The organism is Myxococcus sp. CA056, from assembly GCF_013336715.1.
Taxonomy (GTDB): domain Bacteria; phylum Myxococcota; class Myxococcia; order Myxococcales; family Myxococcaceae; genus Myxococcus; species Myxococcus llanfairpwllgwyngyllgogerychwyrndrobwllllantysiliogogogochensis.
The window spans coordinates 57,672-153,095 of record NZ_JABUMT010000015.1 but is presented as its reverse complement, the minus strand read 5'-3'; the positions used below and the strand labels follow the sequence as shown (position 1 = coordinate 153,095).

Sequence of the window (95,424 nt, the reverse complement as noted above, 5' to 3'; positions counted from 1 at the left end):
CTCCCTCTCCAGCACTCCCACCGACCACCCGTCGAACACGATGTGATGCACCACCCACACCAACACGTGCTCCGCCTCCCCCACCTTCAGCACCTTCGCCCTCAGCAGCGGCCCTCGCTCCAGGTCGAACGGCCCGCGCGCCTCCTCCTCCACTCGCGCCAGCACGTCCCCTTCCTCCGCCTCCTCCACGCCCAGCGCCAGCTCCACCGCCTCGTGGATTCGCTGCACCGGCCGGCCGTCCACTTCGCCGAATGTCGTCCGCAGTGACTCGTGTCGCCTCGCCACCTCGCGGAACGCGTCCTCCAGCGCCTTCACGTGCAGAGGCCCCGTCAGCCTCACCGCGAAAGGCATGTTGTAGGAGAACCCCTCGGCATCGAGCTGGGAGAGGAACCACAACCGCTGCTGCGCGAAGGACTGCTCCGCCACGGCACTCGGAGGCCCTCGCACCAATGGCGGCGGTGCCGCGCCCCTCGCATCCTCCAGCACGTCTTCCAGATGCTCCGCGAGCTGGGCCACCGTGGGGGACTCGAACAGCACCCGGACAGGGAGTTCGCGACCGATGACTTCCTTCAAGCGCGACACCGCCTGCGTCGCGAGCAGCGAGTGTCCTCCCAGCTCGAAGAAGTGGGCCTCGATGCCCACACGCTCCAGTCCGAGCAACGGGCCGAAGACCTCCGCGACCACACGCTCCATCGCGGTGCGCGGCGCCACGTAGCCACCCCGAGACTCCTCCGCACGCGGCACGGGCAGGGCCTTGCGGTCCACCTTTCCCGTCGGCGCCAACGGAAGCGTGGGCAGCGACACGAAGGCCGACGGCACCATGTACTCGGGCAGCTTCGCCTGCAGTTGCGTGCGCAGCTCGGAGGGCTCAAGCCGCTGGCCTTCCTGGAAGACGACGTAGCCCACGAGGCGGCGATCTCCCGGCACATCCTCGCGGACGACAGCCACCGCGTCTCGCACACCAGGGAGGGCTCGCAACACCACCTCCACTTCGCCCAGCTCGATGCGGAACCCGCGCAGCTTCACCTGGCCGTCCAGGCGGCCGAGGAACTCCAGGTTCCCATCCGCGAGCCAGCGGGCCCTGTCCCCCGTGCGGTAGTAGCGCTCGCCCGAGGCGGCGCCGAGCGTGTCCGGAAGGAAGCGGTCCGCGGTCAGGTCCGGACGGCCGTGGTAGCCATGCGCGAGGCTGGCACCGGCGACGCCCACTTCCCCTGGGACACCGAGGGGACAGGGCTCGCCCTTCGCGTCCAGCACATAGAGCCGCACGTTGGTGATGGGCTCCCCCACGGGAGGCAGCGCGGGCCATGACGACGGTGGGCCCGATGCCCTCCAGGCAGTCACGACGTGCGCCTCCGAGGGCCCGTACTGATTCTCCAGCACGCAGCCCGGGAGCCGCTCGAAGAAGGCCACCAGCGCGGGCGTCACCTGGAGCTGCTCGCCCGCCGTCACCACCTCCGTCAGCGGCGGCAACACATCCTCCGCACCGGCCGCGTCACACACAGCCTGGAGCGCGACGAAGGGCAGGAATAGTCGCTCCACCCGGTGACGCACCATGTACCGCAGCATCGCGCTGGGGTCCCGGCGCAACTCGGGGGTGATGAGCAGGACGCGCCCGCCCAGGCACCAGGTGCCGAACAACTCCTGGAAGGAGACATCGAAGTTGAGCGAAGCGAACTGGAGCGTGGTGGCGTCCGGCTTCACCGTGCGCCGCAGCAACCACCAGAGCATGTTGCCCACCGCGCGGTGGGACATGACGATGCCTTTCGGTCGCCCCGTGCTGCCCGAGGTGTAGACGAAGTAGCAGTGTGTCTCCGGGGAGACGTCGACACGCGGAGCCATCGTGGGACGCCGGCCGATGGCGGGGCCTTCGTCTTCCAGGCAGACAACGCGAGCGCCGGTGTTCGGCGGCAGCGCGGCGACGAGGTGCGACTGCGCCAGCACCACGGGCGCACGCGTATCCTCCAGCATGAGCGCCAGTCGCTCGACGGGCCAGGTCGGGTCCAATGGAAGGAACGCCGCGCCCGCCTTCAAGGTGGCGAGCACCGCCACAGGCATCTCCAGTCCACTCCGGTCCAGACACAAACCCACCGAGCCATTGGGAGGAACCCCGAGCGCCACCAGGTGGTGCGCGAGCTGGTTCGCGCGCGCGTCCAGCTCCGCATAGGTCAGCGAGCGTGTGCCGTCCGTGACGGCCTCCGCATCAGGCGTTCGCGAGACCTGGGCCTCCACCCATTGGTGCATCAGCCCCGGCACATAGGTGGAGTCCTGGCGCGAGCCCCAGTCGACCAGCAAGCGCTGTCGCTCGGAGTCTCCGAGCAGCGGGAGCTCCGAGACCTGTCGTTCCGAGGTCTCCACCGCCGCGCTCAGCAGCCGGCCGTAGTGGCCCGCCATGCGCGACACCGTCTCAGCGTCGAAGAGGTCCGTGTTGTATTCCCAGTACGTCACCAACCCGCGAGGCGTCTCCCACGCGAACAACGTCAGGTCGAACTTCGACACGCCGGGCTCGAAGTCGAGGTCCTCCACCTGAACGCCGTCCAGGTCGAGTGGCGACAAGGTGCCAGGCATGACGAACATGACCTGGAAGAGTGGCGAGCGACTCAGGTCCCGACTCGGCTGGAGCGCGTCCACCAACTGCTCGAACGGAAGGTCCTGGTGCGCGAACGCTCCCAGGCACGCGCGCCTCGCCCTCCTCAACAGCTCCCGGAAGCTCGCCCCTTGCGTCTGCGTCCTCACCACCAGCGTGTTCACGAAGAACCCCACCAGTGCTTCCACCTGCCTCCAGTTCCTCCCGGAGATCGGCGTCCCCACCACCACATCCGTCTGTCCGCTGTAGCGCGAGAGCAACGCCTGGAATCCCGCCAGCAGCGTCATGTACAGCGTCACCCCCTCCTTCCGGCTCAGCTCGCGCAGCGCCCCTTCCAGCCCCGCTGGCAGCGCGACCCGCTTCAGTGCGCCTTGGTAGGTCCGCACCGCGGGCCTCGGGCGGTCCGTCGGCAGCTCCAGCACCAGCGGCGCCCCCGCCAGCTCCTCCTTCCACCACGCCAACTGCTTCTCCAGCACCTCCCCCTTCAGCCACTCCCGCTGCCACCTCGCGTAGTCCGCGTACTGCACCTCCAAGCCTCGCTCCGCCCCCGTCTCCCCTCTCACCCTCGCCCCGTACGCTTCGCTCAGCTCCCGCTCCAACACTCCCACCGACCATCCGTCGAACACGATGTGATGCACCACCCACACCAACACGTGCTCCGCCTCCCCCACCTTCAGCACCTTCGCCCTCAGCAGCGGCCCCCGCTCCAGGTCGAACGGCCCGCGCGCCTCCTCTTCCACTCGCGCCAGCACGTCCCCTTCCTCCACCTCCGCCACGCGCAGCTCCAGTTCCACCGCCTCCTGGATTCGCTGCACCGGCCGGCCGTCCACTTCGCCGAACGTCGTCCGCAGTGACTCGTGTCGCCTCACCACCTCGCGGAACGCGTCCTCCAGTGCCTGCACATCCAGCCGGCCGCTCAGCCGCCGCGCGAAGGGGACGTTGTAGGAAATCCCTCCCGCGTCGAGCTGCGAGGTGAGCCAGAGCCGCTGCTGCGCGAAGGACTGCTCCACCACGCCACCATGCGGCTGGTGCGTCAGGGGTGGCGGCTGCGCGCCATGGTTTTCCTCGAGTCGCTCCGCGAGCCGCGTCACGGTGGGAGACTCGAACAGGACTCGCACGGGCAGCTCCCGGCCCAGCACCTCGCGCAACCGCGACACAGCCCGTGTCGCCAGCAGGGAGTGTCCCCCCAGTTCGAAGAAGTGGTCCTCCACGCCCATCCGCGAGAGGCCCAACAACGGCGCCAGCACATCGGCCACCACCTGCTCCATCGCCGTGCGCGGTGCCACGTACTCACCTCGCGCGTCCTCCGCTCGCGGTGATGGCAGCGCCGTCCTGTCCAGCTTCCCGTTCAAGGTCAGGGGGAAGGCCGGCAGCGGGACGAAGGCCGAGGGCACCATGTACTCGGGCAGCCGTGCCTGCGCGTGCGTGCGCATCGCCTGGGGCGTCAGCGCCACTCCCACGGAGGGCACGAAGTACGCGACGAGCCACCGACCTCCGGGCCCATCGTCCCGGGCCAGCACCGCCACCTCACGCACCTCGGGATGCGCGGCAAGCGCGGCCTCCACCTCGCTCAGCTCGATGCGAAAGCCTCGGAGCTTCACCTGACCGTCCAGCCTGCTGGCGAACTCGAGCGTCCCGTCGCGCAGGAAGCGCACCCGGTCCCCCGTGCGGTACAGCCGGGCTCCCGGCTCCGCGCTGAAGGGATGCGGCACGAAGCGCTCCGCGGTCAGCTCGGGCCGGCGGAGATAGCCCCACGCCAGTCCATCGCCCCCTGTGTACAGCTCGCCCCACACGCCCACCGGCACCAGCTCCAGGGCCGCGTCCAGCACGTAGACGCTCGTGTTGGAGATGGGCCGACCGATGGACACCGACGTGCCGACTCGCGCCGGGTCCGTGAGCCGATGGCTGGTGGTGAAGGTGGTGTTCTCCGTGGGGCCATAGCCATTGACCACGCTTCCACCCCGCGCCAGCCGCGCGCGGACGGCTCCCGGCGACACCACGTCACCTCCCGTGAGGACCTGACGCACGCTCACCAGGGCCTCGGGCCGGGTGGCCATCACCTGCTCGAAGAACGCGGAGGTGAGCCACAGCGTGGTGACGCCATGGCGCGACAGCGCGCCCTCCAAATCCTCCACCGAAGGCGAGTGCTCGGAGAAGACGACCAGCCTTCCTCCGTTGAGCAACGGGCCCCACAGCTCCAGCGTGGCGGCGTCGAAGGAGATGGGCGCCAGTTGGAGGAAGACCTCCCCTGCTCCCAGCTCGGCGAAGTGAGCGCCCTTCACCAGTCGCACCACGGCCCGGTGTGGAATGCACACGCCCTTCGGCCTTCCGGTGGAGCCGGAGGTGTACATCACGTACGCCAGCGCCTCCGGTGGGACGGGCACGCCCGGCGCCTCGTCGTCCTCCGAGTCAGCCTGCTCCGATGAAAACTCCAGCGGCAGGATGTGCATGGCCATGGCGGGGAGCCGCGAACGCAACGAGGGCTGGACCAGCAGCACCTGGAGCCCCGCGTCCTCGCACATGAAGGCCAGCCGCTCGACGGGATACGACGGGTCCAGCGGCACATACGCGCCGCCGGCCTTGAGGATGCCGAGCGTCGCCACCACCATCTCCAGCGAGCGCCGCGTGAACAGCCCCACGTGACTTCCAGCCACCACACCCCGCTGCCGCAGCAGCCGCGCGAGCTGCCAGGCCCGCCGATTCAGCTCGGCATAGGTCAGGTACGCGCCCTCGAACTCCACCGCGACGGCGTCGGGCGTGCGCGCCACCTGCGCCTCGAACACCTCGTGGATGCTCGCCTCGCGGGGATACTCCGTCCGCGTGTCATTCCACGCCACCAGGAGCTGCTCACGTTCGCTGGCGCTCAGCAGGGGCAGCTCCGAGACGCGCTGCTCGGGATGAGCCACCACCGACTCGAGCAACCGGACGTAGCGCTCCGCCAGTTCCGTCACCGTCTCTTCATCGAAGAGGTCCGTGTTGTATTCCCAGTACGTCACCAGCCCTCGGGGCGTCTCCCGCGCGAACAGGGTGAGGTCGAACTTCGACACGCCCGGCTCCAGCGGAAGGTCCGAGACGTCCGCGCCTTCGAGCGCCAACGCCGAGGCCGGCGCGCCTTGGAGTACGAAGGCCACCTGGAAGAGGGGCGAGCGACTCAAGTCCCTCCCCGGCTGGAGCGCGTCCACCAGTTGTTCGAGCGGCAGCTCCTCGTGCGCGAACGCCCCCAGGCACGTGCGCCGCACCCGCTTGAGCAACTCCCGGAACGACACATCCTCGACGCGTGCTCGCAGCGCCAGCATGTTCGCGAAGAAGCCGATCATCCCCTCCAGGTCCCTGGAGCCGCGTCCCGCGAAGGGAGAACCGACGACGATGTCCCGCTGTCCGCTGTAGCGCGACAGCAACGCCTGGAACCCCGCCAGCAGCGTCATGTACAGCGTCACCCCCTCCTTCCGGCTCAGCTCGCGCAGGGGGCCCTCCAACGCCTCGAGCGGGGCCATCCACTTCAAGGCTCCGGCGAACGTCTGCACCGCGGGCCTCGGGCGGTCCGTCGGCAGCTCCAGCACCAGCGGCGCTCCCGCCAACTCCTCCTTCCACCACGCCAACTGCTTCTCCAGCACCTCCCCCTTCAGCCACTCCCGCTGCCACCTCGCGTAATCCGCGTACTGCACCTCCAGGCCCCGCTCCTCCCCCTCCTCCCCTCTCACCCTCGCCCCGTACGCTTCGCTCAACTCCCTCTCCAGCACTCCCACCGACCACCCGTCGAACACGATGTGATGCACCACCCACACCAACACGTGCTCCGCCTCCCCCACCTTCAGCACCTTCGCCCTCAGCAGCGGCCCTCGCTCCAGGTCGAACGGCCCGCGCGTCTCCTCCTCCACTCGCGCCAGCACGCCCCCTTCCTCCACCTTCTCCACTCGCAGGCTGAACTCCACCGCCTCGTGGATTCGCTGCACCGGCCGCCCGTCCACTTCGCCGAACGTCGTCCGCAGTGACTCGTGCCGCCTCACCACCTCGCGGAACGCGTCCTCCAGCGCTCCAACGTCCAGCCGCCCTTTCAGCCTCGCGGCGAAGGGAGCGTTGTAGGCGGACCCATCCGGGTCGAGCTGCGCGAGGAACCACAGTCGCTGCTGCGCGAAGGACTGCTCCACCACGCCACCGTGCGGCTGGTGCACCAACGGAGGCCGACGCCCCGCTCGTTCCACCTTCGTGCGGGTGGACTGCTCGCTCTGCGACATGGTGCTCCTCGGGTCCTCGTGAAGTCCCGTGACACCGGTGACCGGGCTGCGGGACTCCCGCGTGAGAGGCAATGAGAGGAAGAGACCGGATGCGTGCGTCAGGCCACGCGGAACTTGTGCCGGGAGTCACCCGGCTCACCCTGACCTGGCTCGACCCCGCGCTCCGGCAGGAGCAGGTCATACGGGTCCATCGCATCCCCCGCGAGGCACTCCAGCTCCACGTCCATGCCCAGCCCATATCGCCGGGCCAGCTCCGTGAGGACACGCGTCACCGCCTCGTCCTCCAGCGAGAAACCCGTGGAGTCGAACACCGTGGACCGCTTGCGCCAGTCCTCGTAGCGCTCGGGATGCTGCACGACCTCGATGATGCCCGGCCCAATCTGCTCGGGCCGGAGCTGCTGGCACTCCCCTTCGACGAGCGCCTGGGGAAGGAAGTCCGGGCACACCAGGCTGCGCTCCAGCAGCGAGCGAGGCAGCTCCACCTTCCCCGGCAGGTCCGAGCCCACCGCGTTGACGTGCACCCACGGCCGCAATCGCCCGTCCTCCAGCACCGGCCCTTCACCCACCCCCACGGACGTCACCGTGCACAGGATGTCCGCCTCCGCCTCCACCGCCTCCCGTGGCGCCGCGCGAACATCCAACCCCAGGAACCCCACCCGCTTGGGAAAGGAGCGCTGCACCGCCGCGTCCACGTCAAAGGCAAGCACCCGCTCCACGGGCCACACGCGGGACAACGCGTGCAGCTGCGTGACGGCCTGCGCCCCGCACCCCACCAGCCCCACCACCCGGCTCTCCGGATGCGCCAGGTGGCGGCTCGCGATGGCGGACGCCGCCCCCGTGCGCAACGCCGTCGCCAGCACCCCGTCCACCACCGCCTTCAAATGCCCCGTCTCACAGTCATAGACACTGTTCGTCGCGATGATGGTGGGAACCCCATAGCGTCTGGGATTCAACGGATTGTAGCCCACCACTTTGATTGTAATTGTTTCCCCCTGGCGCATCACTGGCATCCATTCCAGCACGCCTGTCCGAGCATTGCGCAGGGTGAAACCGTCGCGCTGCCGCAGCTCCGTCCGGGACGTGTCGAACGCGCGAAAGGCGCCTTCCACCGCCTCGATGACCTGGTCCATCAGGGCATCGATTCCAACCTCCTGCACGAGCTTGCGCAGGTCCGCCTGGGTGACGAGAAGTGTCTTCACGGGCGCTCCCCTCGGGTGGAGATGCGAGCACTCTGCATCAAGCCGTCGGACCTGTGAAGACAATCAAAACAATCCGACACATCATTACCAGACCAGAAGAATTATCATCCCTGATTGCCCATGACCACACTTGCCGACATTGCATGATTTACAGGCCCTCGGCACAAGCCGTATCATCCGATGCCGTGAGCGCACGGACGGACACCGCGGAGTTGTCGTGGGGTTGGGTTCGCAATCCCCGCTTCGACCTTCTCTTCATCGTGGGAACCGCGGGACTGGGCTGTGTCTTCGCCCTGGCCGCGTTGGCGAAACCCTCGCTATTCCCGCTGCTGCTGACCATCGACGTGTGGCTGCTCGGCTACCACCATGTGGTGTCGACCTTCACGCGGCTGGGCTTCGACGGGGAGAGCCGGCAGCAGCACCGCTTCCACATCTGGGTGCTGCCGCTGCTCGTCTTCACGGGGACGTTCACCGTGTACAAGCTCGCGGGCGTCTGGCCGCTGATGAGCATCTACTTCTACTGGCAGGGGTGGCACTACCTGCGGCAGAGCTACGGCGTCAGCCGCATCCTGGACCGGGCCTCGCGCAGGCCACCCTCGGACAATCCGGCCACGGTGTGGATGCTCTACCTCCTGCCCCTGGCGGGCCTGCTCCACCGCTCCGCGCAGGGCTCCACCACGTTCCTCAAGCTGGACGTGCGCATGCTGCCGGTGCCCCAGGAAGTCGCCTGGGTGGCCGCGGCCAGCGCGCTGGTGGCGGTGGCCGCCTGGGCCACGTTCCAGGTCCGCGCGCTGCGCTCCGGCACCGGCAGTCCCGTGCAGACGCTCTATCTGGCCACGCACACGGGCATGTTCACGCTGGGCTACTTCGTCATCCCCAGCCTGGAGACGGGCTGGCTGGGCCTCAACGTTTGGCACAACGCGCAGTACATCCTCATCGTCTGGCTGTTCCACAACCGCCGCTTCGGGGACAAGGTGAGTCAGGCCCACCCGTTCCTCTCCACGCTCAGCCAGAGCCGGCGGATGCTCCACTACCTGGTGGTCTGCGTGGGGATTTCCGCGCTGCTCTACACCTTCATCCTCAAGGGACTCGGGTGGATTCCGGCGGCCAGCCTGCTCATCGTCCAGACGCTCAACTTCCACCACTACATCGTCGACAGCCTCATCTGGAAGGTGAGGCAGCCGGCGGTGCGGCGCAACCTGGGGCTCGCCGCGTGAGCCCCGCCGTCACGCGGACCTTCCCCGCCCGCGTGACGGACGGCACGACGGCCGGACGACTCCGCCCGGCCGCCGACGCGCGCCTCAGGCTCCCACGCGCAGCACGGAGCGGCCGCCGTAGCGCGCCTGCTTGCCCAGCTCCTGCTCGATTCGGATGAGCTGGTTGTACTTCGCGGTGCGGTCCGCGCGGGACAGCGAACCCGTCTTGATTTGACCGCAGTTGGTGGCGACGGCCAGGTCCGCGATGGTGGCGTCCTCCGTCTCACCGGAGCGGTGGGACATCACGGCGGTGTAGCCCGCCTTGTGCGCCATCTCCACGGCGGCCATGACCTCCGACAGCGTGCCAATCTGGTTGACCTTCACCAGGATGGAGTTGGCGATGCCGTTCTTGATGCCGTCGGCCAGCCGCGTCACGTTGGTGACGAACAGGTCGTCGCCGACAATCTGGATCTTCTTGCCGATGCGGTCCGTGAGCAGCTTCCAGCCGGCCATGTCGTCCTCGGCCAGCCCGTCCTCGATGGAGACGATGGGGTACTTCGCCGCCAGCCCCTCCAGGTACTTCACGTGCTCTTCGATGGAGCGCTTCTTGCCCTCGCCTTCGTAGTCGTAGACGCCGCCCTTGAAGAACTCGCTGGCGGCACAGTCCAGCGCCAGGGCGATGTCCTCGTTGGGGCGGTAGCCGGCCTTCTCGATGGACTTCATGATGAAGTCGAGCGCCTCTTCGGCGTTCTTGAGGTTCGGCGCGAAGCCGCCCTCGTCACCCACGTTGGTGCCGTGGCCGGCCTCGGACAGGCCCTTCTTCAGGGTGTGGAAGACCTCGGCGCCCATGCGCACCGCCTCGGAGAGCGACTTGGCTCCCACGGGCATGATCATGAACTCCTGGAAGTCGATGGGGTTGTCCGCGTGTGCGCCGCCGTTGATGATGTTCATCATCGGCACGGGCAGCAGGTTGGCGGAGACGCCCCCCACGTAGCGGTAGAGCGGCAACCCGCGCGCGGCGGCGGCGGCCTTCGCCACGGCCAGCGACACGCCGAGGATGGCATTGGCGCCGAGCTTCTTCTTGTTCGGCGTGCCGTCGAGGGCAATCATCGTCTGGTCGATTTCGAGCTGCGCCTCCGCGTTCATCCCGCGGACCGCGTTGAACAACTCGTTGTTCACCGCGGAGACGGCCTTCAGCACGCCCTTGCCAAGGTAGCGACTCTTGTCGCCGTCCCTCAGCTCCACGGCCTCGTGCGTGCCCACCGAGGCACCGGAGGGAACCGCGGCGCGACCGCGAATGCCGTTCTCCAGGATGACATCGACTTCGACAGTGGGATTGCCGCGACTGTCGAGAATCTCACGGCCTACGACACCGACGATTGTAGTCATCGCGCCTTCGTAGCGAAGCGGTCCCAGTGCGTCAAGACACGAGTCCCCGAGCGAACCGGGGCATCTCCTGACTCACGCGGACAGTCGGGCCAGGGTGTTCTCCACCCAGCGAAAGCCGATGTGTTCCTGCTCCAGTCGGACGCGCTCGCCCAGCCGCTGATGGCGAAGGTCCTCGTAGAGCGCGGCCTCCGACTCGGTGAGTCGCGACAGCGTGCCCCGGTGAGGCTTGTCCTCCTCCACCCAGTGCGCGTTGTGCGCCAGCAGCACGTCGCGGTCCATCAGCAGGGAATGGACGCGGGGATGGTGCGCGCGCAATCGGTCGAGGATGGCGAAGCCATGCGTGTCGATGTCGCCCCAGTAGTACACCCCCTCTGGCCGGCGCAGGCGCAGGGTCAAAGGAAAGAGCGCCTCGCCGGAGAGCGGGGCCGAGAGGATGCGGCCCGAGTCCCAGACGCGCCGGACCTGCTCCCGCACGTTCGCCGGAGTGGTCCATGCGAGCACCCGGCTCATGCGCTCCGGGCCTCTCGCTCGGCGTGGTACTGCTCGATGGTGAGGTTGCGAACCCGGGAGCGGCGGCCCTCCTCGTTGTGGACGTAACCCACGCTGGCCACGTACGGCTCGATGACGCGAATCTTCTGCAGCGGCGTCACGATGAGCAGTTGCAGGTCCAGGCGGCGGAACAGCTCCAGCCCATACGCCGCCGACTCGTCCGAGCCGCGCCCGAAGGCCTCGTCGATGACCACGAAGCGGAACGAGCGCGAGCGCGTCTCGCCCCACTGCAGGCCGAACTGGTAGGCCAGGCTCGCGGCCAGCACCGTGTACGCGAGCTTCTCCTTCTGTCCGCCCGACTTGCCGCCCGAGTCCGCGTAGTGCTCGTGCTCCTGGTCATCCGCGCGCCAGCGCTCCGAGGCGGAGAAGCTGAACCAGTTGCGCACGTCCGTCACCCGCTGCGTCCACTTCGCATCCGCGTCGGCCTCGCCCACTCGCCCCCGGAAGCGCTCGATGATGCGCTTCACCTCCAGGAACTTCTGCTCGGAGTACGCGTCATCCTCCGAGCCCGTGAGCGTGCCCTCCGTGCAGGCGCGCAGGTCCTGCTGGAACTCGCGGATGTCGGCGTCCACCGTCGGCACCAGCTCCAGGACGATGTAGCGGTCCGGGTTGTAGTCGATGGCCCGCAACGAGCGGTTGATGGTGTCCACCCGCTCGCGGATGCCGTGGCGCTCCCGGTGGAGCTGCGCCTGGAAGTTGGCCACCTCGCGGATGGTGTTCTCGTTCAAGAGGCTCTTGAAGCGCGCCTCGAAGCGCGGAAGGTCGTCCGCGCGCAGCGAGCCGAGCAGTGCCACGTACTCCGCCGCGGCCTCCAGGCTCGCCGCCAGCTCCTGGGTCTCCAGCGGAAACTCGGTGCGATACGCCTGCATCGCGGCAAGGAGGGCATCCCGCACCCGCTCCTGCTTACGCGCCTCGCTGTCGATGCGCGTCTGGAGCCGCTCGCGCACCTGCCGCTCCCGCTCGTCGCACGCGTCCGCTTCGAGCGCCGCGCCCCCCTGCCCCTCCGCGCTGAGCGTGGCCACGCGCGGGTAGCAGGCCCGGATGGACTCTGACGTCTCCCCCATCGTTCGCTGGCACGCCGTCAGCGTCCGCCGCGTCGCGTCCTCCTTCTCCTCCAGGCGTCCCTGGCGCTTCTCCACGGCCTTCAAGGTCTGCTCGGTCGCCGCCAGCTCCTTCTCGACGGCGTCGAGCTCCCGCTCGAAGCCCCTGAGCACGTCGGACTCGCCCTCCAGGGCCTTGAGTCGCTCCTCCCTCCGCTGGATGTCGCTGGCGACCAGACGCCAGTCGAGCTCCCGGAAGGTGTCGAAGACGGCGAGCTGGCCCAACTGCTCGCCCTGGGTCTGCAGCCGCGCGTGGCGCTGTTCGAGCGCCTCCCACCGCGCGGTGGCCGCCTGGATTCTCGCTTCCAAGGCGCGGGACTCCGACTCCAGCGCCTGACGCTTGGTGTCGTTCGTCCAGCCCAGCACCCACTGCGAGCGGTCGTCGATGCGGCGCCGGTCGTCCTTCAAGTGCCGCTCCCCGCCCGACTTCACCTGTCCCGAACGAGAGAGCGCCTGACGTGAGCGAACGAACTGCTCCGTCGTGTCGCAGCAGGTGTAGTCGAACTGCCGGGCGAGCTGCCCCTCCAACCACGGCGCCATGCTGGAGCCCGGCTTGAGGGCGAGCTTGTGCGGAAGGGACTCGGGCCGTGACGGTGGCACCCGCGTCAGGCCCTCTTCCCGGACGCGGTAGTAGACGAGCCGCTCGTTCAGATGGGTGCGGTCCACCCACTGACTGACCCGCGCGTAGTCGGAGTCGGGCACCAGCAGGGACACGCCCAGCGAGTACAGCACGCGCTCGATGGCGCCCGTCCAGTCGCGCGCCTCGTCGCGGATTCGCAGCAGCTCTCCGGCGAACGGGAGCGCGTCCTCGGACAGCTGGAGGTCCGCGCACAGCCGGGCCCGGAGGTGGAGGAATCGCGCCGGGATGTTGGAGCGCTGACGACGCAGCGCCTCCAGTTCCACGGACACGGCCTCGTGCGCCTTCTTCATGTCACGCAGGTCCATGACGACCTCCGTGCGGGTGTTCTGCACCTCCGCCAGCTCGCTCGCGGTCGCCTCGCGCTGGAACTGGACCGAGCGCGCATTGGAGAGGAAGACCTCCAGCTCCGTCGCGGCCGGCAGGCCCACTGCCTGGGCCATCCGCGAGTAGCGGTCCGCCTTCCGCAGGCGCTCGTCCCGCTCATGTCTGCGCTGCACCAGCTCCGCCTTCTCCGTCTCCAGGCGGTCTCCCCCGTTGGCGGAGATGGACTGACGCAGCCTGTCCCGGTCCGCCCCGTGTCGCTCGCGCTGCTCCCGCACCTGCTCCGCCTGGAGGCGCACCTGCTCGCGCTCCGCCTCCAGGCTGGCCAGCCGCGCCTCGAACAGTCGCGCCTTCTGCTCGGAGAACCAGGGCCGCAGGGCGTCGCGGCAGCTTCGCAGCGCGTCGAGCTCCGTGGACAGGGCGGTGAAGCGCTCATGGTCCGCCACCAGCGGCTCCAATCGGCTCACCTGCCGTTTCGCCTTGAGGACCGCTTCGTGCGCGCGGTGGAGGTCATCGAAGTGGCCCATGAGCGCCGCGAGCCGCGTCTCCACGTCGAAGGGAGGCAGCATGTGCTGGCGCACGAAGTCCGTCAGGTTGCCCACGGACTTCATCGACACCGTCTGGAGGAACAGGTCCAACGCCTGCTCGTTCTCCAGCCCGAAGCGTCGCCGGAAGGCCGCCTGATATGGAGGGAACGTCTCATGGACTTCGCGCGAGAGGTCCTTGAGGCGCTTCTTCAGCGCGTTCAGGTCCGAGCCGCAGCGAGAGAAGTGCTCGGTGATGGAGAGCTTCCCATCCGCGACCACGTACAGCCGCGCGGGCTGGCCCTCCGGCTCGCGCATCCACATGACCTGGGCGAGCGTGACGTCCTGGCCATAACCCTCGTTGTGGAAGTGGGCGAGCAGCACCGAGTACGTCGGCGCGTCGCGGAGGAAGACGGGCCTGGCGCCCTGCCCTCCCTCGCCGCGCTCGGACTTGTACTGGCCTCGCACATAGGAGCGCAGTGAGCGCTCCCGGGCCTCCGCGCCCGCTGCCTTGTTGTAGGCGAGCTTCTGGGGCGGCACGAACAGCGTCACCAGGCCGTCCACCAGCGTCGACTTGCCCGAGCCGATATCCCCAGTGAGCAGCCCGCTCTCGCCCTGGAGCTCCAGGTGCCACACGCGGTCGTGGAAGGTGCCCCAGTTGTAGACCTCGAACCGGCGCAGTCGAAACCCCGCGCGCTCGTTGGGCGCGCCGATATCCAACAGGTCCGCCTGCGTGAGAGGACGCACCGTGCTCATTCCACACCTCCAGGTTGTTTCTCGACGAGCTGGTCGCGGTAGGCCGCGAGCCGCTGCTCGAAGTCCTCCAGCCACTGCGCATCGACGAATGCCTTCAGGATGCGGCGGACCTCGAAGGTGTCCTCCTCCCCCAGCCTTCGGAGGAACCCCATCTCCAGCGCCCGCTCGATGTCCTGATTCACGCGCTCCACCCACCGGACCTCGTTGGTGCCATCCGGGAGGAACAGCCTCACCAGCTCTTGCAGCTCATGGCGCCGGAGCACCAACCGCCCGCCCCCCGCCGCGGCGTCCGCATCCGCGAGCTTCTTGCGCAGCAGCGCGAGCAACAGGCTCAGGCCATACCCTAGCTGCCTGCGCGCGATGAGCCGAGGCAGCTCGGATGCGCACTCCCCCTCCGAGCGCTGTCGCAAGAACGCGTGGCCCTCCGACTCGTCGAGCATCAACCGCATGCCCAGCACGGACACCTGGTCCCGCACGCGGGCTTGCAGTTGGAGCAGGGACTGCCACAGCGCGGAGTTGTCCTCGCGGTAGACAACACCTTTCAAGAGGGAGACCACGACGAGTGACAGGGCATCGGGACCTTCAGAGGGACGCGGAGCGGGGGTCGTCATCGGAGGAAGAGCACCAGGGGAAGGGTGGCGCGGCGCGGGTGGCCGCTCGCGTCGGTCCAGAAGAGTTCTTGCGTACGGGCCTCATCGACCGAGGAGCGCCTGTCCTCGGAGGCAAGGCTCAGGTAGACGACCAGCTCCGCGAGGCCGTGTTGCAAGGGGTGCTCCCGCACCAGCTCCGCCAGGGAGATCTGCTCGCGTGACTGGAGGGCCTCCCGGACGTGCGTCTTCAACCGCGCCTTGTCGATGAATGCGAGGTTGAAGAGGGCCTCGGAGGGCACGTCCTCGGTCGCCTCCAGCACCTCCTCGTCCGCCATCCGGGTGCGCGCGGGCGGTGAGTACATGGGACGCTCCAGCGGAAGCTCGAGCGTGGGTGCCAGCTCGTCGAGCGACATGAGGGGCACGGTGGGGGGACGCGTGCGCACGGCGAGGGCGTGTTTCTCGATGCCGCGCAGCACCTGGAGGATGCGGCGGTTCTCCAACCAGACGCGGTCATCCAGGAAGCGGCGGAGCTGACCGGACAGCCTCGCCACTGTGCGCTGGGTGTGCTCGCCGGCCTCCAGCCAGTCGAAGTGGATGCGCGGCAGGCGCGAGTCCGGCTGGAGCGACTGAATCGCGGGATGGGCCAGCACGCGCTCCAGGTTCCGGGTGAGCGACTCCTTGCGCTCGGGGGACATGAGGAAGTCCCAGAAGGCTCGGAAGCTTCGCCCCTGGTCGGAGCCATTGATGGCGTCTCGTTCGCCCAGCACCGTCTCCAGGAGTTCGCCGCGCGTTCCCTCCCACGTCGCGATGCGCTCACGCACGCGCCGGTCCAGCGCATGGAAGCCGTCCTCCAGCGCCCGGAAGTCGGACAGCAGTCCGCGCGCGGTGTCGGACATCTGCTGGAAGCGGTCCTTGAGAGCGGACTCATCCATCAGGTCCAGGTGGCCGGCGCGCACGCGGGCGATCTCCGCCTCCACTTCGGCCTTGCGGCGCTCCAGCTCCACGAGCCGGGCCTCGGGGTCGGGCTCGGTGCCCTCGGTCATCTCCTGGAGGAGATGGAAGACGGTGAGCAATCGGGACTCGGTGCCCACGAAGGGTTGCTCGGTGAGCTGGCTCAACCAGCGGATGGCGCGCTCCGCCGCGGGCGTCAGGTCGAAGTGCGGTTCATCCGTGTCGGGCGGATAGAACTTGCGCAGCCAGCCCGCGCTGTCGGCGGCCCACTCGTCGAGATACGCGCCAGCACTTCGAGGAAACGCGGCCTCCCCGCGCCGCTCCCGGAGGGCGTGCAGATGGTCGTCGAGGCGCAGCACCAGTTCCCGTTGGGGCGTGGCGCGGGCGTTGGATTCGACGAAGACGCGGTGGAGGAAGCTGACGATGAGGGAGGCGTGGTCCGCGACGAGCAGCCGCCATGCGGGATGCTTCAGTCGCAGGGTTTCGAGCGTCGCGAAGTCCATGAAGTATCACCCTTACACCGCGCCTCTGACATGCCCGGGTGACCCCACGGGGTGGTTGTGTTGATGAAGATGGGTGTCGTGCCTGGTTGGTTGCCCACCCGCGAGGGACCTCGCCCAGCACGAGCCCCCATGGCCCGATCCACCCGGACGTTGGGCAACAGCAGGCGAGAGGTGGCCACCGGCTCCGCGCCCGCGTGGGCGACCAGGCACACGGAGGTCTCCAGCATGTCGAAGCGGCTCACCGCAACAGGAGCGACGCGCCAGACCGCGAGGACGGCGCTCCTTCTTCAAAGACAGTCCAACGGGTCAGCAGCGCGTCAACCAGCTCCCACCGGGTGGTCGCGACTCGACAGGTCAGTGACGACATGGGACCTCTCACGACGTATGGGTCCAGGCACGGCGTGGCCGGCCCACTTCCCATTCGTCGCGAAGCGCCAAAGCGCGGCGAGGCCGCCACCGCCCTGTCCTCCTGGGCAACCCGGCGGGAAGTACAGAGCTGCGCCGTGCTGGGTCTTCGGGTGAAATGACGTCATCCGCTCGACATCCGCCAAGGAACCCGGCGCAATGCAGGGACTGGAGTCTCCAAGATGCCCCTCATGAAGACACTGACGCTGGCAGGATGGGTGCTGGGCGCGCTGCTGTGGAGCGCCTGTGGTTCCGACGATGACGACGAAGGGGCGTGCGTGCAGGTGACCGTCTTCGCCCGGTCCGCGACGGGGAACTGTTCCGCCTACCCGTCGACCTGCGACGTTCCCGCCGGCTACGTCGAGTGCTGCGGGGGTTTTCTCGGCGGCTGCGTCGCCTCCGGACCTGATGCGCGGTGCGTCGACGACCCCACGGACTCCTGCTCCCCTAACACAGGAGGTGCGGATTGCCCTGGCGTCTGCGACTAGATTACTGAAAATTTCCGATTCCCTGGACGCCTCGGCGAGCCACGCCAATCCTGCGTTGGTTGTGTCGACGTGATTGTGCATAGTGCGTCGTTCATGTCGTCACCGGCTCATTCCGTGCCGCGCAGTCGCCCCTGGCTGCGCTCCCTGCTGCGTCAATCCATTATCGGACTCACGTGGCTGTCAGGGCGGCTGCTGGCGACCGCCGAATGGCTCCGGTGGGTGCGTCTGAGATATGTCTGGCTCAAACCGCGACGCGGAGACATCTACATCGCCACCAGCCCCAAGGCGGGAACGACGTGGATGCAGATGATTGTCTTCCAGCTCGTCACGCAAGGCCGGGGCGAGTTCGAGCACATCAATCAGGTGTCACCCTTCCTGGAGCTCCTGCCCCGCGATGCCACCACGGAGCCCCTGCTGGACTCGCTGCCCTCACCGCGCATCCTGAAGTCGCACCTGCCCTTCCAGCAGCTCAAGCCGCCCAGGCACAGCCGCATCATCTACGTCACGCGCAACGCGGCGGACTCGCTGGGCTCGCTCTACCACCACCACTGTCTGATGGAGGCCACGCCCCTGCCCTTCGAGGGCTACTTTCGGGTGGTGATGGATGTGGAGAACCCGTGGCTCGGGCACCTCGAGTCCTGGTGGCCGCACCGGAAGGACGCCAACGTCCTGCACGTGCGCTACGAGGACTTGATTGAGAACCTGGAGGCGGGCGTCAGGCGCGTGGCCGCGTTCTGCGAGCTGCCCATCGACGAGTCGCGGCTGGGCAACATCCTGGAGCGGTGCGGCATCGCGTACATGAAGCAGCACAACGAGCGGTTCGACATGCGCGGGCCGCAAGCGGCGCTCCAGGGCCGAGGCACCTTCATCCACCAGGGTGGCGTGGGCCAGGGCCGCGCGAAGCTGAGCGAGGAGCAGCGCGCGGAGCTGGACACCCGGGTGGTCCGCGCTCGCCAGCGGCTGGGCATGGTGGCCACGGAGCCGTAGGGCCAAACGCTCGCCCGGCCGCACCCGGAGCGCTGGGGCTACACGTCCGGCTTGGACGGGTCCTTCCCCTTCTGCTTGTCGTTCTTCCAGCCCCAGCTGGAGCTCCACATCCCGGGCCCCGTGAAGAGCACCGTGACGAGCGTCATCACCGCGGCGCCAATGAGAATCTCCCAGAACATGTCCACGCCTCCAGCCACAGAGTCAGCACCATCCGTACACGCCCAGCATCCCTGATGAAGGCGTAACCGGCGACACATCCCAAGGGGAGTGTCACCTCGCCCACCCGTCGCGAGCACCCTACCGCCCGCTCCCTCGGGGACCCGACGAGAGGTCGCCCTTGAAACAATGACGGGTGGCGTCAACGGCGCGCGGCAACCTAGCAGCTCATGCCCCGAGTGCAATCGAGGACGGAGACACTTCGCCGTCGGGGGCCGGTCCACTTCGCGGTGGTACTGTGCCCGCCCGAATGCCTCTGCTCCCCATCCGTGGCCCGCACCGCTCCGCAGTCATCGGCGCGTGCGTCTCTTCTCTTCGCCGTGCTCCGCTGCTCATGGGCCTGCTGTTCGGCGTCCTCGGCTGTGAGGGGCGACCCCCTCCGGAGAATCCAGGCCCGGCGAATCCGTGTCCCTCCGGCACCTGTGGCGGCGGCCAGGTCGTCCGGCCCGAGGGGAGCGTGCGCATCGCGGCGTTCAACGTTCATCGCCTCTTCGACACCGTCTGCGACTCAGGGAAGTGCGGCGGCTCCGAGTATGAAGCCCTGCCCACGCCGGGCGTCTTCGATGCCCAGGTGGGTCGGCTGGCGAGTTCCCTCACCACTCTGGACGCCGACATCGTGCTGCTTTCCGAGGTGGAGACCCAGGTGGGGCTCGACGCGCTCCAGGCGCGGCTGCCGGAGTTTCCTCACGCCGTGCTGGGCGAGACGGGTGGGACGGCCTCCGTGGACGTGGCGGTGCTGTCCGGCTTCCCCATCACCTCGGTGGGAAGCCATCGGGACCGCGTCCTGACGCGACCGGATGGCTCGACGACGCGCTTCTCGCGCGAGCTGCTGGAGGTGCACCTGGACGTGAACGGCAAGGAGGTCATCGTCTTCGCCGCGCACTTCCGCTCGAAGGTGGATGACGACCCGGGCCGTCGCTACGCGGAGGCGGACACCACGCGGACCATCGTCGCTCAGGCCGCCGCGCGCGCGCCGAAGGCGCTGGTGGTGATGGGCGGCGACCTCAACGACGTGCCCGGCTCGGCGCCCATCACCGCCATGGAGCGAGATGGACAGCTGCTGCGCGTGGCGAAGGACCGGCCGGACGACCAGACCTGGACCTATGTCTATTCCGGGCAGAAGCAGGCCATCGACCACCTGTTCGTCGCGAACGCGGCGGGCGGCACCTATGTGCCGGGCTCGTTCCGCGCGGCGCGGGAAGGAGGCGGTGGGTTTGGCGGTTCGGACCACTCCGCCGTGCTGGCCGACTTCCTTCCCTCGCCTTGAGCCGCGTCTTCAGCTCGCGGCGGGCAGGGCCTGGATGTCCAGTTCGATGTCCACCTTCTCGCCGACGAGCCACCCTCCGTTGTCGAGCGTCTTGTTCCAGCGGATGCCGTAGTCGGAGCGGTTGATGGTGCCCTTGGCCGTGTAGATGAGGCGCATGCTGCCCCACGGGTCCTTCGACGTGGCCGTGTGGCGCGCCTCGAACACGACGGGCTTCGTCACGTTGCGGATGGTCAGCTCACCGAGGAGCCGGAAGCCCGCGCCTCCGGTGGGCTCCAGGTTCGTGCTGCGGAAGGTGAGCCTGGGCGCGGCGTCCGCGTCGAGGAAGTCGGGCGAGCGCAGGTGCGTGTCGCGGTCCGGCGCGCCCGTGTAGATGCTGGCCGTCTCCGCGCTCACTTCGACCTCGCCCTGGGTCGGCCGCTCGGCGTCCACGCGCAGCACGCCGGAGACGCGCTCGAAGCGGCCGTGCACGCGCGCCACCACCATGTGGCGGGCGATGAACAGGACAGAGGAATGGGATGAATCAATGTTCCAGGAGGTCACGGGCATGAGGGGGGCTCGTTGGGTGAGAAGTCGAGGGGGAGCGTCGCGAGCGGGTCACCGCGGACACAGTCATCCTAGAGAAAGAACGCACCCCAGGTGGCCTATTCGAGTGACGCTTCAAACATTGCGACGCGAAGTGAATGCCTACCCGACGTGGCGCGCGCGCAGGCGAGCGTGGACGATGTCAGACATTGCGCGAGCCCCCGTCGGGGTGTCGCCGTAAAACAAACAAGGCCCGTACACTCGGACGCCTTGGCGCTTTTTCCCCAGCCTCCGAACAGTGGATGCTTTCCGGAGAACAGATGCGTCCCAACATCGTGGTCGTCAACGGCGAGCGGCACTGGCCGACCTACTTCCCGGAGGCCGAGGTCATCCCGGTCCGACTCCAGGACTCCGCCTGGGTGCTGCGCGAGGGCATCCTGTGGTGCATCACCCGAGAGGCGGCGGTGCGAGTCGACGGCGTCTTCTGGCGCGTGGGCGCCATCCGTCCGGACCCGCGCCATCGCACGGTCCTGGACCTGGTGCGACTGAGCGGCGTGCCGTGTGTCAACCCCGCGAAGACGCTCGTGCGGTGTCATGACCGGCTGTCCATGCTCGCCGAGCTTCGCGAGGCGGGCCTGCCCGTCATCCCCTTCGACGTCGCGCTCGGTGACGACATGGTGCGCCGGATTGCCCGACCCGCGCCGTTCGTCGTGAAGGTGGGTAACCACCATGGCGGTTACGGGAAGGCGCTGGTGCGAAAAGAGTCCGAGTGGTTCGAGGTCGCGGACCTGCTGTTCGCCGCCGATGACTACGCGGCTGTCGAGCCCTTCATCGACTACCGGCGGGACGTGCGCTGCCTGGCCATCAGGGACCAGTTCTGGGCCATGTCGCGCGCGGGCGCGGGCTGGAAGGCCAACGTCCAGACGCGAAAACACCAGGTCATCGACGCTCCCGAGGAATTGGTGGGCTACACCCGGCGGGCCCTGGAGCACCTGGGGGCTGATATCGTCGCGCTCGACTTCCTGGAGACGCAGGAGGGGCGCTTCGTGTTGCTGGAGTGCAACGACACGCCGGGCCTGTCGGGCTTCCCCGAGCAGCTGTGTTCCGAATTGGCGGAATGTCTCCGGGAGAAATTGCGGACCCGCCCCCCAGCTGGGGCCTGAAACACGCGGGGGTCCATCGGGACACAGCCGCTGTCATTTTGCCAAGACGGCTCACCCGGAGGATTCTGGGAACACGGTCTCACGAGGGGGAGACTCCGACTGTCGACGGCGAATCCTCGCTCGCGCCGCTTCATCCTGGAGCCACAGCCTCGCATGCGGATCGCCGTCATCGCCACGTACACGCACCCCACGCGCCTGCGCATCAAGGAACCCTCCATCATGCAGTCCTCCGTGCCGGAGCTGATCGCCGGCCTGTGCCCCGAGCACGCGGAGGTGGAGGTCTTCAACGAGAAGGAGGTGGACATCCCGTTGGACCGGCACTGGGACCTGGTCTTCTTCTCGTACCTGCACTCCTACTACGAGCACACCAAGGTGCTCTCCACGCTGTTCCGCCAGCGCGGAATGACCACCGTCGCCGGCGGCCGCCACGCCACGCACTTCCCCGACGACGTGGCGCTGTACTTCGACGCCGTCATCACCGGTGAGCCCGAGTCCAACGTCCCCGCCCTCATCGCGGACTTCGAGAAGGGCCAGCTCCAGAAGCGCTACGAGCGGCCCTCGCTCGGCCCCACCGCCATCCAGCCGTATCGCTACGAGCTCATCGACTTCACGAACAACAAGGTGCGCCTGCCCGGCATCGAGGCGTCACGCGGCTGCCCGTTCCGCTGCAACTTCTGCGTCCTCACCGGCCACGAGCGCTACCGCTACCGCCCCGTCGCGCAGGTCATCGACGAAATCCAGACGCGCATGCGCTGGAACCCCAACTACCTGGGGTTGATGAAGGACGCCTTCATCTTCCTCGACAACAACCTGGGCGGCTCGCCCAAGTACCTGCGCGAGCTGTGCGAGGCGCTGATTCCCCTCAAGAAGACCTGGGGCTGCGCGCTCACCTTCAACGTCCTCAAGGACGCGTCGCTGGTGAATCTGATGGCCAAGGCCGGCTGCCGCTACGTGTACACCGGTCTGGAGTCGCTCAACCCCGAGTCCATCAAGGCGATGAACAAGGGGCAGAACACGCTCTCCGAGGTCGACGCCGTCATCCGCCGCACCTTCTCCGCCGGAATCCTCCTGTCCTTCGGCCTCATCGTCGGCTCGGACGGCGACACCAACGAGTACCTGGAGAAAATCCCCGAGTACCTCGCGGACCTGCAGTACTTCTCCGTCACGTTCCTCGGCATCGTCAGCCCCTACCCGGAGACGCCGTTCTTCCGAGAACTGCAGGCCGAGGACCGGCTCCTGCCCGGCACCGTCAGCCGCGACTACGACGGCTACACGCTCTGCCACCGGCCGAAGAACCTGCACCCCTCCGAGGTCGTGGACCACTTCCACCGGCTCTGCGCACAGTTGGGGAGCCTGCCGAACATCGCCCGGCACTACTGGTCCAAACTGACCTTGAGCAACCTGCCCCGCTACAAGCAGACCATCCTCTTCGCCGGGCCCGAAATCCTCAGCATCCGCAACCCGCTGAAGAACCCGGCCCGCCGCTACATCGCCGGCATGGACGCGCTGGAGGACTGGGACACGAAGCAGATGGCGGCGCTCGGACTTCAGCCCCAGCGCATCACCTGAGCGCGACGGCGCGAGGCGCTTCCACCGGGGCAGGCGGCGTCAGGCCCAGCTCCGCCTCCAACCGGTCCAGGCGCCGCAGCTCCGCCTGGGCACCAATGGACTGGAAGATGTCGCGCGCCCGCGCCAGGAACTCCACGCGCCGGTGCGGCAGCGCCACGGCCGCGTCATGGTACGCGACGCCCGTCTCCCACCGGTTCGGCGTGTCCTCCAGGAAGGCGATGGCGCGCAGGAACAGCGACTCCGCCGCCTTGCCGCCCTTCTTCAGCGCCAGCGCGCGCGCCGTCACCCGCATCGCGGGCCCCTTCAGGTACGGGTAGCGCCGCCCCAACAGCCGCGCCTTGAACAGGCAGCGACGGATGATGGCCCACAGCGTCTCCTGGGGCACCGCCACCGCGCCCTGCTCCAGCGCGAACAGCGCGCCCTCCGCCGCGTCGACCAGGCCAATGTGGAGGAAGGGCACCAGCACGTGGTAGCGCCACAGCGCCTCGTCCGCGCGCACCGCCATCAACCCCGCTTCCTCCACCTGATGCTCGCGCACCGTCACGTTGACCAGGTGGTTGAGGCTGGCGCACTGGTTGGCCAGGTCCTGCACCTCGATGCTGATGCGCAGGCCCTGCTCCAGCTCCGCGCACAGCTCGCCGACGTCGCCCTCGCCCCGCAGGTAGCGGCACATGGGAATCCACGAGTGCGCCCACCCCTGGTGCATGAGCGCGTGCAGCTCCTCGCCCATCTTCCCCATCTCCACGAAGGCCCGCTCGGCCCCCTCGAAGCGCGAGGCGAGGAACTGGCTGGAGCCCAGCATCATCAGCCCCGTCTGCACCTCCCACATGTCCCGCACCTGGCGCAGCAGGGACATGGCCTGCTCGGCGTACTGCGTCGCCTGCGCCAGGTCGTTGCTGAAGACGGACAGCGTGGCCAGCCGGCTCAGGGCGATGCCCTCCGCCGATGGATCTCTCGCCCGCCGCGCGTAGTCCAGCGCGCGCAGACACCAGCGCTTCGACAGCCCGAGGAAGCCCGAGCCGAACAGGAGCGAGCCGTAATAGCTGCTCGCCAGGCTCAGGCCCCGCTCACCGCGCGAGCGCTCCGCCATGATGGTGGCCACCATGGTCGCCCAGGTGAGCTTGGCGATGTCCTTGAAGTAGTAGATCTTGATGAGGGAGATGAGCGTGGTCAGCTGCTTGAGGTACAGCGGCAGCCGTGAGCCCAGGGGCCGCGCCAACCAGGGGAACAGCGCGTAGAGCAGGTGCAGCCCGAAGGCCAGGAGCGTGCGCACCACGAGCGCGGGCAGGCTCCCCGGCGTGCGGTGCCCCATCAACTCCATGGCCCGCTCCAGCTCCTGGATGGCGCGCTTGGACTCGCCCTTCTCCTGATGGGCTCGCCCCAGGCCCAGGTGCAGCTCCGCGCGGCGTGACACCAGCTCCTCGTCCGCCAGGCACTGCTCGAACATGTGGATGGCGCCCGCGTAGTTGCCCGCCTGCAGCAGCGTCTCCGCCAGCTCCTGCATCACCCGGCGCGTCTTGAGCAGCACCTCGTCCGGGTCCAACTCCACCGTGCCGGCGAGGATTTCGATGGCACGGTTGTAGTGGTGGAGGGCGTCGTCGTTGGCGTACTGACCGCGCGCCCCTCGGGCCGCCATCAGCGTGTACTCCAGGCCCTTCACCTCGTCGTTCCCGGCGAGGAAGTGGAAGGCGAGGATGCCCGCGGACGCCGCCGTGTTCTCACCGGCACGGGCTTCCAGGAAGCGCGCCAGGCGCCGGTGCAGGTCCTCCCGCGACGACACCATGAGCGTGTTGTAGGCCGCGTCGCGGATGACGATGTGCTTGAAGATGCAGGTGTAGGGCTCCTCCACCTCCAGGAGGATGAGGCCCAGGTGCGTCAGCGTGTCGATGGCCTCGCGGATGCGCTGACGGGACACCGAGCCCGGCGCGAGCGCCGCCACCGCGTCCAGCGTGAAGATGCGGCCGATGACGGACGCCACCTTCACCACCAGCTTCTCCGTCTCGCTCAAGAGGTCGATGCGCGCGAGCACCACGTCCTGGATGGAGTCCGGCAGCACCAGCGTCTGGAGGCTCCGCTTCAGCTCCCGCCGCGACGCACCCGGCGACACCGGCCCCAGGTAGCCGCCCTCGACGAGCCCCTGGACGATGGACTCCGCGAAGAACGGATTGCCCTGCACCTTGGACAGGAGCACGTCCTCCAGCGCCGTGTCTGGCGGCTCCATGCGCAGGTGGACGCGCAGGAGCGCGCGGGTGTCCTCGTCCTCCAGGCTGGACAGGTCCAACCGGCACAACCCCGGCATGTCGTCGCGCACGTTGCGCAGCTGCTCACCGGGCCGCATCGTCACCAGCAGCGTCAGCCGCAGCGGCGCGAGCCGGGCCGCCACGTACTCGATGAGGTCGACGGAGATGTTGTCCGCCCAGTGCAGGTCCTCGAAGAACAACAGCAGCGGCGTCTTGCGCGCGTGCTTCTCCAGGAGCTGGAAGATGATTTGAAAGACCTTCTGGTTCTTGTGCCGCGCGTCCAGCCCCACCGTGGCCGCGTCTTCCTCCACGCTCAGGCCCAGCAGGGCGGCCATCACCGGAATCCACTCCGGGCCCGCGTCCTCCAGCCCGTCGAACCCCTGCCGCAGCCGCGCGAGCTGCGCGTCCACGTCGTCGCCCTCGTGCAGGCCGAAGAGCTGCACGAGCACCTCCTTCCAGGGGAAGAAGGGCGTGAACATCTCGTACGAGTAGCAGATGCCGTACAGGCTGCGCGCGCCGCGCGACTCCGCCTCCTCCACCACCTTGGCGCCCAGCCGCGACTTGCCGATGCCCGCCTCGCCGGACACCACGCACAGCCGGCCGCTGCCCGAAAGCGACTCCTCCACCGCCGCGTGGAGCTGCCCCAGCTCGCGCCCGCGCCCGACGATGCCGCCCCGCCCCTTGATGAAGAGGCTGCGGCGCACCTCGCCCTTGAGCTGGTAGACGGGCACCGCGCGGGAGACGCCCTTGAGCGTCGCGTCCTCCACGAACTCCGTGGTGAAGCCGCCCGCCTGGAGCTTGCGCTCCGTCTGCGCGTCGATGTGGATGCCCACTCCGTCCGCGTACGTCATCAGCCGCGCGGCCAGGTTCACCACCTCGCCCAGCGCCGAGTAGCCCTTGCGCCAGGGCGAGCCCATGTCGCCGAAGTAGGCGTGCCCCGTGGCGATGCCAATCTGCAGCTCGCGCACGTACGGGAAGGACTCGCGCTCACGCAACAGCTTGCACGCCAACCGGCTGGCGAGCACTTCCTTGTTCTGCTGCGCGGTGGGCGCGCCGAAGAGGACGTAGAGGACGTTGCCCTTGTCCGTGAAGTCCGTCATCAGCAGCACGCCGCCGTGGTGCGCGCTCTCTCGCTGGACGTGCTCGTAGAAGGCGTTCAGCTCGCGGGTGAAGCCCTCGATTTCCGACGGCGAATGGTCCGTCTTGAAGCGCAGGAAGAAGCAGGTGAGGTCTCGGAAGTCCCCGCCCAATTCCTGGTGCGCGGTGGTGATGCGGGTGAAGAGCACCGGGTGCAGCAGGAGCGCGCAGCGGCCCACCAGTTCCTCGCCACCAGGGGAGACGAACGTGGGCGGAGCCCGCGCCTCCAGCGGCACCGAGGGCTCCAGGCGGAAGGCGCCGTCGCGCTCCTCGCCCACCCGGGCCAGGTCCGGCAGGAGCGCCCACGCCTCGCGGCTCAGGAGGACCTCTCCCACGCGGGCCCGCTTCTCCGCGGCCACCGCCTGCTCCAGCGGGTGGCCCACGAGCGCCGGGTGCATCCACATGCCTGTCGTACCCAGGACGATGCGGTGAGACTCCCCCACGCCGATGCCGATGCGCGACGACACGGCGAAGCGCTGTCCCAACAGCTCCAGCCGGGAGAAGCGCGCCAGCCGCCGCTGCACGTCCAGCGCGCACCGCGCCGCGCGTCCCACCGCCTCCGCGTCGCCCTCGCTCACGGCGGGCTCGAAGCAGGCGAGGATGGAGTCTCCGGCGAACTGGTAGATGTCGCCGCCGTGCTCCTTCACGACGTCGATCATCTCCGTGTAGTAGCTCTCCAGGAGGCGCTGGAGCGCGTCGATGCCGCGAGGCCCCTCGCCACTCAGCCCGACGACGATGGGCGTGAAGCCCGCGATGTCGAGCACCAGGATGGCGCCGCGCACCGACTCCACCGGAGGCAGCGCGTGCGCCTCTGTATCCTCCAGGCGGCGCAGCAGCGCGCCGGGGATGTAGGGCCGCAGCGAGGAGAGGACGAGGTCGATGTCCGCCGACGACATGCCGCCCTCAGCCCAACGTCCGGAAGCGAATCCACATCGCGACCACACCCACCGCGGCGTAGAAGAATGTCTCGATGGTCTCCGACAGCGGCTGCGCCCTTCTCAGCGCACCCCACGCGTGGACCACCACCATCGCCGCGCACACCCAGCCGATGAGCTCGAACAGCGCCGGCTGACTCCGGGGGTCCGGGATGTAGCGCACCACCGTGAGGATGATGGCCAGCGCCACCCCTCCCAGACAGCGGCCGAAGTACACCGTCAGGTCCGTGTTCCCCTGCACCGGCGCCCAGCCGAACCACCGGGACCAGCGCAGCGGCATCAGCAACAACGGCAGCGCGAACACCAGCAGGAAGAACGTCGTCGAGACGGCGAGGAACCAGCTGGCGAGTGGGTATTCGGCGCTGATCATGTCGACAGCCGTCCATCCTAGTCGTTTTTCCCCCGGCTTCGAGTGCCCTCGATCAAACCAAGCAATCCTGGCTTTTCTCGCTCAGGGAGCAAGGGGCCGGGCGGGCTCACGAACGGAGGCGCGGATGAACTCGGCGACGCGCTCCAGGGAGTCGGTGCGCTCCAGCTCCGACGAGAAGCGGCGGAACGCCTCCGGAGGGCCGAAGAGGATGATGGGCTTGCCGTAGCGCAGGCACAGCGAGGCCTCGGAGGCGGTGCCGGCGCCCCCCGGCAGGGCCACGAGGGCGTGGGGGGTGAGCACGTTGATGTGGTTGCGGCTGAGCGGGTCCGTCCCCTGCTCTCCGCTGAGGGGCAGGTGGGTGTAGATGGCCAGCTCCACCCCGGGGTTGGGGTAGCCGGAGCGCGGCACGTAGTCGCCGTCCTTCACGGTGCCCGGGACGATGCCAATGGAGATTCCGCGCCGACCCACCACCTGGACGAAGGCATCCGCGGCGGCCCGCATGACGCCACTGCCGGCGCCGGTGAGCAGGTCGAACCCCGCTTCGGCGATCCACCGTGCCAGGGGAATGACACGCTCCAGGTGCTCTTCCTGGCCTGATCCGAAGACCCCGATGATCCGCCGTTCCCTTCGCATGGATGCCCACTCCTTCCCGGACCTGTGACCGGCCCTCCCGGAAGCTTCTTCCATGTGCGTCCGACGCACCCGGCGCAACCGTTCAGTGCCGCACAGAGGGGGCGTCGGCCGTTCACCGACGGAAGGATCCACCCTCGGACAGAGACCGAAATGACACTTGCAGGACGGCGCGCGCGGCGGGGTGTGACTCCCCCGGGGGCCCTCCACCTGTCAGACCCCCTCCCTACCCTCCTTCACGTCAAGCCTGGAGGTCGGCCTTGTTCGACACCTGTGGTGGATGTGAGCGGCGCGGTGGCCCCGGTGAAATCTTCGACTGGTGCGCCAACTGTGAGCTGTCCTTGTGCCCCCGCTGCATGAAGCGGGGATGCTGCGACGCGCTACCCGCGGAGTCGGGGCGGGATGCTCCGTTGATGTTGCCGGACCCGCCGGAAGAGGAGGAGGCCCCCTTGCCGGAGCACTTCGGCGGGCGGTGCTGCTCCAGCGCCCGCGCGGTGGCGTGCTCGTGTGCATTCCACTGGGTCTGTGAGCGACACGGGGACCAGCACATCGGCACCCACGACTGAAGCGACGGCGTGAGGGAAGAAAATCCCGGGCGTACGTTCAACCGTCGGCGGCACAGAGCCAACGGCGTCCCGAGCCTGGGGCGCGCGTGACGCAGGCTGACGGGGGATTCGTCGATGACCATGGTGCTGGGGCACGGACCGATTCACGTCCGGCTGATGGAGCTGGTCGCAGCCGCGGCGACAAACGACGCGGAGGTGCTCATCCAGGGGCCGAGCGGCGTGGGCAAGGAGCTGTATGCGCGGCTCGTCCACGAGCAGAGCGCCCGGGCACCCCATCCGTTCATCCCCGTCAATTGTGGCGCCCTGCCACCGGACCTCTTCGAGAACGAGCTGTTCGGCCACGTGGGCGGCGCCTTCACCGGCGCGAAGACGCGCAACCGGGGGCTGGTGGCGGAGGCGGAGCACGGCACCCTCTTCCTGGACGAGCTCGACGCCCTCCCCCTCTCCAGCCAGGTGAAGCTCTTGCGCCTCATCCAGCAGAAGGAATACCGGCCGCTGGGGGACTCACGGCTGTATCACTCCGACGTGCGCATCATCGCCGCCACCAACACGGACCTGCTGGCGGCGGCCCAGGCGGGACACTTCCGCTTCGATTTGTTCTTCCGCCTGCGCGTGCTGCCCATCGACGTGCCCCCGCTGCGCGAGCGGCCCGAGGACATCCAGCCCCTGCTCGAGTACTACCTGCGGCGCTACGCGGACGAGTATGGCAAGGCGCCCGTCACCTTCACGGAGGCCGCGAGGCATCGCCTGATGACCTACGCGTGGCCCGGCAACATCCGCGAGTTGGAGAACTGCGCGCGATACCTCCTGTGCACGCGCGCGGGCACCTGTGTCGACGAGGAGGACCTGCCCCTGCTGGCGGAGCCCGCGCCCACGGGCCACCGCGAGCCGATGTCCGCGGTGTCCCGCGAGTCCTTCCAGGTGGCCAAGCGCCGCGTCGTGGAGGCCTTCGAGAAGGCCTGGCTGGAGGGCTCGCTCGTCGAGCACGGGGGCAACATCGCCGCCGCCGCGCGCGCCAGCGGCAAGCACCGCCGCGCCTTCTTCGAGCTGATGCGGCGGCACGGCCTCAAGGCCCACTCGCGCTGACGGGGACGCTCTCCTCCACGGGCCCCTCGCACGGCAGCTCCACGGTGAAGCGGGCCCCGGCGCCCAGCGTGCTCTCCGCGCGCACCTGCCCGCCCAGCGCCGCGACGATTTCGCGGACGATGAAGAGGCCCAGGCCCAGGCCGCCGTACTCCCGCGAGGAGACGGCGCGCTCGAAGCGGCCGAAGATGTGGGGCAGTCGCTCGGCGGGAATGCCGATGCCCTGGTCGACAATCTCCAGCCGCACGCGGCCTCCGGTCTCCTCCAGGTGGACCTCGATGGGCTGCCCCGCGCCGAACTTGAGCGCGTTGGCGAGCAGGTTCGTCACCACCTGCTCCAGCCGGACACGGTCCCACCGGCCCATGCAGCCCGGGGCCAGGTCCAGCGACAGCGAGGACTGCGAGCGCTGGATGGCGTCGCCCAACCCCTCCACCACGGCACGCACCACGGCCTCCAGGTCCACGGTCTCCAGTTGCAGGTGCAGCCGCCCCGTCTGGATGCGGGAGACATCGAGCAGTTCGTCCACCAGGTGCGCCAGCCGGCGCGTCTGGGCCTGGGTGGAGCGGGAGGCGCGCTGGACGGAGTCGCGCGTGGGCACCTCGCTGCGGGCCAGCCCCTGCACGGAGAGCTGCAACGCCGTGATCGGCGTGTAGAGCTCGTGCGCGGCGATGGAGAGGAACTCGTCGCGCAGGCGGATGGCATCCTGCGACTCGTGGTACAGCCGCGCGTTGTCCAGGGCGATGGCCGCGCGGCGCGCCAGGTCCTGTGCCAGCTCCAGGTCCACGGGCCCATAGCGCTTCGCCGGCACCGAGGAGACGAGGGTCATGACGCCCAGCAGTCGCTCCCGGGCGATGAGGGGCACCGCCATCAACGTCCGGGCCTTCAGGGCGCGGATGAGCGCGAAATGCCGCGCGTCCCGACACAGTCGCGCCAGGAGTTCGTCAGTGAGCACCGGGATGAGCAGCGGCTCCTTCGTGCGCAGCACGGCGTTGGCGGGCTGCGACGAATCCCAATCCGGCGTGTACGACGCCTGGAGCTCCCGGGCGAGCCCCTCCGAGGCCGGGTCCGCGTGCGCGGTGGAGAGCCTGCGGATGGAGCCCGACGCATCCACCACGTCGATGGCGCACACGGTGGCCAGGAAGGGCACCGCCAGTCGAGCCAGCCGCTTGAGGGTGGCCTCGTAATCCAGCGACTCGGCGAGCACCACGCTGGATTCGGCCAGGAAGCGCACGGCCTCCTCGGCCCGCTTGCGCTCCTCGAAGAGGAGGCTGTTCTCCAGGGAGATGGCCATCTGCGAGGACAACAACTGGAGCACCCTCACCCGGTCCGGGGTGAAGGCGTGCGTGGCCAGATTGTTCTCCAGGTACAGCACCCCCATGGTCCGCGCGTGGCGACGGATGGGCACCACCAGCGCGGACTTCACCCGCTGCCGCGCCACGTACGCGTCCGTCACGAAGCGGCCCTGGTGCGCGGCGTCTCCCAGCACCACCGCGTCCCCCGTGCGCCAGGTGTGCCCGAGGAGCGACTCCGGCACCAGCTCCGCGCCCGCGAGCGGGACGTGGAGCCGCGTCATCGGCTCACCCACGCCCCCCACCGCCTCCAGCATCGGCGTGCCCTGCTCCTCCAGCACCAGCGCGCCCCGCTGCGCCCCAGCGACCTCCAGGCACACCGCCATCAGCTTCTCCAGGAGCCGCTCCAACGCCACCTCACCGGACAGCGACTGCGCGGCCTTGAGGATGCTCAGCAGGTCGAGCGACGCGCCCCGGAAGTCGTCCCCCGTCGGCGTGACGGTCTGGTCCCAGATGCCGGGCTCCTGTATCTGGATGTCCGGAAACTCCTCCTGGAGCGCGGCGACCACGGCCTTCGCCCCCCAGCGCGCATACCCCTCGCGCGCGGCCCGCAGGTACAGCGTGGCGATCCGCTTCCGGCCCAGCGCGCTGTACAGCCGTCCCGCGAGCACGTTCGCGAGGGCCTCGTCCTGCGGGAAGCCTTCCTCCCGGGCCCGGTCGATGGCCTCGTCGAACAGCTCCGCGGCCTCCGTGAAGCGCCCCTCCAGCCGGGCCCGCTCCGCCGACAACATCAGGTGGCGGTGACGGAAGTTCTCCGGGCAGTTCGTCGCCCAGTGCCGGAAGCGGTGCCACGTCTGCTCGACATACGCACGGCGCGCCTGTCGCTCCGCGTCGCTCCCAGCGTCCACACTGGCCGCCAGCACGAGCGCGCCGAAGAAGGCGTGCTCCGTGACGTTGAAGAGCGACTGCACGAAGCGGAGGTTCGGCTCGGCCGCGCGGAACATCTCGCGCGCACCCGCGAGGTCCCCGAGCAGGTAGGACGTCTGGAGCCGGAGGATGAAGAACTGACCGAGGATGGTCGGGTCGCCTTTCGACTGCTCCAGGAAGGCCGCCGTGTCGAACGTCGCGTCGTCGTAGCCTCCCCGCTCGCGCGTCCTCCCCTGGAGACACCGAACGGCCTGACGCAAGGCGAGCTGCGTGTCCGCCATGGCGCCCTGCCCGCTCTTGCGGTCGAAGGCCAGGGCCCCTTCGGCTTCCGCGTGGACGCGGTCCAGCTCCGTGCCCAGTCGCAGCCGGGTGAAGCTGATGCTGGCCAGGAGGTAGGCGACGTACTGCGGCTCTCCGCTCTCCAGGCCCGCGGCGAGTCCCCGACGCAGCAACGGCATCGACGAGCGCAGGGGCTCGCGCCAGTGGCGCATGTAGAAGAGGAAGGCGGCGAGGACGCGACACTCCTCACGCGGGTTGGCGAAGCGGCGGCTCAACTCCATGCCCAGGTGACTGAAGGGGTGGCCCGCGGCGTAGTCGCCCCGTGACTCGCCATGGATGAGGCCGAAGCACACGTAGGCGAAGGCCGAGTACACGCTGTTGCCGTGATTCAGCGTGAGGCCCAGCATCCGGGTGTAGATGAACGAGAACATCGGCGGGTCGGAGAACCACGCCGCGATGCCCGCGCTCATCAAGAGGCGCATGCAGCCGCGCTCCAACGAATCGGCCATGCGCGGCGCCGACAGCAGCTCCTCCTCGGTGCGAGCCTTCCACATCTCCACCACCTGGGGCAGCTCCGCCTGGAAGTCGGCGGTGGCATCCCCGTCCGGCAGCGCCACGCCAAAGAGTCGCAGTCCCTCGCGGGCGTGCTGGAGCGCCGCCGCGTGATTCCGGCCGAGGATGCTGGCGTTCATGCGCAGGACGTAGAGGTCCACCTTCTCCAGTGGCGACGTGGCATGCGCCATCGCCTGGTCGATGAGGCGCTCGGACAGGAGGCGGTCTCCCGTGAGCTGCGCGCACTCCGCCGCGTCCTGGTGGAGCCGGAGCATGCGCTCGCGCTGCGTCTCCCAGGCGTCCTCCGGGAGGAGGACTCGGGCGCGCATGAAGTAGGCCAGGGCGGCCTCGAAGGCGGAGGCGTCTCGCACCTTGCGCCCCGCGCGCTGGTTGAGCTCGGCGAGCCACTGGCGCTCGGTGGCGGTCTCCACCACGTCGCCGCCCAGGTGGAAGTGGTCCGCCACCTCGCAGATGCGCGGCTCGGCCTCCACGCCCGGGGCGTCTTCCCAGAGACGGCGGCCGATGGTCCGGTGCAGTGCCCGGCGCTCCTCGTCCGACAACAACGAGTAGGCGGAATGTCTCACACGGTCATGCGCGAAACGGTACGTGGCCTGCCCCTCCGTCAGCCCGTCCGGCGTCGGCTCCGGATGGAGCGGCTGGAAACGAGGTCCCCGCCCCTCCGGGACGAGCAGGCCCGCGCGCAGCGCGCTCCACAGCGCTCCCGCCGTGTCCTCCATGGGGGCATCGACGACGCGAGCCAGGAGCCACAGGTCCACCTGGCCGCGCATGCACGCCGCCACCGTCAGCAGCCGCTGCGTGTGCTCCGGGAGCCGGCGGATGGAGTCCAGCATCAGCTCCACCACGTTGTCGGTGACCTCCGCCTGTTCGATTCGCGCCAGGTCCCAGTGCCACGAGCCGTCCTCCAGCTCATATGTAAGCAACCCGGTGCGATGCAGGTGCCGCAGGAAGTGGCTGATGGAGAACGGGTTGCCCGCGGTCTTCTCCAGCACGAGCCGCGCCAGCTCCCGCGCGCGCTCCGGCTCGCAGCGCAGCGTGTCCGCGCACAGCGTCGTCAGGGCGGACAGGTCCAGGGGCCCCAGCTCCAGGAGTCGCGGCGCCGCAGTGGTGCCCGCGAGTGACGACAGCACTCGGGAGAGGGGATGCGACGTGCCCCACTCTCCGGGGCGATAGGCACCGATGAGAAGCACATGGTGCAGCTCCGGGTCCGTCACCAGCCGCGTGAGCAGCTCCAGCGTGGCGGCGTCCGCCCACTGGAGGTCGTCGAGGAACAACACCAGCGGCTCCTCGTCCGTGGCGAGGTCGCGAAGGAAGGACTGGAGCAGCAGGAGGAAGCGGCTGCCCGCCTCCCGAGGGCCCAGGGGGACGATGGGAGGCTGCTCGCCGATGAGCCGCTCCAGTTCGGGAACCAGCTCGGTGAGCACCCTCCCCTGGGTGCCCAGCGCTTCCTGGAGACGCTGCCGCCACTCGGCCACTTCGTCGGGAGGTTGCTCCAGGACACCGACGACGAGCCCCCGGACGGCCTCCACCAGCGAGGCGTACGGTGCCTGGCCCTTCAGCTCCGAGGACTTTCCGGAGAGGAAGCGCGCCGTGCCCAGGTGCGCGCGCAGCGCGTGGACCAGGGACGTCTTGCCGCTCCCCGAGGCTCCCGACAACAGCACCCACTCCCGGGCGCCGAACCGCGCGCGCTCCAGCGCGGCGTCGAGCACGGCGCGCTCCTGGTCGCGGCCATAGAGCCTGTCGGGCAGCCCCAGCTCGCGCGCGAGGTCATACCGGCCCAGTTCGAAGGCGATGGGCGTACCCGGTCCGCGCCAGCGTCGCTGGATTTCTCGCAGGTCCTCCACGAGCGCCTCGGCGCTCTGGTAGCGCTCCTCGGGCACCTTCGCGAGCAGGCGCAGCACCACGTCGGAAAGGATGGCGGGAAGCTGGGGGTTCTTGTCGACGGGAGGCACGGGCGGCAGCGCGAGCAGGGCGTGGACCAGCTCCGCGGCGTCGGTCGACACGAAAGGCGCCTCGCCCGTGAGCATCTCGTAGAACGTCGCGCCCAGCGCATACAGGTCCGCGCGGTGGTCGACCCGGCGGCGCATCCTCCCGGTCTGCTCGGGGGCGATGTAGCGCAGCGTGCCCTCGAAGCCACCGGGGACTCCCGCCATGTGCACGAGCCCCTGCACGCGCGTGGACAGGTCGAAGTCGATCATCACCAGCCCGCGTCCTCCAGGCGCCACGACGAGGTTGGCGGGGTTGAGGTCGCGGTGGATGACATGCTGGCGATGCAGCGCGCCCAGCGAGCTGGCGAGGTCACACGCCAGTTCCAGGAAGAGGTCCACCTCGATGGGGCCCCGGCGCAGCCATTCCCGCAAGTCATGGGGTCCTGCGTCCTCGATGGCGAGCGCAGGCTGGCCCGCCACCACCTCCAGCGCCACCACGCGGGCGACTCCGTGGAGGTCTCGAAGGTCGCTGAGCATCGCGAGCTCGTGACGCAGCAGGCCGGCGCTGCTCTCCGCCAGCGGCCCTTCGCGGACGACCTTGAGCACCCGCGCGGCGCCCTCGGGCGTCCAGGCGCGGAACACGTCGTAGCGGTGTCCCCGGTAGATTCTTCGCACGTCCTGATAGCCGGCCAGCTCCAGCATCACGACCCCTCGACGACTTCCCAGGGGAAGTTGCACACGCGACAGGCCCCGGGGCTCAGAAGGCACTAACGGATGATGCGGGCGCGGTCCTGTCCAGAGGAGCGGGCCGCCTGCCGCTCGGACGTCAACAGCTCCTGCGTGCGCCTCGCGGCATGCCTGCCTCGGGGTCCGAGAGTACGTCGGCTAGTGAGCGCCCACCGCCCCGTGCTCAGGGGCGAGGAGCGGCTCCAACGAACAGCCCGCTCGGTCCAGCAGTGGAGTTGCTTCAGTTTCGGCGTGAGGAGCGCGACGTCCTCTCAGGCCGCGACCTGGTTCGCTCAGGAAGGCGTCGGCACGCCCAAGAAGCGTTCCGATTCGTGAGCGAGAACCAGGCCGAGCATGCAGTGGCGACGATCTGCCGGGTGCTGGGAGTCACCGAGGCCGGCGACTCCGCCTGGAAGCGACGGGCCGCCTTGAAGCGAGCCGAGACCAGGATGGCCGTCTTTCAGTACATCGAGGGCTGGTACAACCTGCGGCGGCGGCACTCAGCCCTCGGCTACCAGTCACCGGCTAGCGATGCGGAACCGGTGTAACTCGAGACGGCTAAAGGAGGGACTCGATGATGGTCCGAAGCTCGTCCTCGCCGAAAAGCTTGTCCGAGTAGCCGTAGAAACTCTCACGCACGAAGAGAGTGTTGTCCTTGAGCTCCACATTCTTGTCGCCCGGGTTGTCTGGGCTCGTGGCGACATTCTGGAAGATGATCTTGTTGAACTTCGATTTGACTGCCTCACGACCGAGATCATCGCTACAAATACTCTTCATCGCCTGTGCGACGAGCCCCGGACCGTATGATTCATAGTAGGAGTCGTAGCAGTCGAGAATGGTCTTGTCTTCGGGGAAGCTCGCGATGTCGATTTCAAAAGGCATCGAGAATCCAATGGAGCTGTTCAGCTCTGATTGGAAACGGGGGGTGTGCGACTCCTTGATCGTAGCGATACGGCGTCGCTCTGCGAGACCCATCGAATGCTCCTTTATCCCAGGGCGTGCTTGTTGGTTTGGAGAGTGTGTCCGCTCGTATTTCAGGCGTCAACTCATTCGGAACCTCGCGCACGGCTCATTCTGTCAGGGCCAGGCCCCAGCACCTCACGGATGAACTCGCCCAGGGAGCCCAGTGGCTCATCACCATGGGATGCGGTGATGCTCTACTTCCCCAGTCGGGTATGCAGGGTGATGAGCGACACCAGCGGGGCCTGGCGGAATCCGCTCATCCGAGAAGAGGTCTCCTCTGAAAGGGAGCGTTCGCGAGTTTGCTAGAGTCCGGACATGCATCCCAACGTGCGTCGGGCTCGAGGAAGCGTGCTGCGTGCCCTGGTGTGGTTTGTCAGCGCGCTCCTCCTGCTGGCTGTCATCGCGATGGTCGCGTTCGATTGGTTCACGCGCGCGAAGTACGAGCCCACGCTCGATGCGATGCGACAGGAGGTCACGGCGCACGTGGACCTCTTCTGTCAGGAGCAGACGAAGCTCGCCGCCGACCCGTGGTTCCATGAGCCGCGCACCGAGGGCGACGCGGGGCCGCTACTCAACGTCTGGACGGAGTGGGACCGCCCAGGCCCGTCGATGCCCGCGGACTCGCCCCTCCAGCTTCCCGCGCACTTGAAGGAGAAGAAGACGCTGGAGGAATGGTTCGCGGCCAACCCCGATCTGTCCGCGCTCGACTTCAACTGGATGCGCGAGCTCAAGCGGTTCGACCGATGGGATATCCGCCAGAACCTTCCATTCAAACAGGAGGAGCCGTTCGACCTGATGACGGTCCCCTTTCCGAACTTCATCGTGCTGATGGAGTGGTCCAAGCTCCGGCTCCTCCAGGGCATGCGGACCGGGCAGCCCCTGGAGGCGGCCAAGGACGTGCGTCACCTCGCGTGGCTGTCGTATCGGACGGACACCCTGATCGGTTCGATGATCGCCTATACGCTCCTCGGGCTGGAACGCACGGCACATGGACTGACGAAGCAACCTCCGTCGGAGTGGCGACCGATGAGCCAGGAGCAAGGCGATCGCCTGCGCGCCGTGTTCTGGGCGAGCAAGTCGTTCTCCAACATCACCACGCCCGTGGAGGTGGCCCGAAAGGCGCGAAGCTGTGGTTCTGGCATCTCGCGCTGCCTTGGACTGGTCGAGGCCAGCAATATGGCGAAGCATCTTCAGCCCCTCGCGGAGCCGTCGTATCGCGAGGCCTACGCGGAGCTCGAGAAGGAGATGGCGACGCCCTGCCCCACGTCGGTGTTGATCACGCAGTGGCAGCACGGCGGCACCATCGAAGATCACCCGCCCAGCAGTGGCTCAATGCCAGACCAGGCAGGCTGGATGCGCAGTCTCCCCGGGCGATATTTCGCAAAGCACATCGCCGGAGTCCTGCTGACCGTCGCGAACCAGGACATCGACCTGCTCAAGAAGCTCCCTCAGGGACAGGCGACTCCCGCCTCCGCCGAAGCCGCTCCTTGAGCGGCGCAGGGTGGACCTTTTCGTCCACCCCTGACTCCGCAACGATTCCGCGAGGTTCCACGCCACCCGCTGGAGCAATTCATCCGCCCTGGCCCGGCGCGTGCGCTCACCCCGTCACTCAAGTCCTTGGGATCACTCACGCGTGCACGCTTCGCCACGTGGGCACGCGCGTTGCTGTCCAGCCGCTGACCTTCCCACCGCACCATGGGGGTGTGGGTGGGGGGCGGATGTCAGCGCTGGGGGCACAGCTCGGTGGCGACGTACGCAGCGATACCAGCGGTGGGACAAGCCCTTCTGGCCCTGCTCGAGCAGGCCTGTCCGAAGCCTGAGTTCGAGGGCGCGAAGTTCCGCCTCTATCAGGCCTCCGACTTCAAGGCCCCCATGGACGAGGGCATCTCCCTCTTCCTCTTCCGCGTCACCCCCAGCACCACGCGTCGCAACCTTCCCGGTCGACTCGACTCGCAGGGACGCCGCACCCGTCGGCCCCTCCCCGTCGACCTCTACTACCTGCTCACGCCCTGGGCGAAGTCCGCCGCCAAGCAACACCGGCTCCTCGGCTGGGCCATGCGCCAGCTCGAGGACACCCCCACCCTCACCGCCAGCTTCCTCAATCACTACGGCACTCCCGAGACAGACACCTTCCTCCCGGATGAAACAGTCACCGTCGTCTACGAGCCGCTCTCCATCCAGGACATGCTCAACGTCTGGGAGCCCGGCAAGCCGAACGTCCAGGTCTCCGCCTCGTACATCGCGCGCATGGTCGGCATCGAATCCGCCATCGCCGACGAGGAAGCCGGCCCCGTCCAGACGCGCGTGATGTCGCCCGGAAAGGTGACCGAGCGATGAGGCCCGCCATCCACGTCCTCGAGCACGTGTCGCGCGTGGCCCCGCTCGGCATCCGCTTCCGCGACGAGGCCACGGGTGCATCGGTCGGCGAAGGACTGCGCGTCAGCGCGTTCCCCGAAGGACAGCCCGCGTTGCGCCGCGAATCCGTGGTCAACCGCTCGGGCCTCCACCTGCTGATGAACCTCCCCGGCTTGCGAGACTTGGAGTTCGGAGGCGAGCACGCCGGCGACGACGCGTGGTGGGCCGCCCTGCCCTCGCGACGGCCCTACACCATCGAAGTGCATGACACCTTGAACCGCTTCGTGTCGTGCGCCTTCCGCGCGGCGCTTCCACATCGGGGCCTCTTCTCCCTCGACTGCGTCACCTCACCCCCTTCGCCGCTGTCGCCACCGTCTCCCTCCGTGCCGCTCTTCTCCGCGCCCACGCGCCAGAGCGCCGTGCCCATGGCCGTGGTGCGCGCGGAGCTGTGGGACACGAAGGCGAACGCCCCCGCCGCCTGGGCGTTGGTGGAAGTCACGCCCACGGGGGGCGTCACCGCGCGCGGCATGACGGATGAGCGCGGACGGCTCGCGCTGTTCTTCCCGTACCCGGCTCCCGTGGACTTCGCTCCCGGCTCGCCCGTGGACGCATCCAGCCTGCCTCCGGGGCTTCCGCTCTTGGAGCAGACCTGGCTGCTCCAGCTTCGCGTCCGTCACGACTACCGCGCACCCGGGACGGCGCTGCCGGACGTGTGCACCACGCTGTCCCAACCCCCGGCGGGGGTGTGGGCGGACACGGGCAGCCCCCAGGCGCTGCTCGAGCCAACGCTGCGCTACGGCCAGGAGCTCGTCCTGCGCACCCAGGACGCGCCTGCCTCCCGGCTGTGGATCACCCCCACGGGTTCACCTCCCTAGGAAATGACCGATGCCTGAATATCTCGCTCCCGGTGTATTCGTCGAAGAGACCAGCTTCCGCTCGAAGTCCATCGAGGGCGTGAGCACCACCACCACCGGCTTCATCGGCCCCACCCGCTATGGGCCCGTGGAGCTGGAGCCCGAGCTCATCACCAGCGTGGTGGAGTTCGAGCGAATCCACGGCAACCGCCGACAGCTCGCCTTCACCGACGACGTCACGCTGCACAACTACACGTGGCACGCGGCGCGCGCCTTCTTCGAGGAGGGCGGCAAGCGGCTCTACATCAGCCGCGCCTTCCGCCGTCCGGACGACGCGCTCTACACGGGCCTGGACACCACCATCGACCTGGGCACCGGCACCGCCGTCTCCAACGAGTACAACGACGGCCACGCCCGCGCGCTCCTCGATGCGAGCGCGAACCCCAAGACGGACACGCTGTCGCTGACCGCGCGCTTCCCGGGCTCGGCCGGCAACCTGCGCGTGCGCTTCTCCCTGCGCGTGGGCCAGAACGTCCTCTCGTTCGAGGACGGCACGCCCCGCGTGGGCGCGCTCCTGGCGCGCGACGTCGTGCTCATCCGCGACATCCAGTCCCCCATCTCCAGCCCCGTGGGCACCGGCGAGTTCTACCTGGCCACGTGGGACGAGGACGTGCAGGACTGGAAGTTCACCGGCGGCGCCGGCAGCCCCCTCCTCCTCGCGTCGCTTCAAGAAAACGCGGGCTTCGAGATTCGCGTCGTCACCGTCGCCGTGACGGTCATCCCCATGGATGACCCGGCCTCCGCGCAGACGTGGGACGGGCTGGCCCTGGACCCCGGGCATACGCGCAGCGGCGCGGCGGACTCGCTGTCCGCGCGCTTCGCCTACGACGCGGACGAGCCGGCGAAGAACCGCGACGTCCCCATCATCATCTCCACGCAGAACCTGGATGACGGCGTGGAGGTGCTGGGCGCCTTCCTGGATGCCAGCCTCGCCAGCCCCATCATGAGCCCGCCGCTGGACTCCGCGCTGGAGGACCCGGACTCGCCCGAGTCGCAGCGCTCGCTGGAGGTGCTGCTCAAGGGCGGCAGCGACGGCATGCGCCCCACCGCCGACGACTACAAGGGCCAGCAGGTCCCCAACACGACGCGCAAGACGGGCCTGTTCCACTTCGAGGACCTGGAGGACATCTCCATCGTCGCCGCGCCGGGCTCCACGTTCGGTTACGAGAACGGCTACGGCGCCAACGCCGCCACCATCATCAACCTGCTCATCTCCCACGCGCAGCGGATGAAGTACCGCATCGCCGTGCTGGACAGCGGCAACGGGCAGACGCTCGGACAGGTGCGGGCGCTGCGCGCGAAAATCGACACCAGCTACGCGGCGCTCTACTACCCGTGGGTGAAGGTGCTGGACCCCGTCACGCGCCAGCCCATCTTCCTGCCGCCCAGCGGCTTCGTGGCGGGCATCTACGCGCGCAACGACGTCAACCGCGCCGTCTACAAGGCCCCCGCCAACGAGGTGGTGAACCTGGCGCTCGGCTTCGAGACGAACCTGAGCAAGGCGCAGCAGGAGGTGCTCAATCCGGAGGGCATCAACGCGTTCCGCTACTTCGAGGGGCGCGGCAACCGGCTGTGGGGCGCGCGCACGACGGCGTCGGACCCGGAGTGGAAGTACGTCAACCTGCGGCGCTACTTCGCCTACCTGGAGCGCTCCATCGACAAGGGGACCCAGTGGGCGGTGTTCGAACCGAACGGTGAGCAACTCTGGGCCAACGTGCGGCGCACCATTGAAGACTTCATGCTCAATGAGTGGCAGCAGGGTGCGCTGCTCGGAGAGAAGCCGGAGAAGGCGTACTTCGTGAAGTGCGACCGCAGCACCATGAGCCAGAACGACCTGGATAACGGTCGGCTGGTCTGCCTCATCGGCGTGGCGCCGCTGCGCCCGGCCGAGTTCGTCATCTTCCGCATCGGTCAGTGGACCGGCGACCGGAAGTAATCCCTCTGGAGACCACCCATGGCTGTCTTTCGTGATCGCCCCTATGTGCAGTTCAACTTCCTGGTCGACCTGGGCGCCGGCAACGGCACCGAAGGGCCGGACGCGGGTTTCCAGGAGATCTCCAACGTGGGCATGGAGGTCACCGTCGCGGAGTACCGCAACGGCAACGAGAAGGAGAACAGCGTCCGGAAAATCACCGGCCTGAACAAGGCGACGGACGTCACCATGAAGCGCGGGGTGATTGGCTCGCTCAGCCTCTACAAGTGGTTGGACCAGCTGCGCAACGGCGAGTCCAACGCGCTGCGCACCGTCACCATCCAGCTCCAGAACGAGGACCACACCGCGGTGGTGCAGACGTGGAAGCTGCTGCGCGCGCGCATCATCAAGCACGTCAGCGGCCCCTTCAACGCGAAGGGGACGGACGTGGCCATCGAGGAGCTCACCATCGCGTACGAGCGCCTGGAGATGGAGTGACGTGAGCCGCCCCGCCGCCAGACGCCTCCCCGGCTTGCGCTTCGAAATCCAGGCACCGTCCGTCGTGGACGTGTTGCCCCGGATGGACGTGGGCGCGTTCGTGGGCTTCGCCTCCTCCGGTCCCCTGCACGTGCCGGTGGCGGTGGAGGACGTGGCGGACTTCGAGGCGGTGTTCGGCGAGGCCCCGCTGCTCGCATGGGACGCCGAGCGCGGAGAGCCCGTGCAGGGGCACCTGGCCTCGGCGGTGCGCGCCTTCTTCCGCAACGGGGGACGGCGCTGCTGGGTCGTCCGCGTGGCGGGGCCCGACGCGAAGTCCAACACCTTCCCTGTCCCGGGACTGCTGCGTTGTTCGGAAGGCGGAGCGGTGTCCACGGCGGTGGCCCGGGCACGCTCGGAAGGGAGCTGGTCGGACCCGGTGCGCGTGGCGGCGTCCATCCATCGCGAGTTGGTGGACCTGGTGGACTGGAGCACCACGGGGGGCGGCGATGCGACGCTCGTCGTGACGGCCTCGGGGGGCGTGGCCGTGGGAGACCTGCTGCGCGTGGGCTTCGATGGCACCGCGTGCGCGCTGCTCGTGCCCGTGGAGTCGGTGGAGGCCGTGGGCCAGGAGGCGGCGCCGTCCTACTCGGGGCCCGCGCCTCGACGCGTGACGGTGCGCGTGCGAACCAAGAAGGCCCGGTGGCTCGAATCGAGCGTGGCGCCGACGTCGCTGCCCACCGCGTCGTGGACCCGAGGCGAAGGAGAGGTCGCCACGCTCGGGGTGACGGCGATGACGGACCCGGGCCCGGGCGATGCGCCCCGTGTGCTCACCCTCACGTTGAGCGTGACTCCGGAGGGCGCGCCGCCTCCGGGTGCGGTGCTGCGGTTGATGGAGGCGTCGCTGGGCGAGCACTGGCTCCTCGTGGAGTCCGTCGTGCTGGGACAGGTGGGCGCGGGAGCGGTGCAGGTCTCCGGCGTGGCCACTCGCGTGCTGACGTCCACGCCCGGTGCCGTGGCCTCAGCGCCAGCCTGGTGCGAGCGATTGACGCTGGGCCTGTGGACCCGCCGGAGCGCGGAGCAGCCGGCGCAGCTCGAGCGGCTCGGCTTCTGCCCGAGCCATCCGCGGCACTGGGCCGCGCTGCCCACGGATACCGAGAGGGCTCGCTTCGAGGACGCGGAGACGCTCCCCTCGCGGCTTCCCGAAGAGCGGCTGCCGAGCGACTGGCGCCAGGGCATCCCCAACAGCCGCTTCCCCCTTGCCGGCCCGGGAGCGCAGGGTGAGGCGTTCTCCATTCCCCTCGGACTGTCGGACTCACCCACCGCCTACGTGGGCTGCACGCCGCCCGCCGGGGACTCGCTGACGCGTGACGGGCTTGCGTCCTTCGACGCGGACCTCTTCCTGGATGCGGACCTGAAGTCGGTGAGCATCGAGGCACTGCCGGCCCAGGCGGACTTCCTGCGCTACCAGAGCAGCCGCCCGCGCTCGCTCAAGGGCCTCCACGCCGTCATGGACCGACTGGACGCGACGTTGGTGGCCGCGCCGGATGCCATCCATCGCGCCTGGGTGCTCACGGGCAGGCCCTCCGTCCCGCCGCCCGCGCCAAACGAGCCGCTGCCCGAGCCCGACTGGGGGACGTTCCTCGATTGCGCGCACGAGCCGCCGCCCGCGCCCGCGCCACTGGTCGCCTCACCACTGGAGCCCACCTCAAGTCAGCCCTTCACGCTGACCTGGGCCACGCTGCCCGGAACGGGAATCGAGTATGTGCTGGAGGAGGCGCTGCGCCCGGACTTCAGCGATGCGGCCGTGCTGTACCGGGGGCCGCTCACCACGCGCACGCTGTACGGGCGCACGCCGGGCACTCGCTACCATCGCGTCCGCGCGGAACGGGCGGGAATCACCGGACCCTGGACTCCGGGCGTAGCCGTCAGCGTGTCGCCTCCCGCGCGGTGGCAGCTGCTGCCGGCTTCGTCCTACGACGTGGGGCCGCTGCTCGCGGTGCAGCGCTCGCTGGTGCGCATGGCGCGGGCTCGCGGAGACCTGCTGGCCGTGCTGTCGCTGCCCGAGCACTACCGCGAGGAGGACGCGCTCGCGCACGCGGGGACGCTCCAGTCGCCACTCGGCGCGGAAGAGGACGGCGTGCCTCCGATTGGCTTCGCGGAGGACGCGGCGCTGTCGCACGGCGCGCTCTATCACCCGTGGACCTTCGTCTCCGAGGAGAACAAACCCGCGGAGCCCCGGCGCATGCCTCCGGACGGCAACGCGTGCGGCGTGCTCGCCCGGCGCGCGCTGGAGCGAGGCGCCTGGGTGGCTCCCGCGAACGAGCCCTGGACGGGGGTGGTGGCGCTGAGTCCGGCGTTGGGCCGCGACTGGTGGCTGGACCTCCAGGAAGCGCAGGTCAACGTCGTGCGCCAGGAGCCGCGCGCCTTCCTCACGCTGTCCGCGGACACGCTGGCAACGGACCCGGAGCTGCGGCCCATCCACGTCCGTCGGCTGCTGTCCCTGCTGCGACGCGCGGCGCTGCGCCTGGGCGCGACCTACGTCTTCGAGCCCAACGACGCCAGCTTCCGCCGCCGGGTGCAGCGCGGCTTCGAGTCACTGCTCGGAGACCTCTTCGTCCGGGGCGCCTTCGCCGGCAAGACGCGCGAAGGCGCCTTCCAGGTGGTGACGGGCTCCGAGCTGAACACGCCCAGCATCGTCGAGCAGGGGCGGTTCTACGTGGACCTGCGCGTGGCCCCTTCCCAACCCCTCACCTTCCTCAACGTGCGGCTCGTCCAGAGCGGCGACCGCGGGCTCGTCACGGAGGCGCGCTAGGCCATGGCCACGACCGAGGACGAGACGGTCATCGACCCCTTCATCGCCTTCGCCTTCGCGGTGGAGATCGACATCCCGGACCTCGCGCCCACCGCGTGCTTCGCCGCGTTCTCCGAATGCGACGGCCTGGAGATGACGATGGACGTGAAGACCATCCGCGAGGGCGGCAACAACGGCCGGCAGATTCGCCTCACCGGCGCGCACAGCTTCGGCCAGCTCACGCTCAAGCGCGGCATGAGCGCCAACGAGGACCTGTGGCGGTGGTTCGAAATCATGAGGACCCGTCCCCGCCTGCGCGCAAGCGCGGAGGTGGTGATGTTCGGTCCCGGGCTCGAACGGAAGGAGCGCGCGCGCTTCGTCCTGTCGCGCTGCCTGCCCGTGAAGCTCAAGGCCCCTCCGCTCAACGCGAAGGACGGCATGGTGGCCATCGAGGAGCTTCAAATCGCCTACGAGTCCCTCACCCGCAAAGCCGGAGGCGCCTGAGCCATGTCCGACGACGCCACGCCGCTCGCGAAGGCGAAGCTGCTCCAGCTCGACTCCAACTTCGAGCACCCGATTGACGAGCAGACGACGTCCACCGTGGTGCAGTTCAACCCGGAGACGCTGAAGGTCGCCTACGCCAACCAGGTGCAGCAGCCCTCTGGAGGCGGAGACCAGCGCGGCACGCCAGCGCAGCAGTTCGTCGGCGCCGGCACCACCAAGCTGAGCGTGCAGTTGTGGTTCGACGTCACGGGCCAGCCGGAGGGCGCCTCGGACGCGGTGGAGGACGTGCGCAAGCTCACCGCGAAGGTGGCCTTCTTCATCACTCCGAAGAAGGAGGGCGACAAGTTCGTCCCGCCCGCCGTGCGCTTCCTGTGGGGCAGCTTCCAGTTCGACGGAATCATGGAGTCGATGGAGGAGTCGCTGGAGCTGTTCTCCGCCGAGGGCCTGCCCCTGCGCGCCAGCGTCAGCTTCAGCCTGTCGCAGCAGAAGATCACCGCCTTCGTCTTCGCACCCACGCAGCCTCCCGCGGGAGCCAGTCCGAACCCCAGCGGCAAGGGCGCGGGAGAGGCGCCCATGAAGTCCGCGCCGGAGGGCTCGACGGTGCAGGGGCTCGCGTCGAACGAGGGCAAGGGCGCGAGCTGGCAGGGCATCGCCTCCGCGAACGGAATCGAGAACCCGAGGCGACTGGCCCCGGGGCAGCTCATCGACTTGCAGGCGGGCATCAACATCGGAGTCAGGCGGTAGCGGGGGGCGTGCATGGCCGTGGTCATCAACGAGATGGAAGTGGTGAGCGCGCCGCCAGCGGCGTCCACGCCGTCAGGGGGCGGGTCCGGGGGCTCGGCCGAAGGTGGCGCGTCAGCGGTGCAGAAGGCGCACGAGCAGGAGCGCGCCCAGGTCCTCCACCGCGAACGGCACGCACGCGTGCGCGCGCACTGAGTCGGAGAGCGCCATGGCCGACGGAACAAGCAATGACTCCAAGCTGCGCGCCTCCCGCCCCACGCTGCGGGTGGACGGTCGCGAGCACCCCACGCTCGCCAGTGGGCTGCTGGAGCTGTGCATCGTCGAGACGGCGCAAGGGCTGTACCGGTGCGAGGCGACGTTCGGCAACTGGGGTCCGAAGGATGGCGAGACGGGGTTTCTCTACTTCGACCTCTCGGTGCTCGACTTCGGCAAGCCTTTCGAGGTGCGGCTGGGCACCCAGGATGTCCTCTTCGAGGGGCGCATCACCGGCCTGGAGGCCGGCTTCCCGGAGAGCGCCTCCCCCACCCTCACGGTGCTGGCCGAGGACCGCCTCCAGGACCTGCGGATGACGCGGCGGACGGCGACGTACGAGAACGCGACGGACGAGGACGTCCTGCGCCAACTCGCGGGCAAACATGGCCTGACGGCCGAGGTGGAGGTCCCAGGGCCCAAGCACCCCGTGCTGGCCCAGGTGAACCAGAGCGACCTCGCCTTCCTGCGCGAGCGCTGCCGTGCGCTGGGCGCGGAGCTGTGGGTGGAGGGCCGCACGCTGAAGGCGAAGGCGCGCGCAAGCCGCTCCAGTGGCCAGCCCCTGAAGCTGGGACGTGGCAACGAGCTGATGTCCTTCACGGTGCTGGCGGACCTGGCGGGGCAGCGCTCCTCGGTGACGGTGAGCGGGTGGAACGTGGCGGAGAAGGACGCGATTGCGTGTGAGGCCGGCCCTTCGGTGCTGGGCGCGGAGCTGGAGAAGGACGAGAGCGGGGCGAGCCTGCTGGCCTCGAAGCTGGCCGAGCGCAAGGAAGCCGTGGTGCACGCGGCACCCATGAGTGTCCCGGAGGCGCAGGCGCGCGCGGACGCGCACTTCCGACAACAGGCACGGCGCTTCGTGGTGGGACGTGGCACGGCGCAGACAGACGCGCAGCTGCGCGTGGGGGCGCGCGTGGAGCTGACGGGCCTGGGGCCGCTGTTCAGCGGCAAGTACCACCTGGCCGAGGTGAAGCACCTGTTCGACGGCGCGCGCGGCCTTCGCACGGAGCTGGTGGCGGAGCGCGTGGGACTGGGGAAGGCGTCATGAGCGCGGACGCGGCGTGGGAACAGGTGTTGGACGAGCGCGTCGCGGACGGCCTGGGTGGTCGCTTCTACGGCCTGTATCCAGCGCGAGTCACGGACCTCAAGGACCCGGACAGCCAGGGTCGGGTGAAGGTGCTGCTGCCATGGGCCGCCGACGCGGCGGGGGGCGGACGCTACGAGGCGTGGGCACGACTGGCCACGCTGATGGGCGGCAAGAATCGCGGCTCCTGGTTCGTGCCGGACGTGGATGACGAGGTGCTCGTCGGCTTCGAGGCGGGCGACGCTCGGCGGCCCTATGTCGTCGGCGCGTTGTGGAACGGGAAGGACACGCCGCCGGAGTCCATGGACGGCGCGGGTCGCAACGCGAAGAAGGTGCTGCGCTCGCGCAACGGCATCGTCATCACGCTCGATGACACGGACGGACAGGAGACGCTCACGCTGGAGACGCCCGCCGGTCAGACGGTGACGCTCAAGGACGGGCCCGGCTCCATCGAGGCGAAGGACAGCAACGGCAACTCGCTGAAGATGGAGCCCAGCGGCATCACCGTGAATGCCGCGGCCAAGGTCACCATCAACGCGAGCACGGCGGAGATTTCGGCCGGGATGCTCACCGTCAACGCGGGCATGTCCAAGTTCAGCGGCGTGGTGCAGGCGGACACGGTCATCACCAACAGCGTGGTCAGCGCCTCGTATACGCCGGGCGCGGGGAACGTGTGGTGATGGCGACCACCCTTCCCCATCCGGTGCAGTGGGTGACGGCCTCGCCGCTGTGGGGTCCCGCGCCCGACAAGCTGGCGCGACTCCAGGCGCCCGGCATCCTCCAGTTCGACTCGGACCGCTTCATGGAGGAGCTGGCGGAGCGACTCCAGGCGCCCACGCGGCCGGACCTGACGGACCTCTTGGTGACGCGCTTCAAGAGCTACCGCGAGCGCATGCCCGGCGAGCCTCCGGACGACGAGGTCAACACGCCGCCCAAGCTGTACCAGCCGGCGCACGGGCGCTTCTATCTGGTGGCCACGAGCCTCGTGTGTCGACTGCCGGGCCTGCCGGACCACGTCGTGGACACCGCGAGCGGAGAGAAGGCCGCGTTCGTCCTGCGTCGCGCCCTGGGCGGCGGCAAGGAAGGCGCGTGGGTGCCGGCCTCGCCCGGCAGTCCCGCCGACAAACGGCGCATCTGGAAGGAGCTGAGCACGGCGGAGACAGGCGCGCTGGCGAAGGGCGAGGAGCTCCTGCCCCTCTTCCCGATGAACTTCGCCTCCGAGGGGAAGCGGCGCCGGATGCTCGTGGGGCTGGTGCCCACCTCCAGTCGCGACACCTTCGAGTCCGCGGCGGCCTTCCAGGACGACGACCCGAGCACGGGGTTGGACCCGGACAAGATGCTGGCGGACGAGGCCGAGGGGCAAGTGGTCGCGCCGTTCGAGCAGCTCCTCGCGTACACGAAGGCGACGAGCGAGGCGGTCGCCGTCCAGAAGGAAGTAACGCGCTTCCTGCTCGTGGACTTCGCCACCTTCCTGGAGGAGCGCCTCCCCGCGCTGTGGACGCTCCTGGACAAGGCGTCACCAGGACCCACGCCCGCGGCGGGTTCTCCCCTGCGCACGCTGTTCCTGTTGCTGACAGGCAGCCACCGCGTGGAAGGCAGCTCCGGGGACACGTGGCAGCAGGCGCTGCGCAAGGCGATGCAGCAGCGCACGGCCATCCTCAACGGCGGCACGGGCGGGCTCGACTACAACCTGCGGCTCTGCACCGAGGTGACGGTGGCGGCGCTGCGCTCGGCGTTGGGCGCGGCGGTGGTGGCGGGGGTGTACTCGCTGCCCTCGGAGCCGGAGCCGGTGTCCAAGCTGGAGGAGCCGGGCAAGGCGCTCTACGTGCTGAGGTGCGTGTATTTGAAGCCGGCGTGCGGCGCGCTGTGCCCGCCCATCGTCAGCGCGCCATCGAAGGGTTTCACCCTGGCGCCGTTCTTTGATTCGGACGCACCCGCGCGACCGGTGCGCATCGAGCTGCCGTTGGACACCAGCATCCGGGGGCTGCGCAAGTTCAAGAAGAACGTCGGCTTCACGCTGTCGAAGGGGCTGCGCAAGCAGATGTCTCGGGTGGCGGGGTTGGAGAAGACGATGAAGGGGGAACTCGACGACGGGCTGAGCTTCGACCTGGGAGAGCTGTGCATGTTCTCCATTCCCATCATCACGCTCTGCGCGTTCATCGTCCTGATGATCTTCTTCAGCCTGCTCAACATCATCTTCTGGTGGATGCCCTTCCTGAAAATCTGTCTGCCCAAGCCCAGGGTGGGGTGAGTCCATGGACGCCGGAAAACTCATTGGACGCGGCCTCGGCTTCCCCCCACGCGTGGGCCCGGATGGGCGCATGCAGTGGTCCGAGGGTGAGCGCAACGTGCGTGAAGCCATTCAAATCATCCTCGCCACCGAGCAGCGCGAGCGGCTGATGATGCCGGAGTTCGGCGCGGGGCTCGGGCGCTTCTTGTTCGAGCCGAACACCGTCACCACACGGCATCAAATCGCCGATCGCATCAACCGGGCCCTGGCGCAGTGGGAGCCCCGCATCGCGGTGGAGTCGGTCAGCGTGGACGCGGACCCACAGGACGCTCGGGCCGCCACCGCGACCATCACCTACAAGCTCGTGGCCACCGGCGCACGAGAGCGGCTCAACCTGAGCGTCACGCTCGCGGGGTAACGACATCGTGCCACTCACCCTCCCGCCCATCGATGACCGCAAGTACCAGCAGCTCCTCGACGAGGCGCTGGCACGCATCCCCATCCACAACCCCGAGTGGACCAACTTCAACAAGTCCGACCCGGGCGTCACGCTGCTGGAGCTCTTCGCCTTCCTGACGGAGAGCCTGCTGTACCGCGCCAACCAGATTCCGGAGCGCAACCGGCTCAAGTTCCTCCAACTGCTCGGCGTGCCGCTGCTGCCGGCCGCGTCCGCGCGCGGCCTCGTCGCCTTCCGCAACGAGCGCGGCGGTCCGCCGCAGGCCCTCACGCTGACGGAGGGCGTGGAGGTCCGCGCCGGCCAGGTGCCCTTCCGCACCGAGCGCGGCCTGGACGTGCTGCCCGTGGAGGCGGCGTGCTTCTACAAGCGGAGCGTCGCGCCCGAGGAGCGGGTGAAGGAGTACTACCAGGAGCTCTACGCCTCCTTCACCGCCACCGCGCCGCCGCCCGCGCCGCTCAACGAACTCCAGTTCTACGAGACGACGCCCTTCTCTCCGCGCGGCACGGAGCCGTTGGACCTCAACACCGAGACGCTGGACAAGGCGCTGTGGGTGGCGCTGCTGCTGCGGCCCGCGGACCGGAAACTCCCCGATGCGCTGACACGAGCGAGGGAAGAGCTGAAGGGCAAGGTGCTGACGGTGGGCCTCGCGCCCGCCGGTGGCTCCGAGGGACGAGACCTGGTCCCCAATGGACAGGCGCGGCCCGTGGGCTCGGCGGTGCTCCATTTCCAGCTTCCCCGCTTGCCCGTGGACGGCAAGCTCCCGGAGGACCCGGCGCTGCGCAACGCGAGCTGGCGCACCCTGGTCACCTCGGAGATGCCTGGCGAGCCCTCCGTGGTGGACGTCCCCCTGCCCTCCACGCTCGGCGAGCTGGAGCTGTGGACGAACCTGGACCCGCTGGAGGCGGGCACGCGGGACTTCCCTCCCTCGCTCGACGACGAGGAACTGGAGGCGCGCGTCATCACCTGGGTGCGCATCACCGCTTCGGCGCCGGTGACGACGAAGCTCCTGTGGGCCGGCATCAACGCCGCGCCCGTGTCCCAGCGAGAGCGCGTGACGAGCGAGCTGCTGCCCACGGGCTCGGGCGAGCCGGACCAGGCGCTGAAGCTGTCGCGCGCGCCGGTGTTGCCGGGCTCGGTGAAGCTGAGCGTCACGGTGAATGGAATCACCGAGACGTGGGAGGAAATCGATGACCTGACGAGCGCGGGCCCCGAGGTCTCCGTGCCGGACCCGCGCCTGCCGCCCGGCTCGCCGCGCCCCGCGCAGACACGCGTGAAGGTGTTCCGTCTGGACGCGGAGGCGGGAGAGCTTCGCTTCGGTGACGGTGCCCACGGCGCGAGGCCGCCGCTTGGGGCCACGCTGCGCGCTGACTATGACCACGGCGTGGGTCGCGCCGGCAATGTGGCCACGGGCACGGTGGCGAGTGGGCCCGCGCTTCCTCCAGGCATCCAGGTGGCGAATCCGCTGCCCACGTGGGGCGGCTCCGACGCGGAGGGCGTGCGCGAAGGAGAGCGGCACATCTCGCGGTTCCTCCAGCACCGGGACAGGCTGGTGACGGCACAGGACTTCGAGGCGGTGACGCTGCGCACGCCCGGTGTCGCGGTGGGCCGAGTGGATGTGCTGCCCGCGTTCCACCCTGCCCTCTCACCCAATGAGCCAGGCGATGCACCCGGCGCGGTGACAGTGTTGGCCATTCCTCGCGCGGAGCCTGACGCGCGCGAGGCGGAGGGGCCGGACACGTTCCTCGATGCGATTGCCTGCTGGCTCGCGCCTCGTCGACTGGTGACGACCGAGGTCTTCGTGCGCCGCCCCCAGTACAAGCCCGTCTGGGTGACGGTGGGCCTGGAGGTGGTGGCGGGAGTCTCGCAGGCACAGGTGCGCGAGGCGGTGAAGGCGGCCCTCGTCGAGTTCCTGTCGCCCCTGCCCCCCGAGGACGCGGAGCTGCTGGAGCAGACGGTGTCGCTGGCGGGCGCGAACCTGTCCACGGTGGCCCGGCGTGGTTGGCCGCTGCGCAAGGCGGTGGTGTCGCTGGAGCTGGCGGCGGTGGCCAGTCGCGTGGCGGGCGTGGCGCTGGTGCGCGGGGTGCGACTGGGGCTGGCCACGGGCACGCAGCAGGACCAGATACCGATGACGGGGCTCCAGCTCCCCCGGCTCGCCGGACTCTCGGTGGCCGTGGGTGACGCGCCCTCGCTCGACGACCTGCGCGGCACGTCCGTCACGACGACGCAGCGGCCGTTCGTCTCGGTGCCCATCGTCCCCGAGGAGTGCCGATAGATGGATGCCAACGGCGCTCGTTTTCATCTGCTGCTCGGTCGCGACGACTGGGGCCGCTGCACCTCGAAGGGCCGCGTTCTCTCCGAAGCGTGGAGCGAGGCGTCCGGCACCGGCGCGGACGTCGCGTGGGACTCATCGCGCTCGGAGGTGTCCCTGCGCGCGGAGCTGTTCCGCTTCATCGCCGCGCCGCGCGACGTGCCTCCCGTGCTGGAGGACCGGCGCGGCGCCGCGAAGGACCGCTATGGCAACGTCTACTGGGTGGCTCTCGACGGACGCACGCTGAAGGTGCTCTCCAGCGGTTCGAGGCAGACGAGCGACTTCTGGCCCGTCACGCCCGAGGCCGCACCCGTCTCCGGCACGGGCGGCTTCGGCCCGCTGATTCCGCCCACGCCTCCCACGCCCGAGCTGCTCGGAGCCATGGCCATCAGCGGGCATCACTACCTGGTCGTCGGCACGCTCGCGCCCGCGGGGCTGCTCGTGTTCGACCTGCACTCGGGCGGCCCTCCGGTGCGACACCTGTGGCCCACGGGTGTGCCCTTCGCGCCGTGGGACATGGCGGCCACTCCCGATGGCGGTGTGGTGGTGCTGGACCGTCAGCACCGCCGCCTGTGGCGCCTGGACGCGGGCTTCCGCGTGGTGCGCACGGGCGTGGATGACGTGCTCTCCGCGTCACGGGTGGAAGCCTTCCAGCCCCTGGCCGGAGGACCGACGCGAACGATTCCCGCCGTCACCTTCCCACGGCCGGTGACGCTGGATGCGTCGACGCCCGTCGCCGCCCAGGACCCCATCTCCGTGGAGGTGCTGCCTGACGGCCGCGTGCTCGTGCTGGACCGGGGCACCGAGGACAGTCGCCTGTTGGTCTACCGCGACGGCGTCCTGACAGGCGCCCCCGTGCCGCTGGAGGTCGATGGCCTCCTTGGCGACAACAGTCCCGCGTCGTCGTACGTCCTGGTGGCGCATGACATGGCGCTGCTTCCGGCCGGGTCGGATGGCTCGGTGGGCCGCGTCGTCGTGGTGGGTCGGGACGGCAACCAGGCCTTCGCCTTCGAGTTGCACACCTCGGAAGGCGGCGACCTCGTCGCGGTGGCGCAGCCGGAGTACCTGCCGCTGCGGTTGTTTGGCGGCAAGGCGCTCATCGCCTCGGACGGGCAGGCCCTCTACGACTTCGCGGACACGTTCATCCCGCTCGTGGCGCAGCGACGCCCGCGCTACGTCTCCGAGGGCACGCTGCGCACGCCCGTGCTCGATGGACGGACGCCTGACTGCGTGTGGCATCGGCTGCTGTTGGACGGCTCCCTTCCGCCCGGAGCACGCATCGTCGTGCGCAGTCGCGCGGCCAATGAGCGCTCGGACCTGGAGGCCCTTCCCTTCAGCGAAGAGCCCGCGCTCTACAAGCGAGGAGCTGGCTCCGAGCTGCCCTTCACCACGACGGCGCGGGGCGAGCACCGGGGCACCTTCGAGGTGCTCTTCCAGCGCGCCAGGGGCCGCTTCGCGCAGGTGGAGCTGGTCCTCCAGGGAGGCGGCGCCGCGACTCCGCGCATCCACGCGATGCGAGCGTGGTACCCGCGCTTCTCCTACGCGGAGCAGTACCTCCCGGGCCTGTACCGACAGGACCCTGAGTCGGCCAGCTTCCTGGACCGCTTCCTCGCGAACCCCGAGGGACTGCTCACGCCCCTGGAAGACCGCATCGCCGCCGCACAGGTCCTCTTCGACGCGAGGAGCGCGCCCCCGGAGGCGCTCGAGTGGCTGGCCTCCTGGTTCGGCGTGGCGCTGGACCCGGCCTGGGACGAGACGCGTCGCCGCCTCTTCCTCCGTCACACGCTGGACTTCTTCCAGTGGCGAGGCACGCCGCGCGGCCTGCGCATGGCGCTGCGCGTGGCCCTGGACGACTGCCCTGACGCGTCCATCTTCACCGATGACACCGAGCCGACGCGCGCCCGCTACCGCATCGTCGAGCGCTTCCGCACCGCGCGCACCCCGTTCCTCTTCGCGACGGACACCTCCGAGACGGGAGGCATCCGCATCCAGCCCGCCGCCACGTCGCGCCGCTGGGAGCCCGCCCAGGGCATCGCGAGGCTGCTGGAGCGCTATCAAGCCGCGCTCGCCGACGCGGGTGTGACGGCGGCGTCCGAGGCACTCCCCTTGCGCGAGCCCGCCCAGGTCGCGGTGGCCACCGTGTGGCGAGCCTTCACGCAGGAGACGCTCGGCTTCATCCCGGCCGCCACGGCAGCGAGCGCGCCGCGCTGGCTCGACTTCCTCACGCGACGCTATCGGACGGTGCAGGCCCTCAACGCGGCGCATGGCACCACGCTGACGGACTTCACTCAGGCCGTGTTGCCAGTGACGCTGCCCGGGGACGGTCCGGCGCAGTCGGACTGGTACCACTTCGAGACGGTGGTGCTGCCGGTGCGTGCGGCGGCCCATCGCTTCACGGTGGTGCTGCCCGTCCCACGAGGCAGCGCGGCGCAGGAGCAGCGCGCGCGACAAGAGCAGGCGATGCGGGTGGTGGCGGTGGAGAAGCCGGCCCACACCGTGTTCGACGTGAAGTTCTACTGGGACATGTTCCGCGTCGGCGAAGCCCGCCTGGGCGTGGACACCCTGGTCGATCTGGGCAGCCGTGCCCCCGAGCTGATGCCCGCCATGCGGCTCGGACGCGAATACCTGGCGGAAAGCCATCTGGCCCCGAGACCACCCCAGGACGCCGCGGACCGGCGAATCCTGGGGCGGGACTTGCTCGGGCGCCGTGAGACCCACGGGAGCGACATCCAATGAGCACCTTCACTTCCACGTCAGTGCAGCGCGCGCCGGCCGACCCGACCAGACACGTCAACTACGTGCTCGGCATGGTGCTGGGCGTGGACGACTTCACCCAGGAGTTCGCCTACCTGTCGGAGCGCGACAGATGGCTCGCGCGCGACCTCCTCGGCTACGGCACCGCCTGGGGCCTCGCCGTGAGCCACGGCACCGGCACGCGCGGCCCGGAGGTGCGCGTCACCCCCGGCGCGGCGCTGACACCGCGAGGACAACTGGTCCGCGTGACGCCCACCCAGTGCGCCGCGCTCAACGACTGGCTCATCGCGCGCGGCACGGAGGTGGATGCCTACCTGCGTGCCGGCAACCGGCTGACGGTCTACGTGGTGCTTCGTCACCGCGACTGCCTGACGGACCCGGTCCCCGTGCCGGGAGAGCCGTGCCGCACCGAGGACGACACCACCGCGCCCTCGCGTGTGACGGACGACTTCCACCTGGAGCTGGCGCTCCAGCCGCCCCCGCCTCCGCTCGAGGAGAGCGCGGTGCGCGACTTCGTGCGCTGGCTGCGGCGGAACATGAACGTGGTCTCCTCCACGCCCACGCCCACGACGCTGGAGCAGTTCATCACCCTGCTGCGCGGCTCCGTCGTCCCCTCGTCGCCGGTGTCACCGGTGGACGACTACGTGCTGGACGACCCGCCGGGTGGACCCCTGCCGGTGCTGGAGACGGACGTGGAGGCCTTCCTGCGCGAGGCGTCGCGGCTGTGGGTGACGGAGCTGCGTCCCTTGTGGCGGACGAACTGGCTGGGCGAGTCCCAGGGCTGCACCCAACCCGTGTCTCCCGCGCCGGAGTCGCCGAACGACGGCGTCCTGCTGGCGGCCGTGGACCTGCCGTTGGTGCGCGAGCTGGGCACCGGTCCGTGGAAGGTCGACGCGGCGGGCACGAAGACGGTGGACGAGAGGCAGCGGCCGTACCTGCTGCACCAGCGCATGCTCCAGGAGTGGCTGCTGGCGGGGCTCGCCCGTGACGCCTCTGCGGTGCACCACCCGGACAACCTGCCGCCCTACTCCCTCATCGCGGCGGGAATGATTCCCATCGACGACACCTCCACCGACGTTGGCTACAACGGTTTGAAGGCGACGAAGGTGGACGTCGGGCTCGTGACGCTGAGCTTCGACGGCTTCGCGCACCAGCCGGACCAGTGGCGCTACGTGGTCAAGGCGACGCTGGTGGAGCCGCAGAACGGACTGGTGACGCAGCCCTCCGTCACCTTCGTACGCGCGGACGCGGATGGCCTGCTGCTGAAGGTGCGGGACAAGGACGCCCTGCTTCCCATCGCCACCCTGCGCAAGCTGGGCCTCATCGTGGAGGTGAGCCAGTACGCCGTCCCCGCGAAGAAGAAATCCTCCAGTGGCGACGCGAAGCCGAAGGCCCGCGTTGGCACGGAAGGCACGAGGTAGGCCATGCGCATCGACCTGGACACCGCGTTCCTCGAGGACGGCATCCGCTCGACGAACTTCTTCAACGGCCGGCTGCTGTCCGCCGAGGACCTGAGTCAGGAGCAGACCGCCCACGAGGCGGCCCTGGGACGACACGTGCGAGCCATGGGCGAAGGTGTCGCCCACGGGCTCGCGGTGTCCATCGCTCCGGGAAGCACCGTGTCCTCGCCGCTCGTCACGGTGACGGCGGGCCTGGCGCTCAGCCGCGCGGGCCACGCACTGGAGCTGCTCCAGCCGGTAGAGGTGTCGCTGGTGCGAGGCCCCTCCAACAGCGGCAGTGGCGCGACGGCCACCGCCACGGGCGGCTTCGAGACCTGCGCGCCGGGCAGCAGCGACTACGTGTCCGGCACGGGCGTGTACCTGCTGGTCCTCTCGCCCGCGTCCGGCCGCGAGGGGCGCGCGCCCGTCAGCGGCCTGGGCGGAAATCCCTCCTCCGGCTGCGAGGCGAAGCGGCGGGTGGAGGGCGTGCGCTTCCGGCTGCTGGACTTGAAGCTGACGGCGGCCCAGCTCTCGGACGAAGCGCGGCTGCGCAACCGGGTGGCGCACCTGTGCCTGGGCACGTCGGACGCGGCGAGCCGCGCGTGGATGGTGAATCCCTTCGGGCCGGCGAACCCGCCCTATGGCCTCATCGACAAGCTGCGGCCCACGGTGCTGACGCCGTGTGACGTGCCGCTGGCGGTGGTGCACTGGAAGGCGGGCGTGGGCCTGCGCTGGGTGGATGCCTGGGCCGCGCGACGCCGGCCCGCGCGCGTGGCCACGCCGGAGCGCTGGGGCCTGGGGCTCGAGGACCGCCGAGCCACGGAGGGCGAGGCGAGCTTCCTCCAGTTCCAGGAGCACCTGGACACGCTGCGCACCGGGACGCCGGAGACGGTGCGCGCGCTGGACCACTTCGTGGCACTGCCCGCGGTGGGCCTGTTGCCGCTGGAGGGCATGACGGGCGCGCGGGGCTTCACGTACACGAAGTTCTTCGACGGGCTCACGTATCCCCCCGAGGCGCCGGTCCACGTGGAGGGCTCGCGGCTGCAAGCCCTCTTGAGGATGTCGCTGGCGTATCCGCCCGTGGACCTGGTCCGCAAGGAGCCCTTCCTGTGGCTCTACCTGGTCCACGAGAACCAGCTCGCGCAGAGCGACGCGAGCACACCCCGGCCCCAGCCCTATCTCGTCTTCGCCAGTGGATACCTGCCCTACCTGGGTGACGCGCGGTCCGACGCCGCGCACTGGCACTTCGGCAACTACGCGCTGCCCCGCTGACCTTCCCACCTTCCATCTCTCGCAGGCCGCGAGGAGACCCCGATGGCCGACCCACTCAACCTCGTCAAGCCCGGCGACCTCATCAGCGCCGAGCTCATCAACGCAATCATCCAGCTGCTCAACGCGCTGGCCACCACGTCGGGTGGGCCCAACGTGGTGCCCAATCTGTTCAGCCGAACGCTGCTCGACGTGAAGGCCCTGCTGGCGCAGTCCGGCGGCAACCTCCAGCTCGCCCTGTCGATGGATGCCTCGGGCCTGGTGGTGAACCTCAATGACCCGAAGAACAACGCGCGGCCGGTCATCGGGCAGATTCCCACGCCGGGCACCCGGGTGCCGGACGGCACGGGCATCCACCTCCTCATCGCAACCATCGCCGGCTCCACGCCCACGCCTCCGGCGAAGCCCACCGTCAGCGGCTTCTCTCCGCTGACGCCGAACATCGGCACGGAGGTGCAGATCATCGGCGAGAACTTCGACGCGGTGCGCGCCAACAACACGGTGACGTTCGACGGGACCGTGGCCGCGCCGCCCTCGAACGCGAGCACGCGCTACTCGCTGTTCGTCGTCGTGCCCTCCGTCGCCAACCCGCCCGCCGCCGGCCAGCAGAAGACGGTGACGGTGGTGGTGACCAACCCCGCGGGCGCGACCTCCGCGCAGCTCATCATCCTGGGCCCCACGGGCACGCCCCTGCCCGCAATCACCCCCTTCAGCATCGCCAATGCACCGCTGGGTGGCGAGCTGATCATCAACGGCCAGAACTTCGGCTCCACACTGACCAACATCCGCGTGTTCTTCGATGACCAGCCCCGCGATGGCACGTCGGGCACGCCCATTGGCGTTCAGCCCCTGGGCACGTCCACGCTGCCAAGCCGGCTCGTCGTCACCATCCCCACGTCCCTGACCGGCATCAACCTCTCCGGGGACAGCAAGATCATCAACATCAAGGTGCGCGTGGGGACGGCCATGTCTCCCACGCAGGCACTCGAAATCTACAAGCCCTGAGGTCCACACATGCCAAGACATTCCAAGAGGCTTTCCTGGCTCGCGATTCCCTTCCTGCTGGGGGCGACGGGCTCCCTGGCGGCGACGCACGAGCTCGCCATCTCCGCGCCCGCGACGACCATTCCCATCACCCGCGTGAAGGTGATGCTCGAGTCCACCACGCCGATTCAGAACGGCGCGACGCTGAACTTCGAGACGCCCCTGGGCAACACCGATGTGACGGTGGGCGGCGGGCCCGTCAATCTGGCCAACGGCGACAACGTGTTCATCGTCGGAGCCGGCACCAACGCCATCATCATCGACTACAAGCGCCGGGACGTCCTGGCCGCCGTGGACAACCTCTGCGGCATCAAGCTCCCCCAGGATGGCTCCGGGACGATTCGCTTCACGCCGGACGCCGCGAACTTCAACAACCTCACGGGCTATCGCACCACGACCTTCGCCGCGCCATCGGTGGACCAGTGCACCTGCTCCTCGCGACGGGTGAAGGGCCTGACGAATTGGACGGTGCCGCCTCCGGGGGTGAATCGGGGCCGCATTCCCATGGACGTGGCGCTGGTGCTGGACCGCTCCGGCAGCATGATCTCCGCGACGCCCGGTGACCCGGCGAACATCCAGAAGTGGCTCGCGCTCCAGAGCGCCGCCGAGCAGTTCATCCACTTCTGGGAGGTGGAGGGGTTGGATCCGCTGAGCGAGACGGGCGGCACGGGGCTGGGCAGGGACCGGCTGGCGCTCGTCTACTTCGAGAGCGACTCCGAGCCGACCAAGTTCAACGGCAAGCTGTTCGTCGAGCGCGCTCCGGCGCTCATGGATGGCGGCCACCCGTGGGAACAGGCCGTCAGCCATGTGAACGCGAACATCACCGCGGGCACCACGGCGATGGGCGGCGGCATCCGGGATGCGCTCGCCGCGTGGCAGGCGGACAAGGTCAACGACCTGACGCTCGTGGTGATGACGGACGGCATGCAGAACGTCAATCCGATGGTGAAGGACGGCACGGGCCCGGACATCGGCTTCAAGGTGCTGGAAGTCACCCCCGGAACGACGGAGCGCCTTACCAATCACTGCGTCCCCCTCTTGACGGTCGCAGTGGCAAGCGGCGCCGTCCCGTACGCGGACCTGATGAACGCCATCTCCCTGCAGACGGCGGGGCAGAACCACCTGACGACGAGCAGCGGCACCACGACGGCCTTCGCGCAGCAACTGGTGACGGCGCTCAAGGGCAACACGCTCGCCACACTGCTCCAGAGCTCCACCACCCTGCCCTCGGGCACCAACACCGCGACCCGGTCCGTCGACGTGGACGGCACGGTGCAGAGCCTCTACGTCAACCTGGGCTGGTTCACCACGAGCCCGCGCGGGCAACCCGTGACGCTCAAGGTGACCGCGCCGGACGGCAGCAACCCGAAGCCCGTGGCGGTGAAGACGGGCCGCAGCCACATCCTGAACCGCTACGACTTCCCCAAGGCGGGTCCGGTCGGCAAATGGCAGCTCACGGTGAACCGCATCCCCGGGACGGCGAGCCCCGCCATTCCGTACCAGCTCGCCGCCTATGTGCAGGAGAAGAGCCTCGACTTCCAGCTCTCGCTCGACAAGCTGCGCCACTCCGCCGGCCAGCCGCTCAACGTCGTCGCGCAGGTGACGTTCGACGGCAAGCCGCTGGAGAACCTCGACAACGGCGAGCTGACCGTCCTGGTGGAGACCCCGAACGGGGCGCTGGGCACGCTGATGCACGAGACGCGCGGCGAGGGACGCGGCGAGCAGAGTCCGGACCCGGTGTCGCCGTACCAGGGCAAGCTGGACACGCTGATGAAGGACCCCGAGTTCCTGAAGAAGATGGGGACCACCGTCGGCAAGGATGAGCTGGTGCTGAAGGAGACCGCGCCCGGCATCTACAAGCTGGAGTTCAAGGACACGCAGACGCCTGGCACGTACCGCTTCCATTTCCAGCTCTTGATGAAAGGCCCCAGCGGAGAGCCGCTGCGGCGCACGGAGATTCTCGAGACACAGGTGGACGTGCTGCCGTTTGGCCCGAAGACCGACGTCCAGGTGACGAAGGTCGACACGGGCAGCTACGTGCTGGTGCTGACGCCGCGTGACGCGCTGGGGAACTACGTGGGCCCGGGCTTCGAGGACCGCGTCGTCGTGCAGATCAACGGCAAGGGCCGGCAGGCCCCGGCCACCACGCCCAAGCTCGACGGCACCTACGAGGTCCGCCTGAGTGAGATTGGCGACGGCACTGAAATCATCGTGCTGGTGAACGGGACGCCCGTGGCCAAGGGGCCGGTGACGAAGCTGGAGCCGGTGGAGCCGCGGCCTCCGGACAACGGCACCGGGCGTGATGGCGGAACGGGTGGAGGGGATGGAGGCTCGGGACCTCCCGTGCCGCCTCCCGGGGAGGGCTGCCCGTGCAAGCACACGCGTCCGAGTGGTTCCACCGGTGTCCTGGGGCTCGTGGCCCTGGGGTTCCTGGCGAGCCGCCGCCGCAAGCACCACGACGGGGATTGACGTCTGGCTTCTGGGAGCCCCTGGCCACGGGGCTCCTGGCCCGGCCGGAAGCACACGCACATCACGAAGTTGAAGCGGACGCTGGTGTCGAACCCAAGAGGACGTCGCGACGATGCATGAGCAGGCGGCACGAGGCAGGACGGTCATCCAGCGGCTGCGGCTGCGCGGGGCGGAGCTGGAGCCGCTCTCGGCGCGCCTGCGGCTGGAGGCCGTGCTGGCGGGCGCCGACCTGCTTCCACCGGGGCTTCCGCCCTCCGCCACCGTGTGCATTCGCCGATTGATGGACCCGAAGCCCGGGGTGCTCCCCTTGAATCAGCAGGCCCTGCGCCCGCCCGCGGCGTGGAACGAGGCGCTGTCCTCGGTGCTGCGAGAGCAGGTGGCTCGTGCGGCGAGGCCCGCGCATGGCGTCGTACCACCTGGAGCGGAGGCCGTGCTGTTCGCGGACCCCTCCGAGCTGCTGGCGTGTCTGGCGAGCGATGTGAGCCGGGGCCTCGCGAGCGCCCACTGGTGGTGGCGGGGATTGTTTTCCAACGCGGACCTGTCCCGCACCGTCGTCGCGGAATGGCTGCGCGCGCCCGAGTACGTCCCGAGCGCCCTGGAGTTCCTCACCCGGCGACGCGAGGTCCGTGCCGTGGTGTCGTTGTTCACGTCGCCGGAGGCCCGGGCCCTGCTCACTCGCGTGCTCCAGGTCCACGGGCTTTCCGCCGCTGCCCTCGACGCACCTTCGCGAGATGTGAGCGGCGAGCGGCCCACCGTCCCCGCGAGTCCCCCGAGCACGATGAAGCCGGGTCGAACGGTCCTCGCGACAAGCGCCCCATGGGAGTCGTGGGCACCTGAAGCGCGGACATTGAAGGACTCACGCGAGCACGGTGCGCTGCTCGGCGTCGCGCTCACGCTGCGTCGCGCTCCCGTGGAGGCACGTCGTTTGGAGTTCCTCCCCGCCGTGGGCATCTGGCGAGACGCTCACGAGGCGCTCGCGGTCCCCTCTCCCTTCGCACCCCGCGAGGCTCGGCACGAGGCCCCGCCCGAACCTGTCGTGGCCGGCGCTCTCCCAAAGCCACACTCCGGAGCAGCTCCCGACGACACCGAATTCGCGCCCCCTGTCGACGACCTCCTGAAGAGGCCCGGTCTGGAGACCACTCCTTCCGAGGACAGGACGACAAAGCACTCCGCATCGCGAAGCGAGGGAACGACGGCGTCCGAGGGTGTCCTGGAGCGTCAGGGCACCCACGGCGTATCGAAGGCCATCGAGTCTCCGTCGAGCGATGAGCGCCCGCTGCCTCGCCACGCTTCGCCAGCCTCCACAACTGAAGACCTTTCGCGGTCCCCCGTGCACACCACGACACCACCGACGCCACTCCGAGAGCTCGAGCCACCCTCCGGACGCGCGTGGGGACTGCCCTTTTCCACCCGACTCGGCGGCCTCTTCTACCTGGTCAACCTGGGCCTGTTCCTGGAGCTGTACGGCGACTTCTCGATGCCGGCCCATCCGAACCTTCCACTGTCGCTCTGGGACTTCGTCACGCTCGTGGGCCGGCGCCTGTGCGTGGACCTACGTCCCTCGGACCCGGTGTGGAAGGTGCTGGCCCTGCTCGCTGGGCGAAAGCCCGGAGCCCTTCCCGGCCAGGACTTCGCGCCTCCCGATGCGTGGCGAATCCCTCCCGCCTGGCTGCGCACGTTCCGCGCGGCGCGCGACTCCCACTGGACCTGGAGCGTTCGCGAAAGACGGCTGCGAGTAATGCATCCCGCGGGTTTCCTCGTGCTGGACGTTCCCTATGATGAACAGGACGCGGACGTTCTCGTGAACAGCGAGCTTTCGCCCTACTTCGTCGGCTCGGCATTCACGCTCTCCCGAGGTGACGAGACAGGTCGGCTCGACACCGAGCCCCTGGAGCGCTGGCTCGGATGGCTGGTGCCGTTCTGTCGAGCCCGACTGTGCCGCGCGCTGGGCGTGTCGTCAGAAGATGCGTCAGCCCTGGACGCGACACTGCTCGCACATGACGCGCGACTTCACGTGACGGAGGGGCATGTGGACGTGGTGCTGTTCCTGTCGCAGCTCCCGCTGGCGGTGCGCATCGCGGGCCTGGACCGCGACATCGGGTGGCTGCCCTCCGAGGGGCGACACCTCACCTTCCACTTCGAGTGAGCCCGAGGCGCGCCATGTCCATCTCACAGCCTCCTCCCATCGAGTCCCAAGCACACGAGCACTTCAAGCTCTACTTCTTCGCCGCCGCGTCACGCGTACTGGCCCAGGGTGCAAGCCTGTGCGGTGGCGAGGACTCCCTCCTCGCGCGTTTCCCCTTCCTGGAAGCCTACCGGGCGGAGCTCACCGAGCTGGGCATCGACCCACATGAAGTGTCGACCGGAGCAGGCCCGTGGGCCGAGGCGATCTCCGCATGGGAAGAGGACGTCACCGAACACCTCCCCCTGCGCGCGCTGCGCCGGGCCGCGCTGTTGGATCATGACACGCTGACGCTCCTGCTCGCGGTGGGCATGGTGGAAGAAGATGCCCGCTTCGGCGCACTGTTCGCGTCACTCCAGGGCACGCCCACGCTCCACCGTCCCACGCTCGGCCTGCTGAACGCGGGCTGGCGCGGCGATGAGGACCGGGGAGAGACGCGCGCGCGGTTGCGCCGCTTGATGGAGCTGGGGCTCGTGGAGGTGACGGACCGCGAGGCCCCTCGCTCCGAGTGGGCGCTCCATGTCCCTGGCGCGGTCTGGGATGCGCTGCGAGGAGAGGCGCCCGACAAGCCCACGTCGTGGATGAAACACCACCCCTTGGAGCGGCTGGAACAGGACGAGCCGCTCATCATTCCAGAGTCACTCCGCGAGGCCCTGGAACGACTGCCCACGCTGCTCGGCTCCGATGAGGTGCGCGCGCTGGTGCTGCGGGGACCTCGTCACAATGGGCGGCGCACGCTGCTTCGCACCGTGGCCCGCTCGCTCGGACGCGGCGTGCTCGAGGTGGAAGGACTCCAGAAAGGCGAGGACCCGCGCTGGCGCGTCGTGGGCCCGCTGGCGACGCTGCTGCACGCGATGCCCGTGGCGGTGACGGACCCTCCTCCAGGCGAGGCCGCTGAGATTCCCGCGTTGGAGGGACTCGACGGACCGCTGGGCGTCGTGCTCGGCCGACTGGGCGGTGTCACGGGAGACGGTGTCGACCGCGCACTCACGCTGGACGTGGCGATGCCGGGCCCCGACGAACGCATGCTGCACTGGGAGCGAGGACTCGCCGGTCGCGCCTGTCCCGCCCTGGAGACGTTGAGCACGGGCTTCCGCCTCACCCGGGGACACCTCCGACGCGCGGCCCGCCTGGCCCAGGCGCACGCGGCACTCGCGGACCGAATGCATGTGGAACCCTCGGACGTGCGCGAGGCCACGCGTGCGCTCAATCGACAGGCCCTGGACACCCTCGCCGTGCGCGTGACGACGCCAGGGGATTGGAGCCAGCTCTCCGTCGCGAGCGAGACGTTGCGCGAGCTTCGCCTCCTGGAGACGCGCTGTCGCAACCGCGAGCGCATGGGCGCGGCGGTGGGAAGCGCACTGGCTCGACAGCTCACCGCGGGTGTGCGCGCCCTCTTCCAGGGCCCCAGTGGCACGGGCAAGACGCTGGCCGCGCGGCTCGTATCGGCGGCGCTCGGGCTGGACGTGTACCGGGTGGAGCTGTCCTCGGTGGTGAACAAGTACATCGGCGAGACGGAGAAGAACCTCGCGCGCATCTTCGCGCTCGCCGAGGAGCTGGACGTGGTGCTGCTCTTCGACGAGGGCGACGCGCTCTTCGCGCGGCGCACGGGCGTGGGCTCCTCCACGGACCGCTACGCCAACCTGGAGACGAACTACCTCCTCCAGCGCATCGAGTCCTACGAAGGCATCCTCATCATCACCACCAACGCAGCCGACGCCATCGACACCGCGTTCCAGCGGCGGATGGACGTGGTGGTGGACTTCCGCTCCCCGGACGCCTCCGAGCGATGGACGCTCTGGCAGCTCCACCTTCCTCCCGCGCACGCGGTGGACAGCCAGCTGCTTCGCGAGGTGGCCGCGCGCTGCCAGCTCAGCGGCGGACAGATTCGCAACGCGGTGCTGCACGCCTCATTGCTCGCGCTGGAGGAGCAGGCGCCGCTCGGCTCCGCGCACCTGGAGGCGGGCGTGACTCGCGAGTACCGCAAGGCCGGAGACGTCTGCCCGCTGCGTCGGTCCACCACGCAGTCCCTGCGAGGCTGAGAGAGACCACCCATGCCTCCCGCCCGCGCACCCGCCCGAGCTGCCTCCCGCGCACCCGCGCGAGGAGCGGCGCCCGCGCGCGCGGGGGCCACGAGCGCGGCGGCACCAGGAGGCGCGGCCATCAAGGTCGGCGGTGACGCGGAGAAGGACCCGCGCTTCCGCAAGGTCATCGAGCAGCTCAAGAAGAGCTCCGACAAGACGAAGAAGCATCCCCCCGCGTCGCAGAAGGCCGCGGAGGCGCAGGCCGCCGCCGTGTCCCCGCCCACCGAGCAGCTCGCGGGGGCGAAGGGCAATCAAGTCGACGCCATGAAGGCGGCGGAAGCGCCCAAGACAGAGCCCAACGGTTTCCTCGCGATGTTGCGCGCGGAAATCGAGAAGGCGATGCCGAAGACGCTGGATGACGCCGACAGCTTCATGGAGGGCAACGAGACGGCGCAGGTGAAGGACAGCGTCGCCGGAGGCGTCAGCGAGTCGAAGCAGGCGGCCACGGGCCCCACGGAGGCCGCGACGGCGGCGGCTCCGGATCCCAGCAGCGTGCCCGCCCGGCAGTCCTCGGCGATGCCCTCCGAGCCCGCGCCCGAGTCGCTCCCGGTCAACGGCGCGGAGGCCATGCCCGCGCCCAAGCCGAACGCCACGGTGCAGGCGTTGGAGAAGGGCAAGCAGGACGCCGACCAGCAGATGAAGGACGCGGAGCTGACGCCCGACCAGCTCAAGAAGGCGAATGACCCGCGCTTCTCCAAGGTGATTTCGGAGAAGGGCCAGGTGGAGAAGACCGCCGGGGCCGCGCCCGGCAAGTACCGCGCGAGTGAGACGGGCACCCTGGGTCAGGCCAAGGCGAAGGCAGGCGGAGACGCCCGTGCCGGCGTGGCGCAGATGGCCGGCGTCCGCGTGTCTGGCAACAGCAAGGTGAAGACGCGCCAGCTCCTGGCGAAGCAGAAGGACGAGGCCCGGCGCAAGGAAGTCACCGCGAACATCGAGCGGATGTATCAGCAGACGAAGCAACGGGTGGACTCGCGGCTGTCCACGCTCGAAGCGGACGTCATGCGCATGTTCGACCTGGGCGCCGAGGCTGCCCTGGGGGACATGAAGTCCTATGCGGACCGTGAGATCGAGAAGTTCAAGGACGACCGCTACAGCGGCCTGACGGGCAAGGCGCGCTGGGTGGCGGACCTGTTCCGCCCCGTGCCCGAGGGCATCAAGGTCATCCTCGGTCAGGCCCGCGTGCGCTTCGCCTCGAAGATGGACGCGCTCGCGGTGCGCATCTCCACCGCGGTGGACAACCGGCTGGCCCAGGCCAAGGCCGACGTGGACAAGGGACAGGCCGCCATCAAGGCCTATGTCGACAGCCTCCCTCGCGACTTGCAGAGCGTGGGACAAGAAGCCCAGAAGGCGGTGGGCGAGCGCTTCGACGAGCTGAGAAGCGGCATCGACGCGAAGAAGAACGACCTGGCCCAGAAGCTGGCCCAGAAATACAAGGACGCGTTCGACAAGGCGGACGCGGCGCTCAAGAAGTTGGAGGAGGAGAACGCCGGCGCACTGAAGAAGCTGGCGGACGCCATCGGCGAGGTCATCAAGATCCTCACCGAGTTCAAGGACAAGCTGATGGCCCTGCTCCGCAAGGGCTGGGAGACCATCAAGCTCATCCTCGCGGACCCCATCGGGTTCCTGTCCAACCTCATCTCCGCCATCAAGCTGGGCGTCCAGCAGTTCCTGGGCAACATCAAGGCCCACCTGATTCGCGGCTTCATGCAGTGGCTCTTCGGAGCGCTGGCGCAGGCAGGCATCCCCATCCCCACGGACCTGACGCTGCCGAGCATCCTCAAGCTGGTGCTCGCGGTGCTGGGCATCACCTACGAGCGGATGCGCGCCAAGGCCGTGAAGCTCCTGGGCGAGCGCACCGTGGGCCTGCTGGAGAAGGTCTTCGAGTTGGTGCGCACCCTCGTCACGTCTGGCCCCGCGGCGATGTGGGAACAGATGAAGGAGAACCTCGGCAACCTGAAGGACATGGTCATCGAGGCGCTGAAGTCGTGGCTCATCGAGACCGTCGTCAAACAGGCCATCACGAAAATCATCTCCATGTTCAACCCGGCGGGCGCCATCATCCAGGCCGTCCTCGCCATCTACAACACGGTGATGTTCTTCATCGAGCGCGCCAGTCAAATCATGGCGCTCATCGAGGCCATCATCAGCTCGGTGCACGCCATCGCCACGGGAGCGATTGGCGGCGCGGCCAACTGGATTGAGCAAGCGTTGGGGCGTGCGGTGCCCGTGGTCATCAGCTTCCTGGCGCGGCTCATCGGCCTGGGCGGCATCAGCGACAAGATCAAGGAGACCATCCTCAAGGTGCAGGGGATGGTGGACCGCGCCATCGACAAGGTGCTGGCGAAGCTGGTCGCCCTGGCAAAGCGAATGTTCGGGGGCGGAGGAGCCAAGGAGCAGCCTCCGGACAACAGGACACCGGCGGAGAAGCAACGCGACCTTCAGGCCGCACTGCGAGAGGCGAACGCCCTCCTCTCCCAACCCGAGGCCTCGGTCAATTCCGTCAACGGCAAGCTGCCCGGCATCAAGACGAAGTACAAACTGAAGACGCTCGAACTGAAGAAGACGGGGGGTACGAAGTACCGAGCCAAGGGCAAGGTCAATCCAGGCGACGAGACAGACGAGCACGACCTCAAGAAAGTCTCCAAATACGTCGACAAGGCGACGATGGAGATCACGCCTGGAATTGTCATCCGAGACCGGTTCTACAAGAAGAAGTTCCGGAAGCAGCCCCTGGCGAACATGCTCAGCCGCGCGCTCTCCCCGACGAAATCTCCCAGCGGAGCGCCACTCTATCGCTGCGAGAACACCGGCAAGTTGGGGCCCAACCACAAACCCCTGCTCCTCCGCTCGGAGATCGAGGTCGAGCACACCGAGCAGGTCGTGGACCAGTGGAACAAGCCCAGCGGGGGCAACGACATGCTTCAGGGCGAACGGAACAATTGGTATGACGACGACTCGCACCTCATCGTCATGTGCGGCTCTTGTAACGCGGGCAAGAACCAGGGCAGTTACAATCGTAAGGTGACGGAGCGGTTCCGTGGTCCGAAGGATCCGTAGCGCCACATAGCCGAGGGTCCCATGGAAAACTTCATTCTTTGGAATGCCGCGATGCAGGACGACGGACTGACGTTGGGCTTCGCGGTCTTCGCCACCGCCGTCAAACAACTCCACCAGGGGAGTCGGGAGATGGTGGAGCAGATGCTCAGCGACCTCGGAATACCCAACACCGCGTTCACCACCTGGCGCGTGAGCCATTTCGCCACGAATTACCTGGCGGACGACCTGGATGCCGACGACTGGGAGGATATCTGGAACGACCACTGGCAAGTCGAGGTTCAGCTCGCGCAGCCACTCCAGCACACGTGGTCGGACTTCGAACTGAAACGCAGCTTCGCGAGTGACTCCAGTTGGACAGGAGAGCCCTCACAGCCACCCATGGACTGTCTCGTCGTCGCGGACTTCCTGGATGGCGCGGCCATTCCCCATGCGGAGGTCGTACTCAAGCAGTTGGAGGCGCTCCGAAGTGGAGCCCTGACGCCCCCCGAGCTTCAGCGGGAGGTTGCCGAGGCCCCACCCACGCTCATCGCGGAGCTGGCCCAAGAATTGGGGGATTGGCCCGACGCTCGAATCGACGTGAAGCGGTGGGCCACCGAACCCGAGCGACTGCTCATCTCCCTGGGTCGATTCGACACGGACTTTTTCGAGAGCGGCGCGACCCTTGCCATCAAGGTCCAGGAACTTTGCCAGGTGCTTGGAGGTGTCACCACCTGGAGCGACCTGATGGAAACGCAGGACTAGGACCCGGGAGGTTTCCCGCATGCGAAACATCTTCGCCTGCCTTGTCCACGAGCGTCCCGACTGCGTCGTCGACCTCGTGCGCAACCTGCATCACCTGGACCCCAGCTCGCTCATCCTGCTCTACAACGGCGGGCACAACCCGAAGCTGCTCGAGGGTTTTCCCTTCGAGCACTTCAACGCCGTCATCCACCCCACCCCACGGCCGATGAAGTGGGGCTGGCTGCACGACTTCGCGCTCGACTGCTTCCGCTTCGCGCGGGAGCACCATCCGTTCGACGCGATGACCATCGTCGACTCGGACCAACTGGGCCTGCGGCCCGGGTACTCCGAGCACCTGCGCGCGTTCTTCTCCGCGAATCCCGGCGCGGGCCTGCTGGGCAACGTGCAGGCGCCGCACGGCCCGGGAGCTCGCACGGCGCCCGCGGTCCATGCGCGGCGCGAAGTGGACCTGTGGCGTCCCTTCCTGCGCAGGTTTCCCAATGGCGAGTCGCAGTTCGTCCACTGGACGTTCTGGCCGTCCACCGTCTTCAGCGCCGACGCGGCCCAGGACCTCGTCTCGCTGTTCGAGCGCGACTCGCAGCTCCAGGACATCCTCCGCCGCTCGCGCATCTGGGCCACCGAAGAGGTGCTGTTCCCCACGCTCACGGCCCTGCTCGGCCACCGCGTGCTCGTCAGCCCATGTGACTACGAGGTGGTCCGCTATCGCGTCCGGTACTCCACCGCCCAGCTCGACGCCGCGATGGCCACGCCCAACGTGTTCTGGGCACACCCCATCCCGCGCCAGCTCGACGACCCGCTGCGCGCCCATGTGCGCAATCACTTCGGACGATATGAGAGCCCCTCCGCGCTCGCGGGGATGCCTGACGCGAAGCCCCACGGCGAACGGAATGCCGTGCCGGACACGCGCGCCTCAAGCGAAGCCCCGGTGATGGACGCGGCACGCTCGGAGTCTTCCGGGCTGCTGCTCACGCGGCCCATCCTCGCGGAGATGCGCGAAGTCGAAGGCTGGCTCACCGACGACGAGGCAGACCTGCTCATCGCCGCCACCTCTCGCGCGCTGACCTCCTTGCCCGCGACGCATGCCGTGGTGGAGGTGGGGAGCTACTGCGGCAAGGCCACCGTCGTGCTCGGCCGCGTGGCGCAGGCGCTCGGAGTCGCGCCGCCCATCCACGCCATCGACCCGGGTGACGGTGTCGTGGGCGCTCGCGGAAGCAACCTCCAGAACATGGGCTCCACGCGCGCGAAGCTCGAACACACCCTCCAGCGGACCGGGCTCGCGGCGCGCATCCAGGTCCACCACCAACACGCGCCCACCGTGGCGTGGAACGAGCCCATCTCCCTGCTCCTGGTGGACGGGCTCCACGACTACGCCAGCGTGTCGGCCGACTTCCTCCACCTGGAGCCCTGGCTCGCCGTGGGAGGACTGGTCGCCTTCCACGACTGCGCCGACTACTTCCCCGGCGTGAAGCGGCTCGTGCGAGAGCTGCTCCATGAGGGTCGCTACCGCGCGCTCCACACCGCGGGCACCCTGGTCGTGCTCGAAAAGCGCGCCATGGCCACCCGTCAGGAAGTGGCTCCCAGCCCGACGCCACCTCCAGCGCGGACGCAAGAAGAGGCGAAGCCCACGCTCACCCTCGCTCGTGCCGCCGCCGCTCTCGGCACCGATGAGCCACGGCTCACGGTCCTCCCGTCGCGTGACGAAGCTCGGCCCACGGTGTCCTGCATCATGCCCACGTTCAACCGGCGCCAGTTCGTCCCGCTGGCGGTGCGCTGGTTCCTCGCGCAGGACTGGCCGGAGAAAGAGCTCATCATCGTCGACGATGGCACCCAGGCCGTGGAGGACTTGCTGCCCGAGGACCCGCGCATCCGCTACCTGCGACTGGAGCGCCGACACTCCGTGGGAGCCAAGCGCAACCTCGCCTGTCAGTCCGCGCGTGGAAAACTCATCGTCCACTGGGACGACGACGACTGGTCCGCCCCTCGACGCCTTCGCTATCAGGCCACGTCACTGCTCGACGCGGGCGCCTCCGTCTGCGGGCTCACGCGCGTCTACTACCACCAACCCGCGACGGACCGCTCCTGGCAGTACGTCTATCCCGCCGGCCAGCGCCCCTGGGTCTCCGGCAACACGCTCTGCTACACGAAGTCCTTCTGGAGTCGGAACCCATTCCCCGACATCAACATCGGAGAGGACGCGCGGTTCCTCTGGAGCGACCCGTCCCGCAAGCTCCTCGTGCTCGACGACCCGTCCTTCTTCGTCGCGTGCATCCATGACGCGAATGTGGACCCCAAGCGCGTTCACCATCGCTACTGGCACCCCCATCCCACCGACACGGTGCGCTCGCTGATGGGCGATGCGTTCGACGCCGTCCACGCCCTCCTCGCGGCCTGAACCCGACATGACGCCCGCCCTCAACTTCTGCTTCCACGGTGGAGCCTTCCGCCCCACCGTCGTCGCGGCCATCCGCTCGGCCATGAAGCACAATCCCCAGGCCCGGACGTTCGTCTACTGCGATGAGCAGAGCATCCACCGCTATCAACCCCTGCTCCCCGGTGCCCGCTTCGAGGACCTGGCGCAGCTCAGCGCCCAGTTGGGCACGACGCGGCCGGAGGTCGCCTCACGGCGCATGCGGGCCTTCGCGCTCCATCAGAACGGCGGTTGGTACCTGGACGCGTTCGACACCGTGACGCTGCGCCCGCTGCCCGACGTGGAGCGCTTCACGATTGGCGAGGAGTGTTGGGACTCGCGCCGCCGCTGCGCCGGGGTCTGCGCCAGTCCCCCAGGAGACGCCTTCGCCCGGCACTGGCTCTCCGCGATGATGGCCATCCCCGACGAGGCGTGGGACCACTGGACGGACCAGACGGTGTGCAACCGCCTCATCAGCACCCATCACCACCTCGTCGAATCGCTGCCCACCGGGCGACTCAACTGGCCCTCCGAGAGCGGCTTCACCGGCGAGCTCCGCCTGTCCGAGGACCAGGTGGCATGGCTCCTGGAGAATGCCTGGGTCATCCACTACTTCGGCCGAGGCGCGAGGGGCGTGCCGTACAAGGAAATGGACCTGTCGGCCTTGAGACATTGTCGCAAGCTCGGCGGATGGCTTCCCCGACTCATCCTCCATCACACCCAGGGCCTGTCCGCTCCAGCCCCCGCGGAATGAGGCCTGTGACGCGCCCTGCCTTCCCGAGACATTCACTCTGAGTGAACACGTCGGCCGTGGATTGCTCGACTGCTAAGAGGATGTGAAAGTGGGGCCTGTCGAAGAATCAGCAGGCACGCCTTCTCGACCCCCTCTCGAGGACCCACAGTGAGCGCCCCACCCGCTGTACTTGGTGTCTCCTTCGCAGTGTCCGTGGAGCAGGGAGTTCCCTCCGCGCTGCCTTCCCGGGCCATCGAAGTGGACGTGGGGGTGGCGCTGCCCACCGCCTTTGGGGGACTGAGGAAGGTCCTCCGTGCCTGCGAGGAGACCGCTCCCGAGGTCGTCCGCGCCGTGGCCGCCGCGCATCCCTCGGAGTGGAACCGGCTGTTTCCGGGCGCCATCCAGGGGGCCGCCGACCTGGGTGACCTGGCGCTCTCTCCCTCCGAGCGTCGGCTCCACCGCGAATCCGAGCAGGCATTCTGGATTCTCACCGTCGCCGCGCGCGCCATCGTCGAGACGCTGCGCGTGAGCGGCCGTCCCCTGGTGCTCCACGGCGCTGGAGAGTGTGACCTGGTCAGCCTGCGCGCGGTGATGCGCGCGGCCGAGTGGGCGCGGCTGGACGGACTGGACGGGACGCTGCTGTTCACCGGCTGGAGGATGCGGCGTCCCCATGGCGCCGCCGTCTTCGAGTCACGGCGGCAGGCCTACCTGGATGCGCTGAGCGACAGGCTGCGCGTCCCCCACGCGTCGGGCCCGGGTCCAGTGTCCTCGCGTCGGGAAGAGCCGGCGGTGGACCTGGAGGGCCGCTACCTGCGGCTCGTGGTGGATGGCTCGGAGTCGCGTGAGTCGCGCGTGGCGGCGGCCATCCTCGCCATCCGTCAGTGCTTCTTCACCACGAACTATGAAGGCGCCTTGCTGGCCGCGGAGCACGGCCTGGCGCTGCTGGACGGAGACCCGGACTCGCACCTCGCCTCGCGCGTGGCCCAGGCGTGGGACGTGCTGGACACGGGGTTCTCCACCCCCGCCATCGAAATCGACCGGAGCAGCCTGGGCGACGTGGATGAGCTGAAGGCGCTGCTCCACCGCAGCATGGGCGTGGTGCATGTCTTCACCGGCGCACACGACGCGGCGATGGAGGCGTTCGGCCGAGGGCTGGAGTGCCACATTCCTCCGGAGCTGGTGGCGCGGCTGCACATGTTCCGCGCGCTGACGTTGACCAAGCGCTTCGGCCAGCTCCCCAATGCGCGCGTCGAGGTGGAAGCGGGCGTGGCCGCGCTGGCGAAGAGCACCGCGCCGGACCGCGCGCTCCAGGAGGGCTGGCTGCGCAACGTGTGCGCGCTGACGTGGTTCCAGGAGCGCAAGCTCGACAAGGCGCTGGTCGAGGAGAAGCTCGCCATGCGCTGCGTGGGCGACCTGCACGACGCGAGCGCCACGCATCTGAAGATCAACCTCATCTCCAACGCCAGCTACCTCCAGGAGTCGGCGCGGCAGTTCTCCGACGCCATCGCCACGTGGCGGCGCTTCGAGGGCATCAGCGAGAAGTGGGGCGTCAACTTCTCCAAGCACCATCGCTACCGGCTGGCGGGGCTGGAGTTCGCCTCGGGAGCACGCGCGGAGGCGGTGGAGCACTTCACACAGGCGTATGCCAGCGCGGAGGCCCTGAAGGACTCCTTCCACCGACAGGTCATCGCCTCGGAGCTGGGGCGCATGTTCCTGGACGACGGGAAGATGGACTCGGCGGTGGACTGGTACGCGCGCGCGGAGCAACACGCGCGCGAAATCGGCGAGCCGCTCAAGGCAGCGGAGAGCCTCGCGGGGCTGGCCCTGGCCGCCGGACGCTCGGACTGGTCCGAGGCCCTGCGCTGCGCCCGCGCCAGCTCCACGTGGCCCAAGGAGACGCAAGCCCTGGTCGACGCGCTGGGACGAGGCGACGCCGCGGCGGTGCAAGCCCTGCTGCCCCGCCCCCGGACGAAGCTGAACCGGCCTTTCGACTCGGTCAGCCTGTACTAGCGACGCTCTTCGACGACGGCGTTCAACGACGACGCCCTGCTCGGCGCGAAGGGCGCGGCGATTTCCGTTCGTCCCCACGCGACCAGCTCCACGAGCACGGTCGCCGCGTGGGCGCCGGTGAGGATGCCCTGCCCTCCCAGGCCCGTGGCGACGAAGGTGCGCTGAGTGCCCGGGTAGCGGCCCAGGTACGGGCGACCATCCGGCGTCACCGCGCGCAAGCCCGCCCAGGCGCGCACGAAGCGAGCCTCCCGCAGACGCGGCGCGAGCTTCGCCACGGTGGCGCTCAGGTGCAGCAGGCCCGCGGGCGTCACGTTCTCCACGAAGCCGACGTCCTCCTCCGTGGCGCCGACGACGATTTCTCCCGCGCGCCAGGGCGCCAGGTACGTGGGCCCGGAGACGACGCGAGAGAGGGACAGGCCCGGCTGGTGCACCACCAGCATCTGCCCACGCACCGGCTTGAGCGGCAGCGGTGGCAGCCCCGGGAAGGTCGATGACCACGGCCCCGCGCTGACGATGAGCTGGTCCGCGCGCAGCGTCTCGCGGTCGGTCCGCAGCACCACGGCGTCGGCGGTCTCCTCCACGGACCGCGCGGACTCACCGAGCCGCAGCCGCACACCCGCGCGCAGCGCCGCGCCCAGCAGCGCGTTGACGTAGCCGTCCGTGTCGACCATGTGGCCCCGCGCGGACTCGAACGCGCCCAGCAGCGGCGTTCCCTCCAGCGCGGGCTCCAGCTCCACCAATCGGGCCGCATCCACCCACGTGCCCAGTTCGTCCGGATGTCGGGCCGCGCGCTCGGCGAGCGCGTCACGCCCCTTCGCATCCGCGGCGATGCGCAGGATGCCCTGGCCCCGGCGCAGCAGGTGGCCCTCCGGAAGAGAGGCCAGTTCGTCCGCCAGCGTCGCCCTTCCCGCCTGCGAGAAAGCGAGCATGGCCGGGTCGTCGTAGAGGCGCACGGACGGAATCGCCACACCCGCGGCAGCGCGGGAACCCCTGCCGCCGGGGTCCACTGCGTCCAGCACCGTCACGCGCGCCCCGGTGGCCGCCAGCCGCCTCGCCGCCGACAGCCCCACCACACCGGCACCCAGGACCACGACATCCGAGCTGGAACTCATCCGCGAGACTCACCAAGGCAATGCGAGGGGTTGCCCCTTGAATACACGAAGGGCGCCGACCCTGCTTCAGGGTGCGGCGCCCGGGGGGGAGGGCGAAAGTGAAGTCGACCGCGTGAATCAGGCGACCGCGGTCTCGGCCATGCGCTTGGCGAACAGCTCCTGCGCGTTCTTCAGGCTCTGCTCCGACAGGCCCTTCTCCGTGTTCGCCTTCATCACGTCGGTGAGCAGGTCGGTGACCTGGCTCGGCTTGGAGACCTTGTCGAGCAGACCGCTCACCAGGCTGTTGCCGCCCATGCCCTCGAGGAGGGACTTACCGGGAAAGTTGTTCAGCAGGTTCTTCGCGACACTCGCCCCAGGGAACATGTCCATGGCGGCGCCGAGGCCGGCCTGGAGGGGGTTCTCGCCCTTCATCAGGCCGCTGACGAAGCCCGCCGCGATACCGAGCGCGGGGTTGATGGCCGTGAGGGCCGGCTTGATGATGTCCAGCGCCTTGCCGAGAACGTCCTTGAAGAGCCCCATGGTCGCTATCTCCCGAGGTCTGGCATCGCTCCGCGTCCGCCGCGAGCCAGCCTGACAGTGGAGTTATCGGTCCACCGCTCCCGAAGTTCCGTGGGGCCTGGAACAAATCCCACCGTCCGCCAAAGTCCCCGCGATTCCGTGGGTTTACATCCCACCTTGTCGGCACCCGGGGAGAAATGCCGCCGATAAATCAGGCGATCAACCCTTCCGGGGGTCCTGGGGCGGAGGCGTTCCACCGCGGGATTCCGGGGCGCCCTTGAGGACCGCGTCCGAGGCGAGCGCGGCCTTGTAGCGGTCGTCACCCTGTCCCGCGCTGAAGCCGTCGCGCATCTGCGCGCGGCTGATGATCACCTCGCCGCTGATGAGCTTGTCCAGATGGTCTTGGATCTCCGCCACGGTGGCGGCCTTGGGGTCCTTGGCCTTGAGGTCACCGTCGAGGGTGATTTGCAGCGGCATCTGCTTCTGAGGGTGCTGGGCGTAGTCGAGGATCTTCTCGACGTAGGCCTCGACGGAAATCTGGAGGAGGCGCGCCTGCTCCTTCACGTCCGCGTCGACCAGCAGCTCCGCGCGAAGCTCCTCCACGGGGCGCTTCAGCTTCCGAGTCTCAGGAACGACGGTGTTCTCTCCGGACATGGGCTCTCCAGGGGCTGGCCGTGGCTTTGCCCCATTCTGTTCGCGGACGCGCCTCGGATGTCAAAGCGGAGGGGTGCCCTCGCTCCAGCGAGTGAACTGCATGCGCAGCTCACAGGTGTAGCGCCCCCGGGCGTCCTTGAGCCAGAGCTGCGCGGGGGCCGGGTACATCTCCTCCACCGACAGCCGCTCGGCTTCGCGCGACAGGTGCGAGAGCAGGTCCAGGGCGAAGGGGCTCGCGGTGTCGATGAGGTAGGGCTTGCGCTCCTTCGAGCTGCGCATGAAGACGAAGCGAGGCCACCCGCGCGTACGCCGCTCGCGCTGCGCGGCGAGGAAGAGGTCGAAGCCGGTGGGGCGCGCCAGCTTCTCCGAGGTCAGCTCCCAACGCTCACGCTGGTACACCGCGCCGCCGATGCTCAGGCGCGGCAGGTGGCTGCCCTTCGTGCGCAGCGGGGCATGGAGCACCTGGGGATGCGCCAGCGCGGCGAAGGGCGGATAGGACGAGAAGTCATCCAGGGGTAGGTACAGGTGCAGCCGCTCACCCTTCCCGTCCACCAACACCGGCCCTTGCGACGTCGGGAGCACCTTCACGTCGGCTGGCGTCATCGCGCCGTCCTCGACGTCCAATACGTCCGACACCGCGTACACGAGGCGCCGGCCGGGAAACACGTAGAAGCCCTTGTTGCGACGGCGGATGGACAGGCCCACCAGTCCACGTGCCGCGGGGTCCGCGTCCAGCCACCGCGAGGCCACCGCCGAGTACCGCTCCCGCGACGGGAAGAAGGCGCTCAGCCAGCTTCGCAGCATCAGGTGGTGGTGCACGCGCGCGAGCATCACCTCGAACCCAGCGCCCTCCCCCTTCGACGCGAGGCAGACATCCGGCAGCGCATACCGGCCGCCCGGCGTGGACGTGCCCAGGAAGTCCACCGGCAGCGAGCGCGCCCGTGAGGAATCCTCGTCCAGCAACACCGGAGGCACGGGAGAGAAGCGGCTGCCCGTGACCTGGTCGGGGCGCAGCCGGACCGCGTACTCCAGGAGGTCCACCGGCCGTTCGTCGGTGCCGAGCGCGTCGCGGACCTGCTCGCGGAAGCCCTGCTGCACGCGCTCGCCGTAGGCCGCGGACAGCTCCAGGGGACCGGTGAGCGCGGACTCGAGTTCCTCCGTGAAGCGTTGGCCGAAGCGCAGGCGAAAAGGAGAGCTGGCCTCCTCGTAGATGATGAGCCGGTCCGCGTACACCTGACCGTCACCGCGCCGCGCGGGCTTGCCCGTGGCCTCCGTGAAGAGGGCCTCCAGCTCCGGCAACAAGGCGCGACGACGCGTCAGGTCCGCGGTCTCGAACTCGGCCTTCAGGCGCGAGAGTGTGTCCAACCGTGCCAACCAGAGTGCGCGGGCCTCCAGCGCCGGCAGGGCCGCGACGGAGTCACGCACGCTCTCGAAGGTGGTGAAGTCGTTGGGCCGGAACGGCAGGCCCCACAGCAGCAACGCGCCCTTCACCAGGGGCAGGGCCGCGCGCATCACCTCTTCGACCGCGAGGCCAAGCACCTGCGCGGCGGCCGCGGGCGTCGGATGCGCTCGCAGAACGGCCAGGAGCTTCTCGGCGCCCTCGGCCAGCGGCACCTCCAGTTGCAGGGCTTCGCACGCGGCGCGGCCCGGGGACACCGTGAAGAGGGGGTTGAGGCGCAGTGGCAGGTGAGGCCGCAGCGTCCGCTCGCGCCCCACCGCGCGCGCCAACTCCGTCACCGCCCAGAAGGAGAAGAACGTGCGCCGGCTCGTGTCGCCGCTCGCCACCGTGCGCACGTCGAAGTCATCCGCGTCGGTGCGCTCGCCGTAGGAGATGGGGCCGAAGAAGCTGGTCGTCTCGTTCTTCGCGCAGAAGCGTTGGAGGTACGTGTAGACCTGTCGGTCCACGCGGCGAGCGTCGGACGTGTCCTTCTGCTCGCCCCCTCGCAGGTAGCGGGCCCAGACGTTGTCGAACATCGCCGGACTGGAGAGGAACACGGCCTCCTGGATGGCGGGGTCCGCCGCGCGCTCTCGCAGCTTCAAGCGAAGGTCCGTGCGCTCATTCGCATACCGGGCCAGAAGGGCTTCGCGCCTCACGCGATAGCGCTCCAGCGCGTCACGACTCGTCGGGCCGTGACGGGACTTCAGCGTGGGCACGCGGCCCTGCTCGAACGAATCCTGGAGTGCCTTCGCCCCCGATTCGTCGCCCTCGGCGCGCACCGCGTCCAGGAGCGCCCGCTCGTCGTCGAGCAGCAGGTTCGCCTCGCCCAGCACCTCGTCGGAGAACCCGAGCGACTCCAGCCAATCGAATGGGAAGCCGGCGTGCCGGAGCACGAACACCTCGCCCAAGGTCCAGCGCTCGCTCATCCGTGCGTCCTCTCCAGGATGGACTTCGTCACCAACGTCTCGACCAGCTTCGCTCGCTGCGCGTCCGGCACCGCTCCCAGCGCGACCGACACGGTGGTGGGCACCGTCAGTCGGGACAGCACCGGCGCGAGGCGCGCATCCATCGCGAGCACGACACCGGTGCGCAGGTTCGCCGCGTACCACGTGGGCTTCGGGGCGCCATCGAGCGATGCCGGCAGCCGCACCACCGCGCAGTCCGCGTCCAGCCGGATGAGCGCGGCGGCTTCGTGCGCGGTATTCGTCGCGGGTGCTGGCGCTGAGGGTGTGGCAGCTCCGTGCGCGGTATTCGTCGCGGGCGCTGGCGCTGAGGGTGTGGCGGCTCCGTGCGCGGTACTCGTCGCGGGCGCTGGCGCTGAGGGTGTGGCGGCTCCGTGCGCGGTACTCGTCGCGGGCGCTGGCGCCGGAGGCGCGGCGGCTGCATGCGCGGTGTCTTTGCTTGGCACTGAAGCTGTGGGCGCGAGCATGAAGGCCGCCGCGACCCGGCCCGGAATGAGCGGGGCGCGACTCAGCAGGCGGCTCGCCAACGAGGCGAGCACGGAGGGCAGGCGTGCCCCGGGAATCGTGCCGGGCTTTTCAATGGGGCGACTGCGGGACAAGTCCCGGTCCGCCGGAGGGTCACCAGGATGTCCCCACCATCGCCCCAGGTCACGAACTCGAGCGATGCGCTCCACCGACGCGTGGAACGGGCGCACCCCCGCGAGTTGGTCGAAGAAGCGCGCGCCCTCCAGCGCTGCCAGCGTGACGTCCAGGGACTCCTCGTCCACACCCGGCGCGCCCACCCACCACTCCGCGACGACCCGCACGCCCGCAGCCTTCAGGGCTTGATAGCCCTGGACGAGCTGCTCCACCGGAATGAACCGGCGGTCGATGTCCATCACCCGGCCGTTCTCGATGAGGCAGAAGCCCACCACCACCGTCTGGCAGCCGCTCTCCACGAGCACGTCAGCCGCCAGGAGTGAGCCAAGCGACACGTGGCCCGCCCAGCGTGCCCCCCCGGTGAAGGCGCGCACATCCTTCAGAAAGCAGGCACCGAGCCAGCCCGCGCTTCGCCGCGCCTCCGGTTCCGCGTCACCGGCGGGCGGTGCCTCCAGGTATGCCCAGTCCTGCTCATCGCCCCATGGGTAGGGAGCGATGACCTCCAGCCCCAGCCCATCGGGGACCCACAGGACATCGTCAGCGCCAGGGGCACCGTCCAGCGGAACCACCCGCCAGCTCAGCGGGGGCACGTGTTCTGGAAACGCGGCGCGCCGGAAGGCCGGCATCCGCGCCAGCACCTTGCGATGCGCCCAGCCGAAGGGCCCCGCGACCTCCAGGGCGACGTGGGCCGGACACGCCTGCGCGAGTGTCACCGCGGCGGGAAGCTGGAGGTCTCGCTCCAGCCACACGCGGACACACTCCGCTTCCTCGAAGCGCGCGAGGACACCCGCCACGTCATCCGAGTACGACGCGGGCAACCCCGCCACACGCTGGACATCCCCGCTCCGCTCCGTCGTGCCGGACTCCAGCTCCACATCATCCAACCGCAGGTGGACACCGTGAGGCGGGCCAGAGATGGCCGTCAGCACCGCGCCCAGGGCCCGCAGCTCCGGGATGGGCCCTCTGTCGCGAAGTCCCTGCGCGACTCGCAGCAGGAGCAGCTCGCGCATCGCTTGTGGCGACGGGGGCGACGACTCGCGGACCAGGGCCTCCGCCTCCACCGACTCCGCGGAGAAGACCCGGCGGACGAAGTCCCTCGCCAGGTCCAATAGGTGCCACCCCTCGGGGACTTCCGGAACGAGCGTCACGTCCCGGTGTGGCGGTAGCACCAGCCACTTCATCTCCCCTCCTCCAACGTCGGAGGTGCGCCGGCCCTCGGGCCTCCCCACATCAACGTGCAGCGAAGCTCCACGGTGTGGCGCCCTCCAGGACCTCGGAGCCAGAGCTGCTCTGGCCCGGGCAACATCTCCGAGAGGATGACCTCTTCCTTCTGCTCCAGCAGGTTGAGGAAGACGCGCAGCAAGGGCGGGCTGCGCACGTCCACCAGCACGGGCTTTCGCTCCCCCTTGAACTTCGCGAAGACACACTCGGGAAGGCCCCGCGCATCCCACAGGCCCACGGCGACCCGCAGCCTCGAGCGGTCATCCTTGCACGCGAGCAACGCCTCACACGCCGCCGCGTCCAGCCGCCACTGCTCACGCTGCACCACCACCCCACCGAGCGTCACGCGGGGCGTGTGCGCTCCCAGCAACACCCGCAGCGGACGGATGCGCGGGAGGGAGAACGCCGTATGCACCGCGCTCTCCAGCTCGCCGTTGTAGAGACACACCTCGGAGCCGAGCCGCTTCGACACCAGCCGCGCGCTCTTCCCGTCGCTCTCCACGAACAGGTCATCCAGGGGAATCCGCCACGCGGAAGCGCGGGAACTCACCCCGCCCAGCTCCACCACCGGCCCTGGAAACTCCGAGGGCAACAGTCCCGTGCGACGCGAGGGCAGCACCGTCACCAGCGGCATCGCGCGAGGAAGCGCACCGAGCGCTCTCACCATCGCGCTCTCCACCTTGCCGCGCGCGGGGTGGAACTGGAGCGCCCAGCCCCACACGAGCGCGGTGTCGTGGATATCTCCCATCACCAGCGTGTAGTCGCCCTGCCCCCACGCCTCCACGTCCTTCGCGCCAACGAGCAGATCCACCGACGTGACGAGCGGCAGTGCGCGAGCCATGTCCCAGGCGGGCGGCTCCACCGCGCCCAGCTCGACGGTGCGCGCGTCCGCGCTCGGAATCGACTGAGCGAGCAACTCCGCCATGGAGGTGTCCAGCGGCACCGGCAGGTCCGCGCTGGCCGCCGCCACCTTCCAGAAGGGAACCGTGCGCGAGCCCACCTTCTGCGCCACCGCCGCGCGGGCCGCGTCTCGAGTGCGCCAGGCCGCCTCGGCCATCCACGCCAGCGCCGGCTCCATGCGGGTCCCCAGCTCCCGAGCACGCTCGCCGCCCACCTCGAGCCGCAAGTCGCCTCCGCACTCCTCCCGAAGCGCGAGCCGGTCCTGGTAGAAGTTGTGCGACTCGGACGCGGGCCCTCGCTCCGTCGGAGGAGCCACGCCCCACTGCTCCTTTGCCCTCTTCGCGAAGGCGTCCTGGAGCGACATCTTCCCGCTCGCGTCCGCCGCGCCGTAGCGCCCCATCAACTCCAGCAGCGCGCTCAGTCCCTCGACGTGACGTCGGGCCCCCCCGCTCGGCAGGGCGGCGACACGTTCGGCCAGGTCATCCACGGGATGGTGCACCGCGGAGGGCACCTCGAGCTGATGGGTGAGCAGCGACTTGTCACAGCCCAGCCGCAGCGCCTCGCGGGCCAGGCCGGGCGCCACGCCCAGCGACGAGGCCAGGGCCGCCAACGTGCGCGTCCCATCCGCCAGCTCCACCAACCGAGGCAGCAGCTCCTCCGCGCTCTCCGGCGTGGGGCCCGACTTGCGCGCGGGCATCTCCGCGAACGCCTTGCGGCGCGGCACCAGCCACGACGCGATGTCGGGGTCGAACGCGATGGCTCGCACCAACCCCTGCACCAGCCACGAGGCCGCGAAGGTGTTGCGCCCCACCAGCGTCTCGGGACCGGACCAGCGCAACGTCACGCCCGTGGGAGCGGACGGGTCCACGCGGCCGTAGTTGATGGGGCCAAAGAAGCCCATCGTCTCGTTCTTCGCGCACAGCCGCTGCAGATAGCTTGCGACCTGCCGTCGGAGCCGCGAGCCTTCTCGTCCCGCGAGCAGGTCCTTGGCCACCGGCGGACTGGAGCTCGCCACGGCCTCCAGGAAGCGCGGCTCGCGACACAGGGCCACGGCCTGGGCTTCCACCGCCGCAAGCTCCCGCTCCATCGCCTCCGCGAAACCCGCCTCGGCCTCCTGGGCCGCCGCCGCGCGGACATTCCACTCCGCGAAGCGCTCGGGAGACTCCAGGCCCTCCGTGTTGACGGGCCGCCCCGCCTTGAGTGCCGCCAGCAGCTCTCGCGGAGGGCGGCGCACGCGAGGCCCCTGGGCTCGCAGCGCCTCCAGCCCGCGCCGCTCCGCTTCGAGACGACGCGCCCACGCCGCCGACTCCGGGCATCCCAACCGCTCCAACCAGTCGAATGGGAAACCCGTCGTCCGCACGACGAGGTGAGGAAAGAAGGTCCAGCCCTTCATGGGTCACATGCCCTTCAACCTCGTGGGGCGCCCGAAGGCGGCCCGAGGCCAGCCGTTCAGTCGTGCTGCTGAGCCGTCAGGACAATCTCCTGCCCCGGCACCGCCAGCACCCACTGCTTGCTCGCGGCGCCAGGACAACTCACCACCACTTCCAGCTCCCTGCCGGCCTCGATGGAGGCCTTGTTCACCGGCGTGCGGTTGGGCAGCGGAGCACCATCCACCTGGACCTGGCAGCCCGGAGCGCTGCTCGCCACGCTCAGCACCCCGCGAGTCCCCGGCTGGGGCATCGCATCCGCCAGCGTGCGCACGTCGATATCCTCGCGCAGCTGCGTGGTGCCGAACCGCCGCAGCTTGCCGTTCACCGCCGTGGCGATGAGCAACGGCCCCGAGGGCGGTGCCGGCAACGTCTGCGCGCCAGACTCCAGGCGCACGCCGCCGACGTACACGTGCTCGCCCTCTTCCAGGTTGCGGAACATGGAGTCGGAGCCGCGCAGCAGCACGACCGCCACCACGGCCACCACCAGCAGCAGGCCGCCACCCATGGCCGCCCACTTCAGCGACGAGCGCCGCTCCGACTCGTCCGCCGCCGCGGGCACCGCGTGCACCTGTACCGGAGGTGGAGGACGCGGCGCGGCGACAGGACTCTGATGCGTCGGTGAAGAAGGCCTGGGTTGCCCGGGGCGAGGCGCCACACCCGCCGCGGGCACCATCGTCGAGGAAGGCCGCTGGGGCGCGGGCACCGCGGTGTGTCCCGGCTGCGACGGACGCGGCGCGGGGGGCGGCCGGGCCGGCGCGGGAGGCGGCGGCACATTCCCCTGCAGCAACACCACCTCGGTCCGGTCCGAGGCATCCAGCTCCGGGAGCATCGGCAACGGCGGCGTCAGGGCAGGAGGAGGCGGCGGAGGACGATGCGCCACGGGAGGCGGCGTCGGAGGACGCGGGGCCACGGGAGGCGGCGTCGCGGGCCGGGGGGCGACAGGCGCGGGACGAGGGCCGCTGGACGAAACGGGCGGCGCGGACACATTGCCACTGCCCGTCCCCGTCGGACGCGGGATGTTGCCGCTGCCCGCGGTCGTCGGCTTCGGGCCACTGCTCGTGCCCCGGTTCGGCGTCTTCCCATCGCTGGGGGCCACCATGTCGCCACTGCCGACGTTGCCGCTGCCCGTGCCGGTGCCCGTGGGGACGGGCTTGGGATGGCTGCCTGTTCCCGACGCGGACGAGGGCGCGTACTCCACCAGCCGGTCGCCGAGCGTGTCCTTGAAGAACTGGGCCACCGCCGCCGGAGACGAGTTGAGGCGGTGATGCGCCATCACCGCTTCGATTTCCTCACGCATCGCCGCGGCGGACGGGGTGCGGCGCGCCGGGTCCTTCACGAGCGCGCGCAGGACGAGGTCGGAGACGTCCTGCGGAATCTGCGGACGCAGCTGCGAGGGGACGGGCGCGGGGTCTCGAACGATGGCGTTGAGCGTGGCCGCGTCGTGGTCCCTGCGGAACGGCAGCTGTCCGGTGAGCAGTTCGAAGAGCACGACGCCGAGCGCGAAGACGTCGTTGCGCGCGTCCAGCGTACGGCCCGACGCCGCCTCCGGGGAGATGTACGAAATCTTCCCCTTCAGCACGCCCGCCTGCGTGTTCTCCTCGCCCGCCACCTTCGCGATGCCGAAGTCACTCAGCTTGATGGCGCCGTCCAGGGAGATGAGGACGTTGTGGGGGCTGACGTCCCGGTGCACCACCGGGTGCGGAATGCCCGCCGGGTCCACATAGGCGTGCGCGTAGTGAAGCCCCGCGGCCACTTCCGCGACGATGCGCAGCGCGTGCTCCAGCGGCAGCGCCATGCCCTTGCGGCGCAGCTCGTTCACCAGCCGCTTCATGTCCGGCCCGCGCACGTACTCCATCAGGATGTACGCGACGCCGTCGGACACGCCCACGTCGAAGGTCTGCACGACGTTGGGGTGCGTGAGCCGCGCGTTGGCGCGGGCCTCCGCGAACAGCATGTCCACGAACTCGGGGTTCTGCGCGAACTGCGGGAGGATCTTCTTCATCACGACGAACTTCTCGAAGCCCTTCACGCCCACCTGCTTGGCGAGGAAGACCTCGGCCATGCCGCCCTGGCCCAGTCGTCGGATGATGTTGAGCTTGGTGCTGCCCAGCGAGTTGGAGATGTCGGTGGGCGAGCCCTTGTTGGCCTGCGGGTCGATGTTGGTGGACCCGAACAGGTACTGACTGAGCGCGCGCGGCTCCAACGCCTCGATGTCCTCCAGGGGCCGGTCCGTCAGCTGCACGCGCGCCAGGAACCCCTGGAGCTGCGGCATGTGCGGCACCTGGGCGCTGCCGCCGCAGATGGGGCACTCGATGGAGATGGTCGTCTGGTGCGCGCGCAACTGCGCCAGGTACTCGTGCGCCTGGATGCGCTGGTGGCTCACCTGGCCGCAGTTGCGGCACTCGCACGGCAGCCACAGCGTGGCCAGCCGGCCCGGCATCAGCTTGGACGAGCGCGCCAGCACCGCCAGCACCGGCGGAGGCACGCGGCAGAGCACCACCTGGGCGCCCTGCGCCGCGGTGTCCAGCACCTGCTCCAGCTTGGGCAACGCCTCCGGCTCCACCTTGCTGACGTGGCTGAAGTCGAACGCGGCGCGCCCCTCCAGCCCGGACGCGAGCCTGCGCACGTTGAGGTCGCCCTTGAGCGTGCTGGCCAGCGAGATGAACGTGACGTCGTCCTGGACGATCTTCAGGTGCTGCGGGAGCTCCGACTGCTCCGTCGGCATGCTCGCGCGCAGGTAGCGCATCACCACCGGGTCCACGGTGCCGAACTGCTGCCGGCGCGCGTAGTCGAAGAACTCGCTCGGCAGGTCCGCGAACTCCAGCGGGTTGGAGCAGACGGGACAGGTGTGCTCGGGCGCGCGCTCCTCGGCGATGACCTGGGCCTCGTCCACCAGGTTCACCACCCGCATCCGGTCTTCGTTGCAGGTGCGACAGGTGTACGGGGCGAGGACGGAGAGCACGCGTGCGACGCCCGCGAAGCCCTCCACCATGTTGAGCTGATCCACCACGACGGGGGGCGCATGAACGACGTACAGCCCCAGCGCGCCCGGAGGCAGCTTCGCGGCGAATTCAATCCACCGACGGACCCCGAAGGAGCTGATGCGCTCCACCCGGCCGAGGTCGACCACCAGGAGCCCCGTGAGCTCCGGATGGGTCGACGTCAGCGGGAAGGTCTCGTCGATGACACCAGCAATCCGGACGTGGGTGATGGTACCCACGCGGAGCCGGCTGATGATGGCGTTGGAACCCTGGCTATCCACCGGCCCTGACCTCATGCAGACAGAACATCAGTGACTTGGGCTGGGCCGCGCGGCGGCGCGCGTCTCCCAGGTCCACCACGCACACGACTCGCGACTCCCGGCCAGCGGTCACCCGGACCGCCACCGTGTCGCAGTGCTCGAGGATGCGACGCAATCCAAGACCCGCTCCACCACCAGACGCATCCACCTTCACGCGCTGTCCCCACCCTTCCAGCGCCCGGGCGAACGAGCCCGGCCGCAGGCCGCCGAAGCGGTCCGCCACTTCCAGCCACATCCGGCCGTCCTCCACCGCGAACACCAGCTCGCAGGCGTCCTCCGCCTCCACTTCGCGCACCTCGGTGCGGCGGTGCGCGTAGCGAGGCTCGCCCCGCGCATCCACCGGCGCATCCAGGAGCGCGTTGACGGCGATTTCATGCACCACGTCCGCCACCAGCCCCGCCGAGACGCGGCTGCCCTGCGCGTCGCTCACCGCCACGGCTGCCGCCGTGGCCGCCGTGTTGATGTCCACCATGCGGCGCAGCGGATGGCGCGACACCTCCGCCTGCTCCGGCAGCAGCGAGCCCTCTTTCCAGAGCGCGCCCAACAGCCGGACCTCCCACATGGAGGGCCCGCCGTCCCGCTCGCGCGCGGCCAGGAGCAGGGCGGGAGGCTCGCGCCGCAGCCATTGCGCGTGCTCGGGCTTGAGCACCCCGTCGAACAGCACCAGGGCGCCCTGCCCTCCCACCCCACCCTGTGCCAGCAGAGGCACCGCCTGCTCGAGCGCGGTGGCGGGCAGGGATGCATCGGCGATCAGCAGGAGGCCCCCGGCCTCCAGGTGGGGAGCGGTACTCAAACGCGGTGCCTAATAGCGTACCTTGACTTCACTGAAGAAGGATTGGGGCGGCGCGGGGAAGCCGTGAGACTCCTCGTAGGCCGCGTTGAAGAGGTTGGAGCCGAGGAACGACACGGCGATGCCGTCGTAGACGTTGAAGCCCACGCGGGCGCTGGCCGTGAGGTAGCTGGGCAGCTGCACGCGGGAGGTGGGCAGGCCCGTCGCCTCGTCCACCTGGAAGCCCGGGTCGAAGCGCGGCCCGACGAAGAGCGCGTACAGCTCCACGAAGGCCACCTTGCCGATGTTGGTGCGGCCACGCGCGTAGATGCGGTGCGTGGGCGCGTAGTCCAGCGGCGTCTCCGGGCTGTCGTCGAAGGGCACGTTCTTCGCGTCGAGCAGCTGGTAGGCCACGTCGAACGACGAGTTGATGGACGGAATCTGCGCCGCCGCCTCCAGCTCCAGGCCGGCGATGCGCGCGTCGCCCATGTTGCGGAACTGGGACACCGAGCCGAAGACGAGCTCCTGATTGATGAAGTTCTTGGCCACATTGTAGAAGCCCGTCGCCGTCAGGCGCACGCGCCGGTCGAAGGGCCAGAAGTCCACGGAGCCCTCGAACGTGTCCAGCGTCTCCGCGCGAAGCTCGGCGTTACCCACCAGCGTGGACGCGTACATCTGCTGGTTGATGGCCAGCTCCGCCAGGGTGGGCGCGCGGAAGGCGCGGCCGTAGTTGGTGCGCAGCGTGAGCAGCTCCGGCACCGCGTGGAAGACGATGCTGGCGCGCGGGGAGATCTGGTCGGTCCGCTCGCGCCAGACGACCTCGGGAATCTGGTAGCGGTCATACCGGGCGCCTCCGCTCAGCACCAGGCGCTCCGTCAGGCGGTACTCCGCGTCCACGAAGCCACCGAGGATGGTCTGCTTCGTGTCGTCCATGGACAGGCCCGGCAGCACGTTGGGCACGTTGACCTGGTCCAGCTTCAAGTCGCCACCAAACGTCACCGACACCGGGCCCGCCGAGTACAGCGCGCGAACCTCGCCACCCAACCGGCGGCGCTTGCCCAGCGCGCGCGTGGGGTCGCCACCGAAGGCGTTCTCCAGCACCACGTCGCGGCGCTTGAAGAAGCCGTACGCCTGACCGAACAGGCGCAGGCTGTCCGTCACCTGCTGGTCCACCTGCGCGGAGGCGTTGAAGTTCTGGACGGACTCCTCGTCGTTCGGCGTGTAGTGGCACCGGCCGCAGTTGCCCACGGTGGAGATCTGCGTGTGCGAGCCACCCGGACGGCCGATGGTCGCGTCCGTGAAGTCCGCGTCCAGCGCCAGGGGCCCCACGCGCACCTTGCCGTTCACCTGGTGCACCATCGAATCCTGGTTCGTGTCCACCAGGCCCGTGGCGGGGTCATTGAAGAGCTGAGGACCATCCGAGCCATAGCCGTAGTAGCCCAGCAGCGCCTCCACGGGGCCGCCGCGACCGGCCACGTTGCCGTGCAGGCGCCACGTCTGGTCCTGGCCCGCGAGGATGCGCGCCTCGGCGCCCACGTTGCGTCCCGGAGCGATGAGGTCCGCCGGCTGGCGCTCGATGATGTTGATGACGCCGCTGAAGGCGTTGGAGCCGTACAGCGAGGAGCCCGGGCCCCGGATGACCTCCACCTGCTTGAGGTTGACGAGCGGCGTCGTCTCGTCCGCGTAGAACTGGCCCGTCCACGGGTCCGTCAGCGGGCGGCCGTCCTTGAGCAGCAGCAGCCGGTTGGACAGGTAGTTGGAGCCCAGGCCGCGCGCGCTCACCGCCGCCTTGCGCATGGACCCGCGCCGGCACTCCATGCCGGGGAAATACTGGATGGCCTCGCACAGCGAGAACTGGCCGGTGCCCTCCAGCTCCTCGGCCGGAATCCAGGACACGGTCAGCGGCACGTCCGCGATGCGCTGCTTGCGCTTGGAGGCCGTCGACACCACCGCCTCGCTCAGCACGCGGTTGACAGACTCCTCCAGGGCATCCGCGCCGCCCAGCGGGTCCTCACCGGGCAGGCTCGCCAGTCCGGACGGGGGCGGCATGGGCCGGTCCGTGGTGGGCTGGGCGAAGGGCGCGCTGATGGGGACGTTGTCGGTGGCGACCGGCGCGTGCGGCTCGCGGGTCGTCGCGGGCAGCACCGCCCCGTGCGAAGGGGACGAGGTGCCCAGCGGATCCTGCGTGGTCGCGGTGGGGCTCGCCACCGGAGCGGCGGGAGGACCCGCTGGGGGGGACTCCACGAAAGGCGCGGGGGCGACCGGCACCGGCGGCTCCGCCGTGACGGACTCTCCACCCTGGGACGGATCATCCGTCTCGGGGCCAGCGCCCAGCACCGGAATCTCCGAGTCGGGGATCGGCGCCTCCACGGGCCTGGTGGACTTGCGCGTCTTCGGGGGCTTCTTGGCCGAGCGCGGGGGCTTCGTCGCGGGCGTCTTCGTCGCTCCTGGGACTTTCGTTCCCGGCGCGGCGACGCGCTTCTTGCGCTTCACCTTCGGCGGCGACTCGGCCGCGGCGTCGGCGGCCTGGGCCAGGGCCACGGACGGATGGGCCAGGGCCAGCGCGAAGAAGAGGACGGACACCACCATGGCGGCGCGGTTACCTTGGCGCCCCGCGTAAGCTCCCACCGCACCTCGCAGCGGATCAGCAGACACTTTCGAGTGCATCGTTCTCACATCCGCGGAATGGGAGGAGCCCCCGCGGTCCTGTTCGCCCCTGTTGGCGGGCGCGGCGCCAGGGCAATCGGTCTTTGGACGAATTCGCTCACCTGCACGCTCGCGCCGTAGGAAAACAAGCTACCCCAGAGGACCTGCTGGGCCAAGTCGGTGATTCTCATTCCCTGAAACTCAAGAGTGTTTCGGGCTGGCGCGTCCAAGGTTGCGTCAATTCAGTCATCCGGCTGTTCGGCGGCCACGGCGAGGTCGCCCGCGAAGGACGGGAGGGAGGGTCCCAGCTCCTCGGCGCGGACCAGGACTTCCGCGTCCACGCGCAGGTCCGGCGCGTCTGCGAAGACGGGCTGGCGGCGGGGCGGACCCTGGGTCACGAGACGTCGGAAGTCCTCGAAGTCCTTACCCTGGACGCGGGCGAAGGGCTCGAAAGGAGCCACGGCGCCCACGGAACCGAGGGCCGCGTCCAGCGCCGCCTTGTGGTTGCGCAGGTCGACCAGGACGGCCCCCGGCAGCCGGGCGCTGCGGAAGAGGATGCGCAGGTCCTTGTCCTTGGGGACGTGGGACATGGGCACCAGGGCCGCCTCGGCGCCCTTGGCCTCCAGCATCTTCAGGGCGGACTCCACGTTGGGGACGGGGGCGAGCTTGAAGTGCCGCTGCGCGTCCAGGTCCCCTCCCAGGACGGCGTGGGTGACGAACTTGGGATCCGCGGGCCCCGCGCCCTTCACCAACGCCAGGCGCTTGCCGGCGAGGTCCTTCACCACGCCCTTGTGGGTGGAGACGATGGCCCAGCGCTGCTGGGACTCGCCGGGACGGGACGCCCAGGCCAGCGGCGTGGCGCGGGCGCCGAGCTGCACGGCGGCCCACCCCTCCACCACGGCGAAGTCCACCAGCCCGTCGGCGATGGCGCGCGAGAAGTCCTCGTAGCGGCCAAAGCTCTTGGCGGCCACCGGGCGGTCCATCGCCTCGGTCAACTTCGCCGCCAGGGCCTCCGCGTACTGGAAGCGCTCCTGGCCGTCGCTCAGCGTCGTGGCCAGGAAGACGCCAAGCGTGGCCTTCTTCGGGGCCGCGCCAGCGGGGGTGACGAAGCAGAGGGCCAGCGCGAGGCTGGCCAGGACAAAGCGGAGCGTCTTCATGGGGTGGTCTCCTCCGCGGTGGCTCCGGTCGGCGCCGCGCCCGAGGGCTCGGCGAGGCCATGGAGGCTCTGCAGGCGTTCCTTCCACTCACGCACCTGGGCCTGGCGGGGGCCGGGGCCGGAGGCGAGATAGCGGCGCCAGGCATCCACGGCCTCGGCGGGTTCGTGACGGCGCTCCTGGGCGTCGATGCCCAGGTTGAGCGAGGCGACGGCGACGGCGGACTCCAGGCGACGCCACGTGGCCAGGGCCTCGGACGACTTGCCCTTGCGCCAGTCGACGCAGGCCTGGTTGTGCTGGAGCAGCACGTCCTCGGGCTCGGCGGTGAGCGCGGCCTTGAGGGCCTTCTCCGCGCCCTTCATGTTGCCGGAGGCGTAGGCCAGCGAGGCCTCGCGCCGGTGCAGCGCGCCCGTCAGCGACGCGAGCCACCGGGGCTGGCCCGGCATGGGCTTCTTGGACGCGGCGGTCAGTTGCTTGCGCGAGGCCGCCACCTGCCCCTTCTTGTAGAGGACGAAGGCCTCCGCCAGGGCGCGGGTGTTGGGCCAGGCCCAGGGCTGCGCCGGGGTGAGGGCCTTCTTCAGCGCGGCGCTGGCCTCCGCGTGGCGACCGCCCTCCGCGCGCGTCAGCCCCCGGGCGAAGAGGACCAGCTTCGTCAGGTCCGTGCGCTTGCCGGTGCCCAGCTTGTCCACCGCGTCCAGGTCCCGGTCGGCGCCTTCGACATCTCCCGTCTCCAGGCGGGCCAGCGCGCGACGCACCAGCACGCGCGGCAGGTTGGCCTGCGCCACGCTCGCGGCCGTGCGCGACGGCCCCACCTCGGTGAGCCGCTGCACGGCGGCGTCCACCTGTCCCAGCTCCACCTCCGCGAGCGCCGCGCCCACGGACGCTTCCGCCTGCTGGTCCGGCTCCTCCGTCTGCTTGCCGGCGCGACCAAAGGCCTCCAGGGCCGCCTGCGCGTCGCCGGCGCCCAGCCGCGCGTAGCCCAGCAGCAGCTGCTCCCGCCACGTCGCGCCCGGCAGCGTCGCGCCCTGCTCCATCACCTTGCGCGCATCCGCGTAGCCGCGCGTCTCCATCAACGCCGCCGTCAGCCTGCGGGCCATGAGGGCGCTGCGGTCCAGGTCGAACGCACGGCGCAGGTCGCGCACGGCGTCGTCCGCCCGCCCCGCCCCGCCCCTGTCCCGGGCACGGTGCGCGAGCGCGCGGGCCAGCCACTGCTTCGCCCCGGCGTGCGTGGGCTCCACCTGGAGCGCGTTGCCGTAGTCCTCGATGGCCTGGTCCCACTGGCCGGTGGCGAAGTGGTCCGCGCCCAGCAGCATCCAGCCCAACGCCTGCCTCGGCACCATCTCCACGACGCGCCGGTGCACCTCCACCGCGCGCTGGAAGCGGCCCGCGCGGCGGTTGACGGAGCCGAGCGATGCCCACAACTCCACGCTGCTCGCGCCCGAGCGCACCGCGGCCTCCAGGAACTGGATGGCCTCCTCGTGCCGGCCCTGCGCCTGGAGCGCCTTGCCGACCGCCATCTGTCCCAGTACCAGTCCGGGCTGCAGCTCCAGCACCTTGCGGTACGCCTCTTCGGCGGCGGGGGCCTGCTTCTGCGCCAGCCGCACGTCACCGAGCAGCAGGTACGCGGAGGGCGACGCCCCCAGCTTCACCATGGCCACCGCCTGAGCCTCAGCGCGAGGCACCTCGCCCGAGGCGAGGTACAGCCGGGCCAGCTTCTCCTTCGGCTCGGCCACCTGCGGGAAGCGCGTGGTGACCCCCTCGAGCAACGTCCGCGCCTCGCCCAACTTTCCTTCCAGCTCCAGCACGCTGGCGAGCCCCTGCTGCACGGTGGGCGACTCCGGCCGGCCCGCCTGCGCCTGGGTGAAGGACGCGCGAGCGGCCACCGCGTCCCGGCGCAGCACGTGCGCCCGGCCCAGCAGCTCATGGACCTGGAAGTCGTTGCCAGCCAGCTTCGCGGGACGCAGCGTCAGATACTTCTGCAACCGTGTCACCGCCGCGTCGCCCTGCTGAGCGAAGAGGTAGTAGCTGGCCAGGTAGTAGTGGACGATGAGGTGCTCGGCCTGGTCCGCGCCGGCCACCTGCTCCAAGAGAGGCACCGCCTCCGGGAAGCGGCGCAGCTTGAAGAGGGCCACGCCCAGCGGGTACGCCAGGGACAGCTCGGACGCATTCGCCGCCTGCACGGGCTTGACCCGGTCCACGGTGCGCGCCCAGTCCTGGAGCGCGTTGGCGGCGGAGCCTACGCCCGCGGCGGCGGCGACGGAGCCCGGCTCGGCGGCCAGGGCCTGCTCGAAGAGGGCCAGGGCCTTGCGGTATTTCTCGTCCGCTTCCTTCTTGTCACCGGAGGCGCTCGCGGCGCTGGCGGACACCTGGGCCGTCTCGCCGTCCTTCACCAGCCGCTGCGACTCGGACATGGGTGGAGGGCGGTACTGCGCCAGGGCGGGAGGGCCGGCCAGCGAGGCCAGCAGAGCGAGCGCCGGGACGAGGCGTCGCATGGGGGTGTGGGGTGTGCGGCGCATGCGGGTGTCGTCCAGGGGTCAGGCGGGGCTGTACTCGGCCACGACGACGGTGATGTCATCGCGCTGGGGCTGGCCGGCGCTGTGCGCGCGGGCGTCCGCGAGCAGCGCATCACGCAGCGCCTCCGCGGACAGGTGGGCATGGGCTTGCACCGCCGCGGCCAGACGCTGGGTGCCGTACATGCGCCCCGCCCCGTCCCGCGCTTCGGTGATGCCGTCGGTGTACCAGACGATGATGTCCCCTGGCCGCAGCTGCGCCTGGCGGGACGAGAACTGCGACGTCACGGACGCGCCGAGCAGCGGCCCGCGCGCGGGCAGCGAGGCCACCTGCCCGCTGTGCTTGTTGAAGACGAGCGGGCTGGGGTGCGCGCCCGCCGCGTAGTCCACCAGGCCGTTGGACACGTCGATGACGGCCAGGGCGCTGGACATCTGGTGCTCGCCGCGGCCCACGTTGGCCAGCGTCACGTTCAGCGCGGTGATGAGCATCTGCGCGTTGACCTCGGTGGGCTCGCGCAGCGTCATCGCGGAGGCGAAGCCGCTGGTGGCGCTCGTGGCGACCAGCGAGGTGGACAGGCCGTGGCCCGTCACGTCGCCGATGCCGATGACCACCCGCTGCTCGTCCAGCACCGCGCGGAACCACCAGTCGCCACCACACGCGTCGGCGGTGACGACGAGGCCGGCGATGCGCAGCGGCCCCACCTGCACGGCATCTCGTCCGGGCAGCAGCGTCTCCTGCACCGTGCGGGCAAGGGACACCTCGCGCTCGAGCTGGGCCTTGGCGCGCACGTCGTCCAGCAACACCTTGATGCGCTCGGCCATGTGGTTGAACACCACGCCCAGCGTCTTCACCTCGCGGCCAGCGCCGGTGGCGGACTGGGTGCGCGCACCCAGGTCTCCGGCGGCCAGCTGCATCACCTTGTGGGTGAGCACGCCCAGCGGACGGGTAATCCTGCGGCTCTGGAACGCGGCGACCACGCCCGCCAGCACCACGAAACCCACCCCCAGGGCGAGCATGCGCCAGGTGTTGGTCTCCATGGTGGCGCGCTTGTCACGCTCCAGCTCCCCCAGCTGATTCTGGAGGGCGCGCAGCGAGTAGCTGATGACCACCAACCCCATGCCGCTGCTGGAGCCGTAGTTGATGGGCTCGTGAATCTCGTACACCGCCTGGTTCTGGAAGAACGC

60 protein-coding genes (1 of these 60 cut by a window edge) are annotated in these 95,424 nt (G+C 69.4%); 34 read left to right on the top strand and 26 right to left on the bottom strand.

Features of this window, described 5'->3' with window-relative positions:
- Both HUA76_RS37495 and HUA76_RS37490 read right to left on the bottom strand, forming a co-directional pair.
- Positions 1–6,819 (bottom strand): non-ribosomal peptide synthetase (locus HUA76_RS37495; protein WP_174463592.1); only part of this gene is annotated, 6,819 nt, incomplete at its 3' end.
- Between the two features lie 98 nt (positions 6,820–6,917).
- A complete protein-coding gene (locus HUA76_RS37490) occupies positions 6,918–8,018 on the bottom strand; it encodes an ornithine cyclodeaminase family protein (protein ID WP_371823574.1) in 1,101 nt (366 codons plus the stop codon).
- A gap of 185 nt (positions 8,019–8,203) precedes the next feature.
- Between HUA76_RS37490 and HUA76_RS37485 the strand changes: the two genes are divergently transcribed.
- A complete protein-coding gene (locus HUA76_RS37485) occupies positions 8,204–9,235 on the top strand; it encodes a hypothetical protein (protein ID WP_174463591.1) in 1,032 nt (343 codons plus the stop codon).
- A gap of 84 nt (positions 9,236–9,319) precedes the next feature.
- On the opposite strand, the gene eno is transcribed toward HUA76_RS37485, so the two are convergent.
- The 5 genes from eno to HUA76_RS37460 all read right to left on the bottom strand — a co-directional run bounded on the left by eno (position 9,320) and on the right by HUA76_RS37460 (position 16,537).
- Positions 9,320–10,603: a phosphopyruvate hydratase gene (eno, locus tag HUA76_RS37480; RefSeq protein ID WP_141644748.1), complete on the bottom strand. Its 1,284-nt coding sequence runs from the start codon at positions 10,601–10,603 to the stop codon at positions 9,320–9,322.
- Positions 10,604–10,675: 72 nt separating this feature from the next.
- Positions 10,676–11,113, bottom strand: a complete 438-nt coding sequence (locus HUA76_RS37475; RefSeq protein WP_174455662.1) for a DUF2220 domain-containing protein — start codon at positions 11,111–11,113, stop codon at positions 10,676–10,678.
- Positions 11,110–14,493 carry an ATP-binding protein gene (locus HUA76_RS37470; RefSeq protein WP_174455663.1) on the bottom strand — a complete coding sequence of 1,128 codons (3,384 nt, stop codon included), beginning with the start codon at positions 14,491–14,493 and terminating at the stop codon, positions 11,110–11,112. Before HUA76_RS37470 ends, HUA76_RS37475 begins: the two co-directional genes overlap by 4 nt.
- Positions 14,490–15,104: a DUF4194 domain-containing protein gene (locus HUA76_RS37465; protein ID WP_174455664.1), complete on the bottom strand. Its 615-nt coding sequence runs from the start codon at positions 15,102–15,104 to the stop codon at positions 14,490–14,492. The genes HUA76_RS37470 and HUA76_RS37465 overlap by 4 nt, the downstream gene beginning before the upstream one ends.
- On the bottom strand, positions 15,101–16,537 hold the full coding sequence (locus tag HUA76_RS37460) for a DUF3375 domain-containing protein (protein WP_174455665.1): 1,437 nt from the start codon (positions 16,535–16,537) through the stop codon (positions 15,101–15,103). Before HUA76_RS37460 ends, HUA76_RS37465 begins: the two co-directional genes overlap by 4 nt.
- A gap of 1,112 nt (positions 16,538–17,649) precedes the next feature.
- Between HUA76_RS37460 and HUA76_RS37455 the strand changes: the two genes are divergently transcribed.
- Complete coding sequence (locus HUA76_RS37455) at positions 17,650–18,417, top strand: sulfotransferase domain-containing protein (RefSeq protein WP_174477689.1); 768 nt, start codon at positions 17,650–17,652, stop codon at positions 18,415–18,417.
- 38 nt (positions 18,418–18,455) lie between these two features.
- Here HUA76_RS37455 and HUA76_RS37450 read toward each other — a convergent pair whose 3' ends face one another.
- Entirely contained in the window at positions 18,456–18,596 is a 141-nt protein-coding gene (locus HUA76_RS37450; protein ID WP_174455667.1) for a hypothetical protein, read from the bottom strand.
- Between the two features lie 287 nt (positions 18,597–18,883).
- Between HUA76_RS37450 and HUA76_RS37445 the strand changes: the two genes are divergently transcribed.
- Positions 18,884–19,900, top strand: a complete 1,017-nt coding sequence (locus HUA76_RS37445; RefSeq protein WP_174463589.1) for an endonuclease/exonuclease/phosphatase family protein — start codon at positions 18,884–18,886, stop codon at positions 19,898–19,900.
- 9 nt (positions 19,901–19,909) lie between these two features.
- On the opposite strand, the gene HUA76_RS37440 is transcribed toward HUA76_RS37445, so the two are convergent.
- Positions 19,910–20,446 carry a YceI family protein gene (locus HUA76_RS37440; RefSeq protein ID WP_174455668.1) on the bottom strand — a complete coding sequence of 179 codons (537 nt, stop codon included), beginning with the start codon at positions 20,444–20,446 and terminating at the stop codon, positions 19,910–19,912.
- A gap of 296 nt (positions 20,447–20,742) precedes the next feature.
- Here HUA76_RS37440 and HUA76_RS37435 point away from each other — a divergent pair, with 296 nt between their 5' ends.
- Together HUA76_RS37435 and HUA76_RS37430 are read left to right on the top strand one after the other, a co-directional pair.
- Entirely contained in the window at positions 20,743–21,585 is an 843-nt protein-coding gene (locus tag HUA76_RS37435; RefSeq protein ID WP_174455669.1) for a RimK family alpha-L-glutamate ligase, read from the top strand.
- Between the two features lie 153 nt (positions 21,586–21,738).
- Complete coding sequence (locus HUA76_RS37430) at positions 21,739–23,154, top strand: radical SAM protein (RefSeq protein ID WP_141644757.1); 1,416 nt, start codon at positions 21,739–21,741, stop codon at positions 23,152–23,154.
- On the opposite strand, the gene HUA76_RS37425 is transcribed toward HUA76_RS37430, so the two are convergent.
- The 3 genes from HUA76_RS37425 to HUA76_RS37415 all read right to left on the bottom strand — a co-directional run bounded on the left by HUA76_RS37425 (position 23,147) and on the right by HUA76_RS37415 (position 28,469).
- Positions 23,147–27,427 (bottom strand): AAA family ATPase, encoded by a 4,281-nt coding sequence (locus tag HUA76_RS37425; RefSeq protein ID WP_174463588.1) that lies wholly within the window; start codon positions 27,425–27,427, stop codon positions 23,147–23,149. The genes HUA76_RS37430 and HUA76_RS37425 overlap by 8 nt on opposite strands.
- A 7-nt stretch (positions 27,428–27,434) precedes the next feature.
- A complete protein-coding gene (locus tag HUA76_RS37420) occupies positions 27,435–27,836 on the bottom strand; it encodes a hypothetical protein (RefSeq protein ID WP_174455671.1) in 402 nt (133 codons plus the stop codon).
- A gap of 81 nt (positions 27,837–27,917) precedes the next feature.
- The gene (locus tag HUA76_RS37415) at positions 27,918–28,469 is read right to left on the bottom strand and encodes a molybdenum cofactor carrier protein (protein WP_174455672.1); all 552 of its coding nucleotides are present in this window, start codon (positions 28,467–28,469) and stop codon (positions 27,918–27,920) included.
- 257 nt (positions 28,470–28,726) lie between these two features.
- Here HUA76_RS37415 and HUA76_RS37410 point away from each other — a divergent pair, with 257 nt between their 5' ends.
- On the top strand, positions 28,727–29,032 hold the full coding sequence (locus HUA76_RS37410) for a hypothetical protein (RefSeq protein ID WP_141644761.1): 306 nt from the start codon (positions 28,727–28,729) through the stop codon (positions 29,030–29,032).
- 114 nt (positions 29,033–29,146) lie between these two features.
- Positions 29,147–30,118 carry a sigma-54-dependent Fis family transcriptional regulator gene (locus HUA76_RS37405; RefSeq protein WP_174463587.1) on the top strand — a complete coding sequence of 324 codons (972 nt, stop codon included), beginning with the start codon at positions 29,147–29,149 and terminating at the stop codon, positions 30,116–30,118.
- Here the strand turns inward: HUA76_RS37405 and HUA76_RS37400 are convergent.
- A complete protein-coding gene (locus HUA76_RS37400) occupies positions 30,099–35,810 on the bottom strand; it encodes an AAA family ATPase (protein ID WP_254614748.1) in 5,712 nt (1,903 codons plus the stop codon). The two genes, HUA76_RS37405 and HUA76_RS37400, sit on opposite strands and share 20 nt — an antisense overlap.
- A 356-nt stretch (positions 35,811–36,166) precedes the next feature.
- On the opposite strand from HUA76_RS37400, the gene HUA76_RS37395 reads away from it, so the two are divergent.
- Positions 36,167–36,382 carry a hypothetical protein gene (locus tag HUA76_RS37395; protein ID WP_174455572.1) on the top strand — a complete coding sequence of 72 codons (216 nt, stop codon included), beginning with the start codon at positions 36,167–36,169 and terminating at the stop codon, positions 36,380–36,382.
- A 10-nt stretch (positions 36,383–36,392) separates the two neighbouring features.
- Here the strand turns inward: HUA76_RS37395 and HUA76_RS37390 are convergent, their stop codons facing one another.
- Positions 36,393–36,809 (bottom strand): hypothetical protein, encoded by a 417-nt coding sequence (locus tag HUA76_RS37390; RefSeq protein ID WP_141644764.1) that lies wholly within the window; start codon positions 36,807–36,809, stop codon positions 36,393–36,395.
- A gap of 303 nt (positions 36,810–37,112) precedes the next feature.
- On the opposite strand from HUA76_RS37390, the gene HUA76_RS37385 reads away from it, so the two are divergent.
- The 26 genes from HUA76_RS37385 to HUA76_RS37260 all read left to right on the top strand — a co-directional run bounded on the left by HUA76_RS37385 (position 37,113) and on the right by HUA76_RS37260 (position 75,005).
- Positions 37,113–38,288 (top strand): hypothetical protein, encoded by a 1,176-nt coding sequence (locus HUA76_RS37385; protein WP_174463585.1) that lies wholly within the window; start codon positions 37,113–37,115, stop codon positions 38,286–38,288.
- 279 nt (positions 38,289–38,567) lie between these two features.
- Complete coding sequence (locus tag HUA76_RS37380) at positions 38,568–39,134, top strand: DUF4255 domain-containing protein (RefSeq protein WP_174455678.1); 567 nt, start codon at positions 38,568–38,570, stop codon at positions 39,132–39,134.
- A complete protein-coding gene (locus HUA76_RS37375) occupies positions 39,131–40,027 on the top strand; it encodes a hypothetical protein (protein WP_174463584.1) in 897 nt (298 codons plus the stop codon). Before HUA76_RS37380 ends, HUA76_RS37375 begins: the two co-directional genes overlap by 4 nt.
- 10 nt (positions 40,028–40,037) lie before the next feature.
- Complete coding sequence (locus tag HUA76_RS45850) at positions 40,038–42,002, top strand: phage tail sheath subtilisin-like domain-containing protein (protein WP_174463583.1); 1,965 nt, start codon at positions 40,038–40,040, stop codon at positions 42,000–42,002.
- A gap of 18 nt (positions 42,003–42,020) precedes the next feature.
- Entirely contained in the window at positions 42,021–42,476 is a 456-nt protein-coding gene (locus tag HUA76_RS37365) for a phage tail protein (protein WP_141643598.1), read from the top strand.
- A gap of 1 nt (position 42,477) precedes the next feature.
- On the top strand, positions 42,478–45,267 hold the full coding sequence (locus tag HUA76_RS37360; protein WP_174463582.1) for a phage tail sheath family protein: 2,790 nt from the start codon (positions 42,478–42,480) through the stop codon (positions 45,265–45,267).
- Positions 45,268–45,270: 3 nt separating this feature from the next.
- The gene (locus HUA76_RS37355) at positions 45,271–45,750 is read left to right on the top strand and encodes a phage tail protein (protein ID WP_141643596.1); all 480 of its coding nucleotides are present in this window, start codon (positions 45,271–45,273) and stop codon (positions 45,748–45,750) included.
- Positions 45,751–45,753: 3 nt separating this feature from the next.
- Positions 45,754–46,494 (top strand): peptidoglycan-binding protein, encoded by a 741-nt coding sequence (locus tag HUA76_RS37350; RefSeq protein ID WP_174455682.1) that lies wholly within the window; start codon positions 45,754–45,756, stop codon positions 46,492–46,494.
- 12 nt (positions 46,495–46,506) lie between these two features.
- Positions 46,507–46,686 carry a hypothetical protein gene (locus HUA76_RS37345; RefSeq protein ID WP_174455683.1) on the top strand — a complete coding sequence of 60 codons (180 nt, stop codon included), beginning with the start codon at positions 46,507–46,509 and terminating at the stop codon, positions 46,684–46,686.
- A gap of 13 nt (positions 46,687–46,699) precedes the next feature.
- Positions 46,700–47,785: a phage late control D family protein gene (locus HUA76_RS37340; RefSeq protein ID WP_174463581.1), complete on the top strand. Its 1,086-nt coding sequence runs from the start codon at positions 46,700–46,702 to the stop codon at positions 47,783–47,785.
- Positions 47,782–48,501: a phage baseplate assembly protein V gene (locus tag HUA76_RS37335; RefSeq protein WP_141643592.1), complete on the top strand. Its 720-nt coding sequence runs from the start codon at positions 47,782–47,784 to the stop codon at positions 48,499–48,501. Before HUA76_RS37340 ends, HUA76_RS37335 begins: the two co-directional genes overlap by 4 nt.
- The gene (locus HUA76_RS37330; protein ID WP_174463580.1) at positions 48,501–50,072 is read left to right on the top strand and encodes a hypothetical protein; all 1,572 of its coding nucleotides are present in this window, start codon (positions 48,501–48,503) and stop codon (positions 50,070–50,072) included. Before HUA76_RS37335 ends, HUA76_RS37330 begins: the two co-directional genes overlap by 1 nt.
- Positions 50,073–50,076: 4 nt before the next feature.
- Positions 50,077–50,469: a GPW/gp25 family protein gene (locus HUA76_RS37325; RefSeq protein ID WP_174463579.1), complete on the top strand. Its 393-nt coding sequence runs from the start codon at positions 50,077–50,079 to the stop codon at positions 50,467–50,469.
- Between the two features lie 7 nt (positions 50,470–50,476).
- Positions 50,477–52,780: a baseplate J/gp47 family protein gene (locus HUA76_RS46605; protein WP_174463578.1), complete on the top strand. Its 2,304-nt coding sequence runs from the start codon at positions 50,477–50,479 to the stop codon at positions 52,778–52,780.
- Positions 52,781–55,552 carry a phage tail protein gene (locus HUA76_RS37315; protein WP_174463577.1) on the top strand — a complete coding sequence of 924 codons (2,772 nt, stop codon included), beginning with the start codon at positions 52,781–52,783 and terminating at the stop codon, positions 55,550–55,552.
- A complete protein-coding gene (locus HUA76_RS37310; RefSeq protein WP_174463576.1) occupies positions 55,549–56,991 on the top strand; it encodes a hypothetical protein in 1,443 nt (480 codons plus the stop codon). The genes HUA76_RS37315 and HUA76_RS37310 overlap by 4 nt, the downstream gene beginning before the upstream one ends.
- A gap of 3 nt (positions 56,992–56,994) precedes the next feature.
- Positions 56,995–58,281, top strand: a complete 1,287-nt coding sequence (locus HUA76_RS37305; RefSeq protein ID WP_174463575.1) for a hypothetical protein — start codon at positions 56,995–56,997, stop codon at positions 58,279–58,281.
- Positions 58,282–58,323: 42 nt separating this feature from the next.
- Complete coding sequence (locus tag HUA76_RS37300) at positions 58,324–59,283, top strand: IPT/TIG domain-containing protein (protein WP_174463574.1); 960 nt, start codon at positions 58,324–58,326, stop codon at positions 59,281–59,283.
- A 9-nt stretch (positions 59,284–59,292) separates the two neighbouring features.
- Positions 59,293–61,791 carry a hypothetical protein gene (locus tag HUA76_RS37295; RefSeq protein ID WP_174463573.1) on the top strand — a complete coding sequence of 833 codons (2,499 nt, stop codon included), beginning with the start codon at positions 59,293–59,295 and terminating at the stop codon, positions 61,789–61,791.
- A 112-nt stretch (positions 61,792–61,903) separates the two neighbouring features.
- Positions 61,904–63,937, top strand: a complete 2,034-nt coding sequence (locus HUA76_RS37290) for a hypothetical protein (RefSeq protein ID WP_174463572.1) — start codon at positions 61,904–61,906, stop codon at positions 63,935–63,937.
- Positions 63,938–63,951: 14 nt separating this feature from the next.
- Positions 63,952–66,015 (top strand): ATP-binding protein, encoded by a 2,064-nt coding sequence (locus HUA76_RS37285; RefSeq protein WP_174463571.1) that lies wholly within the window; start codon positions 63,952–63,954, stop codon positions 66,013–66,015.
- A 12-nt stretch (positions 66,016–66,027) separates the two neighbouring features.
- Positions 66,028–69,114, top strand: coding sequence for a hypothetical protein (locus HUA76_RS37280; RefSeq protein WP_174463570.1), 3,087 nt, complete (start codon positions 66,028–66,030; stop codon positions 69,112–69,114).
- 21 nt (positions 69,115–69,135) lie between these two features.
- Positions 69,136–69,855, top strand: coding sequence for a hypothetical protein (locus HUA76_RS37275; RefSeq protein WP_174463569.1), 720 nt, complete (start codon positions 69,136–69,138; stop codon positions 69,853–69,855).
- A 19-nt stretch (positions 69,856–69,874) separates the two neighbouring features.
- Entirely contained in the window at positions 69,875–72,247 is a 2,373-nt protein-coding gene (locus HUA76_RS37270) for a glycosyltransferase (RefSeq protein WP_174463568.1), read from the top strand.
- A gap of 7 nt (positions 72,248–72,254) precedes the next feature.
- Entirely contained in the window at positions 72,255–73,016 is a 762-nt protein-coding gene (locus HUA76_RS37265) for a hypothetical protein (RefSeq protein WP_174463567.1), read from the top strand.
- 192 nt (positions 73,017–73,208) lie between these two features.
- Positions 73,209–75,005 (top strand): tetratricopeptide repeat protein, encoded by a 1,797-nt coding sequence (locus tag HUA76_RS37260; protein WP_371745769.1) that lies wholly within the window; start codon positions 73,209–73,211, stop codon positions 75,003–75,005.
- Here HUA76_RS37260 and HUA76_RS37255 read toward each other — a convergent pair.
- The 12 genes from HUA76_RS37255 to HUA76_RS37200 all read right to left on the bottom strand — a co-directional run.
- Positions 75,002–76,117 (bottom strand): FAD-binding oxidoreductase, encoded by a 1,116-nt coding sequence (locus HUA76_RS37255; RefSeq protein WP_174463566.1) that lies wholly within the window; start codon positions 76,115–76,117, stop codon positions 75,002–75,004. The two genes, HUA76_RS37260 and HUA76_RS37255, sit on opposite strands and share 4 nt — an antisense overlap.
- Positions 76,118–76,234: 117 nt before the next feature.
- Positions 76,235–76,636: a hypothetical protein gene (locus HUA76_RS37250; protein WP_141643576.1), complete on the bottom strand. Its 402-nt coding sequence runs from the start codon at positions 76,634–76,636 to the stop codon at positions 76,235–76,237.
- Between the two features lie 198 nt (positions 76,637–76,834).
- Positions 76,835–77,269 carry a hypothetical protein gene (locus tag HUA76_RS37245; protein ID WP_174463565.1) on the bottom strand — a complete coding sequence of 145 codons (435 nt, stop codon included), beginning with the start codon at positions 77,267–77,269 and terminating at the stop codon, positions 76,835–76,837.
- Positions 77,270–77,329: 60 nt separating this feature from the next.
- On the bottom strand, positions 77,330–79,633 hold the full coding sequence (locus tag HUA76_RS37240; RefSeq protein WP_174463564.1) for a lantibiotic dehydratase: 2,304 nt from the start codon (positions 79,631–79,633) through the stop codon (positions 77,330–77,332).
- A complete protein-coding gene (locus HUA76_RS37235; protein ID WP_174463563.1) occupies positions 79,630–81,489 on the bottom strand; it encodes a hypothetical protein in 1,860 nt (619 codons plus the stop codon). Before HUA76_RS37235 ends, HUA76_RS37240 begins: the two co-directional genes overlap by 4 nt.
- Positions 81,486–83,822: a lantibiotic dehydratase gene (locus tag HUA76_RS37230; RefSeq protein ID WP_174463562.1), complete on the bottom strand. Its 2,337-nt coding sequence runs from the start codon at positions 83,820–83,822 to the stop codon at positions 81,486–81,488. The genes HUA76_RS37235 and HUA76_RS37230 overlap by 4 nt, the downstream gene beginning before the upstream one ends.
- 56 nt (positions 83,823–83,878) lie before the next feature.
- A complete protein-coding gene (locus HUA76_RS37225; RefSeq protein ID WP_174463561.1) occupies positions 83,879–87,121 on the bottom strand; it encodes a serine/threonine-protein kinase in 3,243 nt (1,080 codons plus the stop codon).
- Positions 87,114–87,953, bottom strand: a complete 840-nt coding sequence (locus tag HUA76_RS37220) for a hypothetical protein (protein WP_174463560.1) — start codon at positions 87,951–87,953, stop codon at positions 87,114–87,116. The genes HUA76_RS37225 and HUA76_RS37220 overlap by 8 nt, the downstream gene beginning before the upstream one ends.
- Before the next feature lie 9 nt (positions 87,954–87,962).
- Positions 87,963–90,518, bottom strand: coding sequence for a TonB-dependent siderophore receptor (locus HUA76_RS37215; protein ID WP_254614738.1), 2,556 nt, complete (start codon positions 90,516–90,518; stop codon positions 87,963–87,965).
- 299 nt (positions 90,519–90,817) lie between these two features.
- Positions 90,818–91,732 (bottom strand): PhnD/SsuA/transferrin family substrate-binding protein, encoded by a 915-nt coding sequence (locus HUA76_RS37210; protein ID WP_174455707.1) that lies wholly within the window; start codon positions 91,730–91,732, stop codon positions 90,818–90,820.
- A complete protein-coding gene (locus tag HUA76_RS37205; protein WP_174455708.1) occupies positions 91,729–94,245 on the bottom strand; it encodes a tetratricopeptide repeat protein in 2,517 nt (838 codons plus the stop codon). The genes HUA76_RS37210 and HUA76_RS37205 overlap by 4 nt, the downstream gene beginning before the upstream one ends.
- An 18-nt stretch (positions 94,246–94,263) precedes the next feature.
- Positions 94,264–95,424, bottom strand: the 3' portion of a protein-coding gene (locus HUA76_RS37200) for a SpoIIE family protein phosphatase (protein ID WP_174455709.1). Its footprint extends 654 nt past the window's final position; only the last 1,161 of its 1,815 coding nucleotides appear in the window; its start codon lies beyond the right edge, outside the window; it ends in the stop codon at positions 94,264–94,266.

Coding starts and splice junctions, on each gene's coding strand:
- eno (WP_141644748.1), bottom strand. CDS start 10,603: ATGACTACAATCGTCGGTGTCGTAGGCCGTGAGATTCTCGACAGTCGC.
- HUA76_RS37475 (WP_174455662.1), bottom strand. CDS start 11,113: ATGAGCCGGGTGCTCGCATGGACCACTCCGGCGAACGTGCGGGAGCAG.
- HUA76_RS37470 (WP_174455663.1), bottom strand. CDS start 14,493: ATGAGCACGGTGCGTCCTCTCACGCAGGCGGACCTGTTGGATATCGGC.
- HUA76_RS37465 (WP_174455664.1), bottom strand. CDS start 15,104: ATGACGACCCCCGCTCCGCGTCCCTCTGAAGGTCCCGATGCCCTGTCA.
- HUA76_RS37460 (WP_174455665.1), bottom strand. CDS start 16,537: ATGGACTTCGCGACGCTCGAAACCCTGCGACTGAAGCATCCCGCATGG.
- HUA76_RS37450 (WP_174455667.1), bottom strand. CDS start 18,596: ATGTTCTGGGAGATTCTCATTGGCGCCGCGGTGATGACGCTCGTCACG.
- HUA76_RS37445 (WP_174463589.1), top strand. CDS start 18,884: ATGCCTCTGCTCCCCATCCGTGGCCCGCACCGCTCCGCAGTCATCGGC.
- HUA76_RS37440 (WP_174455668.1), bottom strand. CDS start 20,446: ATGCCCGTGACCTCCTGGAACATTGATTCATCCCATTCCTCTGTCCTG.
- HUA76_RS37435 (WP_174455669.1), top strand. CDS start 20,743: ATGCGTCCCAACATCGTGGTCGTCAACGGCGAGCGGCACTGGCCGACC.
- HUA76_RS37430 (WP_141644757.1), top strand. CDS start 21,739: ATGCGGATCGCCGTCATCGCCACGTACACGCACCCCACGCGCCTGCGC.
- HUA76_RS37425 (WP_174463588.1), bottom strand. CDS start 27,427: ATGTCGTCGGCGGACATCGACCTCGTCCTCTCCTCGCTGCGGCCCTAC.
- HUA76_RS37420 (WP_174455671.1), bottom strand. CDS start 27,836: ATGATCAGCGCCGAATACCCACTCGCCAGCTGGTTCCTCGCCGTCTCG.
- HUA76_RS37415 (WP_174455672.1), bottom strand. CDS start 28,469: ATGCGAAGGGAACGGCGGATCATCGGGGTCTTCGGATCAGGCCAGGAA.
- HUA76_RS37405 (WP_174463587.1), top strand. CDS start 29,147: ATGACCATGGTGCTGGGGCACGGACCGATTCACGTCCGGCTGATGGAG.
- HUA76_RS37400 (WP_254614748.1), bottom strand. CDS start 35,810: ATGCTGGAGCTGGCCGGCTATCAGGACGTGCGAAGAATCTACCGGGGA.
- HUA76_RS37390 (WP_141644764.1), bottom strand. CDS start 36,809: ATGGGTCTCGCAGAGCGACGCCGTATCGCTACGATCAAGGAGTCGCAC.
- HUA76_RS37385 (WP_174463585.1), top strand. CDS start 37,113: ATGCATCCCAACGTGCGTCGGGCTCGAGGAAGCGTGCTGCGTGCCCTG.
- HUA76_RS37375 (WP_174463584.1), top strand. CDS start 39,131: ATGAGGCCCGCCATCCACGTCCTCGAGCACGTGTCGCGCGTGGCCCCG.
- HUA76_RS45850 (WP_174463583.1), top strand. CDS start 40,038: ATGCCTGAATATCTCGCTCCCGGTGTATTCGTCGAAGAGACCAGCTTC.
- HUA76_RS37365 (WP_141643598.1), top strand. CDS start 42,021: ATGGCTGTCTTTCGTGATCGCCCCTATGTGCAGTTCAACTTCCTGGTC.
- HUA76_RS37355 (WP_141643596.1), top strand. CDS start 45,271: ATGGCCACGACCGAGGACGAGACGGTCATCGACCCCTTCATCGCCTTC.
- HUA76_RS37350 (WP_174455682.1), top strand. CDS start 45,754: ATGTCCGACGACGCCACGCCGCTCGCGAAGGCGAAGCTGCTCCAGCTC.
- HUA76_RS37345 (WP_174455683.1), top strand. CDS start 46,507: ATGGCCGTGGTCATCAACGAGATGGAAGTGGTGAGCGCGCCGCCAGCG.
- HUA76_RS37340 (WP_174463581.1), top strand. CDS start 46,700: ATGGCCGACGGAACAAGCAATGACTCCAAGCTGCGCGCCTCCCGCCCC.
- HUA76_RS37335 (WP_141643592.1), top strand. CDS start 47,782: ATGAGCGCGGACGCGGCGTGGGAACAGGTGTTGGACGAGCGCGTCGCG.
- HUA76_RS37330 (WP_174463580.1), top strand. CDS start 48,501: ATGGCGACCACCCTTCCCCATCCGGTGCAGTGGGTGACGGCCTCGCCG.
- HUA76_RS37325 (WP_174463579.1), top strand. CDS start 50,077: ATGGACGCCGGAAAACTCATTGGACGCGGCCTCGGCTTCCCCCCACGC.
- HUA76_RS37315 (WP_174463577.1), top strand. CDS start 52,781: ATGGATGCCAACGGCGCTCGTTTTCATCTGCTGCTCGGTCGCGACGAC.
- HUA76_RS37310 (WP_174463576.1), top strand. CDS start 55,549: ATGAGCACCTTCACTTCCACGTCAGTGCAGCGCGCGCCGGCCGACCCG.
- HUA76_RS37305 (WP_174463575.1), top strand. CDS start 56,995: ATGCGCATCGACCTGGACACCGCGTTCCTCGAGGACGGCATCCGCTCG.
- HUA76_RS37300 (WP_174463574.1), top strand. CDS start 58,324: ATGGCCGACCCACTCAACCTCGTCAAGCCCGGCGACCTCATCAGCGCC.
- HUA76_RS37295 (WP_174463573.1), top strand. CDS start 59,293: ATGCCAAGACATTCCAAGAGGCTTTCCTGGCTCGCGATTCCCTTCCTG.
- HUA76_RS37290 (WP_174463572.1), top strand. CDS start 61,904: ATGCATGAGCAGGCGGCACGAGGCAGGACGGTCATCCAGCGGCTGCGG.
- HUA76_RS37285 (WP_174463571.1), top strand. CDS start 63,952: ATGTCCATCTCACAGCCTCCTCCCATCGAGTCCCAAGCACACGAGCAC.
- HUA76_RS37280 (WP_174463570.1), top strand. CDS start 66,028: ATGCCTCCCGCCCGCGCACCCGCCCGAGCTGCCTCCCGCGCACCCGCG.
- HUA76_RS37275 (WP_174463569.1), top strand. CDS start 69,136: ATGGAAAACTTCATTCTTTGGAATGCCGCGATGCAGGACGACGGACTG.
- HUA76_RS37270 (WP_174463568.1), top strand. CDS start 69,875: ATGCGAAACATCTTCGCCTGCCTTGTCCACGAGCGTCCCGACTGCGTC.
- HUA76_RS37265 (WP_174463567.1), top strand. CDS start 72,255: ATGACGCCCGCCCTCAACTTCTGCTTCCACGGTGGAGCCTTCCGCCCC.
- HUA76_RS37255 (WP_174463566.1), bottom strand. CDS start 76,117: ATGAGTTCCAGCTCGGATGTCGTGGTCCTGGGTGCCGGTGTGGTGGGG.
- HUA76_RS37250 (WP_141643576.1), bottom strand. CDS start 76,636: ATGGGGCTCTTCAAGGACGTTCTCGGCAAGGCGCTGGACATCATCAAG.
- HUA76_RS37245 (WP_174463565.1), bottom strand. CDS start 77,269: ATGTCCGGAGAGAACACCGTCGTTCCTGAGACTCGGAAGCTGAAGCGC.
- HUA76_RS37240 (WP_174463564.1), bottom strand. CDS start 79,633: ATGAGCGAGCGCTGGACCTTGGGCGAGGTGTTCGTGCTCCGGCACGCC.
- HUA76_RS37235 (WP_174463563.1), bottom strand. CDS start 81,489: ATGAAGTGGCTGGTGCTACCGCCACACCGGGACGTGACGCTCGTTCCG.
- HUA76_RS37230 (WP_174463562.1), bottom strand. CDS start 83,822: ATGAAGGGCTGGACCTTCTTTCCTCACCTCGTCGTGCGGACGACGGGT.
- HUA76_RS37215 (WP_254614738.1), bottom strand. CDS start 90,518: ATGGTGGTGTCCGTCCTCTTCTTCGCGCTGGCCCTGGCCCATCCGTCC.
- HUA76_RS37210 (WP_174455707.1), bottom strand. CDS start 91,732: ATGAAGACGCTCCGCTTTGTCCTGGCCAGCCTCGCGCTGGCCCTCTGC.
- HUA76_RS37205 (WP_174455708.1), bottom strand. CDS start 94,245: ATGCGCCGCACACCCCACACCCCCATGCGACGCCTCGTCCCGGCGCTC.